Origin of the sequence: Aminobacter sp. HY435 (assembly GCF_027568395.1) — a bacterium.
In the GTDB taxonomy this organism is placed as follows: Bacteria; Pseudomonadota; Alphaproteobacteria; order Rhizobiales; family Rhizobiaceae; genus Aminobacter.
On record NZ_JANKZL010000004.1, the window covers coordinates 338633 to 449373 of the forward strand.

The 110741-nt window shown below is 63.4% G+C and carries 116 protein-coding genes and 1 pseudogene (2 of these 117 running past the window's edge); 59 read left to right on the forward strand and 58 right to left on the reverse strand.

All coding sequences use genetic code 11. The annotated features are described in order from the left end of the window. Window positions 1-2306, forward strand: partial view of a carbamoyl-phosphate synthase large subunit gene (gene carB, locus PCJ21_RS06435; RefSeq protein WP_269930547.1) — the 3' portion only. It extends 1189 nt beyond the left edge of the window; the window shows 2306 of its 3495 coding nt (coding positions 1190-3495); the start codon falls outside the window, past its left edge; its stop codon occupies window positions 2304-2306. 301 nt (window positions 2307-2607) lie between these two features. Here carB and PCJ21_RS06440 read toward each other — a convergent pair whose 3' ends face one another. From PCJ21_RS06440 to PCJ21_RS06450, 3 genes are all read right to left on the reverse strand, one after another. Next, window positions 2608-4260 carry a peroxidase family protein gene (locus PCJ21_RS06440; RefSeq protein ID WP_269930548.1) on the reverse strand — a complete coding sequence of 551 codons (1653 nt, stop codon included), beginning with the start codon at window positions 4258-4260 and terminating at the stop codon, window positions 2608-2610. A 103-nt stretch (window positions 4261-4363) separates the two neighbouring features. Further along, on the reverse strand, window positions 4364-4843 hold the full coding sequence (locus PCJ21_RS06445) for a GNAT family N-acetyltransferase (RefSeq protein ID WP_269930549.1): 480 nt from the start codon (window positions 4841-4843) through the stop codon (window positions 4364-4366). A gap of 9 nt (window positions 4844-4852) precedes the next feature. After that, entirely contained in the window at window positions 4853-5908 is a 1056-nt protein-coding gene (locus PCJ21_RS06450; protein WP_442865976.1) for a transglycosylase SLT domain-containing protein, read from the reverse strand. 168 nt (window positions 5909-6076) lie between these two features. Here PCJ21_RS06450 and PCJ21_RS06455 point away from each other — a divergent pair, with 168 nt between their 5' ends. Further along, entirely contained in the window at window positions 6077-6670 is a 594-nt protein-coding gene (locus PCJ21_RS06455; RefSeq protein WP_269930551.1) for a methylated-DNA--[protein]-cysteine S-methyltransferase, read from the forward strand. A gap of 47 nt (window positions 6671-6717) precedes the next feature. On the opposite strand, the gene PCJ21_RS06460 is transcribed toward PCJ21_RS06455, so the two are convergent. Continuing rightward, window positions 6718-7041 carry a hypothetical protein gene (locus tag PCJ21_RS06460; RefSeq protein ID WP_269930552.1) on the reverse strand — a complete coding sequence of 108 codons (324 nt, stop codon included), beginning with the start codon at window positions 7039-7041 and terminating at the stop codon, window positions 6718-6720. A gap of 284 nt (window positions 7042-7325) precedes the next feature. Between PCJ21_RS06460 and PCJ21_RS06465 the strand changes: the two genes are divergently transcribed. Beyond that, on the forward strand, window positions 7326-7535 hold the full coding sequence (locus PCJ21_RS06465) for a cold-shock protein (protein WP_269930700.1): 210 nt from the start codon (window positions 7326-7328) through the stop codon (window positions 7533-7535). A 281-nt stretch (window positions 7536-7816) separates the two neighbouring features. On the opposite strand, the gene PCJ21_RS06470 is transcribed toward PCJ21_RS06465, so the two are convergent. From PCJ21_RS06470 to PCJ21_RS06480, 3 genes are all read right to left on the reverse strand, one after another. Continuing rightward, complete coding sequence (locus PCJ21_RS06470; RefSeq protein WP_269930553.1) at window positions 7817-8428, reverse strand: glutathione S-transferase family protein; 612 nt, start codon at window positions 8426-8428, stop codon at window positions 7817-7819. 108 nt (window positions 8429-8536) lie between these two features. After that, window positions 8537-9370, reverse strand: a complete 834-nt coding sequence (locus PCJ21_RS06475; RefSeq protein ID WP_269930554.1) for an EAL domain-containing protein — start codon at window positions 9368-9370, stop codon at window positions 8537-8539. Further along, entirely contained in the window at window positions 9367-10272 is a 906-nt protein-coding gene (locus PCJ21_RS06480) for an EAL domain-containing protein (protein ID WP_269930701.1), read from the reverse strand. Before PCJ21_RS06480 ends, PCJ21_RS06475 begins: the two co-directional genes overlap by 4 nt. A 352-nt stretch (window positions 10273-10624) precedes the next feature. Between PCJ21_RS06480 and PCJ21_RS06485 the strand changes: the two genes are divergently transcribed. The 4 genes from PCJ21_RS06485 (at window position 10625) to PCJ21_RS06500 (ending at window position 14941) form a co-directional block, all read left to right on the forward strand. Then, entirely contained in the window at window positions 10625-11827 is a 1203-nt protein-coding gene (locus tag PCJ21_RS06485) for a pyridoxal phosphate-dependent aminotransferase (protein WP_269930555.1), read from the forward strand. Between the two features lie 270 nt (window positions 11828-12097). After that, the gene (locus PCJ21_RS06490) at window positions 12098-12430 is read left to right on the forward strand and encodes a hypothetical protein (RefSeq protein WP_269930556.1); all 333 of its coding nucleotides are present in this window, start codon (window positions 12098-12100) and stop codon (window positions 12428-12430) included. A 122-nt stretch (window positions 12431-12552) separates the two neighbouring features. Continuing rightward, complete coding sequence (locus PCJ21_RS06495; protein ID WP_018428911.1) at window positions 12553-12723, forward strand: hypothetical protein; 171 nt, start codon at window positions 12553-12555, stop codon at window positions 12721-12723. A gap of 331 nt (window positions 12724-13054) precedes the next feature. Beyond that, the gene (locus tag PCJ21_RS06500; protein WP_269930557.1) at window positions 13055-14941 is read left to right on the forward strand and encodes an MFS transporter; all 1887 of its coding nucleotides are present in this window, start codon (window positions 13055-13057) and stop codon (window positions 14939-14941) included. Window positions 14942-15049: 108 nt separating this feature from the next. Here the strand turns inward: PCJ21_RS06500 and PCJ21_RS06505 are convergent, their stop codons facing one another. Both PCJ21_RS06505 and PCJ21_RS06510 read right to left on the reverse strand, forming a co-directional pair. After that, entirely contained in the window at window positions 15050-15490 is a 441-nt protein-coding gene (locus PCJ21_RS06505; protein ID WP_269930558.1) for a hypothetical protein, read from the reverse strand. A gap of 189 nt (window positions 15491-15679) precedes the next feature. Beyond that, window positions 15680-17269, reverse strand: coding sequence for an ABC transporter substrate-binding protein (locus tag PCJ21_RS06510; protein ID WP_269930559.1), 1590 nt, complete (start codon window positions 17267-17269; stop codon window positions 15680-15682). 298 nt (window positions 17270-17567) lie between these two features. Here PCJ21_RS06510 and PCJ21_RS06515 point away from each other — a divergent pair, with 298 nt between their 5' ends. The 3 genes from PCJ21_RS06515 (at window position 17568) to PCJ21_RS06525 (ending at window position 22373) form a co-directional block, all read left to right on the forward strand. Beyond that, window positions 17568-19619, forward strand: coding sequence for an elongation factor G (locus tag PCJ21_RS06515; RefSeq protein WP_269930560.1), 2052 nt, complete (start codon window positions 17568-17570; stop codon window positions 19617-19619). A gap of 248 nt (window positions 19620-19867) precedes the next feature. Then, window positions 19868-20827, forward strand: coding sequence for a protein-methionine-sulfoxide reductase catalytic subunit MsrP (msrP, locus tag PCJ21_RS06520; protein ID WP_269930561.1), 960 nt, complete (start codon window positions 19868-19870; stop codon window positions 20825-20827). Between the two features lie 1042 nt (window positions 20828-21869). Further along, window positions 21870-22373, forward strand: a complete 504-nt coding sequence (locus PCJ21_RS06525; protein ID WP_269930562.1) for a methyltransferase family protein — start codon at window positions 21870-21872, stop codon at window positions 22371-22373. A 165-nt stretch (window positions 22374-22538) separates the two neighbouring features. Here the strand turns inward: PCJ21_RS06525 and PCJ21_RS06530 are convergent, their stop codons facing one another. Continuing rightward, window positions 22539-23435 carry a LysR family transcriptional regulator gene (locus PCJ21_RS06530; protein WP_269930563.1) on the reverse strand — a complete coding sequence of 299 codons (897 nt, stop codon included), beginning with the start codon at window positions 23433-23435 and terminating at the stop codon, window positions 22539-22541. Window positions 23436-23468: 33 nt separating this feature from the next. Beyond that, a complete protein-coding gene (trxB, locus tag PCJ21_RS06535; RefSeq protein ID WP_269930564.1) occupies window positions 23469-24443 on the reverse strand; it encodes a thioredoxin-disulfide reductase in 975 nt (324 codons plus the stop codon). Between the two features lie 251 nt (window positions 24444-24694). Between trxB and PCJ21_RS06540 the strand changes: the two genes are divergently transcribed. Beyond that, window positions 24695-25165, forward strand: coding sequence for an Lrp/AsnC family transcriptional regulator (locus PCJ21_RS06540; RefSeq protein WP_269930565.1), 471 nt, complete (start codon window positions 24695-24697; stop codon window positions 25163-25165). A gap of 185 nt (window positions 25166-25350) precedes the next feature. Here PCJ21_RS06540 and PCJ21_RS06545 read toward each other — a convergent pair whose 3' ends face one another. From PCJ21_RS06545 to greA, 4 genes are all read right to left on the reverse strand, one after another. Then, on the reverse strand, window positions 25351-26133 hold the full coding sequence (locus PCJ21_RS06545) for a glycosyltransferase family 25 protein (protein WP_269930566.1): 783 nt from the start codon (window positions 26131-26133) through the stop codon (window positions 25351-25353). A 2-nt stretch (window positions 26134-26135) separates the two neighbouring features. Then, the gene (locus tag PCJ21_RS06550; protein ID WP_269930567.1) at window positions 26136-26987 is read right to left on the reverse strand and encodes a glycosyltransferase family 25 protein; all 852 of its coding nucleotides are present in this window, start codon (window positions 26985-26987) and stop codon (window positions 26136-26138) included. Window positions 26988-27307: 320 nt separating this feature from the next. Further along, window positions 27308-28393, reverse strand: coding sequence for a glycosyltransferase family 4 protein (locus PCJ21_RS06555; protein WP_269930568.1), 1086 nt, complete (start codon window positions 28391-28393; stop codon window positions 27308-27310). 44 nt (window positions 28394-28437) lie between these two features. Then, window positions 28438-28911: a transcription elongation factor GreA gene (greA, locus tag PCJ21_RS06560; RefSeq protein ID WP_269930569.1), complete on the reverse strand. Its 474-nt coding sequence runs from the start codon at window positions 28909-28911 to the stop codon at window positions 28438-28440. Between the two features lie 283 nt (window positions 28912-29194). Between greA and PCJ21_RS06565 the strand changes: the two genes are divergently transcribed. Continuing rightward, window positions 29195-30328 (forward strand): PQQ-dependent sugar dehydrogenase, encoded by a 1134-nt coding sequence (locus tag PCJ21_RS06565; protein ID WP_269930570.1) that lies wholly within the window; start codon window positions 29195-29197, stop codon window positions 30326-30328. Between the two features lie 53 nt (window positions 30329-30381). On the opposite strand, the gene PCJ21_RS06570 is transcribed toward PCJ21_RS06565, so the two are convergent. The 3 genes from PCJ21_RS06570 to PCJ21_RS06580 all read right to left on the reverse strand — a co-directional run bounded on the left by PCJ21_RS06570 (window position 30382) and on the right by PCJ21_RS06580 (window position 32021). Next, a complete protein-coding gene (locus tag PCJ21_RS06570) occupies window positions 30382-30906 on the reverse strand; it encodes a tetratricopeptide repeat protein (protein ID WP_269930571.1) in 525 nt (174 codons plus the stop codon). A gap of 137 nt (window positions 30907-31043) precedes the next feature. Beyond that, the gene (locus PCJ21_RS06575; RefSeq protein ID WP_269930572.1) at window positions 31044-31607 is read right to left on the reverse strand and encodes a tetratricopeptide repeat protein; all 564 of its coding nucleotides are present in this window, start codon (window positions 31605-31607) and stop codon (window positions 31044-31046) included. Window positions 31608-31670: 63 nt separating this feature from the next. Next, window positions 31671-32021, reverse strand: coding sequence for a DMT family protein (locus PCJ21_RS06580; RefSeq protein WP_269930573.1), 351 nt, complete (start codon window positions 32019-32021; stop codon window positions 31671-31673). 151 nt (window positions 32022-32172) lie between these two features. On the opposite strand from PCJ21_RS06580, the gene PCJ21_RS06585 reads away from it, so the two are divergent. The 5 genes from PCJ21_RS06585 to PCJ21_RS06605 all read left to right on the forward strand — a co-directional run bounded on the left by PCJ21_RS06585 (window position 32173) and on the right by PCJ21_RS06605 (window position 37077). Further along, window positions 32173-32598 (forward strand): DUF3775 domain-containing protein, encoded by a 426-nt coding sequence (locus PCJ21_RS06585; protein WP_269930702.1) that lies wholly within the window; start codon window positions 32173-32175, stop codon window positions 32596-32598. Between the two features lie 103 nt (window positions 32599-32701). Then, the gene (locus tag PCJ21_RS06590; protein WP_269930574.1) at window positions 32702-33649 is read left to right on the forward strand and encodes an extensin-like domain-containing protein; all 948 of its coding nucleotides are present in this window, start codon (window positions 32702-32704) and stop codon (window positions 33647-33649) included. Between the two features lie 184 nt (window positions 33650-33833). Beyond that, complete coding sequence (locus tag PCJ21_RS06595; protein ID WP_269930575.1) at window positions 33834-34844, forward strand: extensin-like domain-containing protein; 1011 nt, start codon at window positions 33834-33836, stop codon at window positions 34842-34844. Between the two features lie 138 nt (window positions 34845-34982). Continuing rightward, window positions 34983-35690 (forward strand): LssY C-terminal domain-containing protein, encoded by a 708-nt coding sequence (locus PCJ21_RS06600; RefSeq protein ID WP_269930576.1) that lies wholly within the window; start codon window positions 34983-34985, stop codon window positions 35688-35690. A gap of 79 nt (window positions 35691-35769) precedes the next feature. Then, window positions 35770-37077 carry a hemolysin family protein gene (locus PCJ21_RS06605; protein ID WP_269930577.1) on the forward strand — a complete coding sequence of 436 codons (1308 nt, stop codon included), beginning with the start codon at window positions 35770-35772 and terminating at the stop codon, window positions 37075-37077. A 113-nt stretch (window positions 37078-37190) separates the two neighbouring features. On the opposite strand, the gene PCJ21_RS06610 is transcribed toward PCJ21_RS06605, so the two are convergent. Then, the gene (locus tag PCJ21_RS06610; RefSeq protein ID WP_269930578.1) at window positions 37191-37796 is read right to left on the reverse strand and encodes an NADPH-dependent FMN reductase; all 606 of its coding nucleotides are present in this window, start codon (window positions 37794-37796) and stop codon (window positions 37191-37193) included. A gap of 108 nt (window positions 37797-37904) precedes the next feature. Here PCJ21_RS06610 and PCJ21_RS06615 point away from each other — a divergent pair, with 108 nt between their 5' ends. After that, the gene (locus tag PCJ21_RS06615) at window positions 37905-38273 is read left to right on the forward strand and encodes a winged helix-turn-helix transcriptional regulator (RefSeq protein ID WP_269930579.1); all 369 of its coding nucleotides are present in this window, start codon (window positions 37905-37907) and stop codon (window positions 38271-38273) included. 11 nt (window positions 38274-38284) lie between these two features. Then, the gene (locus PCJ21_RS06620; RefSeq protein WP_269930580.1) at window positions 38285-38638 is read left to right on the forward strand and encodes a hypothetical protein; all 354 of its coding nucleotides are present in this window, start codon (window positions 38285-38287) and stop codon (window positions 38636-38638) included. A 3-nt stretch (window positions 38639-38641) separates the two neighbouring features. On the opposite strand, the gene PCJ21_RS06625 is transcribed toward PCJ21_RS06620, so the two are convergent. After that, window positions 38642-39034 (reverse strand): acyl-CoA thioesterase, encoded by a 393-nt coding sequence (locus tag PCJ21_RS06625; RefSeq protein WP_269930581.1) that lies wholly within the window; start codon window positions 39032-39034, stop codon window positions 38642-38644. Window positions 39035-39221: 187 nt separating this feature from the next. Here PCJ21_RS06625 and PCJ21_RS06630 point away from each other — a divergent pair, with 187 nt between their 5' ends. From PCJ21_RS06630 to PCJ21_RS06640, 3 genes are all read left to right on the forward strand, one after another. Next, window positions 39222-40838, forward strand: coding sequence for a GMC family oxidoreductase (locus PCJ21_RS06630; protein ID WP_269930582.1), 1617 nt, complete (start codon window positions 39222-39224; stop codon window positions 40836-40838). A 158-nt stretch (window positions 40839-40996) separates the two neighbouring features. Next, window positions 40997-42208, forward strand: coding sequence for a mandelate racemase/muconate lactonizing enzyme family protein (locus PCJ21_RS06635; protein WP_269930583.1), 1212 nt, complete (start codon window positions 40997-40999; stop codon window positions 42206-42208). A 135-nt stretch (window positions 42209-42343) separates the two neighbouring features. Next, on the forward strand, window positions 42344-42565 hold the full coding sequence (locus tag PCJ21_RS06640) for a DUF6500 family protein (protein ID WP_269930584.1): 222 nt from the start codon (window positions 42344-42346) through the stop codon (window positions 42563-42565). 64 nt (window positions 42566-42629) lie between these two features. On the opposite strand, the gene PCJ21_RS06645 is transcribed toward PCJ21_RS06640, so the two are convergent. After that, on the reverse strand, window positions 42630-43568 hold the full coding sequence (locus PCJ21_RS06645; RefSeq protein WP_269930585.1) for a diacylglycerol/lipid kinase family protein: 939 nt from the start codon (window positions 43566-43568) through the stop codon (window positions 42630-42632). Between the two features lie 247 nt (window positions 43569-43815). Between PCJ21_RS06645 and PCJ21_RS06650 the strand changes: the two genes are divergently transcribed. Next, on the forward strand, window positions 43816-44235 hold the full coding sequence (locus PCJ21_RS06650; protein ID WP_269930586.1) for a hypothetical protein: 420 nt from the start codon (window positions 43816-43818) through the stop codon (window positions 44233-44235). A 105-nt stretch (window positions 44236-44340) separates the two neighbouring features. Here PCJ21_RS06650 and PCJ21_RS06655 read toward each other — a convergent pair whose 3' ends face one another. After that, complete coding sequence (locus tag PCJ21_RS06655) at window positions 44341-44583, reverse strand: DUF1344 domain-containing protein (protein WP_269930587.1); 243 nt, start codon at window positions 44581-44583, stop codon at window positions 44341-44343. A gap of 439 nt (window positions 44584-45022) precedes the next feature. Between PCJ21_RS06655 and PCJ21_RS06660 the strand changes: the two genes are divergently transcribed. Further along, a complete protein-coding gene (locus PCJ21_RS06660; protein WP_269930588.1) occupies window positions 45023-45280 on the forward strand; it encodes a SemiSWEET family sugar transporter in 258 nt (85 codons plus the stop codon). A gap of 65 nt (window positions 45281-45345) precedes the next feature. Here PCJ21_RS06660 and PCJ21_RS06665 read toward each other — a convergent pair whose 3' ends face one another. Together PCJ21_RS06665 and PCJ21_RS06670 are read right to left on the reverse strand one after the other, a co-directional pair. Beyond that, window positions 45346-46296: a hypothetical protein gene (locus tag PCJ21_RS06665; RefSeq protein ID WP_269930589.1), complete on the reverse strand. Its 951-nt coding sequence runs from the start codon at window positions 46294-46296 to the stop codon at window positions 45346-45348. Window positions 46297-46439: 143 nt separating this feature from the next. Then, window positions 46440-47441 carry a CapA family protein gene (locus tag PCJ21_RS06670; protein WP_333474387.1) on the reverse strand — a complete coding sequence of 334 codons (1002 nt, stop codon included), beginning with the start codon at window positions 47439-47441 and terminating at the stop codon, window positions 46440-46442. Between the two features lie 382 nt (window positions 47442-47823). Between PCJ21_RS06670 and uvrB the strand changes: the two genes are divergently transcribed. The 4 genes from uvrB (at window position 47824) to PCJ21_RS06690 (ending at window position 52924) form a co-directional block, all read left to right on the forward strand. Then, complete coding sequence (uvrB, locus tag PCJ21_RS06675) at window positions 47824-50877, forward strand: excinuclease ABC subunit UvrB (protein ID WP_269930591.1); 3054 nt, start codon at window positions 47824-47826, stop codon at window positions 50875-50877. Between the two features lie 231 nt (window positions 50878-51108). Beyond that, window positions 51109-51552: a hypothetical protein gene (locus PCJ21_RS06680; protein ID WP_269930592.1), complete on the forward strand. Its 444-nt coding sequence runs from the start codon at window positions 51109-51111 to the stop codon at window positions 51550-51552. Continuing rightward, window positions 51527-52501 (forward strand): 4-hydroxy-tetrahydrodipicolinate synthase, encoded by a 975-nt coding sequence (dapA, locus tag PCJ21_RS06685; protein ID WP_269930593.1) that lies wholly within the window; start codon window positions 51527-51529, stop codon window positions 52499-52501. The genes PCJ21_RS06680 and dapA overlap by 26 nt, the downstream gene beginning before the upstream one ends. A 156-nt stretch (window positions 52502-52657) precedes the next feature. Next, on the forward strand, window positions 52658-52924 hold the full coding sequence (locus PCJ21_RS06690) for a hypothetical protein (RefSeq protein WP_269930594.1): 267 nt from the start codon (window positions 52658-52660) through the stop codon (window positions 52922-52924). Between the two features lie 63 nt (window positions 52925-52987). On the opposite strand, the gene PCJ21_RS06695 is transcribed toward PCJ21_RS06690, so the two are convergent. Then, a complete protein-coding gene (locus tag PCJ21_RS06695; protein ID WP_269930595.1) occupies window positions 52988-53491 on the reverse strand; it encodes a hypothetical protein in 504 nt (167 codons plus the stop codon). Window positions 53492-53696: 205 nt separating this feature from the next. On the opposite strand from PCJ21_RS06695, the gene PCJ21_RS06700 reads away from it, so the two are divergent. Beyond that, window positions 53697-54128: a VOC family protein gene (locus PCJ21_RS06700; protein WP_269930596.1), complete on the forward strand. Its 432-nt coding sequence runs from the start codon at window positions 53697-53699 to the stop codon at window positions 54126-54128. Window positions 54129-54203: 75 nt separating this feature from the next. On the opposite strand, the gene PCJ21_RS06705 is transcribed toward PCJ21_RS06700, so the two are convergent. Beyond that, window positions 54204-54680 (reverse strand): Lrp/AsnC family transcriptional regulator, encoded by a 477-nt coding sequence (locus PCJ21_RS06705; RefSeq protein WP_269930597.1) that lies wholly within the window; start codon window positions 54678-54680, stop codon window positions 54204-54206. A gap of 104 nt (window positions 54681-54784) precedes the next feature. Between PCJ21_RS06705 and PCJ21_RS06710 the strand changes: the two genes are divergently transcribed. Further along, window positions 54785-55996 (forward strand): diaminopropionate ammonia-lyase, encoded by a 1212-nt coding sequence (locus tag PCJ21_RS06710; RefSeq protein WP_269930598.1) that lies wholly within the window; start codon window positions 54785-54787, stop codon window positions 55994-55996. 190 nt (window positions 55997-56186) lie between these two features. Here the strand turns inward: PCJ21_RS06710 and PCJ21_RS06715 are convergent, their stop codons facing one another. From PCJ21_RS06715 to PCJ21_RS06725, 3 genes are all read right to left on the reverse strand, one after another. Continuing rightward, window positions 56187-59333, reverse strand: a complete 3147-nt coding sequence (locus PCJ21_RS06715) for an efflux RND transporter permease subunit (protein WP_269930599.1) — start codon at window positions 59331-59333, stop codon at window positions 56187-56189. A 104-nt stretch (window positions 59334-59437) separates the two neighbouring features. Continuing rightward, on the reverse strand, window positions 59438-60565 hold the full coding sequence (locus tag PCJ21_RS06720) for an efflux RND transporter periplasmic adaptor subunit (RefSeq protein ID WP_269930600.1): 1128 nt from the start codon (window positions 60563-60565) through the stop codon (window positions 59438-59440). Between the two features lie 52 nt (window positions 60566-60617). After that, window positions 60618-61226, reverse strand: a complete 609-nt coding sequence (locus PCJ21_RS06725; protein WP_269930601.1) for a TetR family transcriptional regulator — start codon at window positions 61224-61226, stop codon at window positions 60618-60620. A 335-nt stretch (window positions 61227-61561) separates the two neighbouring features. On the opposite strand from PCJ21_RS06725, the gene PCJ21_RS06730 reads away from it, so the two are divergent. Together PCJ21_RS06730 and PCJ21_RS06735 are read left to right on the forward strand one after the other, a co-directional pair. Further along, a complete protein-coding gene (locus tag PCJ21_RS06730; RefSeq protein WP_269930602.1) occupies window positions 61562-62206 on the forward strand; it encodes a DUF1326 domain-containing protein in 645 nt (214 codons plus the stop codon). A gap of 23 nt (window positions 62207-62229) precedes the next feature. Beyond that, window positions 62230-63042 (forward strand): DUF2182 domain-containing protein, encoded by an 813-nt coding sequence (locus PCJ21_RS06735; RefSeq protein ID WP_333474388.1) that lies wholly within the window; start codon window positions 62230-62232, stop codon window positions 63040-63042. Window positions 63043-63090: 48 nt separating this feature from the next. Here the strand turns inward: PCJ21_RS06735 and PCJ21_RS06740 are convergent, their stop codons facing one another. From PCJ21_RS06740 to PCJ21_RS06755, 4 genes are all read right to left on the reverse strand, one after another. Next, window positions 63091-63624, reverse strand: a complete 534-nt coding sequence (locus PCJ21_RS06740; RefSeq protein ID WP_269930604.1) for a GNAT family N-acetyltransferase — start codon at window positions 63622-63624, stop codon at window positions 63091-63093. Window positions 63625-63630: 6 nt separating this feature from the next. Next, complete coding sequence (locus tag PCJ21_RS06745; RefSeq protein WP_269930605.1) at window positions 63631-64200, reverse strand: helix-turn-helix domain-containing protein; 570 nt, start codon at window positions 64198-64200, stop codon at window positions 63631-63633. Between the two features lie 84 nt (window positions 64201-64284). Beyond that, entirely contained in the window at window positions 64285-64956 is a 672-nt protein-coding gene (locus PCJ21_RS06750) for a class I SAM-dependent methyltransferase (RefSeq protein WP_269930606.1), read from the reverse strand. Between the two features lie 174 nt (window positions 64957-65130). Beyond that, the gene (locus PCJ21_RS06755) at window positions 65131-66741 is read right to left on the reverse strand and encodes an alpha/beta hydrolase (RefSeq protein WP_269930607.1); all 1611 of its coding nucleotides are present in this window, start codon (window positions 66739-66741) and stop codon (window positions 65131-65133) included. Window positions 66742-67029: 288 nt separating this feature from the next. Here PCJ21_RS06755 and PCJ21_RS06760 point away from each other — a divergent pair, with 288 nt between their 5' ends. After that, entirely contained in the window at window positions 67030-67815 is a 786-nt protein-coding gene (locus PCJ21_RS06760; protein ID WP_269930608.1) for a polysaccharide deacetylase family protein, read from the forward strand. 69 nt (window positions 67816-67884) lie between these two features. On the opposite strand, the gene PCJ21_RS06765 is transcribed toward PCJ21_RS06760, so the two are convergent. Beyond that, complete coding sequence (locus PCJ21_RS06765) at window positions 67885-68178, reverse strand: GYD domain-containing protein (RefSeq protein WP_269930609.1); 294 nt, start codon at window positions 68176-68178, stop codon at window positions 67885-67887. A 322-nt stretch (window positions 68179-68500) separates the two neighbouring features. Here PCJ21_RS06765 and PCJ21_RS06770 point away from each other — a divergent pair, with 322 nt between their 5' ends. Together PCJ21_RS06770 and PCJ21_RS06775 are read left to right on the forward strand one after the other, a co-directional pair. Beyond that, window positions 68501-69394, forward strand: coding sequence for a DMT family transporter (locus PCJ21_RS06770; RefSeq protein ID WP_269930610.1), 894 nt, complete (start codon window positions 68501-68503; stop codon window positions 69392-69394). Between the two features lie 129 nt (window positions 69395-69523). Continuing rightward, window positions 69524-69817 (forward strand): hypothetical protein, encoded by a 294-nt coding sequence (locus PCJ21_RS06775; protein ID WP_269930611.1) that lies wholly within the window; start codon window positions 69524-69526, stop codon window positions 69815-69817. Window positions 69818-69877: 60 nt separating this feature from the next. Here PCJ21_RS06775 and PCJ21_RS06780 read toward each other — a convergent pair whose 3' ends face one another. Next, complete coding sequence (locus PCJ21_RS06780; protein WP_269930703.1) at window positions 69878-70300, reverse strand: Kazal-type serine protease inhibitor domain-containing protein; 423 nt, start codon at window positions 70298-70300, stop codon at window positions 69878-69880. A gap of 431 nt (window positions 70301-70731) precedes the next feature. Between PCJ21_RS06780 and PCJ21_RS06785 the strand changes: the two genes are divergently transcribed. From PCJ21_RS06785 to PCJ21_RS06800, 4 genes are all read left to right on the forward strand, one after another. Continuing rightward, window positions 70732-70944, forward strand: a complete 213-nt coding sequence (locus tag PCJ21_RS06785) for a cold-shock protein (protein ID WP_006202520.1) — start codon at window positions 70732-70734, stop codon at window positions 70942-70944. Window positions 70945-71139: 195 nt separating this feature from the next. Continuing rightward, complete coding sequence (locus PCJ21_RS06790; RefSeq protein WP_269930612.1) at window positions 71140-71544, forward strand: hypothetical protein; 405 nt, start codon at window positions 71140-71142, stop codon at window positions 71542-71544. 169 nt (window positions 71545-71713) lie between these two features. Next, window positions 71714-71926, forward strand: coding sequence for a cold-shock protein (locus PCJ21_RS06795; RefSeq protein WP_018428999.1), 213 nt, complete (start codon window positions 71714-71716; stop codon window positions 71924-71926). 198 nt (window positions 71927-72124) lie between these two features. Further along, a complete protein-coding gene (locus tag PCJ21_RS06800) occupies window positions 72125-72553 on the forward strand; it encodes a BA14K family protein (RefSeq protein ID WP_269930613.1) in 429 nt (142 codons plus the stop codon). Between the two features lie 146 nt (window positions 72554-72699). Here the strand turns inward: PCJ21_RS06800 and PCJ21_RS06805 are convergent, their stop codons facing one another. From PCJ21_RS06805 to PCJ21_RS06815, 3 genes are all read right to left on the reverse strand, one after another. Further along, on the reverse strand, window positions 72700-73338 hold the full coding sequence (locus tag PCJ21_RS06805) for an MBL fold metallo-hydrolase (RefSeq protein ID WP_269930614.1): 639 nt from the start codon (window positions 73336-73338) through the stop codon (window positions 72700-72702). A gap of 126 nt (window positions 73339-73464) precedes the next feature. After that, the gene (locus PCJ21_RS06810; protein WP_269930615.1) at window positions 73465-73758 is read right to left on the reverse strand and encodes a hypothetical protein; all 294 of its coding nucleotides are present in this window, start codon (window positions 73756-73758) and stop codon (window positions 73465-73467) included. A gap of 150 nt (window positions 73759-73908) precedes the next feature. Beyond that, complete coding sequence (locus PCJ21_RS06815; protein ID WP_269930616.1) at window positions 73909-74802, reverse strand: branched-chain amino acid aminotransferase; 894 nt, start codon at window positions 74800-74802, stop codon at window positions 73909-73911. Window positions 74803-75044: 242 nt separating this feature from the next. Between PCJ21_RS06815 and PCJ21_RS06820 the strand changes: the two genes are divergently transcribed. From PCJ21_RS06820 to PCJ21_RS06835, 4 genes are all read left to right on the forward strand, one after another. After that, window positions 75045-75575: a MarR family winged helix-turn-helix transcriptional regulator gene (locus tag PCJ21_RS06820; RefSeq protein ID WP_269930617.1), complete on the forward strand. Its 531-nt coding sequence runs from the start codon at window positions 75045-75047 to the stop codon at window positions 75573-75575. Further along, the gene (locus tag PCJ21_RS06825) at window positions 75565-76284 is read left to right on the forward strand and encodes a response regulator (RefSeq protein WP_269930618.1); all 720 of its coding nucleotides are present in this window, start codon (window positions 75565-75567) and stop codon (window positions 76282-76284) included. The genes PCJ21_RS06820 and PCJ21_RS06825 overlap by 11 nt, the downstream gene beginning before the upstream one ends. Before the next feature lie 106 nt (window positions 76285-76390). Then, on the forward strand, window positions 76391-76630 hold the full coding sequence (locus PCJ21_RS06830; RefSeq protein ID WP_269930619.1) for a hypothetical protein: 240 nt from the start codon (window positions 76391-76393) through the stop codon (window positions 76628-76630). Window positions 76631-76977: 347 nt separating this feature from the next. Then, window positions 76978-78390: an ATP-binding protein gene (locus PCJ21_RS06835; RefSeq protein ID WP_269930620.1), complete on the forward strand. Its 1413-nt coding sequence runs from the start codon at window positions 76978-76980 to the stop codon at window positions 78388-78390. Here the strand turns inward: PCJ21_RS06835 and PCJ21_RS06840 are convergent. Continuing rightward, window positions 78391-78567: pseudogene (locus PCJ21_RS06840) on the reverse strand (ABC transporter permease); the annotation flags it as partial. It abuts the gene before it with no gap. A 106-nt stretch (window positions 78568-78673) separates the two neighbouring features. On the opposite strand from PCJ21_RS06840, the gene PCJ21_RS06845 reads away from it, so the two are divergent. Then, window positions 78674-79678: a glycosyltransferase family 4 protein gene (locus tag PCJ21_RS06845; protein ID WP_269930621.1), complete on the forward strand. Its 1005-nt coding sequence runs from the start codon at window positions 78674-78676 to the stop codon at window positions 79676-79678. Between the two features lie 148 nt (window positions 79679-79826). Here PCJ21_RS06845 and PCJ21_RS06850 read toward each other — a convergent pair whose 3' ends face one another. The 3 genes from PCJ21_RS06850 to PCJ21_RS06860 all read right to left on the reverse strand — a co-directional run bounded on the left by PCJ21_RS06850 (window position 79827) and on the right by PCJ21_RS06860 (window position 81327). Beyond that, window positions 79827-80186, reverse strand: a complete 360-nt coding sequence (locus tag PCJ21_RS06850; RefSeq protein ID WP_269930622.1) for a tRNA-binding protein — start codon at window positions 80184-80186, stop codon at window positions 79827-79829. An 8-nt stretch (window positions 80187-80194) separates the two neighbouring features. Continuing rightward, on the reverse strand, window positions 80195-80695 hold the full coding sequence (locus PCJ21_RS06855) for a YbjN domain-containing protein (protein ID WP_269930623.1): 501 nt from the start codon (window positions 80693-80695) through the stop codon (window positions 80195-80197). A 317-nt stretch (window positions 80696-81012) separates the two neighbouring features. Further along, on the reverse strand, window positions 81013-81327 hold the full coding sequence (locus PCJ21_RS06860) for an accessory factor UbiK family protein (RefSeq protein ID WP_269930624.1): 315 nt from the start codon (window positions 81325-81327) through the stop codon (window positions 81013-81015). 202 nt (window positions 81328-81529) lie between these two features. Between PCJ21_RS06860 and lgt the strand changes: the two genes are divergently transcribed. The 6 genes from lgt to PCJ21_RS06890 all read left to right on the forward strand — a co-directional run bounded on the left by lgt (window position 81530) and on the right by PCJ21_RS06890 (window position 87304). Then, the gene (gene lgt / locus PCJ21_RS06865) at window positions 81530-82384 is read left to right on the forward strand and encodes a prolipoprotein diacylglyceryl transferase (protein WP_269930625.1); all 855 of its coding nucleotides are present in this window, start codon (window positions 81530-81532) and stop codon (window positions 82382-82384) included. Continuing rightward, window positions 82381-83460, forward strand: coding sequence for a class I SAM-dependent methyltransferase (locus PCJ21_RS06870; protein ID WP_269930626.1), 1080 nt, complete (start codon window positions 82381-82383; stop codon window positions 83458-83460). Before lgt ends, PCJ21_RS06870 begins: the two co-directional genes overlap by 4 nt. Window positions 83461-83671: 211 nt before the next feature. Next, complete coding sequence (gene pgeF, locus PCJ21_RS06875; RefSeq protein WP_269930627.1) at window positions 83672-84463, forward strand: peptidoglycan editing factor PgeF; 792 nt, start codon at window positions 83672-83674, stop codon at window positions 84461-84463. A gap of 4 nt (window positions 84464-84467) precedes the next feature. Then, complete coding sequence (locus tag PCJ21_RS06880; RefSeq protein ID WP_269930628.1) at window positions 84468-85619, forward strand: M24 family metallopeptidase; 1152 nt, start codon at window positions 84468-84470, stop codon at window positions 85617-85619. A 44-nt stretch (window positions 85620-85663) separates the two neighbouring features. Continuing rightward, window positions 85664-86254, forward strand: a complete 591-nt coding sequence (locus tag PCJ21_RS06885; protein WP_269930629.1) for a hypothetical protein — start codon at window positions 85664-85666, stop codon at window positions 86252-86254. Between the two features lie 114 nt (window positions 86255-86368). Further along, on the forward strand, window positions 86369-87304 hold the full coding sequence (locus tag PCJ21_RS06890; protein WP_269930630.1) for a ribose-phosphate pyrophosphokinase: 936 nt from the start codon (window positions 86369-86371) through the stop codon (window positions 87302-87304). 170 nt (window positions 87305-87474) lie between these two features. Here the strand turns inward: PCJ21_RS06890 and chrA are convergent, their stop codons facing one another. The 3 genes from chrA to PCJ21_RS06905 form a co-directional block, all read right to left on the reverse strand. Beyond that, window positions 87475-88809: a chromate efflux transporter gene (chrA, locus tag PCJ21_RS06895; RefSeq protein WP_269930631.1), complete on the reverse strand. Its 1335-nt coding sequence runs from the start codon at window positions 88807-88809 to the stop codon at window positions 87475-87477. Window position 88810: 1 nt separating this feature from the next. Next, window positions 88811-89614 (reverse strand): chromate resistance protein ChrB domain-containing protein, encoded by an 804-nt coding sequence (locus tag PCJ21_RS06900; protein WP_442865972.1) that lies wholly within the window; start codon window positions 89612-89614, stop codon window positions 88811-88813. Window positions 89615-89735: 121 nt separating this feature from the next. Further along, a complete protein-coding gene (locus PCJ21_RS06905) occupies window positions 89736-90500 on the reverse strand; it encodes a sulfite exporter TauE/SafE family protein (protein WP_269930633.1) in 765 nt (254 codons plus the stop codon). A 268-nt stretch (window positions 90501-90768) separates the two neighbouring features. Between PCJ21_RS06905 and PCJ21_RS06910 the strand changes: the two genes are divergently transcribed. From PCJ21_RS06910 to ychF, 4 genes are all read left to right on the forward strand, one after another. After that, window positions 90769-91380 (forward strand): 50S ribosomal protein L25/general stress protein Ctc, encoded by a 612-nt coding sequence (locus PCJ21_RS06910; RefSeq protein WP_269930634.1) that lies wholly within the window; start codon window positions 90769-90771, stop codon window positions 91378-91380. Between the two features lie 26 nt (window positions 91381-91406). Continuing rightward, window positions 91407-92144 (forward strand): aminoacyl-tRNA hydrolase, encoded by a 738-nt coding sequence (gene pth, locus PCJ21_RS06915; protein WP_269930635.1) that lies wholly within the window; start codon window positions 91407-91409, stop codon window positions 92142-92144. Between the two features lie 178 nt (window positions 92145-92322). Next, window positions 92323-92862 carry a dihydrofolate reductase family protein gene (locus PCJ21_RS06920; protein ID WP_269930636.1) on the forward strand — a complete coding sequence of 180 codons (540 nt, stop codon included), beginning with the start codon at window positions 92323-92325 and terminating at the stop codon, window positions 92860-92862. A gap of 73 nt (window positions 92863-92935) precedes the next feature. After that, complete coding sequence (ychF, locus tag PCJ21_RS06925) at window positions 92936-94039, forward strand: redox-regulated ATPase YchF (protein ID WP_269930637.1); 1104 nt, start codon at window positions 92936-92938, stop codon at window positions 94037-94039. A 135-nt stretch (window positions 94040-94174) separates the two neighbouring features. Here ychF and PCJ21_RS06930 read toward each other — a convergent pair whose 3' ends face one another. The 3 genes from PCJ21_RS06930 to PCJ21_RS06940 are packed head-to-tail and all read right to left on the reverse strand — an operon-like array spanning window position 94175 to window position 96201. Continuing rightward, window positions 94175-95254, reverse strand: a complete 1080-nt coding sequence (locus PCJ21_RS06930) for a beta family protein (protein ID WP_269930638.1) — start codon at window positions 95252-95254, stop codon at window positions 94175-94177. A gap of 8 nt (window positions 95255-95262) precedes the next feature. Further along, window positions 95263-95775 carry an ImmA/IrrE family metallo-endopeptidase gene (locus PCJ21_RS06935; protein ID WP_269930639.1) on the reverse strand — a complete coding sequence of 171 codons (513 nt, stop codon included), beginning with the start codon at window positions 95773-95775 and terminating at the stop codon, window positions 95263-95265. A 9-nt stretch (window positions 95776-95784) separates the two neighbouring features. Beyond that, window positions 95785-96201, reverse strand: a complete 417-nt coding sequence (locus PCJ21_RS06940; RefSeq protein WP_269930640.1) for a hypothetical protein — start codon at window positions 96199-96201, stop codon at window positions 95785-95787. 512 nt (window positions 96202-96713) lie between these two features. Here PCJ21_RS06940 and corA point away from each other — a divergent pair. The 3 genes from corA to PCJ21_RS06955 all read left to right on the forward strand — a co-directional run bounded on the left by corA (window position 96714) and on the right by PCJ21_RS06955 (window position 98685). Beyond that, a complete protein-coding gene (corA, locus tag PCJ21_RS06945) occupies window positions 96714-97688 on the forward strand; it encodes a magnesium/cobalt transporter CorA (protein ID WP_269930641.1) in 975 nt (324 codons plus the stop codon). 80 nt (window positions 97689-97768) lie between these two features. Continuing rightward, window positions 97769-98230 (forward strand): MaoC family dehydratase, encoded by a 462-nt coding sequence (locus PCJ21_RS06950; RefSeq protein WP_269930642.1) that lies wholly within the window; start codon window positions 97769-97771, stop codon window positions 98228-98230. Then, a complete protein-coding gene (locus PCJ21_RS06955; protein WP_269930643.1) occupies window positions 98227-98685 on the forward strand; it encodes a MaoC family dehydratase in 459 nt (152 codons plus the stop codon). The genes PCJ21_RS06950 and PCJ21_RS06955 overlap by 4 nt, the downstream gene beginning before the upstream one ends. 139 nt (window positions 98686-98824) lie before the next feature. Here PCJ21_RS06955 and PCJ21_RS06960 read toward each other — a convergent pair whose 3' ends face one another. From PCJ21_RS06960 to PCJ21_RS07000, 9 genes are all read right to left on the reverse strand, one after another. Then, window positions 98825-99370 carry an adenine phosphoribosyltransferase gene (locus PCJ21_RS06960; protein ID WP_269930644.1) on the reverse strand — a complete coding sequence of 182 codons (546 nt, stop codon included), beginning with the start codon at window positions 99368-99370 and terminating at the stop codon, window positions 98825-98827. A 195-nt stretch (window positions 99371-99565) separates the two neighbouring features. Then, window positions 99566-100426, reverse strand: a complete 861-nt coding sequence (locus PCJ21_RS06965; RefSeq protein ID WP_269930645.1) for a cytochrome c1 — start codon at window positions 100424-100426, stop codon at window positions 99566-99568. 29 nt (window positions 100427-100455) lie between these two features. Then, the gene (locus PCJ21_RS06970; RefSeq protein WP_269930646.1) at window positions 100456-101757 is read right to left on the reverse strand and encodes a cytochrome b; all 1302 of its coding nucleotides are present in this window, start codon (window positions 101755-101757) and stop codon (window positions 100456-100458) included. A 19-nt stretch (window positions 101758-101776) separates the two neighbouring features. Further along, entirely contained in the window at window positions 101777-102340 is a 564-nt protein-coding gene (gene petA / locus PCJ21_RS06975) for a ubiquinol-cytochrome c reductase iron-sulfur subunit (protein WP_269930647.1), read from the reverse strand. Window positions 102341-102658: 318 nt separating this feature from the next. Next, on the reverse strand, window positions 102659-102970 hold the full coding sequence (locus PCJ21_RS06980; RefSeq protein ID WP_269930648.1) for a DUF6665 family protein: 312 nt from the start codon (window positions 102968-102970) through the stop codon (window positions 102659-102661). A 9-nt stretch (window positions 102971-102979) separates the two neighbouring features. Beyond that, window positions 102980-104848, reverse strand: a complete 1869-nt coding sequence (locus tag PCJ21_RS06985) for an ABC transporter ATP-binding protein (protein ID WP_269930649.1) — start codon at window positions 104846-104848, stop codon at window positions 102980-102982. A 166-nt stretch (window positions 104849-105014) separates the two neighbouring features. Further along, a complete protein-coding gene (locus PCJ21_RS06990; RefSeq protein WP_269930650.1) occupies window positions 105015-106892 on the reverse strand; it encodes an ABC transporter ATP-binding protein in 1878 nt (625 codons plus the stop codon). A gap of 165 nt (window positions 106893-107057) precedes the next feature. Then, window positions 107058-108938, reverse strand: a complete 1881-nt coding sequence (locus tag PCJ21_RS06995; protein ID WP_269930651.1) for an ABC transporter ATP-binding protein — start codon at window positions 108936-108938, stop codon at window positions 107058-107060. A 147-nt stretch (window positions 108939-109085) separates the two neighbouring features. Beyond that, a complete protein-coding gene (locus tag PCJ21_RS07000; protein WP_269930652.1) occupies window positions 109086-109394 on the reverse strand; it encodes a hypothetical protein in 309 nt (102 codons plus the stop codon). Window positions 109395-109704: 310 nt separating this feature from the next. Here PCJ21_RS07000 and PCJ21_RS07005 point away from each other — a divergent pair, with 310 nt between their 5' ends. Further along, the gene (locus PCJ21_RS07005) at window positions 109705-110172 is read left to right on the forward strand and encodes a tRNA (cytidine(34)-2'-O)-methyltransferase (protein WP_269930653.1); all 468 of its coding nucleotides are present in this window, start codon (window positions 109705-109707) and stop codon (window positions 110170-110172) included. A 110-nt stretch (window positions 110173-110282) separates the two neighbouring features. Continuing rightward, on the forward strand, window positions 110283-110723 hold the full coding sequence (soxR, locus tag PCJ21_RS07010; protein WP_442865974.1) for a redox-sensitive transcriptional activator SoxR: 441 nt from the start codon (window positions 110283-110285) through the stop codon (window positions 110721-110723). On the opposite strand, the gene PCJ21_RS07015 is transcribed toward soxR, so the two are convergent. After that, window positions 110720-110741, reverse strand: partial view of a hypothetical protein gene (locus PCJ21_RS07015; protein ID WP_269930654.1) — the 3' end only. It continues 236 nt past the right edge of the window; only the last 22 of its 258 coding nucleotides appear in the window; its start codon lies beyond the right edge, outside the window; its stop codon occupies window positions 110720-110722. The genes soxR and PCJ21_RS07015 overlap by 4 nt on opposite strands.

Here is a 110741-nt window from a genome sequence, read left to right on the forward strand (position 1 = left end):
CCGCGTCGTTCGAGCCGTCGATCGACTATGTCGTCACCAAGATCCCGCGCTTTGCCTTTGAGAAGTTCCCCGGCGCCTCGCCCATGCTCACCACCGCCATGAAGTCGGTCGGCGAAGTCATGGCGATTGGCCGCACCTTCCAGGAATCGCTGCAGAAGGCGCTTCGCGGCCTCGAGACCGGCCTGACCGGCCTCGATGAGATCGAGATTCCCGGCATCGGCACCGACGGTGACAGCGGCGACGACCGCAACGCCATCCGCGCAGCACTTGGCACGCCGACGCCCGACCGCCTGCGCATGGTCGCCCAGGCCATCCGCATGGGCACCTCGCTCGAAGACGTGCACGCCATGTGCAAGATCGACCCGTGGTTCCTCGAGCAGATCGCGGGCATCATATCAATGGAAGCGCGCGTGCGTGAACACGGCCTGCCGCAGGATGCCGAAAACCTGCGCATGCTGAAGTCGATGGGCTTCTCAGACGCCCGCCTCGCCTCCTTGACGAAGACCGAGGCCGAAGCGGTTCAAAAGACTCGCCAAAAGCTCGGCGTCCACCCGGTCTACAAGCGCATCGACACCTGCGCCGCCGAGTTCGCCTCGCCGACCGCCTACATGTACTCGTCCTACGAACTGCCCTTCGCAGGCGCGCTCGCCGACGAGGCCCAGGTTTCCGACCGCAAGAAGGTCGTCATCCTCGGCGGCGGTCCCAACCGCATCGGCCAGGGCATCGAGTTCGACTATTGCTGCGTCCATGCCGCCTATGCGCTGCGCGAGGCCGGCTACGAGTCGATCATGGTCAACTGCAACCCCGAGACCGTCTCGACCGACTACGACACCTCTGATCGCCTCTATTTCGAACCGCTGACGGCGGAAGACGTGCTCGAAATCCTGCGCGCCGAACAGGCCGCCGGCACGCTGCACGGCGTCATCGTCCAGTTCGGCGGCCAGACCCCGCTGAAGCTTGCCGACGCACTGGAAAAGGCCGGCATCCCGATCCTCGGCACCTCGCCCGACGCCATCGACCTCGCCGAGGACCGCGACCGCTTCCAGAAGCTGCTCAAGAAGCTCGACCTGACCCAGCCCAAGAACGGCATCGCCTATTCGGTCGAGCAGGCCCGCACCGTTGCCGGCGAGCTCGGCTTCCCGCTTGTCGTGCGCCCGTCCTACGTGCTCGGCGGCCGCGCCATGCAGATCATCCACAATGAGGGCATGCTGCAGTCCTACCTGCTCGACACCGTGCCGGGCCTGGTGCCCGAGGACATCAAGCAGAAATACCCCAACGACAAGACCGGCCAGATCAACACGCTGCTCGGCAAGAACCCGCTGCTGTTCGATACTTATCTCAGTGGCGCCATCGAGGTCGACGTCGACTGCCTGTGCGACGGCAAGGACACCTTTGTCTCCGGCATCATGGAGCACATCGAGGAAGCCGGCATCCACTCGGGCGACTCGGCCTGCTCGCTGCCGGTGCACTCGCTCTCCACCGAACTCGTCGACGAGCTCGAGCGCCAGACCTCGGCCATGGCCCGCGCGCTCAATGTCGGCGGCCTGATGAACGTGCAATACGCCATCAAGGATGGCGTCATCTACGTGCTCGAAGTTAACCCGCGCGCCTCGCGCACGGTGCCTTTCGTGGCAAAAACCGTCGGCAAGCCGATCGCCAAGATCGCCGCCCGCATTATGTCTGGCGAGAGCCTCGACGAGGCCTTCGCCCACTACGGCGCCAAGCCCGACGCGCGCAATCCCGGCCACATCGCCGTCAAGGAAGCGGTATTCCCCTTCGCCCGCTTCCCCGGCGTCGACATCCTGCTTGGACCGGAAATGAAGTCGACCGGCGAGGTCATGGGCCTCGACCGTGACTATGCGCTCGCCTTCGCCAAGGCCCAGCTCGGCGCCGGCGTCGACCTGCCGCGCTCGGGCACGCTGTTCGTCTCGGTCCGCGACGAGGACAAGGCCGGCATCCTGGGTGCTGTCCAGCGCCTGTCCGGCCTCGGCTTCAGGGTGCTTGCGACCTCTGGCACCGCGCGCTTCCTCGTTGAAAACGGGGTGCCTGCCGAAAAGATCAACAAGGTGCTCGAAGGCCGTCCGCATATCGAGGACGCCATCCGCAACCGCCAGATCCAGATCGTCTTCAACACCACAGACGGCCAGAAGGCGGTGTCGGACTCGAAGTCGATCCGCCGCGCCACCCTGATGCAGAAGGTGCCCTACTACACCACGCTGTCGGGCGCCGCAGCGGTCGCCGAAGCCATCGCCGCCCTCAAGGCCGGCTCGCTCGAGGTGCGTCCGCTGCAGGACTACTTCAAGTAAAGGCAAGCTTCGCTAGCTTTCGTCTCCCCGTTCTTACGGGGAGACGATGCCGGCAGGCAGATGAGCGGCAGGAGCCCCCCTTTCGAAGCGCTGATGAATTGGCTGTTGGCGCCATCGATCACGACGGCGAATTCGCGCGAGCAGGCATCCCTCCTGGATTCGCGGGAATGGGCGCTGGCGATGAAGGGCGGATAAGAAACACCCCTGACGCATGAGATGCTCGGCGACCGCGTCTGCCTAACAGGCGAGCAGCCGCCAGCACCATCTTGCTTCCTCGGGGGAGGAAATGCCACCTCCATGCTCAATCCCCGACCGGGTTCAGCCCGTTCAGCGGGTTGGCGGTGTCTTCGGCCGCCGACACGAACTTCAGCAGGTCGGTCATGAAGAACGTGCCCGGCACAGCAGAAGGCAGATTCGGCTTCCAGCCGGGTTGCGACAGATACGAGCCGTCGTCGCCCTGGACGATGCCGATGAAGGTTTCGGCAACGATGCGGCCGCCGACCGGGCCGAGCCGCTTGCCGCCTCCGCGCACCGCCGCTTCCTTGAGGATGTAGAACCACAGCGGCGTTTTCTGGTGGAAGCCGAGCGACTTGGCCACCGCGCCGTCGTTGCCATCGGCGATTTCGTCGGGCGTCAACGCTTCGAAGTCGAGTTTTTCCTGCATCAGCTTCGCCACATCCTGGCCCGACGGCAGGCCAAGCTGGACGCCGCGCCTGAGATTGCGGAAGGCGAGGCTGGCGTCCGCCGTGCCTGGGTTAGAACCAGGAAGGTTGTGCAACGCTTCGACAAGCGCGGTGTCGAGGCGGCGCGACAGGTTGAATTCGAACTGCGAGCGGTCCGCCGGCGGCTCGAGATCGAAGAAGCGGCGCCAGTCGATGGCCCAGTTGCTCGGCAGCGAGCCCTTGCCGAAGTCAGGGTGCGGCCCGTTGCCGTTGATGAAGTTGCCCGACAGGTTGGTGAAGCGAAACAAGGTGCGGAGGTCAGCCCCGGCAGTGCGCGGCTCCCTGTCCCGGAAGATGCGGTTGTGACTATAGCTTTCGCGCACCATGGAGTGGCCGAGCCGATAGGCGGCGGCGGAAAACTCCCACGGCATGAACGGCTTGGTCTTGAAACGGTAGAAGTCGCGCCCGTCATGCAGGATTTTCGCCACGATGCCGGGCTCGGTCAGGCGCTCGACCCAGTCGTGCAGCACCATCCACTGATAGTGCCAGCGTACTGTCTTGGCCGCCTGTTCGAACAGTTCCTCGGCCGGCACGGTGCCGGCGAGGTGGTCGACGACAGCGTTGTGGAACTTCAGGAACGCCAGGTGTATCTGCGCGACGATAAGGTTTTCGTCATTGCGGTGGTCGCCAATCAGCGCCACGCCTTGCGCGTTGCGCGGCAGGTCGTTGGGCAGTTGCCGGATTTTCCGGCCGGGGCGGTCGACATTGTCGTCGGATTCCTGCGCGATGCCGATCGACAGGCTGGGCGTATCGACCATCTGGCCCGAGGCGTTGGCCGCGCGCGCGAACAGGAACCGGTGCGGCCCCGGCCCAGCGCCATAGACGCAGTCGAGGTCGAGCCCCGGCGTGCGGAAGTTCTTGACCATCTCCGGGTCGTCCATCGCCTTGGCAAGCGGCGTCAGGTCGAGCGTGATGTCGTGGTCGACGAATTGGCCGAGATAGGTGAAACCGGCGGGAATCGCGGGGTTGTCGAGCCTGTCGTCCGGTGTCCCCGCCGTCTCCCGCATCGCCATCGCCAGTTCGGCAAGCTTGGCGTCCGGCGCATCGAGCGCCTGGTTGCGCAACTCGGAGAACATGAAGTCGAAGAAGGCTGCCCCCTGTTGCCCGCCGACCGCGAGCGGAGAAGCGGCGGCTGGCGCTGCGCGCGCCGCCGCGATCACCGCACCCTCCGCCAGTATCTGACGGCTGACGAAGCCGTGCCTGCGACGTTCCCTGAGATTGTACCCGGCCATGACTGTCCCTCCCAAACAGATGAAGGAGCAACCGTAGCGCGAATTCCTGGCAACTTCAATTTATAATTGAATAACTGAAAATATATACAACCTGTGACTGCAACTATCCCCAGTCGACCTCCGTCATGCCGAGACGACGGTAGAGCCGCACCGCGTCGGCATTCCCCACCAGGCTGGTCTTGAGATCGACGTGAACGGCACCGCGCCCGGCGAATGTAGCGAAGACCTGCCGCATCAAGGCTTCGGCGATGCCCTTGCCGCGAAAATCCGGGTGGACCGCCAGATCCTTGACGAAGGCGCTGGTCCAGCTCAAGGCAGCGCCAGCCAGGCGACCATCGCCGGCAAAAACCAGGAAACACAGCCCGGGATCGAACTTGCTGTCTCCGGCAAGGCGCGGCCACCAGTCTTCGAACGGCCCGTTCATGCCGTCGTCGAAGACAAGCTCGAGGAGCGCATGCAGCGCCGGTGCGTCGGAAGGCTCGAACGTCCGCATGGCGAAACCGTCGGGCCATTGCGGCGCTTTCGGTTCGCCCGTCAAAATCTTGCGCAGGCGGACGTCATGTTCCCCCTGCGGCGACGGCATCGGCGACGGCTAGCCGCGGTGGCGGACGCGGTCGCGTCCGAGCCCGGTCTCGTCGAGCAGGCCCTTGCGCTTGGCGTGGTAATAATAGCCGCTCTGGTAGAGTTTGTCGGCCTGGTCTTCGTCGCCCTCGGAAACCAGCCAGGCGCCGCGCAGGTATTTGACGGCGAACTTGAGGTTGGTCTCGGCGTCGAAGAGGCCGTTGGCAGGGCCGTCATAGCCCATGCCGCGTGCGGTTGCGTGCTTGATCTGCATCAGGCCCCAGTGGCCCCTGTTGTAGGCCATCGGGTTGAAGGTGCTTTCGCGATTGACCACACGGCGCACCAGCTTCTCCGGCACTTCATAAAGCGCCGCGTATTTGGAGATCAGTTCGTCGATCTTGCCGCGCGAGGCACGTGCCGGACTGTCGGGCGCGGCATAGGAGGAAGTGGCAAAGCTTTCAGGCGCGACATTGCCGAGCGACGCGACCTGGTAGCTTGCCGGCACCGGCGCCTTGGCCGGCAAGGCGTAGTCGGCAATGGTCGGCGCCGATGGAAACTCGCCGACAAGCTTCGGCGCACCGGCGACCAGAACAATCTCTCCGCCGGCCATGGGCGCGTCTTCGGGCTTCGAATCAGCTGCCTTGGCGACGGCTGGTGCGGCCGCTGCAGTGGCGGCCGTCGCGGCATCCGCAGCAGCTACCATCTTCGCCGCAGGCGCCCCATCGGTGGCCGGCGTCGCCGGCAAGGCTGCGGTTGCGGCGTTTGAACCTGCCGTCGGCATTGCCGCAGCGAGCGCAACGCCCGCCTGTGAATTGTCCGCCGGCGCAAAGGACGTGGGCAGCACGGCCACCGTTTCCGGCAGCGCCAATTCGGCTTCGGCCACGGCCATCTCGGAATTGGATTGTGTCGCGACAGCCGCCTGGCTGGCATCTCCCGGGGCAGAAGCCTGGCTGGCCCCCGCGCTGAGCGCGACGTCCGCGCCGGTCGAAAGATCTGTGCTGAGCGCGGCCGTGTTTGTCTGGCAGCCCGAAAGCAGGGCCACGCCGATAGCCGCAGTGATCAGCAGATGGGTCTTGTGTGCCGGCAAATTCACGCTCTGTATGATGTTTTTCGTCCCGCCCGTACCTCCTTACAACATGCACCCCGCTCCGGGCAATCCACAGAACAATGTGCTTTTCGGGTGGCGGCAAGCCGGCAAACATGCGAAAATGTTCATGATATGTGCCAAAAACATCCATCAAGGCGGATGAAATCGATGGTCATCGAAAGTGGAGTTTCGTTCCCTCGCCCCGGTCACGCAGTGTTCGGCACAGCCCTGGGCTACATGGCGCTCGCCTGGAGCGGCCGCGGACTGACCCGCGTCTGCCTGCCCGAAAAAACCCAGGCTGCGGCCGAGCGCCGCCTGCTGCGGCTCGCCGGAGAGCCCGATGCAGAGAGGGCCGGCGCCGCCGACGCGCCGGACTGGATTGCAACGCTGATCGGCGACATCAGAAGATATGCCGAAGGTGTGGACGTCGATTTTTCATCCGTTCCGGTTGACCTCGCCGGCGTCGACCGGTTTCGGCTCGACATCTATGCCGCAGCACGGCGCCTCGGCTATGGCGAGACGACGACCTATGGCGGGCTTGCCGAAAGCTCGGGCCACAAGGGCATGTTCCGCGAAACAGGCGCCGCACTGGGCGCCAACCCTGTTCCGCTCGTTGTCCCGTGCCATCGCATTCTTGCCGCCGGCGGCAAGATCGGCGGCTTTTCGGCAACCGGCGGTTCCGCAACGAAGGAGAAGATGCTCGAACTGGAGGGCGTCCGCAGGGGCCCGCCGCCGGACCAGCAGGCCTCGTTCGGGTTCTGACCTTCGCACAGACGTCAGACGTGGATCGGGCGCCGTCAGCCCCCTATTCAGTCCCCTATTGGGAAGAGTCTGCGCTTGAAGGTGCGCTCGCGCTGCCTGCAGTTGTAGACCGGGCAGGATTTGGCATCCGCAGTCGGCACGTAGGCGCGCCGCGCCTCCTGCCCCACTGGGCAGAATTGATCGTTGCGCACATAGCGGTCGTAGCGCTGGACGCCCGATGTCGGCGAAATCCATCGCAGGATGGCCGCGCCCTGACTGCGAACAATGTCCTGGGTGCGCGCGCAGCTCATGTTGGTGGTCGTATACCGAGAAACGGCCTGCGCCTCCGCCGCCACCAGCGTCAGACACACAGCCAGCAGGATGGTTTTCATCGTCATCTCCAACACTCGACGCCACGCGCCAGCGCGACCCAACATAACACGTTGCGCCAGCCAAGGTTGCACGCCAAATGACCGGCGGCACGCCCGCGCCAATATTTGCAGGGATTGCATTCGACGCCAATTGCCGTTATATCCGCGTCGTTGATATTTCGGCCGACAGATCCGTGCCCCGCGACACTCTCGCGTTTGCAGACGTCTATCTCCAAAATTTCGATGCAACAGATCCGGCCTATCAGCTTGATCAAGACCAACTGCAAACGACAAGGATTATCGCAATGGCAACTGGCACCGTTAAGTGGTTCAACGCAACCAAGGGCTTCGGCTTCATTCAGCCCGACGCAGGCGGCGCGGACGTTTTCGTCCACATCTCCGCTGTTGAGCGTTCGGGCCTCGGCTCGCTGGCCGATGGCCAGAAGATCAGCTTCGAAATCGAACAGGACCGTCGCACGGGCCGTTCGTCGGCTGGCGCCCTCAAGGCAGTTTGATTTTAAGGCGCGCGGGGGCGAAAGCTCCAATCGCGTTGCAAGTCACGGATGTACTGGCGGCCGCGCGACGAGCGCGCCGGAATTCGGGACCTGAAGGACGATGCGGCAGATTGCCGTGAGCCAAGGTCCGGGAATCCAGGATCAACTGCTGACAGCGGAAGGCGGGGTTTGACCCCGCCTTTTTCTTTTCCAGGCCCGCGAGATCCCTGGGTGCCGAAGGATCAGCCCCGACAGGCCCCCACGCACCGGCGCTGCACCGCAAGATCTATCAAAAGTGGATTTCAGGGCAGCCAGTCGATCGGCACGAAGCCCGGCGCGGCCTTTACCCGGCCAAGCCATGCCGCAATCCCGGGAAACCGGCCGAGGGCATAACCGCCCGCGGGCGCGTCATGCGTGTAGGCATAGAGCGCGATGTCGGCGACGCTGATCGCATCTCCTGCAAGAAACGGCGTCTTCGTCAGTTGCGCTTCCATGACGCCCAGTGCCTTGTTGCCGCTTTCAAGCAGCGACGCCATGCGCTCGGGCGTGGCTTGGGCTGCCCGTTCGGGATAGATCCTCAGCGCCCGCCGAACGGCGATGTAGGGTTCGTGGCTGTACTGTTCGAAGAACAGCCATTGATAGGCCAACGCCCTGTCGTAGGCGTCGGCAGGCAACAGCGAGGTCCCTTCCGCCAGATGCAGCTGGATCGCGTTCGATTCGGCCAGGAAGCGCCCGTCCTCGAGCTCCAGCAGCGGAACCTTGCCATTGGCATTCTTGGCGAGGAATGCCGGCGAGCGCGTGGTTCCATCCCGCGAGCTGGTTTCCACATGCTTGAACGGCTTGTCGAGCAAGGCCATCAGCAGACGCGGCTTGTAGCAATTGCCGCTGTCGCTCATTCCATAGATCGTAACCATCGCGCTCACCCTTGTTTGGCGCGATTATCGATGCCGCCTGCCGGCGATCCAACGAATTCTTCTCGATCGAACGATCAGCTTTTGGAATGTTTCCGGCTTGCTACCGCCTTATCCGAAAAGCGGAATGACGATGCACTCGCCGCGCCGGTACTGCGATGTCTCGCGCGTACCTTCCTCGAACACGCTGCCGACCGGCTTCGCCGTCTCGAGAAGATCGCCCACCAGCAGGTCGACGCCGGCGCCAAGCGCGATTTCAAGACGGTCCTCGCTGTCGATGCCTTCGACCAGCACCTGCGCCCCTTGCGCCTTGAGGTCCGATATCACCGGCTTCAGCAAGCGGCCGGTCGCGGCATCGGCGCAGAATCGCTCGAATGACGCGCGGTCCAGTCTGACGATATCGGCGCCGACACGGCCCACGGCATCGACATCCGGTTGTCCGGCTCCATGGTGGCCGAGGGCGATGCGCAAGCCGAGCTGGCGCAGCGCGGCGACCAGCGCTTCGTCGGCGCCGCCGATCTCGCAGATCAACCGCGCGGCAGGGAAACCTTCGCCACCAAGACGCTGTGCCATGAAGCTCAGGTCAGCCAGGTCGCTTGCGTTTTCATCGCGACGAAACAGCAGGGCGACGTCGTCAACACCGATGTTGTGCGCATTGGCGAGCGGCAGGACTTCACACATCCGACCAACGATGGCGCGGTCCTCGGCACTCACTTCGGCCAGAAATTCGGACATCGCAACGGCGCTACCCTTGCGATAGGCCACGACATGCGCGTCCACGGCAACCGGCGTCAGACGCCCATCCTGATGGCCAAAAACCGGCTGGATGGCGCAGCGCAGGCGGAAATCACCATAAATGCCGAATTCCAGGCCAACCTCGTCGGCGACAATCGTTGCGGCCAAATCCGCAGGCAACGCACCGAACCCGAAAAACTCATCACTCATGGAAATGTCCTTTTGCCGAAGCTTCGGCTCAATTTCTGTGCGCGAACTGCTGGCAACTCTGCCGCCCCATTCGCAATGTTCAGGTTGGGCCGAACCGCCGGCTCCGCGATGGCTGGTTCGAACAGGTCGAAATTGGCGGGAACGATCTCCGGCAGCGCCAGCGCGAAACCCTGCACCATCGACGCGCCGGAACGCTCCGCAAGCTGCAGCTGCCAGCTTTCCTCGAGGCCTTCGAAGACGGTGCGAATGCCCTTCTCTTCGAACTTCGCCACCATTTCCTTGAGCAGGGCGAAACCCGCGCCCGATTCCATCAGCCTGCTGATCCAGTGCGCGTCGAACTTGACGATGTCCGGCTTGATGTCACGGATGCGCTTGATGTCGGACTCATCCGACCCGAAATCGTCCACTGCGATGCGAAGGCCGCTGGCCTTGAGAACGCCAACGAATTCAAACAGCGCTGTCTCCGATGGCGGCTTCTTTTCGGTGATCTCGCAGACGATCCGGCGCGGATCGATTCCCGTCTCGGCGAGCACCTGTCGCATGTCGCGCAGCGCGTGCTCGGAAACCGAGCGGTCGATGAACACGGACGGATCGAAATTGATGAAGATCGAGGCCTGCCTGGGCAGGAATGCCGCCGCGTTGAGCAAATGAAGCGTTCGCGTCAGTGTCTCGACCTGCAGCCGCTCGGCTGCATCGATGGCCGCGAAGAAGACGCCGGGCGGCACTGCGTCCGCGCCTCTGAACGGCCTGATCAGACCTTCGAAAGCAGAAGGATAAAGTCTACCCGCCTCAAATGAGAATATCGGCTGAAAAGCGCTGCGCAGGGCATGAATACCCCAGACGCCGGACGCAGATCCGTCGTCGTGCCGGATAATATGGGCGAGCCCGATGCTCTTCGACACGGTCCGTCCTATTCCGGAATGCTGCGAAATTGCTCCGCCAAATTCCCACCTAAGATTTGACCGGTGGTTAATGCGATGTGTCAAAATTGAACGAAGGGGGTTCAGTCGGTTGTTTGTGCACAACTTCCCGGCCATGTTGGCCCATCACATCGCGGCGCTGGGCGCCTCAATCTGCTTGCGATTCCGCTTCTCTTGCGACATTACAACGCCGCGCGCAGTTGGCGCGCACGGTAGCAGCAACAATCTGAACCTGCGCATGAACCCTGTTGAAAACCGATCCCGATCGTCGGGGGCAATGCGCTGAAGCTCGCGGTGACCCGCCGCGTCCCTTCCGAACCGGAGACCTGAAGTCATGGCTTTTCTTGCCGATGCCCTTTCCCGCGTTAAGCCTTCCGCGACCATCGCGGTCACGCAGAAAGCGCGCGAGCTGAAAAATGCCGGCCGTGACATCATCGGCCTGGGCGCCGGCGAGCCGGATTTCGATACACCCGACAATATCAAGAATGCCGCGATCGAAGCGATCCGCCGCGGCGAGACCAAGTACCCACCGGTTTCCGGCATCGTGCCGCTGCGCGAGGCGATCGCCAGGAAGTTCAAGCGCGAGAACAATCTCGACTACAAGCCCGAGCAGACCATCGTCGGCACCGGCGGCAAGCAGATCCTGTTCAACGCCTTCATGGCGACGCTGAACCCCGGCGACGAGGTGATCATCCCCCGGCCCTACTGGGTGAGCTACCCCGAGATGGTGGCGATCTGCGGTGGCACGTTGGTGTTTGCCGAAACGAGCATCGACAACGGCTTCAAGCTGACCGCCGCGGAACTTGAGCGCAGGATCACGCCAAAGACGAAATGGCTGTTGATGAACTCGCCGTCGAACCCCTCGGGCGCCGCCTATTCGGAAGCCGAATTGCGCGCGCTCGCCGACGTGCTGCTCAAGCACCCGCATGTCTGGACGCTGACCGACGACATGTACGAGCACCTGACCTATGGCGACTTCGTCTTCAAGACGATCGCCGAGGTCGAACCGGCGCTCTATGACCGCACGCTGACCATGAACGGCGTGTCGAAAGCCTATGCCATGACCGGCTGGCGCATCGGCTACGCTGCCGGCCCGATCCAGTTGATCAAGGCCATGGACATGATCCAGGGCCAGCAGACATCAGGCGCCTGCACCATCGCACAGTGGGCATCGGTCGAAGCGCTCAACGGCCCGCAGGACTTCATCGTCAAGAACAAGGCGATCTTCCAGGCTCGCCGCGACCTCGTCGTGTCTATGCTCAACCAAGCGCGCGGCATCACCTGTCCGTCGCCGGAAGGCGCCTTCTACGTCTACCCCTCCTGCGCCGGCCTGATCGGCAAGAAGACGTCCGGCGGCAAGCTCATCGACACCGACGAAACCTTCTGCTCGGAGTTGCTCGAAGCCGAAGGCGTGGCGGTGGTGTTCGGCTCGGCGTTCGGCCTGGGACCCAACTTCCGCATTTCCTACGCGACGTCGGACGCCCTGCTGGAAGAGGCATGCACGCGTATCCAGCGCTTCACCGCCTCGCTGGTCTGAGTCGACAAGAACGCTGATTTTCGAAGAACCCGGCTCCTGCCGGGTTTTTCTTTGCCGGGACATGAATGCGCGCACTCAAACTGGCGCAGGGCTCCGCGATTCATCGATTCTCATACGCTGTTATACATTTGCATATTGCCGCGTCGGGGCGAATGCTGTTTACTCTGATTCATACTATTTCCGCCTGTGAGGGCGGACTGGCGCAGAGGCATTCAGAGGCCGGAATTGTATCAGCGGACGCAGCATCAGCAGGCGCAAAGGAGCACTCCGGTGCTCCTGCGCGTTATGTTTTTGCTATTGTCGTTTTTTGCTGTCCTGAGCGCCTCGGTTGCATCGGCCCATACTGCTCACGCCAGCAACCACGAGCTACGGGCCTCGGACAGCGCCGGCCCGGCTGACGAGCAACAGACCCTGTTTCTTGGCGACGAGACCCTTGCTCTCGCCGAATGCAGTGGTGACGGCTTTGACGAAAGCTCCGCACCGGAGGCCGCCTATGGCTATCTGGCCTCGAGCATTGGCAAGTCGACCCTTCCCGCCTTTCCGCTGTTCGATTTCCTGCGCGTCCGAACGTGCGCGCCACGCGCGCCGCCGGCAGTGTCCTGACGGCGCAAAGCGCCCCATCTGCGCCGCCCGATCGCTCGCGTCTCGCGTCAACTTCCAAATCCTGGCCCGAGCCGGTCGCCACCAGCGGGACCCGTCGTCCCGAAGCAATTCCAGGAAACATCATGTCCAAGACCCATCCACTCGGATTCCGTATCGAACGCGACCTCAAGGAAGCACTCGTCAAGGCAGCCAAGGACGATCACCGTTCCGTGTCGTCGATGGTCGAGATCATCATCGCGCGCTGGCTGCGTGACCGCGGCTATCTGGTCGAAAAGGAAGAGCGGGCCGCCTGAGCCCAGCCGCTTCCGTCAGTCCACCCGGCGGCGCAAGTCGTGTCGCCGGGTAGTATGCGCCAACAATTTTCCGCCTCCCCGTGCATTCGGCAAAGTTCATCGAAGCAAGGTCCAGGCTGGCCCGGCATGCGAAGTGCATCGTGTTTTGCGACGCAGCATCAATAACTTCGAACACTTCGCGGATGCTTCTACGACCAAAGTCATAATCCCAAAGCAGCGATGGATAACGTCCGCCTCCCGGCGTTATCAATCCACCGTCGTTAGGTTCGGCGGATACCTGCCGAGATTCGTCTCCAGGCCCGTTACCGCCGACACTCTGGGAGGAGATATTATGGCTATTTCGGCAACTGCCGGCGCGCGTCCGCGCGGCATGACGCGCGAAGAGAAGAAAGTTATCTTCGCTTCGTCGCTGGGTACCGTGTTCGAATGGTACGATTTCTATCTTTACGGTTCATTGGCTGCCTTCATCGGCGCCACATTCTTTGCCTCCTACCCTGAGGCCACCCGCAACATCTTCGCACTGCTCGCCTTCGCCGCCGGCTTCCTGGTCCGGCCGTTCGGCGCGCTCGTCTTCGGCCGCATCGGCGATCTCGTCGGCCGCAAATACACCTTCCTGGTCACCATCCTGATCATGGGCCTGTCGACCTTCCTGGTCGGCCTGCTGCCCGGCTCGGCCTCCATCGGCATCGCCGCCCCGATCATCCTGATCGCGCTGCGCATGCTGCAGGGCCTGGCTCTCGGCGGCGAGTATGGCGGTGCAGCGACCTATGTCGCCGAACACGCGCCCGACGACCGTCGCGGCTACTACACCTCGTGGATCCAGACCACCGCGACGCTCGGCCTGTTCCTGTCGCTCGTGGTCATCCTGCTCGTGCAGACCTGGCTCGGCAAGGAAGCCTTCGCCGCCTGGGGCTGGCGCGTTCCGTTCCTGCTGTCCTTCGTCCTGCTCGGTATTTCGGTATGGATTCGTCTGTCGCTGTCGGAATCGCCGACCTTCCAGCGCATGAAGGAAGAGGGCAAGGGCTCGAAGGCGCCGCTGACGGAGGCTTTCGGCCAGTGGAAGAATGCCAAGATCGCCCTGCTCGCCTTGTTCGGCCTCACCGCCGGCCAGGCCGTCGTGTGGTATGCTGGCCAGTTCTACGCCTTGTTCTTCCTGCAGAACGTGCTCAAGGTCGATGGTCAGTCGGTCAACATCATGATCGCCATCGCCCTGCTGCTCGGCACCGGCTTCTTCGTCGTCTTCGGCTGGCTGTCCGACAAGATCGGCCGCAAGCCGATCATCATGGCCGGCCTGGCGCTGGCCATCGTCACCTACTTCCCGCTGTTCAAGGCGCTGACCTGGGCTGCGAACCCGGCACTCGCCACTGCCCAGCAGGACGTTCGCGCAACCGTGACCGCCGCACCCGGCGACTGCAAGTTCCAGTTCAACCCGGTCGGCACCGCGAAGTTCACCACCTCGTGCGATATCGCGACCTCGTTCCTGACCAAGAACTCGGTTCCCTACGACGTCGTCACCACGGCGGCTCCGGGCACCCCGGCCACCGTCAAGATCGGCAACGAGACCGTGACGTCCTTTGACGCGATCGCCGCAGGCGACGCAGCCAAGGCAAACGACGCGGCCTTTTCAAAGGCGGTCAACATCGCCCTGCACGACGCCGGCTACCCGCTGGTCCGCGGCACCGCCAAGGTTGCCGACCAGAAGCTCGACGCCTTCATCGCCGCCAACCCCGAGCTGAAGCTTGACGCTGCCGCGATCCGCGCCGGCGACAAGGCGACGATGCCGACCGAACAGGCGATCAAGGACAAGCTGGTCACCGCAGAAGAAGCTGCCGGCGCACCGGAAGTCGGCTTCTTCAACATCCCCAAGGGCGGTTCCTTCGCGATGGTCGCCGACCCGGCAGCCGTCAACTGGCCAATGATCATCGGCATCCTGTTCATCCTGGTCGTCTACGTGACCATGGTCTACGGCCCGATCGCCGCGATCCTGGTCGAGATGTTCCCGACCCGCATCCGCTACACCGGTATGTCGCTGCCTTACCACATCGGCAACGGCTGGTTCGGCGGCCTGCTGCCGGCAACCGCCTTCGCCATGAGCGCTGCGGCCGGCGATATCTACTACGGCCTGTGGTATCCGATCGCAATTGCGGCGATGACGCTGATCATCGGCACGCTGTTCGTCAAGGATACGCTCGGCACCGACCTCAACGCCAAGGACTGATCCTCGGCCACTGACGACAAAGCCCGGCAGGTGCCAACCTGCCGGGCTTTTTCGTTTTCCCCGCCGCCTTTTCGGCAGCGGAGGGCGCCATATTGCCAGTGCCGACTGTTATGGCACGTCCTGGATGGCGACGATCTTTGCATCGAATTCCTTGCAGGCATTATCGTGGCAGATGCCGTTGATCCAAACCTGGCCGTCGTCGAACATGATGCCCTTGTAGTTGACGAACAGATCCTCGTACTTCTGATCGGTGACCGCCTTGGTGATCGATGGCGTGAAAATCCCGTCATAGTTTTTGACAAACGCCTTTGCCGACCTGATGTGGGTTTCCTTGCCGTTTACGCTCACGCCGATCGGGTAGCTCACAAGTTCGGCCACGCCCGCCGCGTCATGCGCTGCAACCGCTTTCTGCAGGGCATTGATCAGGGCCTCATATTTTGTGTGATCGCCGAGCAACTGGTCGATGGATTGGTTGGTCGTGTCGTTCTGCGCTCCCGCAGGGACAACCCAGACCAAGGCAATGGAGGTCGCAAGTAGAATGTGCCGCATCGAATTTCGCATCTTCACAAGCCTTTCAATTGCTGTTGCAGTTGGGGTTATTCGGGCCGCTATCCTGCGGCCCGAATTGTCGCCATCGGCGCTGCCGGCATCGCCTGTTGCCGCATGTCGCCCGGCTGCGCGGTTTCGGTGCCTTGGTCGCCTTTCGGGACGAGTCCCAGGCCGCCGGGCAGGTCAGCTTCAGGCGTTGATCCAGCATTTGGTCAGCGCATGACCGCCCATCAGCTCGCCATTGGGATCGTCGATCCAGCCGCCCACCCTGGTGCCCGTGGCGTCGATGTAATTGTTGAACATCGGCACGACGACTCCGCCCTCGTCGCGCAACATCACGGCGGCCTGGCGATAGAGATCCTTGCGCTTGGCCTGGTCGAGTTCGCCGCGGGCGGACAGGATCAGCTTGTCGAAATCCTCGCGCTGGAAGCGGGTGTCGTTCCACTCGGCCTTGGACAGGTAGGCGATGGAGTAGACCTGGTCCTGCGTCGGTCGTCCGGTCCAGTAAGACATCGAGAACGGCTGCTTGTTCCAGACCTCCGACCAGTAGCCGTCGCCGGGCTCGCGCTTGACGTCGATGGTGATGCCCGCCTTGGCGGCGCTTTGCTGGTAGAGCTGGGCGGCATCGACGGCGCCGGGGAACGCGACGTCAGAGGTGCGCAGCAGCACCGGGCCGCTATGACCTGATTTCTTGTAGTGGAACGCCGCCTTGTCCGGATCGTATTTGCGCTGCTCGATGTCGTCGGGAAACATCGCATAACCCTTGGTCACCGGCATGTCGTTGCCGACCGAGCCGTAGCCGCTGAGGATCTTCTGCACCATCTCCTCGCGGTCGACGGCGTATTTCAGCGCCAGCCTCAGGTCGTTGTTGTCGAACGGCGCGGCGTTGCAATGGGCGATGAAGACGTAGTGTCCCTTGCCCGGGACATTGCGGATCCCGACACCAGGTACGCGCTTGATCAGGTCGACGATCTTCGGTTCGACGCGATTGATCATGTCGACCTGGCCGCCTTGCAGCGCCGAGGTTCGTGCGGTCGCATCGTTGATGACCACGATCTCGATCTGGTCGGCATGGCCGCGCTTGTCGCTGCCCCAGTAGCCCTTGTGCAACTCGCCGACATGGCGGACGCCGGGCTCGTTGACGCCGACCTTGTACGGTCCCGTGCCGATACCCGCGGTCGGATTGTCCTTGCCGCCATTGGGCTGGATCATCAGGTGATAGTCGCTGACCACATAGGGCAGGTCGGCATTGGCTTCCTTGAGCTGGATGACGACGTTGTCGCCGTCGACCTTCATGCTTTCGAACTGGGACACGAAGGCCAGCGCAGCCGACTTCGAGTTCTCGTCGGCATGGCGCTCCAGCGTCGCCACGACGTCGGCTGGCGTCAGCTCCTTGCCGTTGTGGAACGTGACGCCCTTGCGGATCTTGAAGCGCCAGGTCTTGGCGTCATCGGAGGCCTCATAGGACTCCGCGAGGCGCGGCTCGATCTCGCCTGCCGGCGTGACCTCCAGCATCTGCTCGCCCCAGTTGCGGCCGAGCGTGTACGGCACCTGGCTTGCCCAGGTAGCCGGATCGAGGCTGTCGGTGGCCGCGCCACCGACCATGCCGGCCTTCAGGATACCGCCCTTGACCGGCGCCTGCGCGCGGGCAGCACCGGCCAGCAATGTGTTTGCCGAAAGCGCGGTGACGCCAAGCGCTGCGGCCCTGCCGAGAAAGTCCCGGCGAGAAAGGCGCCCGCTGACAACGAGGCTGCTGAGATGATCGAGTTCACTGGACATAAGACTGCGTACCTCCTGATGGTGCGACGGCATGTCGTCATGTTGTTCCCACGCCCGATATTGATTGCCGGAGGCCAGCGGAAAGCCGGCTGAATGCGACATTCAATGCCGCTTTTGAAGCGCCGGGGCTTTTGTCTTCCGTAGCGGCAGGCTGTTCGGCGCAACCCCTTGCCCTGTCCGCAAAGCCGTGTGACGATGGCGCGACGTAGGGAGGCTCAACAAACGAGAAAGTGCCCGCGACGGCCGAACAGGCCGGCCGCCGCTTCAGGGAAAAACGCCTGAGTGGAGGTCAGCTCTCATGGGTAGTCGCGCCGGAGGAAGACGCACGGGACCGAAATGCATCGCCATCGTCGGTCCCTACGCCAGCGGAAAAACCACTCTCTTTGAAGCCCTTCTCGCCCGCACGGGCGCCATTTCCAAACAGCATCCGGTTGCATCCGGAAACACCGTCTCCGATCACTCCGCCGAAGCGAGAGCGCACGCGATGAGCGTCGAAGCGGTGTTCGCCACCACCGAATTCATGGGCGAGAGCATCACATTCGTCGACTGCCCCGGCTCGGTCGAATTCGCCTTCGAAGCCGAGCCCGTGCTCGCCGCTTGCGACCTTGCCGTCGTCGTCGCCGAGCCCGACGAAAAGAAGGTGCCGGCACTGCAGCTGATCATGCGCAAGCTCGACGATCTCGGCGTGCCGCGCATCCTGTTTCTCAACAAGATCGACAAGGCCTCCGCCGGCGTCCGCGACACGCTGAAGCTGCTTCAACCGGTCAGCCGCTCGCCGCTCTTGCTGCGCCAGATACCGCTGCGCAAGGATGGCGTCGTCGTCGGTTCGATCGATCTGGCGCTCGAGCGCGCCTATATCTACCGCGAGTACGCCGAGAGCGAAATCGCCGAGATTCCCGGCGACGAAAAGGCGCGCGAGCTCGAGGCCCGCTTCGCCATGCTCGAGACGCTGGCCGACCACGACGACCAGCTGATGGAGCAATTGCTCGAAGAGATCGAACCACCCAAGGACGAGATCTTCGACGACTTGGCGGCCGATCTGCGCGACGGATCGGTGACGCCCGTGCTCATCGGTGCTGCCGAGAAGGGCAACGGCGCGCTGCGGCTGCTGAAGGCGATCCGCCACGACGCGCCCGACGTCGAAGCGACGCGCAAGCGCATTGGCCTCGCCGACGGCAGCGCAGCCGTGGTGCAGGTGATGAAGACGATCCACACCTCGCATGCCGGCAAGCTTTCGGTGTCGCGTATCCTGTCAGGGCAGGTCAACGACGGCGTGGAACTGTGGCTGAACGCCAGCGACACGGCCAAGGTGTCCGGCATCTACCGCATGCTCGGCAAGGAACAGTCGAAGCTCGCCAGCACCGCTGCCGGCGACACTGTCGCCCTCGGCAAGCTCGACAATGCCGCGACCGGCCAGACCCTGACCGCGGCCAAGGGCGGAACCAGGCAACTGGTCACCCTCGACCCACCAAAGCCGGTCTATGCCTTCGCCCTGCGTCCCAAGGAACGCAAGGACGAGGTCAAGATGTCGGCGGCAATCCAGCGCCTGGCCGAGGAAGACCCCTCGCTGACCCTGCACCACAACCAGGACTCCGCGGAAACTGTGCTGTCTGGCCATGGCGAGATGCATCTGCGGGTCATCCGCGAGCGCCTCGAGGGACGCAACCAGATCGCCGTCGAAGGCCACGCACCCGCCGTGCCTTACCGCGAGACGATCCGCAAGGGCGCCCAGCAGCGCGGCCGCCACAAGAAGCAGTCCGGCGGTCACGGCCAGTTCGGCGATGTCGTCATCGAAATCAAGCCGCTGCCGCGCGGCAGCGGCTTCGAGTTCACCGACACCATCACCGGCGGCGTCGTTCCCAAACAGTACATTCCCTCGGTGGAAGCCGGCGTGCGCGATTTCCTGAAGACCGGCCCGCTCGGCTTCCCGGTGGTCGACGTCGCGGTCAACCTGTCCGACGGCTCCTATCATACCGTCGACTCCTCCGACATGGCGTTCCAGATGGCCGCCAAGATCGCCATGAAGGAAGGCATGGCGACCTGTTCGCCGGTGCTGCTCGAACCGGTGATGAAGGTCGAGATCTTCACGCCGTCCGACGCCACGGCGCGCATCATCGCTCTCGTGCCGCAGCGCCGGGGCCAGATCCTCGGCTATGATGCCCGCTCCGGCTGGCCCGGATGGGATGTGGTCGAGGCGACGATGCCACAATCGGAGATCGGCGACCTGATCATCGAACTGCGCTCAGCGACGGCGGGTGCCGCCACCTACCGGGCCGACTTCGACCACATGGCCGAGCTGACCGGGCGGCTTGCCGACGATGCGATGCATTCCGCAGGCAAGGCGGCATAGGTCCAGCTTCGTCGAGAAGCAGCGTATGCCCTCCCCTTCCGGGGAGGGCGAGCCGCGCGAGTTGATCGCCGCAGCTCCGCCCCGGCCAGCGGCCTGTCCCTGCCCGGCGGAAATGGCCCCGGCCCCGCTTCACGTTCTATTGATGGCATCGGTTGTAACGCGACGTCGTTCACCGACGTATGTGTTACGAGAGCGTTGAGTTCGCGCATGGCAAGGGAGACTTTTCCGGAGCATCTGGAGAACCGAGCATGGCATTCATTCACCGCCGTCCGTCCTGGTCGATCGCCGAGGCACAGGCGACGCCGGAGGACATGTTCCTCAACCGTCGCGCGATCCTTGCCGGCATGGGGATTGGCCTTGCAAGCCTGGCCATGCCCCGGCAGGCGCTTGCCGAGGAAGCCGACCCGACGGCCGAACTGTACCCGGCCAAACCCAACACCGCCTACAAGCTAGACCGCTCGCTGACGCCGGAAGCAATCAACGCCAACTACAACAACTTCTACGAATACGGCACCTACAAGGAGATTGCTGCCAGCGCGCAGCAGCTCAAGACGCGGCCGTGGGAAGTCGAAATCGGCGGCCTTGTCGACAAGCCGATGACCATTGCCATCGACGACCTGATCCGCAAATTCCCATTGGAGACGCGGCTCTACCGCCATCGCTGCGTCGAGGCCTGGTCGATGACCATCCCGTGGAGCGGCTTTCCGCTGAAGTCGCTGGTGGCCATGGCGAGTCCGAGCGCCGACGCCAAATTCGTGCGCTTCGAGACCTTCCTCGACCCCAAGATGGCGATTGGCCAGAACGACTTCGTCTACCCCTGGCCCTATGTCGAAGGAGTGACCATCGCGGAGGCGGCGCTCGATCTGCCCTTCCTCGTCACCGGCGCCTACGACAAGCCGTTGGCCAAGCAGTTCGGTGCGCCGCTGCGCCTCGCCCTGCCCTGGAAGTACGGCTTCAAGTCGATCAAGTCGATCCGCAAGATCGAGTTCGTCGCCGAGCAGCCGGTCGGGCTTTGGGAGGCGATCCAGCCAAGCGAGTACGGCTTCTGGGCGAATGTGAACCCGGAAGTGTCGCATCCGCGCTGGAGCCAGGCCAAGGAGCGCGTCCTGCACACGGGCGAACTCGTGCCGACGCAACTATTCAATGGCTATGCCGAGGAGGTCGGCCAGATCTATGCCGGCATGGACCCGGCAAAGCTCTACATGTGACCAGCTACGCCTTGGCCGCCTGCACCTGCCACCAGCACGGTCGCCCGTCCACGAACGAATGGCCGGTAGGCATCAGCTCTATGGCGTCGGGCACGTCGAATGCGCCGAGCAGCAACGCCACGACGGGCGCGTCGTCGATGGCGCCGAGTCGGCTGCTGCTTGACGCTCGGACTCAATCTCCGGCGCGTCGGTATCAACGTTTGGACGCAGCGTGAAACAGTCGGCGACCGGTGTCCGCTTGGCAAAGAAAAGCGGCGTCCGGACATGTTTCCGAACGCCGCTTTTTGCGGACCGTCCCGCGGGAGGCGGTACGGCAGGTCCGCCGCTTCGTGGCCAATCTCTAGATCGGCAATTTGCTGGACGCGGCGCGTTGCCTGAGCCTGGTGCGTTCGGGTGATGCCCCCATCTCCCGGCGCGCCATCACCGCGTCCATGGAAAAACTAGGCGCGTGAATGGATTCGAGGAACGTTACCCGAGGTTACATGTCACTGTTACGTGGCCGCGGATGCCACGATGGCAAAGGCAGCCGCGACATTTTTGGACGCGCCGGAGAAACGGCAAAGATGCTTGCTGAAACGTCCCATCATTGCCTCGCCCTCACCTGAACGCAGGTAACAAAAAAGCCGGATCCAAGAAGATCCGGCTGAGTTTGTTTGGAAGTGCCGATTAAGGCTAACCTCCAGAGGGGAACACTCGAGGGCGCTAATGGGAGGAGGAACGCGCCCTTGAGATGATTGTTATATGTGCTCTCCATGCCCAAGAAACAAGCATCTATTTTGCATCGCACGCATGCAAAAAGATGACGGCTGTGGTCCAACAATGTTAGAGGCCTCATAGGACCAAGATTTTGGCCGAAAATCGCCCCCTCGGCCATGCTGCAACGCACCGTGCCCGACCGTTTCTGCAAAGAAATCCGTCAAAACCTATGTTGCGATGCAATAGTGCCAAACAGGGCACGACAAATCCACGCTTGCGGCAGAAGCTGCGCCATTGGGCAGACTGCCGGCATTTTGCGTCCGGGCGATGAAAGGAAGTGCAGCGCATGCGCAAGGCTTCGGCGATAGCCGGCAGCATTGTCTTTTTCGGCGTGGCGCCCGGTGTCGTCGCCGGCCTGGCGCCCTGGCTCCTGGCCGGTCGCTACGGCGTGCCGCTGTCGCCATGGCCCGTCGCCGTTGCCGGCCTTCTGCTCGTCGTGGCCGGTCTTGCAGTGCTGCTGCATGCATTCGCACGCTTTGCCCTCGAGGGCCTCGGCACCCCTGCTCCCATCGCCCCGACCGACCGCCTGGTCGTCTCGGGCGCCTACCGCTATGTGCGCAACCCGATGTATGTCGCGGTGCTGTCGATCATCCTCGGCCAGGCAATCATGTTCGCACACTGGCCGCTCGTCGCCTACGCCGTGGTGGTCGGCGCTGCCATGATGGTCTTCGTGCGGGTTTACGAGGAGCCCGTTCTGGCGCGACGCTACGGCGCGCAGTACCTGGACTATTGCGCCCACGTTCCGGGCTGGCTGCCGCGCCTCACGCCCTGGCGGGGCGAAACGCCATAGGCCGCGCGGAGAGGCTTGCGCGGTCGGATGCTCGTTAGCGCATCGGCCCGAAAATCTGACCCCTATGTTCGGAAAGCACTATTCGCCAACTCAATAAGTTAGAGCGTCGTTTGTACGTCCATTCGGATGCACGGCTCTAGCGTCGGTCCGCAGCCCGGGCGGCGCTCAATAGGCCCAGCTGCGCGCCTTGGAAATCACGAAGTCGCGGAACACATGGAGCTTCGCCTGATCCCGCATGGTGTCGGGGTAAGCGAAGTAGGTGTCGAACGACGGCACCTCGGTTTCCGGCAGAAGCTGCACGAGGCCGGCATCCTTGCCCACCACATAGTCCGGCAGCATCGCAATGCCGGCGCCGGTCTGCACCGCGCGCTTGATCGACAGGATGTCGTTGATCTGAAGCGTCGGCACGCGCTGGCCGCCCTCGAAGTCGCCGACCGTTTCCAGCCAGTTCAGCTCGCTCAGATGCGTCGGCACCGGCACGCCGAATGTGACGATGCGGTGGTTCTTCAGTTCGGCGATCGACGCCGGCTTGCCGTATTTGTTGACGTAGGCCGGCGAGGCGTAGAGGTGGAAATGCACGGTGAACAGCCGGCGCTGGATCAGGTCGGGCTGCTGCGGCTGGCGCAGTCGGATGGCGCAGTCGGCCTGGCGCATGGTCAGGTCGAGCTCCTCGTTGGCGAGGATCAGCTGGACATGGATATCGGGATAGAGCTCGAGAAATTCCTGGATGCGCTCGGTCAGCCAGCCGGCCCCGAGGCCGACGGTCGTCGTCACCTTGAGCACGCCCGACGGCCGGTCCTTGGTTTCGGTCAGTCTGGTCTTGATCGTTTCGAGCTTCACCAAGACGTCGTGCGCCGTGCGGAACAGCATCTCGCCCTGCTCGGTGAGCACCAGGCCGCGCGCATGGCGGTGAAACAGCGGCACGCCGATGTCGTGCTCAAGCGCACTGACCTGGCGAGAGATCGCCGACTGCGACAGCCTCAGCGTCTCCGCCGCATGGGTGAAGGAGCCAGCCTCCGCCGCTGCGTGAAACACGCGCAACTTGTCCCAATCCAACGCCATGGTTTCCCCTCTTATGCTTGGCGTCTGGCCGGCCTATTCGGCCGCTTCGCGATGCACTTCAATTCCAGCCAGGTACTTTTCCGCTTCGAGCGCCGCCATGCAGCCAAGCCCAGCCGCGGTCACCGCCTGACGGTAGATGTCGTCGGTGACGTCGCCGGCAGCGAACACGCCCGGCACATTGGTGCGTGTCGAATTCGGCTCGGTCCACAAATAGCCATTCGGCTTCTGCTTGAGCTTGCCGATGAACAGCTCGACTGCCGGCGCATGGCCGATCGCCACGAACACGCCATCGGTCGCCATTTCGGTGATGGCCCCGGTGTGGACGTTCTTCAGCTTGACGCCATTGACCGACGGCGGCAGCGGCTTCTGCGCCGCGGCACCGACGATTTCTTCGACAGCATGGTCCCAGATCACCTTGATGTTGTCCTTGGCGAACAGGCGCTCCTGCAGGATACGCTCGGCGCGGAAATGATCGCGCCGATGCACGACCGTAACCGTCTTGGCGAGGTTGGAGAGATACAGCGCCTCCTCGACCGCCGAATTGCCGCCGCCGACCACAACGACATCCTTGCCGCGGTAGAAGAAGCCGTCGCAGGTGGCGCAGGCCGACACGCCGAAGCCCTGGAACACCTGCTCGGAGGGCAGGCCCAGCCACTTCGCCTGCGCACCGGTTGCGATGATCAGCGCGTCGGCGGTGTACAGCGTGCCGGAATCGCCCTTGGCGCGGAACGGCCGCACGTCGAGATCGACCTCTGTGATGATGTCGTGGATCATCTCGGTGCCGACATGCTCGGCCTGCGCCCGCATCTGCTCCATCAGCCACGGCCCCTGGATCGGATCGGCGAAGCCCGGATAGTTCTCGACCTCGGTGGTGATCATCAGCTGGCCGCCCTGCTGCATGCCGGCGACGAGCACCGGCTTGAGCATCGCGCGCGCCGCATAGATGGCCGCCGTGTAGCCGGCGGGGCCGGAACCGATAATGAGAACGGGCGCATGTTTGGCGGTCATCGAAGTGCCTTCATGGATCAATGGAAACGAATGGCGCCCCGATAAGGGGCGGATCAGCCACTAATCTAGGTGTTCACCCATGGCGGGCGCAAGGCGGCAAGATGTTACTCCCCCGAAAGCTTGACTGGCGCAGCCGCGTCACATCGCCGTAAGCGGGGCTTCCGCATTTCGTCTCGCCTGGGTTTCCCAACCGATGTGAGTAGTTTAGTTACAATGTCGCGCAAGATTCTTGCGCGAACACTGGAGCCCTTATGCCCATCAAGGCCGATCTCGACGCCATCGACTGGAAGATCCTGCGCGAGTTGCAGGACGACGGACGGATGACCAACGTCGAGCTTTCGCGGCGTGTCGGCATCTCGGCTCCACCCTGCCTGCGCCGGGTCAAGCGGCTCGAGGAAGAAGGCATCATCCAGCGCTACCGCGCCCTGCTCAACGCACCGGCGCTCGGCATGGACGTGGTTGCGTTTTGCCTCGTTGGCCTCAACCGCCAGTCGGAGGTCGACCTCAAGGGTTTTGCCGACCGCACGCGCGGCTGGCCCATCGTCCGCAGCGCCTGGATGGTATCGGGCGAATCCGACTTCATGCTCCACTGCGTCGCGCCCGATCTAGGCAGCTTCCAGACCTTCGTCATCGAGGAACTGACATCGTCGCCGAACGTCGACACGGTGCGCACCGCCTTGACCATCAAGCAGGTCAAGGACGACGGACTTGTGGCGATCTAAAGCGCCGTGCGTCCGAATGGACGCACAAAGGACCCTCTGACTTACCGAGTTGGCGCATCGTGCTTTCCGAAAATCGGGTCCGATTTTTTCGGGCCGATGCGCAATGACGCAATTGCGTCACCGTTCAACGGGACGCGACCTGCAAAAGCTCGTCTGCCGCGTCTGCTGGAAAGGTGAAACCACGTTTATCGAAACGGAATGCGTATCCAGCTTTGACCTTTAAGTCGGGCCAAAGCCGCAGTCGCGGCGCGGCCCAGCGGGCGCTTCAGTTCCCTGAAAAGCTTCTCGATGCCTTTTGTCTTGACGGGTTTGGGGCGCTCGATTGCCAACATGCTGGCCAGTTCGGAACCGGACATTCCCTTTTCTGACACGATGTCCTGAATACACACTGCCGGGTCCACCTGGTAGACCACCAGATGCCGCCAGGCGTGGGATGCCGGATCGAACATGAAAACGTCCACCGGCTCAGTAATCTCCGTACTCAACTCGAGCAGCTTGCGGGCGGCTCGACGGGAGATGACATAGGCGCCGGTTCCGAGATGCGCTTGGCGCAGCCTTCTGACCGACCTGCCCGAAACCGTTCCTGACTCGCATCTGTCTACGAACGTGCGAACCATGATCGTCTCGAGCTTGACGATATCCGCATCGTCCGGGATCCAGCTCGGGTCGGCCAGAATGGAGCCAGCATCCTCGCCGAAATGCACGTCATCCTCGAACACGACGCTGTATTCAGTGGGCGCTTCCGCGATTGCCTGCCAACACTTGATGTGGCTTAGAAAGCAGCCAATCTCGCCGTCGGCGAGCCGATATCCACCCCCACGCTCCGAGACTGGCCGCGCGGCAGGAGGCAATTGCCGACCATCGACCGCGGCAATGCGCGTGAACTCAAGACCCAGACTGTCGAACAGCGCGGACATGCGCTCCAATCGCTGGGGCGATCTGTCCAGGTTGATGACGAAGTTTTTCATTGTCACGAGGCCCGGCCTGAAGGCAAAGGTCCCGCATTCACCAAGGTCTCGATTTCAACCCTTTTGAAAACGGACCGACCGACGGCCACCAGCATTGCCATTCGAAATGGCTTCGCAAACTGCCTGCCAATGCGCGCCACCTCGTACACGAGCTTGGCTGTCCCCTTCCGCCTGGCAGATCTGGGATCATGCCGGTGAAATCGACGCCGATCGTCATCGATCTGGCTGGTCAAAGGACCGCCTAGCGCGCCCCCCGGGGCCCACATGTCCTGAACGCACAGCGCCGGCAGCATCTGCAGTACCTGCATTTCCGTCAGCAGTCCGCCGATCGAGGAAAACAAGATGACATCCGCTGGCTCGACATGCCGGCTCGTGTGTTCGAGCACCCTGACCGCAGTCATTTTGGATAGAAAGTAGCCGGCGGCCCCCAATTGGGCCGACTTCAGCTGCCTCAGTTCATGTCCAAGCGGCTTGCCCCAATTCCTGTAGGAAAGCTCGGCCCTGCCGAGATCGGTTTCGGCCCTTATCACCTCAGCATTCGCCGGAATCCAGCGATCTGACTTGAAGAAGTTTGCAGCATCGGCGGAAAGATGAATGTCGTCTTCCGCGACAAAACCCCACTCGTCATCGCCATCCGCGATCATCTGCCAGGCCTTGCGGTGGCTTTGAAGGCAGGCGATCTCCGCTGGAGACATGGAATTGACCCCCGACGACAACTGCCGCAGGCGTTCGACGTCCTGTTCCGGTATGCGTTTGGCATCGACTGCCGATACCCGCACGACGTCCAGATCCATGTGCGCCACCTGGCCCATGAACCATTCCAACCGGCCGGGGGACCGGTCGAGGTTGATCAAGTATATTTTCAAAGCACGATCTCTACCATGAATCGTACCCACGGCCCGAACCTGCAAGCAGCAGAGGGGGCGACAAGCCGGGGGCAGCCGACATTTCGCATTACATAAGACAGGTCAGCCCAAAATTTCAGCAAATTTTCGGCGCACGCCGTGTTTTCCGAAGGATAGTTCGCCCACACAGCCCGTGGCTTGCGACAACAACCGCGTGCAACCGGGCGCCAGATCCATGAGGATCGGACCCTCCTGCCCGGAGAAGCTCGAAATCGGCAACGTTTCCGGAATCATCAGCCAAAGCGTCGGCATCTCGCCGGAGCGCAGGGCTAGCCCTTGGCCCAGACCAGCTCATAGACCTTGCGCAGCCCCGCCGCTTCATTCTCGAGACGAAAGCGATGCGCGACGTCTTCGAGGCCAGCGGCGCCATGAGCATCGGCGAGCACAGGGTCGCCGAGGTAGGGCCTGATGGCCTCGCGGAGCGCGGCCCCATCGCCGGCCGCCACGACGGCGCCGGTGCGTCCCGGCGTGACGATCTCGGAATACGACCCGGCGTCGCTGGCGACAACAGCGGTGCGCGAGGCCATGGCCTCCAGCGGCGTCAGCCCAAAACCCTCGTTGCGCGACGGCGCCACGTAGAGCGACACGCGCCGGTACCATACCGCGACGTCGTCCACCTCGCCGAGAAGCAGGATGCGGTCCGAAAGCCCGGCAGCATCGATGCGCTGCCTGAGTTCGTCGGCAAAGCCCTTGTGCTCGGCGGTGACGCGGCCGGTGATGACAGCCGTCCACTCCGGATGGGCAGGCAAGAGTGCAATCATCGCATCGACGAAGAGGTCGGTGCCCTTGGAGTGACGGACCCGGCCAAAGCAGCCGATGGCAAATTTGCCCGGCAGCCCGGCAGCCGTGAACTCGTCATCGGGCTCACGTGCGGGATGGAACTTTTCGAGATCGACCCCGTGCATCACGACAGTGTGCGGCACTTCGAGAAAGCCGCCGGAAAGCCTGCTCGTGGCAATGACACCGTCCATCCGCCGGATCAGCCACTTGGTGAAAGGCTTGTGATCGCGTTGGGCGGCCGATGTGAAGACGAGCCGAATCGGGGCGCGCAGGAGATGACGCAGAACAATCCCCGCAGCCATCTCGGTGTTGCGTCGCGCGTGCCAGATGCGTGGCCGCTTTGACGCCGGCCGCCGGAATAGCAAGGGCAATTGCCACCAGCGCATCCTGGGCAAGCTGTCGGGCAGACCTGGCCCAACGACGGCAATGCCGATGTCGCGCGACTGCACCGGCACAAGTTGCACGATGGTGCTGGTGACGCCCGAAAGCCGCTTCTTGAGATTGGGCGCGACCACGTCGATATGCGCCATGTCGACCGCGCCGGACGTTGCGGCGCGGCTGTTTGATTGCGTCATCACTGCCTGGTCCGATACGGCGGCGGCCACGGCCGCCTGCGGCCTCAGATGAACTGAACCTGGACGATTTCGTAGCCGCGCGCGCCACCAGGTGCGTTGACCTCGACGGCGTCGCCAACTTCCTTGCCGATCAGCGCACGCGCGATGGGCGAAGAAATCGAAATCCGCCCGGCCTTCACGTCCGCTTCCTGATCGCCAACGATCTGATAGGTCTTTTCTTCTTCGGTATCCTCGTCGACGAGAACGACGGTGGCGCCGAACTTGATCTTGTCGCCATTGAGCTTGGAGACGTCGATCACCTCAGCGCGGGCGATCAGGTCCTCGAGTTCGTTGACCCGGCCCTCGTTGAGGCTCTGCGATTCCTTGGCCGCGTGATACTCGGCATTTTCCGAGAGATCGCCGTGCGAACGTGCCTCGGCAATGGCCTCGATGATACGCGGACGCTCTTCCTGCTGGCGCCAGCGCAGTTCTTCCTTCAGCGCAGCGAACCCACCCGCAGTCATCGGAACCTTGTTCATAGTCGACCTCTCCTGGCCTTTGCCTCGCGATTGCGTTTAGTTGCCGCAAGGCACAAAAAAAGAAAACGGTCCGGCAGCCTCGGCCAACGGAACCGTCTCACCTCAATTTCCGCTCAATATAGCAAGCCTGCGGCAGAATTCACGTCAAAAAATGAGGCGGCTGATTTCAGGAGGCCTCTGCTGGGGAAAATCCTTCTCGGCGCTCACCCGCTTGTGATTGCGCCCCGCCTGTTTGATGTTGTGCAAAGGTTGTCCTGTTCTGAAGCCAAGCTATGTTGACGCGATGGCTCCACGAACCGCACTTTCCCTTGTCTTGGTTGCCTTGGCGGCGACGGAAGCCCTGGCCGAAAGCCGCACCTTCGACACTGAAGCCGTCAAGGTGCGCGCCGACATCGTCGCGCAGGGTCTCGAGCATCCATGGGGATTGGCGTTCCTTCCCGATGGCGATGCCTTGGTTACGGAGCGCGAAGGCCGGATCCGCATATTGACCAAGGACGGGCTTTCGGCGCCCGTCACGGGCGTTCCCAAGGTCGCCGTCGGAGGCGAAGGCGGCCTGCTCGATATCGCGGTGGCCCGCGATTTCGACAAGAGCGGGTTGATCTTCTTTGCCTATGCGGATGCAGGACCGGGCGGTGTCGGCACGTCCGTTGCGCGCGCCAGGCTGGTGCGCGAGGGGCCGGATGCGCGGTTGGACGATCTCAAGGTCATCTTCTCGACGCCACGAATGGGCCGGGCCAGAACCCACTTCGGCACGCGCATTGTCGTCAATGACGATGGGACGCTGTTCCTGACGCCAGGGGATCTTGGAAGGAGCGACCGCGCCCAGGACATGCAGGACACCGCCGGCGCCGTGGTCCGCATCAACCAGGATGGCTCTGTCCCGGCCGACAATCCCGCAGTCGACGGCAAGGCGATGGCGCCAGAAATCTGGTCCAAGGGACATCGCAACATCCAGGGCGCGGCGATCGATCCGGTGCTCGGCGGCCTTGTCACCGTCGAGCATGGCGCGCGTGGCGGCGATGAGGTCAACCACCCGGAAGCGGGCAAGAATTACGGCTGGCCGGTCGTCACCTATGGCGTCGACTACTCGGGCAAGAAGATCGGAATCGGCACCCATGCCCCAGGCTACGAGCAGCCGCTCTACTATTGGGATCCGTCCATCGCGCCATCCGGCCTTGTCAGCTACCAGGGCAGGATGTTTCCCGAATGGAAGGGCGATCTGCTGGTCGGCGCGCTGAAATTCCAGCTGCTCAGCAGGTTGGAGCGCGACGACAGCGGCCAGATCACCGGCGAAGAGCAGATGTTACAGGGCGAGTTCGGCCGCATCCGCGGCGTGGTCGAAGCCCCTGACGGCTCGGTCTGGCTGCTCACGGACGAAGATGACGGTGCGGTGATCCGGCTGTCCAGGGGAGATTAGGGCATAGCGGGGCAGGAAAGCCCTACTGCCGCAACGCCCTGATCCCTTGGTTCTTAACCCCGCAAATATGCTTCAATCTGCTCCTCGAGCATTCCGTATTCGCGGCAGCCCTTGCCGCAACGCTTTTCGATCTCTGAAAGCTGTAGCCTTGCTGCCGCGACATCGCCGAGCATCAGGTGCGCCTCGCCCATATACTCGCGAACCAGCGTGTAGTCGGGGTCGTTGCGCAGCGCTTCCTGGTAGTAGCCGAGTCCGACCAGCACTCGCCCGGCCTTGCGGTGCGAATAACCGAGATAGTTGAGGATGCGTGGATCGGCCTTGTTGGAAGCCAGTGTCAGAACCTTGATCGCATCGTCATACTTGCCATCCATGGCAAGTGCCCGGCCGGCCGAATACAGCGAGTCATCATCGATCTTGCCGGCCTGCGGTGGCTCGCATTTCTGCGTTTTCTTGTTGTAGACGAGGCCGTCGCCGCATTTCGGTACTTCGGGCGGCGAACTTTCCCCGGCCGAAAACACCGGCACCGAAAGCAACGGCAGCGATACCATCGCGCCGGCAAGCAATTTCGCAAATCGCATCGCTACCTCCTGAGGTCTGCACAAGCAGGTTAACGCACGGGAAGGCCGATTTCATCCGAAAACAAGGCCCCTCAGCCGGGCCAACTCGCTTGTCCAACTCGCTTGTCCAACTCTTGGCATCGCGATTGTGGTTGTGCTCAGCCTTTGACGTAGGTTTCGATCTGCTCCGACAGCAGGCCGTATTCGCGGCAATTGGCGCCACATCGCCGTTCGATTTCCGCGAGTTGCCGGCGCGCGCCCACGACATCGCCAAGGGTCAGTCGAGCCTCGCCCAGATATTCGCGGACAGGCATGTAGTCGGGATCGTTGAGGATCGCTTCCTGATAGTAGCCGAGGCCGACCAGGATGCGCCCGGCCTTGCGATGCGAATAGCCGAGATAGTTGAGGATGCGAGCGTCGGTCTTGTCGGCGGCGAGCGTCAATACCTTGATCGCGTCGTCATACTTGCCGTCCATGGCCAGCGCCCGGCCCGCCAGATAGAGGCTGTCGTCGTCGATCATGCCCGCCTTGGGCCGCTCGCACTTCTTGGTTCTGCTGTTGTAGATCAGGCCTGTGCGGCACTTCACCTGGTCGCCACTGCCGCCTCCTCCGCCACCGCCACTGCCGCCTCCTCCGCCGCCGTCAGCGGATGTTGCGGGAACGGCAAACAACGGCAGCGCTACGATCGCGCCGGCGAGAAACGTCAGATATCGGGCTTGCATCGCCAAACTCCACCAATACGCCCTCCACAGAGGTCAACGCACGGGTGGTGCGGTTTCGTCCGGTCAGCCGCGGAAAATCAACGCTGCCCCACCGGCGATCAGTGCAAAGCCCATTGCATGGTTCCAGGTGATGCCTTCCTTCAGGTAAAACACTGAAAAGACGACAAAAACCGTGAGAGTGACCACCTCTTGAATGGTCTTCAGTTCGGCGGCGGAATAGATCTCATGGCCAATGCGATTGGCCGGAACGGCGAGCCAGTACTCGAAGAAGGCGATCAGCCAGCTGAAAATCACCGCCGCATAAAGCGGCGCTGCCTTGAATTTCAGATGGCCGTACCAGGCAAAGGTCATGAACACGTTCGATGCGATCAGCATCAACACCGGCAGGACCTTCGGCGACAGCAGCATTGCCATGGACAAAACCATATCTGGGGGAAAGGAGGCGTGTTTTTCAGGTCAGCGACGAGCACTGTCAATACTTCCGACATCGCCTGGACAACCAATTCGTGACGTTGCCGCCAAATGCGCTATCATCGCCGCGGGGCAGGCAACCGGGAGCATGCTCGTGCAGCAGCGGCGCGAAAAGGAATGGAACCTGACCATCGGTCCGGACACGGTCCGGCTGTTCATCCTCAAGGCCAAGGCGATCAGCGCCGGCGTCAACGAGGACTATGAGGCCGGCGCCGAACATGAGATCGAATATGACGGCGGCACCCGCGACAGTCACCACCATGACGGTCTTGCCGAAGAAGAGGAAGAAGACCTCACCGCCCGCGAATTGCGCGAACTGATCAACGATCTCAACGTCGACGAGGCCGCCGAACTCGTCGCGTTGGCCTGGCTCGGGCGCGGCGACTACGACGCATCCGAATGGCAGGAGGCGGTCTCCGACGCTCGCCAACGCTCCAACCGCCGCACCGCGAGATATCTGTTGGGAATGCCGATGCTCGGCGACTGGCTTGAGGAAGGGCTGGACGCCCTTGGCGCATAGGGCGCCATGCTGCCGGTGTTCGGTGACAACGCCGTCACCGAATTTGATGAAAGGCGTGACGGCGCTTCGGCAACCAGTATCTGGCCTGTTGCGTTGACCGGCGATGCACACATGCAAGCGCCGACTGCTTTCCCTGCTCATCACCTCGCCGATCGCGTTTTTCGCGGCGCACCCGCCGCCATTCCCAGCGCCGCAGACCCTGGCCGCCGACGCTGGAACGACGCTTCCACTGCGCGCCCCTGTACCCCTGTCAGCGCCAGCCCGGCCGGATAACCCTGCCGGGAGCACTCTACGGAAAAGCCCGATACCCACGCCGCAGCCACGCCCCGACCAGCCTCGGGAGGTCTTCGGTCCGCCCATCCCCGCCGATGCAGCGCCAGAGAAAAACATCGCGCTCGTGCCCATACCCCAGCCGCGCCCGAAAGCACCGGCCGGCAATGAGACGTTCGGGCCGCCGGCGCCAGGGATGCTACCCGACATACGCTCCCATGCCGAAAGCCCCGAGGTGATGCCCCCGGAAGAGATGGCATGCCGGGCCCGCCTCAAGACGCTTGGCGCCGAATTCGAGGACGCCGCGCCTCAGGCCAGCAAAGACGGCTGCGCCCTGCCCTTTCCGATCAAGCTCGAGCGCCTGTCGAAGACGGTCGACATCGAGCCTGACGCGACCATCAACTGCGCCGCAGCCGAGGCGTCGGCGCGCTTCGCCGAATCGGTCGTAGCACCCACGGCCAAAGCGACCTTCGGCGAAGAGCTCACCATGATCAGCCAGGCTTCCGCCTATGTCTGCCGCCCGCGCAACGGCACGCGCAAGCTTTCCGAGCACGCTTTCGGCAATGCCTTGGACATCGCCCGATTCACGCTCTCCAAGGGCACGACCATCGATGTCGAACCCGCGCCGCCGGAAAAGGCCGCCAAATTTCTCGCGGCCGTGCGCAAGGCGGCGTGCGGCCCGTTCAAGACCGTGCTCGGTCCCGGCAGCGACGCGGACCACGACCGGCACCTCCACCTCGATCTCGCGCCACGACGCAACGGCGGCACATTCTGCCAGTGAGGCCGCAATTCCGCCGCAGCCGTGAATCGCGACGCTGATCTTTCATTTACCGTTCGCAACTAGGCTTAGTCTCGATGCATGCAGCCGAACCGGGAATCGGCAACGAGCATGCGCGGACCGGACAACCCGCGGCATCCCTTGCGCGTATCGAGCGGCGGGCGCTGCGGGGAACAGGAGCTTTTACATGGCCGCAGACCAGCGCGCCGCACCCGCCATACCGGGCCGCTTGCAGCGCAAGCGGCTTGTGCTTGTCGCCGTGGCCCTTGCCGCGACCGGCCTTGGCGTCAGCGCGTGCACGACAGGCGATGTCTTTGCCCTGCAGCCGGCGGTCGATGTCGGCCAGACCGCGTCGCTGCCGATGGTCGAGGTTGCCCCCCAGCCTGCCCCAGTCATGGCTGCGTCGGCGTCCGACGCCCAAATGATGGCCTCGGTACCAGCGGCGATCGAGCCCACGCTCGACGCGCAGGCCGAGACGCTCGGCGAGATCGCCCCGGTAGCGCCACAGCCGGTCCAGACCGCTTCGCTTGCGCCGGCCCAGGGCCGTGGCATGCAGACGCTGGCGCCGTCCAACCCCTACATGGTCGCCTATCCCAAGCCCGAGGACCCCTCGACGCTGCAGCAGGCGGTTCCGCAGCGCGTGCCTGCCATGATGCCGGCCGACGAGGTCGATTGCCGCAACGATCTCAAGAAGCTCGACGTGCAGTACCGCGACCTGCCGTCGATCAGCGCTGGCGCGGCGTGCGGCATCGACTACCCGGTCAAGGTATCGGCCATCGGCTCGGTGCAGATGAAGCCGGCGGCGACCGTCACCTGCGCCATGGCGGCGAGCTTCGCCGCCTGGACCAAGCGTGAGCTCGTGCCGGCGGCCCGGCTGCGCTATTTCACCGGCGTCAAGACCATTCATCAGGGGTCGAGCTACTCGTGCCGCAAGATCGCCGGTTCGCGCACGCTGTCGGAGCACGGCAAGGGCAACGCGCTTGATATCATGCGCATCGAACTGAACAGCGGCCGCGACATCGAGGTCGAAAAGCCCGGTCTGTTCGCCTTCCGCACACGCGGCTTCCTCAATACCGTGCGCTCGGACGGCTGCAACTATTTCAACACAGTGCTTGGCCCGGGCTACAATTACGACCATCGCAACCACTTCCACTTCGACATCAAGCAGCGCCGCAACGGCTACCGCGCCTGCCGCTGATCCGAGCGGCCCCGCCGTCTTCAGCCTGGCTCGCGGCTGGTCAGTTGCCCTATATTTGGCGTAGATTACAGGCGGGCTGGTTGCTCAGACTTTGGCAAGCGCTGGGATCGGCGCGTGTCGCCCTGGCGGAGGGGCTCCGTGGTCAGCGCAAGAGTGCAACGACGGGCGAGCTTGTGGGTGCTGGCGTTTTGCGGCGGTTATCTGGCCCTCGCCTATTTTGCAGCTCCCGAATTCTGGTCGTATCGCGTCCTGCACGACGACATGAAGCCTGGTGTGTTTCTCACCACCACGACCCAGGGCATTCCGGGCGACCCGATCAACATCGGCCTGATCGGCACCGAAGAAGAGCTGAGCGGCGCGATGCGGGCCGCCGGCTGGAGCCGGGCAGACCCGCTGTCGTTGAAAGCCGACATCGAGATCGGCGAGAGCGTGCTTTTCGACCGGCCCGACCCCGACGCCCCGGTCAGCACGCTGCTGTTCGGCGGGCGGCCACAGGACTTTGCCTTCGAGCGCGATGTCGGAAAGAGCGCCGACGCCCGACATCACGTCCGATTCTGGCTCACCTTCGACCTGACCGACGACAGCCGCCCGACCTGGTTCGGCGCGGCGACATTCGATCGCGGCGTCGGCGTCAGCCACGACACCGGCCAGTTCACGCATCACATCGCCCCTGACATCGACGCCGACCGGGACCTGATCATCGCCGACCTGAAGGCCGCCGGTGCTATCGCTTCGGTGAAGGAAATCGATGGCATTGGCGCAACCAAGCACGGGCGCAATGGCGGCGGCGACCCGTATTTCACCGATGGCAAGATCGCTCTCGGCGTGCTGTCCCCCGGCAAGTAGAAGCCCCCAGCGCCATACCGAAAGAGTTTTCAGCACCACCTTCCCGAAACCGTCGTCGAGATGCTATTGAGCGACGGCTATGTTATATATAGAAATCGGTATCGTGGTCGTCCTCATCTGTGTGAACGGCCTGTTGGCAATGTCTGAACTTGCCATTGTTTCTTCCCGACCCGCTCGCCTCAAGGCGATGATCGACCGCGACGTCAAGGGCGCTGGGCGCGCACTTGAGCTCGGCGCCGATCCGGGCAAATTCCTGTCTTCCGTGCAGATCGGCATCACGCTGGTCGGCGTGCTGTCAGGCGCTTTCTCGGGCGCCACGCTGGGCGAACGCCTGAGCAGCTTCCTCGTCGCCAGCGGCATGAGCCTGGGCGCCGCCAATGCGCTCGGCGTCGGCGTCGTCGTCGCCATCATCACTTATGCGTCGCTGATCATCGGCGAGTTGGTGCCCAAGCAAATTGCATTGCGCGATCCCGAAGGCGTTGCCGTGCGTGTCGCGCCGGCAATGTCGCTGATCGCCAGGATCGCGCTGCCCCTGGTGTGGCTGCTCGACATTTCCGGCCGCTCCGTGCTCTGGCTTCTCGGCCAGCGCGGCGAGAGCGAGGAAAAAGTCACCGACGAGGAAATCAAGATGCTCGTCGCCGAGGCAGAGCATCACGGCACCATCGAATCCGACGAACGCCGCATGATCGCCGGCGTGATGCGCCTTGGCGACCGTGCCGTGCGCGCCGTCATGACCCCGCGCACCGAAGTCGACTGGATCAACCTGCAGGCCGACGAGACGGCCATCCGCAAACTCTTGATGGAAACCCAGCATTCGCGCCTTCCCGCGGGCGAGGGCTCTGTCGACGCCATGGTCGGTGTCATCCAGACCCGCGAACTGCTGGCCTCGCTGCTTGCCGGCCGCGCCTTCGACCCGCGCAAGCATGTTCGCACCGCCCCGATCGTTCACGATCAGGCCGATGCGCTCGACGTGCTCGCCACGCTGAAACAATCCGACGTGCCGATGGCGCTGGTGCATGACGAATATGGCCACTTCGAAGGCATCGTCTCCCCGGCCGACATCCTGGAGGCGATCACCGGTGTGTTCCGCTCGGATCTCGACGAAGACGATGTCGACAATGCCGTCCAGCGCGAGGACGGCTCGTGGCTGCTCGCCGGCTACATGCAGGCCGACGAGATGGCCGATCAGCTCGGCATCGATCTGCCCGACAGCCGCGACTACGAAACCGTCGCCGGCTACGTGCTGTCGCATATGCACCATTTGCCCACGACCGGCGAATGCGTCGACGCGCAAGGGTGGCGCTTCGAGGTCGTCGACCTCGACGGCCGCCGCATCGACAAGGTGCTGGCCTCGCGCCTGCCCGCGTCGCAACGCGAAACACGCTGACCCGGCTCACCCACGCACTCCCCTCGGGAAGCCGTTTCACGGTTCCGAACGATCAGAGAAAAGGGGTGGCTCGCGCCACCCCTGATTCCTTGGGAGGAATTGAAACAGATCGATCAGGCGGCTTTCGCCTCTTCGGCGATGACGTCGGCCTGGCGCGCGATCTTCAGCGCCTTGGCCCACCAGGCGATCTCGTCGACCAGCGCATTGGCGGACTGGTTGAGATGCTCGAAATCCGAAAGCTTCTTCTCGCCCTGGCGTACGGCGAGGAAATCGGCCCAGACGATGTGCACGGCGGCCTTGGTCGGCGCCATCTGCAGCTCGACGGCATGCATGCGCAGTTGCTCGACGGCCCGCGCACCGCCGACACCGCCATAACCGATGAAACCGGCAGGCTTCTTGTTCCATTCCTTCGCCGCGTAATCGAGCGCGTTCTTCAGCACGGCGGTCGGGCCGTGATTGTATTCGGCGGCTGTGAAGACAAAGCCGTCGAACTCGGCGACCTTCTTCTGCCAGCGCTGGGCGACCTCGTTCTGGGACGGCGCCCATGCCGAGGACGCGACCTCGTCGAAGAACGGCAGCGGAAAATCCCTCAGATCGACGATCTCGACCTCGATGTCGGAATGGGCCTTGGCGATCTTGGCGAACCACTCCACGGGTACGTCGGCGAAGCGGGCAGCGCGCGTCGAGCCAACGACGATGGCAATCTTGGACTTGGACATGGTAGGAACCTCTCTGTAGGTTACTCGGTATCTCGGACGAACTTGGTATCTGTTTGATACCTGCACTATATTGGTGACCGAGAAACGCTTGCACAAGGAGGCACTTTTTTGATGCCGAGGCACCCGCACCGCACCGAAGACTGCCGCGCCGTCAGCGATATCCTGCAGCGCGTCGGCGACAAATGGACCGTGCTCGTCGTTGGCAAGCTCGGTGATGGGCCGATGCGCTTCAACGAGCTTCGCCACGCCATCGGCGGCATTTCGCAAAAGATGCTGACCACGACGCTGCGCGGCCTGGAGCGCGACGGCTTCGTCTCCCGCACCGTGTTCGCGACTATTCCGCCGCGCGTCGACTACGAGCTCACCGACCTCGGCCGCGAGCTGCTGGTCCCAGTGTTCGCGCTCGGCGAATGGGCCCGCCTCAACCAGGACCGCGTCTCCGAGGCACGGATGAAGTTCGACGCGACGGTTGGGTGAGCGGAATTGCGATGCAACTCGGATGGAACGAAGTCGCAGAAGCCGTACAGCAACTGTTCTGGTCAAAGGAACGCGAGTTCTCGCCGGAGACGATCAGAAACGCTGAGGACTTCATCTTGCATGCGAGAGTGTGCCTGGCACCACCCGAGCACATTGGGCCGGGATACTGGCCAACGCTCCAGCTCGGATGGGACCGCTCACCTGCGATATCGGTAGAGATATTCGACGGCTCGTACGAATTTTACCGGATACATGACGGTAAGACCGATATCTTCGAATTTGCCCATGCCCCTGGCGAGCCCTTCCCGGAGAAGCTGGACGAACTGCTTACTTCAGCCTGCGCCCAACTTCCGAAGGCGGACTAAGACCTACTCCGCAGGCACCGGCTTTGGCCGGCCCTGCCCGTCCAGCGCCACCATCACGAAATCGGCGTCGGTGACCTTTTCCATCAGGTCGGAAAGATAGCGCTGCGCCCAGGCCTCGACCTTGAGCGTCATCGAGGTGCGGCCGACGCGCTCGACATGGGTGTAGATGCATAGCGTGTCGCCGATCTTCATCGGCTTGGCGAAGGCCATCTCCTTGACCGCTGCGGTGACCACGCGGCCACGTGCGCGCTCGGCGGCGCGGATGCCGCAGGCAAGGTCCATCTGCGCCATGACCCAGCCGCCGAAAATGTCGCCGGCAGCGTTGGCATCCGACGGCATGGCGAGGGTCCTCAGGGTCAATTCGCCCAGCGGCTTGCCATCCGCATACTGCACCATCGCTCAACTCCCCGGGATTCGTTTGCAGCTCAACCCGTATCGTCCGAGCACGCGACGCGTCAACGCGCTTTACCGAACATCGCCAGTCGCATATTTCACAAGCCATGCCGGAACCTCCGGCGTTGCGCCAATCGGCGGGCGCTAGTCTGACGCCGACTTTCAATCGGACAGGCGGCCAGCCGTTTCCATGCAGACTTTCGATTTCATTGTCGTCGGCTCGGGCTCCGCCGGTTCGGTGGTTGCCGAACGGCTGTCAGCCAGCGGCCGCTTTTCAGTGCTCGTGCTCGAGGCCGGCGGCACCGACCGCCGCTTCTTCGTCCAGATGCCGCTCGGCTACGGCAAGACCTTCCACGACCCTGCAGTCAACTGGAACTACGCCACCGAGCCCGACCCCGGCCTGCTTGGCGCCTCCGACCACTGGCCGCGCGGCAAGGTGCTGGGCGGATCGAGCTCGATCAACGCGATGGTCTGGATCAGGGGCGCGCGCGAGGATTTCGATACCTGGCGCGACGCCGGCAATCCCGGCTGGGGCTTTGACGACCTGTTGCCCGCCTTCAAGGCGATCGAGGACAACCAGGCCGGCGCGAACGAGCTGCGCGGAACCGGCGGCCCTGTGCATGTCACCGACAACCGCAAGAACATCCATCCGCTGACGAACCGTTTCCTCGCCGCCGCCCAGCAGGCCGGGCTGCCGCTGAATCAGGACTTCAACGGTCCGGTCCAAGAGGGCGCAGGCGTTTATCAAATCACCACCAGGGACGGCCGCCGCATGTCCGCGGCGCGCGCCTTCCTGCGTTCGGCGATGAAGCGCCAAAACGTCCGCGTCGAGACCAACGCGCTGGCCACGAAAATCCTGTTCGACGGCAAACGCGCCGTCGGCGTCGAGTATCGCCAGGACGGCCAGACCAAGACAGCCCGCGCCGGCAGGGAGATCATCGTCTCCGGCGGCTCCGTCAACACGCCGCAACTGCTGCAACTGTCCGGCGTTGGCCCCACGGCCCCGCTTGGCGACCTCGGCATCCCCATCGTGCACGCCAACGACCATGTCGGCCGCAACCTCCAGGACCACCAGGGCATCAACTATACCTGGAAGGCCAGGGTGCCGACCCTCAATCAGATCCTGCGCCCGTGGTGGGGCAAGATGCTGGTCGGCATGCAGTATCTCGCGCTGCGTTCCGGTCCGCTGTCGATGAGCATGAACCAGGGCGGCGGCTTCTTCCGCACAGACGGCAACCGCTACCGCCCCAACATGCAGCTCTATTTCCAGGTCTTCTCGACCGTCATCCCCAAACGCGGCGAACGGCCGATCCTGTCACCCGATCCGTTCCCGGGCTTCTCGATCGGCCTGTCCAACTGCCGTCCGTCGAGCCGTGGCGAGATCATGATCCGCACCGCCGATCCGACCGTCCAGCCGCGCATCACCGTCAACGCCTTTTCCACCGAAAGCGACGTGGCCGAGATGCTCGATGCGGTCAAGTTCCTGCGCAAGCTGGGCTCGATGCCGCCGATTGCGGAGATCATTGCCGAAGAGGTTTTGCCAGGCCCGTCAATCACTTCCGACGCCGACTTGATTCAGGATTTCCGCAAGCGCTCGGGCACCGTCTACCACCCCGTCTCGACCTGCCGCATGGGACCGGATCCCGCGTATTCGGTCGTCGATGCACGGCTGCGCGTCCATGGCCTCGCCGGCCTGCGCGTCATCGACGCCTCGATCTTCCCCGACAACATCACCGGCAACACCAACGCCGCCTCGATCATGACCGGCTGGAAGGGGGCTGCGATGGTGCTGGAGGATGCGGGGTGAACAAATTCGACCTTTGGCGCTGCCTCTCACCCTTACCCTCTCCCCGTGAAGGACGGGGAGAGGGAGGCTTCAACGTTGCGGCCAGCCTCCTACAGGTCCGGCAGAGGATGAGGGGCGGCGCCTAACGTCTACGATTTCACCGCTCGGGAGGAGCATCGATGAAGATCACCGACGTCAGGACCTTCGTGGTCAACAACCCGCCACCCGGCATCGGCGGCAAGTACTTCATCTTCGTCAAGCTGACCACCGATGGCGGCGTGGTCGGCTATGGCGAGGCCTACAATGCCACCTTCTCGGCCCATGTGACGGCGCGCATGATCGAGGACATGGCCGAGCGCTACCTTGTGGGCCAGGACCCGCACGATATCGAGAACCTGTTCCGGCGCTGCTATTCCTCCGGCTTCACCCAGCGCCCTGATGTCTCGGGCATGGGGTGTTTCTCGGCGCTGGAGATGGCCTGCTGGGACATCATCGGCAAGGAGGCAGGCAAGCCGGTCTACAAGCTGCTCGGCGGCCAGGTGCACGAGACGCTGCGCTCCTACACCTACCTCTACCCGCATTCGGGCAGCGTCCACACCGAGGACGCAGCACCCAAGAATGTCTACAACGATCCCGACATGGCGGCCGAATGCGCGGCGCTTTACGTCGACCAGGGCTTCACCGCCGTGAAGCTCGACCCGGCCGGCCCCTACACCGCCTTCGACGGCCACCAGCCACGCCTCGTCGACATCGACCTGTCGGCGCGCATGGTGAAGGCCATCCGCGAGGCGGTCGGCACCCGCGCCGATATCCTGTTCGGCACGCACGGCCAATTCACCGCTTCCGGCGCGCTGCGCATGGCGCGCGCCATCGAGCCTTATGATCCCTTGTGGTTCGAGGAGCCGGTGCCGCCCGACATGCCCGAGGTAATGGCCGAGGTCGCGCGTGGCACCTCGATCCCCATCGCGACCGGCGAGCGGCTGACGACCAAGTTCGAGTTCGCCCGCGTCATCGAGAACCGCGCCGCCACCATCCTGCAACCGGACCTCGGCCGCTCCGGCGGCATCCTCGAGACCAAGAAGATTGCCGCCATGGCCGAGGCCTACCACATCCAGGTGGCGCCGCACTGCTATTGCGGGCCGATCGTGGGTGCGGCCAACATCCAGCTCGCCGTCACCTTGCCCAACTTCCTCATCCTCGAATCGCTCAGGCAGTGGGACGGCTTCCACGCCATGCTCTTGAAGAAGAAGATCGAATGGCAGGACGGCAACGTCATCCCCTCGAAGGAGCCCGGCCTCGGCGTCGAGCTCGACGAGGCGGTGTGCGAGGCCAATCCCTATGACGGGCCGCATCTGCACCTGCAGATGATGCAAACGCCACTGATGCCGTGAGCAACATCGTGGCCGAGCCGCTCGCCTATGCCTTCATCGGTCTCGGCCATCTACGTGCCAATCTGGCCGCGAACCTCTTGCGCGGCGGCCTCGGCTCAAGATAGCTCTCACCATCATACCAGAGGGATTCTCCCCATGCGGCCGAGCCTGAGGGCAAAGATACTGGACGTCTGTGCGCGCAAGATCGCAGCGAAGGGTTCTGACGTCGGATTGTCGTTTTACGCGTTCTTCGCCAACAGGAACGACGATCCGGAGCTTCTGATGGAAGCCGCGGAATGGTGGATCCGCACCCACAAGCTCGACCATTTCGAAAAGGCCGCCAAGATCGAGGCGATGGTCAAGGCGATGGACTCCTGACCGGCAATCTTTCAATTCCAGCAGCTTACGCCAATTACCCGACTCAGAATCCGAGCCATCTGATTCAGCACCGGACCTTCAGCGCCTTGGGAACCATCTCGTAGGTTGCGGGAATATGCCCTGGCGATTCGCCGTCGACGTCGACCAGCGCCGCATTGGCCAGCGGATCGCCCAGCGGCTCGACCACGACCTTGCGCCCGCGCAGGATGGTGATGGCAGGATGGTTGCGGTGGCGTCCGCCATAAAGCAGCCGGATGTCGAGCATCAGCTTGAGCTTGCTGGCGGCGCGCAGGATGACAATGTCGAACAGCCCGTCGTCAGGGACGGCATCGGGCGCCACCATCATGCCGCCGCCGAAGAAGCGTTCGTTGGCCACCGCAACCAGCGCCACCTTGGCCTCGACCGGGGCCGCCTCGTCGACAGTGATGCGCACGTCCTGGAAGCGGTAGCGCACGAACTCGGTGATGGTCCGCCAGAAGAACAGCGCCTTCGCCGACACCCTGCCCTTGCGCCGGTCGGCATTCACCGCCCTGACCGTAGCCCCCGACATGCCGAGGCTGGCGATGTTGACGAAGTGACGGCTCGCCAGGCGGCCATGTTCGTCGATGTAGGAAATGCGGCCGACATCGATCACGCGATCCTGTCCCGCCGCGATGCGCTCGACTGCCCCATGGGCGTCGGTCGGAATGCCCAGGCCGCGGGCGAAGTCCAGACCAGTGCCGCAAGGCAGGATGCCGAGCACCGTGGCCTTGCCGGTTTCGGCCTGCATCTGCAGCAGCCCGTCGGCAACCTCGCTGATCGTGCCGTCACCGCCGGCGGCGACCACAAGGTCGCATCCGAGCACCACGAGGTCGCGGGCGATCACCGCGCCGTCGCCCGGCTCCTCGGTCTCGCGGAATTCGACGCCGTCGAAACGTTCGGACAGGATAGCCGCGACCTCCGCCCAATGTGCGTCCAGCCGTCCGCCCCCGGCCACAGGATTCCTGATCACGCCGATCTTCACGAAGCAAAACCCTCCCGGCGGCAAACTCGCCGCCGCCTCCAGCCGCATTGTTGGCCGCCACGCGAAATGCGCAAGGGAAAGGTTGAAAAGTTCACATGAGACGCGCTCCGCCGCAAGCTTGGCCGTGGGCCACGCGCCACACTTCATGCGAGAATCTCGCAGCCACCATCATGCCATGATTGCGGCCAACTGGCGCCGCGATCGCGGCGGAGAAATCGCTGCGTCAGCTCTCATTGAGGATTCGGACGTGATCAAGTCTGCCCTTGTCGCCATGACCATCGTTGGCTGCGACTGCGACGCCAAACTTTGCGAATATGTCGGAGAAACGCCGGCGCAGTGGACGTCGATGGCCGATTGCGAGGCGGCGATGAAGAGCCGCGTCCTGCGCGAAGGCAATCACGACTACCCGCTGGTCACCGGCATTTGCCGCACAACCGTCTTCGCCGATCCGCGACTCGCCTCGACGTCGGTCCCATCCGAGCCGCAACCGGTCGTGGAGGCAAGCCTGCTGTCCGGCGCCGTCGCCAACGGCCGGTCCGTTCTCTACCGGACCGCCAACGGCTACGCTTTGGTCCGTGACGGCCTTGGCAATGCGGCGGAGGCGACACTTACAGCGGCGAAACGGTCCACGGCCTGGGTTGCGGAAAACCTGCCCGCCGGCTTCTGACACGGCAAAGCCGGCCCGTGCGGGCCGGCTCAACGCCATCAAGGCGTTTTGCGAGCTCGCCAGCCGGGAAGAATGGCAGAACCCGGCTGGCGTTCGCGCAAGGCCTCAGGAGGCTTTTTCGATGGCGGTCACTGCACCTGACGTGTCATCGACGGTCACCTTGACCTTTGCGCCTGCAGCCAGGCCTTCGACCGAAATGCTCTCCGGCACGACGTAGGTCTTGCCATCTTCAAGCGTGATCGACCGTGTCGCCGGATCGACCGACTGGACGGTTCCTTCGACGTCGGCCGCATAGGCAGCGCCGATGAAGGCCAGCGAAGCGATAGTCGTTGCAAGGATCTTGTTCATGTCTGGTACTCCCGTTCATGTCCGTCGCGGCTGGCACTACCCTCGTAGCAGTGCCTGCCGAACGACCAGGAGATTGGCCGGGAACGCCGGCGGCGGCAAATCACGTTGAGTGAAATTATTCAACAGAATCATAAGCTTATTTCTGCCACATTCGAAAGCAGCGCGCCTCGGTCGGACTGCTTCGTCACTTGCAGCGAACTGCCTGGAGCCTTGACGGGCAAGGCGTTGCTGCAGTCACATGACGGTCATCCGCAGGCCACCCCCACGCCCGATTTCAGATCCCCCGATCACGAAACCCGCAATCGGGCCAGTTCACCGCCTGCCGCGACGTTATTGCGCGCCATTCATTTGGTCCACGGACGGCTCCACGCTTCACAGGGCAGGCCTGTTCTGGCATATCTCGCCGAGCACGCAGCGTGCCCTTTCGAAAGCTCCCGCCTTGCACCCCCTGTTTGAAGTCGTCGGCGCAGTCGCCGCTATCCTGACCACGCTTTGCTGGCTGCCGCAGATCAGGAAGATCCTGCGCGAACGCAAGACCAGTGACATCTCCCTTGGCACCAACGCAGCGCTTGCCACCGGCATCTCGCTGTGGATCGTCTACGGCGTCGCCATTGGCTCGCTGCCGGTGATCCTGTCGAACTCGGTCACCTTGCTGTTCATCCTCGCCATCGTCGGGCTGAAGCTGCGCTACGGCTGATGCATCGGCCCGAAAATCGGGATCGGTTTTCGCAAAACGATGCGTGGCCTCAAAGACCTTGAGCGTCAGCTCCCGATCTTGCGAACCAGCGAGGCCGTCGCCAGCATCGTGGCGATGTCGGCGATCATTGGCTCGACATGGGTCTTGTAGTCGACGGCAACCGTGTCGGCCGGCAGTTCGAAGAAATCACGCTTGTCAGGAAGCAGCAGGAAGCCGTCGCGGCCGTTGATGGCGATGCGCGCTGGCGCACCCGGCCAGACTTTGTTCAGCCAATCGAGGGTCTGTGCCATCTGCCCGGAAACCATCGGCAGCGCCGCAGCGACATTGTCGGTGCGAAAGTCGTAGGCCGCGTCGATGTTGTCGGAGCCTGACTGTACCTGTTCGAGCCCGGCAAACATTTCGCGGAAAAAGCCCATCACGGCGGTGGTCTTCACTGTCGCCACCAGCACGCCGGCGAATGGCTTGTTCATGTCGAAAGCCACGATGACGCCATCGAACAATTCGACATCGGCTCGGCCCGAACGCCGCCACAGCGCCGCTTCATAAAGCTCGAATGCAAAGCCGTCATAGCTGCCCGAGATGACGTCGTCGAACTGGCAACCGTCATGGTCGCCCAACGCTTCGGGCGGCAGCCGTGCGAAACTTTGTGGGGTTTCCGCCTTTCGGAGCTTGAGATCCTGAACGAAGCCAAACGCGGTGGGCAGCAGCTTTGCGCGCAGCGATGCCTGCAGGTTCGAGCCGGCGTTGGTTGCCAGGACGTAGACCGCGAAGGCCGCGACGAAGCCGGCCAGGTAAAGATAAAGATGCAGCGTCGAGAACCACAGCTCAAAGGGATCGGCGCCGAAATTGAGCACCATCGCCAATACGATGACCAGCGCCACGAGCAGCCCCAGATAGAGAGGCACCCGCCAGAGCATCGCCCGGCTGGCAGCCTTGCGCGCGGCTTCATAGGCCTCGATGTCTTTCCTGATGCCCGCAATCACCGCGGCATCAGGCATGAAACCGCCTGCGCTCATCCATTCCCCCTCGCTGCCCGGCCAACCCGTGGTCGGCAGACGAGCAGATGATAGCCGTTTTTCGTCAAATGTCGCGTGGCAAAGGAGACCGCGCCACAGCCTTGATTGCCATGCAAAACAAGGACATGGAGCGTTCGCGGGAATCAACTCGCGAAGTCGGCGGCGCCAGCGAAAATGGCATGCCAGCGCCGGCGTGCCTTGAGCCCGATCGCCCCATCCACGGCGTCTAGCGGCACCAGCCGCTCACCGTCGCCTTCGCGCATGCGCATGAACGGCACGGCGCTATAGGAGGCGATGCGTCCCCGGGAGCCCTCGTCGGCACTGACCTCGACAATGAGGATCGCCCCGATGCGGCCGGGCCATGGCTGCCGCGCCAGGGCCGTGCCAAGGAAATCGCCGAGGCCATATGCGACAAGAGTTTCGCCGATTCGCTCGACGGGCTGGACGACATGCGCGTGATGCCCGGCTATCAGGCCCACCCCAAGTTCGGACAGCCGCCTTGCCCAGGCTCGCGTTTCGGGCCGGGGAAAATGCCTGAACTCCCAGTCCCAATGAGGCACCGCGCAGACGATATCCGTCCCCTCGCCCGGAACAACGCCACCGCCTGCCGGGAAATCGCTGGCCATGACGACACGGCCGGCGAAGTGGGATTCTGGCGCGTTTCGCCATTGGGTGAAGGCGACGAGGCCGACCGTCAACGGGCCAGCTTGCAAATTGGTGATCGTGGGCTCGATGCCGATGCTGGCGATGCCCAGCGTTTCGAGCGCCGACAGCGTCGCGGCGTAACCTTCGCTGCCCTGGTCGAGCATGTGGTTGTTGGCAAGCGACAGCACCGTGCGACCGGGCTGCATGCCGGCGGCATGGAGCGCCTCGCCCAGAAACGCCGCAGACATCTGATGATGCGTACCGAGCCATGTCCCGAAACGCGCGCTCGGCTTGTCGACAACGGGACTTTCGCAATTGCCGACCACCAGATCGGCCGAGGCCAGCAATTGCCGCAAGGCCTCGTCGCAATTCGGTGGGCGCTTGTTGGCGACAGCCGAGATATCGCCGACGAATGCCAGGCGGACGCTGCGTATCGGCGGCAGTGACAGGACGCCGGTTGCAGGCGCAAAACCGGATGCGTCTCCTCCAAGCGACGGCATGGCGAAGCGCAAAGGCCAGGATAACTTGTAGGAAAACGGATAGTTGGACACGCGGCGCCCGGAATTCGATCCCAACCAGTCTAGCAGCAAAACATTGCCCGTGGATGGCACCCGCCGACTCTCCCCCTGCTATTTTCACGGTGCAGTGCCGGTCGCCGGCGCGGCTCCCGGAATGGCACAGGCGGGTGGCGTGCAGCGTACCGGCAACGTCAACATACGCACGGGTTCAGGCACTAGCTATGGCCGTATCGGCACGCGCCATGCCCTCGCTGAGGACATGCTGACAGCCTGATGTCAGGAGCCCGGACAGGGTCGAGCGCGGGCTCCGGCTTTCGGCGTTCGCGCTCTTTCCATTTTTCCGGACTCCCCCCATATTCGGGGCATGGCCAAATCTTCTGACAAGAAATCGCCCGGTTCGGGGGCTGACAACCGTGGCTCCCCGCGCAAGCGCGGCGGCAATGGCGTGACCGATTTTCTCGACGCGTCCGAACCGCTGCATCGTCCCGGCTTCGGCGAAGCATCGCAGGCCGAGTTCTCGGGCGCGCCGCTGTCGGGCTCGATTTCCGATTGGGCAGACGAGATTGCGCGCGAGGCCGAGAAGCCACAGCCCAAAGCCAAGAAGATTCCCGAAAAGAGCGCGGCACCTACGCGCTCGGCGCGCGGCACCTCGATGGGCGGCGCCGCCTCGGCCAAGGAGCGCGCCGCCGCCGGCCTCAATCCTGTCGCCGGCCTCGACATCTCGCTCGAAGACGCCGCCTCGCTGTCAAATTCCGGCGTCACCGCGACGGTAGCCGCCCTGTCGGCGCTGATCGAGAGCGGCAATCCGCTGCACAAGGACGGCGAAATCTGGGTTCCGCACCGCCCCGCGCGTCCGGAGAAGTCCGAAGGCGGCATCCAGATCGTCATGCAGTCGGAGTTCGAGCCGGCCGGCGACCAGCCGACCGCCATCAAGGACCTCGTCGAGGGCGTCGGCAATGCCGACCGCACCCAGGTGCTGCTTGGCGTCACCGGCTCTGGCAAGACCTTCACCATGGCCAAGGTCATCGAGCAGACGCAACGCCCGGCGCTGATCCTCGCGCCCAACAAGACGCTGGCCGCCCAGTTGTACAGCGAGTTCAAGAAGTTCTTCCCCGACAACGCGGTCGAGTATTTCGTCTCCTATTACGACTACTTCCAGCCCGAGGCCTACGTCCCGCGCACTGACACCTATATCGAGAAGGAATCGACCATCAACGAGCAGATCGACCGCATGCGCCACTCGGCGACGCGCTCGCTGCTCGAACGCGACGACGTCATCATCGTCGCCTCGGTCTCGTGCATCTATGGTATCGGCTCGGTCGAAACCTATACCGCCATGACCTTCCAGATGGCGGTCGGCGACCGGCTCGACCAACGCCAGTTGCTCGCCGACCTCGTCGCCCAGCAATACAAGCGCCAGGACATCAACTTCGTCCGCGGCTCGTTCCGCGTCCGCGGCGACACCATCGAAATCTTTCCGGCCCACTTGGAAGACAGCGCCTGGCGCATCTCGCTGTTCGGCGACGAGATCGACTCCATCACAGAATTCGACCCGCTCACCGGGCAGAAGACCGGCGACCTCAAAAGCGTAAAAATCTACGCCAACTCGCACTATGTCACGCCGCGCCCGACCTTGAATCAGGCCGTCAAGTCGATCAAGGAAGAGCTGCAGCACCGCCTGCAAGAGCTTGAAAAGGCTGGCCGCCTGCTCGAAGCCCAGCGACTGGAACAGCGCACCCGCTTCGACCTGGAGATGTTGGAGGCCACCGGCTCGTGCGCCGGCATCGAGAACTATTCGCGTTACCTCACCGGTCGCCGCCCCGGCGATCCGCCGCCGACTTTGTTCGAGTACATCCCCGACAACGCGCTCGTCTTCATCGACGAAAGCCACGTCACCGTGCCGCAGATCGGCGGCATGTACCGGGGCGACTTCCGCCGCAAGGCAACGCTGGCCGAATACGGCTTCCGGCTGCCGTCCTGCATGGACAACCGTCCCTTGCGCTTCGAGGAGTGGGATGCCATGCGCCCGCTTTCGGTCGCGGTGTCGGCAACGCCAGGCAGTTGGGAAATGGAAGAAGCCGGCGGTGTCTTTGCCGAGCAGGTCATCCGCCCGACCGGCCTGATCGACCCGCCGGTCGAGGTGCGTCCGGCCAAGACCCAGGTCGACGATGTCGTCGGCGAAATCCGCGAGACGACCAAGGCCGGCTACCGCACGCTGGTCACGGTTCTGACCAAGCGCATGGCCGAGGACCTGACCGAATACCTGCACGAGCATGGCGTCCGCGTCCGCTACATGCACTCCGACATCGATACGCTGGAGCGCATCGAGATTCTTCGCGACTTGCGACTAGGGGCATTTGACGTGCTCGTCGGCATCAACCTTCTGCGCGAAGGCCTCGACATTCCCGAATGCGGTTTCGTCGCCATTCTCGACGCCGACAAGGAAGGTTTCTTGCGTTCCGAAACCTCTCTCATCCAGACCATCGGCCGCGCGGCGCGAAACGTCGACGGCAAGGTCATCCTCTACGCCGACCAGATCACCGGCTCGATGGAACGCGCCATGGCCGAGACCACGCGCCGCCGCGAAAAGCAGATGGTGTGGAACGAAGCCAACGGCATCACGCCCGAAAGCGTCAAGTCGCGCATCTCCGACATCCTCGACTCGGTCTACGAGAAGGACCACGTCCGCGCCGATATCTCGCAGTTCACCGACGAGGCCGGCGCGATGATGGGCAACAACCTCAAGGCCCATCTCGAAGCGCTCGACAAACAGATGCGCAATGCCGCCACCGATCTCGACTTCGAGAAGGCAGCCCGCATCCGCGACGAGATCAAGCGCCTGCGCGAGATGGAGCTCGCCATCTCCGACGACCCGCTGGCGCGCGAGGTCGAAGGCCAGAGCCCCGCTTCTGGCCGCGAAAAGGGCAAGCACAACAAGGGCGTCGCCAAGCATCGCACGGCCGAGGAGCAAGAGCGCTTCCGCAAGCTCGACGAGGCGCGCGCCGCCGAAGAGGCGGCCAAGGCCGCCCGGCCGAACCTGTTCCGCAAGCCGCAACTCGACGAGATGGGCGCCGACGGTGCGGTTCCCGCCGGCAAGTCGCTGTTTTCCAAACCTCACATCGACGACATGGGACCTGGCACCGACATGACCACGCCCGCCGGCGCGGTGTCACGCTCGCTGTTCAAGAAGCAGTCGGCGGCCGAGGCTCATGGCTCGGATTACGGCGTGCCCGACGACGGCAAATCCCTGTTCAAGAAGAACAATCTCGACGAGATGACCGTCCGGCGCACCGAAAAACCGGTCGAAGGCGTCAAGCCGATCAAACGCGCCAAGATCGGCGCGGGTTCCTACGAGGACCCGGCCGAGGCCGCGCGCGCCAGGAAGAAGCCGGGCAAATCGGGACGGCCGGGGCAGTAGACAGGGTCACCACCGTGCCAGATGGAAGATTGGAACGGGTGTCGGGCGCTGGACGATGAGGATATCTTGCGGCTCAATCGGGCCATTCCGGTATTTGTGGGATTGGTATCGTCCCCCTGCGCGAGATAGGTTCCTTGGATCCGGGTCCACCTTCCCTATGCAATTCTTATAACTCTCGGCCCTCGCCTCTCTCGAAATCACACGCGCTGACGGACTATCTGTCGCTTCATCATGAAGCCGGAAAACATCCCTGCGCTGGCCGAACGTCTCGCCGACATCAGGATCCTGCGCGAACACCATGTCTGGGCCGCCGCCGAAATCTTCGGCCTTGACGGCCTCGACGAACCCTCTCGGCAAACCCTGCGAAAATTTCGGGTGCTGATGGAGGCCGACGCGCTGGTCGAGGCTGTCTTGCTGCTTGCCGCTACTGCCACGCCACCGCGATCGGTCGAACGCATCAACGCTCGCTCGGGCCGCTGGGTGTGTTCCATGCATTACGCCGAAGGCAACACCAGCCGGACCTGCTCGGCGGCGCATGCCGACCTTGCCGCTGCGGTCCTTGCGTCGCTGCTGGCAAGCCTTGAGCAGCCGGCCGCGCTTCGCCACCGGCGAACACCCCTCTCCTCCAGCAAGATCGGGCAGCACCGCCATGACCTCACGAGCCCAAAACACTGAACAGCTGCGCCAGCGCATCTTCGGCGCCATCTCCGCACTCGTCACCCCGTTCAGCAACGGCGAAGTCGACCTGAAGGGCCTTGCCGCCCTGGTGGAATGGCAAATCGCCGAAGGCGTCAACGGCCTCGTTCCCTGCGGCACCACGGGCGAAGCCCCAACCCTGTCCTGGCATGAGCGCATCATGGTGATCCGCAAGGCGGTGGCTGTAGCGAACGGGCGTGTGCCAGTCATCGCGGGCACGGGCACCAACAGCACGGAATCGACGGTCGCCTTTGCAGCAGCGGCACGCGATTTCGGCGCCGATGCCGCGCTAGTCGTCACGCCCTACTACAACAAGCCGAGCCAGGCCGGGATTGTCAGGCATTTCGAGACCGTCGCGGCCAAGGTCGACATCCCTGTTGTCGTCTACAACGCGCCGGCGCGCACCGGTGTCGACCTGACGCTGGACACCGTCGAGCGGCTGGCGGCCATCCCGGGCATCGTCGGCTTCAAGGATGCGACAGGCGACCTGTCGCGGCAGACAACGCTCGCGCAGAAATTCGGCAACCGTTTCATCTGGCTGTCCGGCCACGACGCCACTGCCTTCGGCTTCAACACCATGGGCGGCCAGGGCACCATTTCGGTGGTGTCCAATGTCGCCCCGCGCCTCTGCGCAGAGATGCACGAGGCCTGCCGGCGAGGCGATCCGCATGCGGCGCGGCAGATCCAGAACCGCCTGCGCCCTCTCATCGCCGCGCTCGAACTCGAAACCAACCCCGTGCCGGTCAAGCATGCGCTGCATCTGATGGGCAAGATCGGGCCCGATGTCCGGCTGCCGCTGGTCGAGGTCGAACCACGGACGGCAACGGCCATTCGCGGCGCCCTGATGGACCTCGACATCGAGGTGCCGGCGACACGCTTGCCTCTTGTCCCGCGAGCGGCCGCCGGTCCGATCCACCGGCATCTCTAGCGCATCGGCCCGAAAATCGGACCCGATTTTCGGAAAGCACGATGCGCCAACTCAGTAAGTTGGAGCGTCCTTTGTGCGTCCATTCGGACGCACGGCGCTCTGGCAACGCGTGCATTGCGCAGTCTGCCGTCAGGCAATCAGGAAAGGCACCAGACAATGGGAACTCTTGCTCGCGACATCCACCCCGTGGCGGCTTGCCACCGCTTCATGGTCGGCCGCGACACCGACGGCCACTGGGTCGTCAGCGACGAACTCGGCATGGTTGGCGGCATCTTCGCCGACAAGGAAGCCGCCGTTCGCTTCGCGCTGACCGAAAGCGGCCATGTGCCGGGTGCGGTGTTCTGCGCACCGACAGGCGTGACCCTGAACCTCGATCCACTGCTGGAACGGCCGGCCCGACCAGCCGCCCTGAGCCATCACTGAGCGCGCACGAAACCAGACTGTCTAGCTCCAATTCGCGAATTCACGCCCGCCCGGCGAGGGTGTTCAAATGCCGGATGGCTGCCGCCCGTGCGGCGGTAGATTGGGAGCCCGAGCCATGGCACGTCTTGGCGAAATCGCCATTGCAGCAATCGTATTCGGCGCGGCGGCAGGCCTCACCACCGTCGAGGCCGCGCAGCTTCCGTTCACACCGGCAGACCTGGCGACACTTGCGGCTGGCCCCATCCTCGTCGGCAGCAAGTCGGTGACGGTATCGAAGTCGACCAGTAGCTCGAGGTCGCGTTCGAGGAGTTGCTCGAACGGGTCCTGTTCCAGCGATACCGACTCGCAAGGCAATACCGGCACGAGTTCGTCGACCAGCACCAGCACGTCGACAAGCAGTACGTCCAACACCAACAGCAATACAAACTGACGGCAAAGTGGCTCCGGCGTCATTTCAGAAAACGTGCAAGCCTCATGGATAGAACCGAAGCCGCGAGAAGTGCGCTCTGTTCCGTGTTCCCAGGCGCAAGTTCGTTTCGCCAGAAGGCCATTTGAAAGTGAAATCACGCGCCTTTGCGCCGCAACCGCGCCGCCAGCGGCCCGGCGGCAGAAAATAATCCTGACTGAAATGTCGGCTCCGGTCCTCGTCGTTCGTCTTGAAGGTGGGACGCCTTGATGCGGAGAATTCCTTCTAGGCCCCTGCCCATGGCACTCTAGATGGCGCGGCCTCATGCGGCGGCGCTTGGCACCATTCAGGAAAACGGAGAAAGACATGTCCGAAGCAACTGCACAGCCCGTCGACTACCCAGCCCCGAAGGTCCTTGGCGGCCTCGTAGCCTATCTGGAGGTCGAAGGCGCCCTCAAAGCAGCGGAATTCTACAAGCGCGCCTTCGGTGCGGAGACGGCGTTTGCCATCCCGCCGGACGAACACGGTCGGACGATGCACGTGCATCTCTACATCAACGGCTCGTCGATGATGCTGTCGGACGCCTACCCCGAGCATGGGCATCCGCACGAGAAGGCCCAGGGCTACACCATGCAGCTCATCCTCGGCGACGACATCGACGCCTGGTGGAAGCGTGCGGTCGAGGCAGGCTGCGAGGTCGTAGTACCGCTCGACGTGATGTTCTGGGGCGACCGCTGGGGCCAGGTGCGCGATCCGTTCGGCGTTGCCTGGGCGATGAACGCGCCGGTCAAGAAGTAGTCCTTCCACGAGCCCGTCCGCTTCCACGCGGGCGGGCTCCATGACCGTACCGAATCCGTTGCATCTGGATTTGCGCTAGCCCAGCGGCACAGTCAGCCCGACCTTCACCCTGTCCATGGCGACGAGAGTGCGGAAACGCCGGATGTTCGGGTTGGCAAAGAACAGCCGCCGCGTCAGCGCCTCGTATTCCGCCATCGACGCCACCGTCACGATCAGCACGAAGTCCGCGTCGCCGGTGACGTAATAGCATTGCTGCACTTCCGGTGCGGCGGCAAAGCTGGCCTTGACGGCGTCGAGCAGGCCGATCTGCTCGCTCTCGACGGCAATCTCGACGATGATGGTGATCGGCCGGCCAACCTTGTCGGGATCGACCACAGCCACATTGCCGCCAATCACGCCGGTTTCCTCCATGCGCTTGATGCGGCGCTGCACGGCCGGTGCGGAGAGATTGACCGCTTCGCCGATCTCGCGCTGCGGCGTGGCGTTGTTTCGCTGCAGGACCTCAAGGATGCCAAGGTCGAACGGATCGAGCTCCACGCCACGCTTGTTCATAGTCAGCCCAACGAAACAAAATTGCACCAATGCCGGAACAATAGAGCGCATTTCTCGCCCGCTCTGCAATAACAATGCAGCCAGAAAATCTGGAGCCTCGCATCATGCTTATCCGCAACCAGCAAGCCGAACATCGCCAGCCGCTGTCGGCGGTAGATGCGGAAACCCTGGGCATCGCGGCCGCCGAGGCGGTGGAGGCGTTCCTGGCCAATCGGCCTGATCATCGCCCGACGCCGTTGCGCGCCCTGCCAGCACTCGCCCGAAACCTCGGTGTCGGCGCCATCCACCTCAAGGACGAGGGTTACCGCCTCGGCCTCGGCAGCTTCAAGGCGCTGGGCGGGGCATATGCGGTGATGCGCCTGGTCCAGGAGGCAGCCGCTGAGAAGCTCGGTCGCGCGGTCGACATCGCCGAGCTGCACGATCCCGAGGTGGCGAAGATCTCCGCCGCCATGACCTTTGGCTGCGCCACCGATGGCAATCATGGCCGCTCGGTCGCGCAGGGCGCGCAGCTCGTCGGCGCACGTTCGGTAATTTTCGTCCATGGCGGGGTCAGCGACGCGCGCATCGCCGCGATTGCCCGCTTTGGCGCCGAGATCGTCCGCGTCGCCGGCACCTATGACGATTCCGTCGCGGAGGCGGCGCGTGTCTGCGAGGCCAACGGCTGGACCGTTGTCTCCGACACCTCCTGGCCAGGCTATGAGCGCATTCCCGGCATGGTCATGCAGGGCTATACGGCGATCACCCGCGAGGTCCTGGAAAAACTGCCTGAAACACCGACCCATGTCTTCGTGCAGGCAGGCGTCGGCGGCATCGCCGCGGCGACCGCCGCCTATCTTGCCTGCCGCTTCGGCGAGGATCGTCCGACCTTCGTCGTCGTCGACCCGGCGCGCGCCGCCTGCATCTTCGAGACCGCCCGCGCGGGCCAGCCGGTCAAGCTGCAGCACGGCGAGCCGACGGTCATGGCGATGCTCGAATGCTACGAGCCGTCGCCGCTCGCCTGGCGCATCCTGGCGCGCGCGGCCGATGCGTTCATGACGGTCGAGGACGAGGATGCGGTCGAGGTGATGAACCGTCTCGCGCGCCCGCTCGGCCACGACCCGGTGGTCGTCGCCGGCGAAAGCGGCGGTGCCGGAATGGCCGGCCTGTTTCGTGCTGCCCGCGACCCGGACATGCGCGCCGCGATAGGGCTGGATTCTGCCTCGCGCGTGCTGCTCATCGTCACCGAAGGCGCGACCGACCCAGAGCGCTACCGTGAATTGGTTGGCATCAGCCCGGCTGACCTCACCGCCAACCCCGTCGCCATCGCAGCCAAATAGGCTCATCTCTGGAGACAGGCGTCGAAGACATCTAGGCGCATCTGCTGGATCGCAAGACCCCCTTGGTCCCTGCCCAGAAAGCGCACCGCCATGACGGCCGATCCTGAACCGTACGACCGCTACGCCGGTGTCTATCGGAAACCGAGGCAGCCGCCGCTTCGAGAGCGGCGGCTGCCTTGTTTGAAGGCGTCTATTCCGCCGCCAGCGCGTGGGGATGTGCGATCTCGGCGATGTTGTCGTGGCTTGCCTCTGCCTCGGGCTTGGCCTGTTTGCCCTTTGGCTCCTTGCCGAAGAACAGCGCATAGCCGGCCGGCAGCACCAGGATGGTCAGTACAGTCGCCACCAGGATGCCGCCCATCATCGCATAGGCGAGCGGCCCCCAGAATACGCCGCGCGAGATCGGGATCAGCGCCAGCACAGCCGTCATCGCCGTCAACATGATCGGACGGAAGCGGCGCACCGCTGCACCGATGATCGCCTCGGACCGCTCCATGCCCGCCGCGATGTCCTGGTCGATCTGGTCGACGAGGATGATCGAGTTGCGGATGATGATGCCGAGCAGCGCGATCACGCCGAGGATGGCGACGAAGCCGAACGGCGCGCCCGAGATCAGCAGAGCCGCCGCCGCCCCGATGATGCCGAGCGGGCCTGTCGCCAGCACCAGCATCGCCTTGCCGAAGTGCTGCAGCTGCACCATGAGCAAAAGCACGATGACGAGCAGCATGACCGGTGCCTTGGCGGCGATCGAAGCCTGGCTTTCGGCCGCGTCTTCCGCGCCGCCCTGGATCTCGACCTTGTAGCCAGCAGCCAGGCTGTCGCGCAAAGGCTTGAGATCGCTGAACAGCTTCATCGCCACGTCGTTGGGCTGGATATGGTCGGGCAGCGTCGCTCGCACGGTGATTGTCGGCAGGCGGTCGCGCCGCCATTCGATGCCCTGCTCGAGCACCGGCTCGACCTTGGCCACCTGCGACAGCGGTACGAACCCACCGAAGTCGGTCGGGATGTAGACCGAGTTGACCGCCGACAGCAGGTGGCGATTGGCCTCCGGTTCGCGGGCGACGATCGACACCGTTTCCTCGCCGTCGCGGAAATCGTCCAGCGGCGCGCCCGACATGGTGGCCTGCAGCATCTGGCGGATGCGCTGGGAGGAGACGCCGAGCGCCCTCGCCCGGTCCTGGTCGACGACCAGCCGCATGCCTGCCACCGGTTCCAGCCAGTCGTCATGAATGGCGCTCAGATCCGGGTTTTCGGCGAACTTCGCCTTCACCTGGTCGGCAATGCGTCGAACCTCGGCCCGGTCGGGACCCATGATGCGCATCTGCACCGGCCAGCCGGTCGGCGGCCCGAGGAAGAGGCGGTCGACCTTGCCGCGGACCGAGGGGAAGTCTTCGGCCAGGATGGCACGCAGCTTGACGATCAGCCGCTCGCGCGCCGGCTCGTCATTGGCCATGACAAGCAGCTGGGCGTAGTTCGGGTTGCGCAGCTGCTGGTCGAGCGGCAGGAAGAAGCGTGGCGCGCCTTCGCCGATGAAGGTGGCGATGAACTTCTTGTCGGGATCGTCCATCATCTTCGCTTCCAGCGCCTCGGCCTGCTTTTCGACCTCCTTGATGCTGGTGCCCTCCGGCAGCCAGAGGTCGACCAGGATTTCCGGCCGCGACGACTGCGGGAAGAAGTTCTGCGGGATAAACTGGAACGCAAACAGCGAGCCGAAGAAGGTGACCAGCGTCATGGCAAGCACGATGACGCGATGCCTCACCGCCCATGCGACAGTCGAATGCAGGCGGCGGTAAAAGCGCGTGTCGAAAACGTCGTGATGATTGCCGGCGTGCTTGCGCTCCTTGAGGATCATGTAGCCGAGCCACGGCGTGAAATAGACCGCAACGAACCATGACGTCACGAGCGCGATGCCGACGACGAAGAACAGCGAGCGCACATATTCGCCGGCCGTGGATTCGGCGAAGCCGACGGGAATGAAGCCGGCAGTGGTGATCAGCGTGCCGGTCAGCATCGGGAACGCCGTCGACGAATAGGCAAAGGACGCCGCCTCGATCTTGACCAGCCCCTCCTCGAGCTTTCGCTCCATCATCTCGACCACGATCATGGCGTCGTCGACCAAAAGGCCGAGCGCGATGATCAGCGCGCCCAGCGAGATGCGCTGCAGGTCGATGCCGAACTGGTACATGATGGCGAAGGTAGCCGCGAGCACCAGCGGTATGGTGATCGCGATGACCAGGCCTGAGCGCCAGCCGATCGACAGGAACGACACCACAAGCACGATCAGCAGCGCCTCGATCAGCGCCTTCATGAATTCGCCGATGGCTTCGGTCACCACTTCCGGTTGGTTGGAAATCTGGTCGACCGAGACGCCGTAGGGCAGCGATTGCTCGAAGCGCTCGTAAGTCTCCTCGACCGCGGTGCCGACGTCGGTGACCTTGAAGCCCTTGGCCATCACCACGCCGACCTGGACGCTGTCATGGCCGTTGTAGCGGAACTTGCGCTGGTAAGGGTCTTCCAGGCCTGATGTCACGGTGGCGATGTCGCCGAGGCGGGTGACCTGGTTGCCGGCGCGCAGCCTGAGTTCGCGGATATCGTCGGCCTTGCTGAGATCGCCTTCGACTGAAATGCGCACCGAATGCGAGCCGGTGTCGACGGCGCCCGCCGGATCGATGTTGTTCTGTCCGGCGATGGTGTTGCGCAAGTCGTTGAGCGTCAGGCCCCGCTCGGCGAGCGCCTTGGACGAGACGTCGATATAGATGCGCTGCGGCTGGTCGCCGAGGATGACGGCCTTTTCGACGCCCGGCGTCGTCAGCAGCATGTCGCGCGCCTTGATCGCGATCTGCTTGAGCTCGGGATAGCTGTACCCCTCGCCGGATATCGAATGCAGCGTGATGAAGGTGTCGCCGAATTCGTCGTTGAAGAACGGGCCGATCAGGCCTTGCGGCAGCTCGGCCGAGATGTCGCCGACCTTCTTGCGCACCTGGTAGAAGGCGTCCTTCACCTCGCTCGCATCGGTGTCGCCCTTGACCTGCACGGTGATGATGGCGCTGCCGGCGCGGGTGTAGGACTTCACCCAGTCGAGATGCGGCGTTTCCTGGAGCTTGCGCTCGATCTTGTTGACGACCTGGTCCTGCATCTCCTCGATCGACGCGCCGGGCCAGATGGCCTGCACGACCATGACGCGGAAGGTGAAATCAGGATCCTCGCTCTGGCCCATCCGCATCAGCCCGAGCGCGCCGGTGATGATGATGAGCCCGAACAGGAAGCGCGCGATGCTCGGATGCCCGATTGCCCAGCGCGACAGGTTGAACGGTTTCTTTTCCTGGCTGGAAGTGTCCATGGCCGTGGTTCCATTGGCGCATGCCGGCCGTACCGGCACCAGGCATGCGCAGGTTCAGGTTGATGGCGGCGCCTTCGGCGCCGCGTCAGGCACTGGTCAGGCGATCAGTTTGCGGCGTTGGCCGCGGCGCGCTGCTCGGGCAGCCTGACCTTCAGGTTCTCGGTCATGAACTGGGTGCCGGCGGCAACCACCAGGTCGCCCGGCCGCAAGCCCTCGGTCACCTGCACGCCGTCGTCGACGAAATCGGCAACCTTGATGTCGCGGGCATGCACGGTGTCGTCGCCCTGCTCGACCACCCAGACGATCTGCTTGCCCTGCTGCTTGGCCAGCGCGCTGAGCGGGATCGACACCAGCTTTTCGCCACTGTCGACCGACGCCTGGATGCCGGCAGTCATGCCAAGCAGCACGCGGGCGTCGTCCGGCAGGCTGACACGCACCGAAAACGTCCGCGACTGCGGGTCGGCGCTGCCGGCGACCTCACGAACCTTGCCGTCGAGCACCAGCTTGGCGTCGGACCAGAAGCTGACCTTGACCGGCTTGCCCTGCTGGAACTGTGCGATCTCCAGCTCCGGAACCGCGATCTGCACTTCCTTGTCACCGTCGACGGCAACTGCAACGACCGGCGTTCCGGCGCCGACGACCTGGCCGGTGTCGGCGCTGACCGACGTGACGATGCCGCTCTGGTCGGCCCTGAGCTCGGCATATCCGACCTGGTTCCTGGCCTGGCGCAGCGAGGACAATGCCGCGTCGCGCTGCGACGACGCCTGCTTGTAGACCAATGCCGCCTGCTCGCGCTGCGCTTGGGAGGCGAATTTCTTGTCGTAAAGCTGTGCTGCGCGCTCGTCTGAGAGACGCGCCGTCTCGACCTGCTTTTCCGCGGCCTGGAGATTTGCCTCGGCCGTGCTCACGCCAAGCTGATAGTCGGTCGCATCGATACGGGCGAGCAGGTCGCCCGGCTTGACCTTGTCGCCGATGTTGACGGCGCGCTCGGTGATCTTGCCGGCGACCCGGAAGCCAAGGTTCATTTCGGTGCGCGCCTTGACGACGCCCGAATAGTCGAGCTCGCGGGTCTTGCCGGCACCTAAGATCTCGACAACCTTGACGGGGCGGATCGCCTCGATTGTCTCGGTCTTGGCTTCGGAGCAGGCGGAAAGGCCAACGCCAAGCAGCGTCACCAGAGCCAGGCTGGCAAGAGGACGCAGGTTCGCATTGAAGGTCTTGAACGAAATCATCGTTCGCACTCCCGGTTGTCTATTGATCTGGATGTCGGCCCGTGGGCCTCGGCTATTTCTTCAGCGCCCTGAGGGCGTAGTCCGTAAGTTCCTCGAACGTCGCCCGATTGGGCTTGTTGACGCACTGCGACACCATCTGCGGGTGGCACAGCGTAGCTGTCGCAGCGCCAAAGCAGCGCGCGGCGATCTGCGGATCCTGGTCGGCAAACTCGCCCGCCGCGATACCCTCGCGGATCACCTCGGCGATGAGGTCGTGGAGACGGTCGATGTGCTTTTCGATGACATGCCAGTCGCGCTCCAGCGCAACGATGACCATCTCATGCACTTTTTCCTGGTCGAGCATGGTCTCTACGGTCAGGTTGTGCTGGGCATAGATGAATTTGCGCAAGCGATCGCTGGCGCTGCCCTCGGCGCGCAGGATCTCGCAGGCCAACTGATAGACCGCGCCGAGCATGCGGCCGCAGATCGCCTGGTGGATTTCGACCTTGGAGGCGAAGAAGCGGTAGATGTTGGCCGGCGACATGCCGAGGTCGCGGGCGATGTCGGCGACATTGGTCTTGGTGTAGCCGTAGTGCCTGAACAGCCGTTCGGCGGAATCGAGAATACGCCCGACAGTCTCCTGTCGCGCCAGATCCACGGGGCTTTCAGCTACATCGTTCATGTCTCGGGCCGCTCAAGTTGACGACTGACGAATTTCTAATTTCGTCAGTCGTAAAACTTTATCCGTCCGCCGTCAATCCGCTGCACCGCAAAAACTGACATAAGCTGCCATCGACCGGGAAGCCTGCCAGCCCGTCTTACGGCGACGCAGCCCTTGGGCGTCGCCCCGGAGACTGGCAGGCGGCAAACGCTCCAGGCAGGTTATGGCAACCGCCATTTTCTGCTACAGTGCCTGGCTTCTGGGGACGGTGCCGAACGTTCCGCTGTGCCTGTTACCCGGCCAACGGAATGAACCCGTAAACGACTTGCCGAGCTTGCAAACGCAAGGAGGTGAAGATGCCGGCCGTCAAATGGACACTCAAGGGACGTGAATTCCTGCACTGCAATTGCGCCTATGGCTGCCCGTGCCAGTTCAATGCGCTACCCACCCAAGGCCACTGCTGCGCGATTGGCGCGATCGATATCGAGCAGGGTCATCACGGCACCACCAGGCTCGATGGCCTGCGCATAGCCATGATCGTCGCCTGGCCCGGCGCCATCCATCACGGCCACGGCCAGGTTGTCGCGATCGTCGACGAACGGGCGACGCCCGAGCAACGGGAAGCGCTGCTCCGGATCATGAGCGGCGAGGACACCGAGCCGGGCGCGACGTTCTTCCAGGTCTTTTCGACGACGTTCGAGAAGGTCCACGACCCCGTATTCGCCAAGATCGACATTCAGGTCGATATCGACGGGCGTACCGCCCGCGTGAACATTCCCGGCGTGATGGAAGCCCGCGGCGAGCCGATCCTGAACCCAGTGACATCACAGCCCCACCGGGCTCGCATCAACCTTCCCAACGGCTTCGAATATACGGTCGCCGAAGCCGGGCGCGGCTGGGGCAAGACCACTGGCGCGATCGAACTCGACCTCAAGGACGCGCATGCGCATTTCGCCCACATGCACATGACTGAAAGCGGGGTCGTCCGCCCAACCCAATGAGCACCTCTCGCCTCGAGTTGATATTGAGACGAGACCGGGCCGTCGTCCTCGGCGCCGCCGTTGCCGTTGCAGCGCTGGCGTGGGCCTATGTGATCTGGCTGGCAGCGTACATGGGGGCGCTGCCGCCTGCGGGCGCCGACATGCCCGGAATGACCATGCCCGGGATGACCATGCCCGGCATGGATATGGGCACCACGCTCGCCCCTGCCATCAGCGGCTGGAGCGCTGGCGATTTCGCCTTCATGTTCGCCATGTGGGCAATCATGATGGTCGGCATGATGCTGCCTTCGGTGGCGCCGATGCTGCTCATCTATGCCGGCGTGGCGCGTCAGGCTGGCTCACGCGGCAAGCCCTTCGCCGCCACCGCATGGTTCGCCACCGGCTATCTGCTCGCCTGGACGGCTTTCTCCATGCTCGCCACATCAGCGCAATGGGCGCTCGAAAGCGCCCTGCTGCTGACACCGATGACCGGCATCGGCACCAGGCTCGGCGGCTTCGTGCTCATCGCGGCCGGCGTCTACCAGTGCACGCCGCTCAAGGACGTCTGCCTGTCGGCCTGCCAGAGCCCGTTGCAGTTCATCATGCGCCATGGCGGCTTCCGCCCGGACCCGCGCGGCGCGATGAACCTGGGCGCGGAGCACGGCATCTACTGCATCGGCTGCTGCTGGGCGCTGATGGCGATCCTGTTCGTCGTCGGCATCATGAACCTGCTCTGGGTGGCGGCGATCGCCGTCTTCATCCTGCTGGAAAAGCTCGTCGTTCCCGGCCGCCTGCTGTCGCGGGCCGCCGGCGCTGTGCTGATCGTCGCGGGTGCCTGGACGCTGTTTTGGGCATGAGTCTGAACCGAAGGTCGCGCATCGATTGCCGGATCAGATCGTGCTCAATCAGATGGCTAATAGCTTGTACATCACCGTCGTCGCATCGAGCCGGTCGCTGCCGAAAGGATCGCGCGCATAGTCCGGGATGACCCCGACAGTCCGGTAGCCCAATGCGGCGTAGAGCGGTTCGGCATTGTCGCCGGTACGCGTATCCAGCGTCATCAGGCTGCGCCCTCGGCCCCGCGCCAGCACCTCGAGCTCCCGCATCAGCAATTGCGCGATGCCCTGGCGCCGGAAGTCGGGATGCACCATCAGCTTGTTGACGTCGGCACGGTGCGGCTGGTTGGGCATGGTATCGCAGCCGAGCTGCACCGTGCCGGCGATCCGCCCGTCCTTGCGCGCCACCAGCATGATCCGCGTCCCCGCGCGCACGCCCGGCAACACCTTGTCACGCCAGAACGCTTCTGCTTCGGCCTGGCCATAGGGCACAACGAAACCGATGCTCGCGCCGTCATGCACGCAGGCGTGCAGCAGCGCGCCAAGCTCGCCGATATGGCTTGCGATGTCGTCGGCCGAGAAAATCGAGATGGCGATGGTCATGATGCCTCACACAACAAAGAGAATGTATTTCGCGCCCGCCTGTTGCGGCGTCGTAAAGGCGCTTGGCCCGAACAACTGGTAGCGCAGGCAGTCGCCGGGCCTAAGCTCATGGGCCTGGCCGTCGACGGTCACGCTGAGTTGCCCCTCGACCAGCACCAGATGATGCTCGAGCCCCGGCCGCGGCGGCGCGTCATAGGTGATCCTGACGTCTGCATCGAGTTCGCATTCCAGCGCCTCGCCGGCCAGCGTCTGCGCCGGCGGTGAAATCGAGCGGCGGCGAAAGCCAATTTCGGGGTCGGACCAGAGCGGCTGGACGTCGCGGCGCACCAGCGGCGCGAACGCGCCTTCCACCATGTGCATCAGCCGCGACATGGTCAGCCCATAGGCGGCGCACAGCTTGCCGAGCACGCTGGCAGTCGGGCTGACCTCGGCGTTTTCCAGCCGCGACAGCGTTGCCCGGCTGACCGTGCTGCGCTTGGCAAGTTCATCGAGCGGCCAGCCGCGCTCGGCCCTGAGCGACCGCAGCCGCTGGGCGATACGCCGATCGATGCTGTCGTGGTTCGAAGCTTCATCCATATGCGAGAAATATTCTCATATATGAGAATGAGTCAAGACGCTGACACCGCCCTCATCCAAGAATCCGATGCGAGAGCGCGGTGCCTACCCGAACGAAAACACGGCACTCGGTTTTGTCGTCGCGGCATGGCCGGTGCCGACATCGGCCACCGCATATTCGGCGACCAGCTGAAGCCGTGCATGCGGCAGATGCGCCCGTCCCGGATCTCCGACAAGCACTTCGACGCCGGCGGCGACGCAGCGGTCAAGAAAGGCGGTCACCCGCTCCGCAAGATCGGCGTCGTAAAACAGGTCGCCGACAACAACGATATCCACTTCAGGCGCGGGACCGCCGGTCAGGTCGCCGCTGACGGCGGTTACGTCGACACCGTTCAGCGTCGCGTTGAGCCCGATCGCGGCCACGCCGTTGCGGTCGACCTCGGCGGCAAGCACTGCGCTCGCACCCGCCATCGCCGCAGCGATGCCGACCAGCCCGGAACCGGCGCCGAGGTCGAGCACGCGCCGTCCCCTCACCGTGTCAGGTCTCTCCAGGAAATGCCGCGCAAGCACCAGTCCGCCGGCCCATTGATAGGCCCAATAGGGCGGCGGCGGATCGTCGCCCTCGTCATCGGGCCAAAGCCGCCACAGCCCGCTACCGGGATGAGCCGCATAGAGCCGGATTTGGGGGGCCGAGGGCACGGCCACCACGTGCAAGTTGTCGAGGATGAAATCAGCGGTTTCCGACTGTCTGTCCTGGCTGGTGCCTTGGTGATTCAATTTCCGGTCCTGAACCTCAGCAATGACGCGTCGACATCTAGTGGTGAAAATTTGACGCTTGGTAACCGCTGGGAATGGCTGGACCGACCATTCCCGTCATCGACGAACGCGCGATGTAAGGCTGGATGACCTTGGCCGTCTCCAGCCACGGAACGCCAACGGCTGAGCTTTTCTCTAGTCCTCGAAGGGCTGCCGGTCCTGCGTACACCACGTGTTCGGCGGGGGCAACTTTTGGTCGACGAGATACGCTGCGATCAGGTCATTGGCGCAGGTGCTCTGGTTGAGCAGGGACGTGTGGCCGTACCCGTTCACGCGCAACAGGACCGCCCCGGGCAACAGGTCGGCCATCGCTTCGGCGTTCTGCATCGGCGTCGAGGGATCGTGCGTGGTGTTCACGACGAGGGGCGCGGCGCTCAGCGGGGCATCCCACGGCCCCGGATAGGGATCGGCCGCGTCGATCGTCCAGGCCGCGCAGGAGAACTCTGCATAAGAGGTCGACAGGCCGAAGTAGCCCGACCGCAGCATGACCTCCGACGACAGCGTCGGGAAGCGCTCCAGGCTCACGGCGGGCGCATCTCCGCACATGACGGCGATCGCCCCTTCGGCCCCGTCGTACGCGGCGGGCTTGGAACCGGCCGGGTCCCCCGTTCCGGCATGGGGAGCGCCCGGCGTCGCGGCGCCCGCCTCGTGGATCGCCTGAAGCGCATGACCGACCGACGCCCAGCCGTTGGCGCCCGGAACCGCCCAGACGATGTCCATGCCATCGGAAATCTGGCCGACCAGGGTGTTGAGGGTGATCGTACGGGCGCCGGCGCCCGACTTGAGTTCGATCGGCCCCTCGCTCAGGCGGTTCAGCAGGTCGTTCCATTTCTGCCGGGTCAGGTCGTAGCTGGCGGCGGCGAACCCGCACCGGTCCGGCCCCGCCGCCGCGCAGAGCTGCAGGAAATGCTGGAACACACTCGCCAGCTCGGGCGAGCCGACCCGGTCGCCGAGCGTCCATTGCGGGTTCCGATCGCCATCCGCGGTCCACGCCAGCGGCGACAGGTTGCCGTCCAGCACCAGCGTGCGAATGGCCTCCGGAAACAGGTTGGCATAGGTGGCGCCGAGGAAGGTGCCATAGGACACGCCCCAGTAGTTGAGCGGAGCGCCCCCCGTTGCAATGCGCAGCTGTTCGAGGTCGCGGGCGGTGTCCGCGGTCGAGACGTGGGCGAGGATTTCCGACGCGTTCGCGGCGCACGCCTTGGCGAACGCCGCGTAGGCGTCGCTCCAGGCCTTCTGCTCGGCGAAAGTGGTTGGAAACGCTCCGAGGCCTCCGAGCAGGGCGGCTTCTTTGTCTGCGCTGTCGAAACACCGTCCTTGCGTTGATTCCCCGATGCCGCGCGGGTCCCAGCTGACGATGTCGAAGGACTGGCGGACCGCGACTGGGAACTGGCCGTACCACTGCGGAAACTGGACGCTGCCGGTGCCGCCGGGGCCACCGGGATTGAAGAAGAGAATGCCCTTCGCCGCGCCGCCCCGGGCCGGCATGCGTCGCAGAGCCAGTTCGATCGTCGGACCGTCGGCTTTCCTGTAGTCGAGCGGCACCGCGTAGGCGGCGCACTCGAGTCCCTCGATCATCGGATCGGGGCAGGCCGACCAGTCGATCGGTGTATCCTTGAAGTGGTAGGTGGCGTCCTGCGCGGCGGCCGGAGATGTTCCGGCGCAGAATCCGATCAGCGCGACGCCAGCGATGCGTGACGCCTTGGTCGTCTGCCTCCTCGCTCCGTCGCCGTTCGAGCCGCTCATCTTGCTGGATCGCTGATCACCCGAAGAAGTCATCTTCGCCGATTGTGCCCGCCTGGTCAACGAAGCGCATCCGGACACGCGGGTCCGGTCGACAACCAGGCTTTTCAGCTCCTTCTCGCTGCCGCGCGCACGAGGGCCGGAAGCCGATCAACGAGGGCGCAGCACGCGGCCAGCCATGCGTGGCGTCGAAAAACACAGGTCCCAACTGTCGCCCTTTGCACAGCCGGCCATGACAGGATACCGATATCGCCGGTGATGGGTGGCGGAGGAACAGGCGCGACGATGTTGATGGCAGCAAGCAAAAGGCACGGCGTCACCGCGTCAGGCATGGTTATCGTCTGGCTTTTGACTGCTTTCGTCTTGGCTTGCTGGCCGGCGCAAGCGGCAGACCGCACGATCTACCTGACCTTCGACGACGGTCCGCTCAACGGCACCACGAACGTTCTTGACGTGCTTGAAGCTGAAAACGTGCCCGCCACCATGTTCATGGTCGGTCTGCACGCCAGTTCCAATCAGGAAAGCAAGGCGCTTGTCGCCCGAGCCAGGAGCATGCCGCTGGTGACGGTGGGCAACCACAGCTACAGCCACGCCTACAACAAGTACCGCAAATTCTACGCCGATACCGAAGCCGTTGTTGCCGACATGGTTCGGGCCAACGCCGTTCTGGGCCTCGAAATGCCCGCTCACGCAAGGCTTCCCGGCCGCAACGTGTTTCGGCTGCCGAATGTTTCAACCAACGACCTCTCGATCGACCGCAAGGAGATTGGCATCGAGGAGCCGGACTACGAGTTTGTCGCCGCCACCGGCTTCTGGCTTTACGGCTGGGACCACGAATGGGTCCATGACGGCACCGGCAAGCCGGTGCAGAGCGTCAAGACGATGATCAGCGAGATCGACCACCTGTTTGGCGGCAAGGTTCGATTTGTCAGGCCAAACAGGCTGATCCTGCTGATGCACGACGAAATGTTTCAGGATACGTTCAACGGGCCGGCAAATCTGACAGCGCTCATCCAGGGCCTGAAGCAGCGCGGATACAAGTTCGGGCAGATACCGGACTACGATCCGCTGAACTAGACAGAGGGCGGAAGCCGGATGAGGCTGGCATAGGCAAGGCTAGGCCTCCGCCCCTTCTGTCAGGCCCGTTCAGACCATTTTGTCTACGATCTTGCGCATATCCTGGACGTCGAAGGCCCGCAGCGTCTGCGTGGTCACATTGCCCAGTTCAGCAAGCGACAGGCTGACCGCGGTGGCAGTCAGGTCGTCTTGCGCCTCGATGACGCTGACGACGTCATGCTTGCCGAGCGTCCACAACAGGGTATGGACCTTGGCCCCGCATTTGTCGGCCATCGCTTTGAAGGCTTCCGCGCGTTTCGGTGACTCCCTCACCGATCGCACGCCTTGATCGGTGAAATTCGCCAGGAAAACATAATATGCCATTTCATCCTCCGTGGTTGAGGAGGCGTACGGGCGCGTTGGCGTTGCCGCCGTGTCTCCCGCCCGCAGTCTAACATGCCTGGCTGGTCGTGAATGTAGGCGCAAAGGCAACTCGGCATAGGTCATAGGAGCTATGACGCTGCGCCGGTCCCGTGCCGGGACGAGTTGGAATAGTGCGGGCATTTGTGCACGTCTGGGCCGCAGATCACCGAACTGTGTGCCAAGCCCCCGCCGTTGAGCGCAGCAAGCCATCGCCCTAGAGTGTGGCCAGCCGAGTCGCACTCCGACGGCGGCGCGTTCATCGACCAATCATCAGCGAGCCCGCATGCCCGTTCACGAACTTGCAGCACTTGGTGCGGCGACCTGCTGGGCCGTGACCGGCCTGATTTCGGCAGGCCCTGCCGGCCATCTCGGCGCGCTCGCCTTCAACCGCCTGCGCCAGGTCTTCGTCACCTGCCTGCTTGGCGCCTATGTGCTTGCAACCGGCACCTGGCAGCAGATCGACATCGCCAATGCGGGTCCGCTGCTGCTATCGGGCCTGATCGGCATCTTCATCGGCGACACCTTGCTGTTTGCCACCCTCAACCGCGTCGGCCCGCGCCGCTCGGGAATCCTGTTTGCGCTGAATGCCCCGATTGCCGCCCTGCTTGGCTGGCTCGCCCTGGGCGAAGACCTGTCGGCAAGTGCTGTCGCCGGCATTGCCCTGACCGTCGCCGGTGTCGTCCTTGCGATCCTGTTCGGCAAGCGCCGGTCGCAATTGCACGAATGGGAGAAGATCAAGGGCCCGCTGTGGATCGGCGTGGCGCTCGGCCTGGGCGCCGCCACCGGCCAGGCAGTCGGCTCGATCATCGCGCGGCCGGTCATGGAAACGGGCATCGATCCTTTCGTTGCCTCGATGCTGCGTGTCGGCGTGGCTGCCGCTTGCCTGACGGTCCTGATCCAGCTGCCGATTCCGGCGGTCAAGCCCAAGGGACCGCTGACGTGGAAAATCGCCGCCCTGACAGCGCTGACCGGCATCATCGCACTCGCCATCGGCATGACCCTTTTGTTGTTCGCCCTGTCCGGCGGCAAGGTCGGCATCGTCTCGACGCTCTCGGCCACCTCGCCGGTCATCATCTTGCCGATGCTTTGGGCACGGACCGGCGAACGCCCGGCCAACGGCGCCTGGGCCGGCGCGGCCCTGGTCGTTGCGGGCATGGCGTTGATCTTCCTGCGCTGACGTGGCCACGACCTGGCAAGGATGCGCTAACCCTGCCCGGTCAAGTTCAGCCAGCCATGCGGACAACCCATTGCAAGCGTGAAGCGGCAACGCGATCTTACGGACAACTGGCTGCCAACGGAGCAACAGATGAACCTGCAGATCGCATTTCTATCATTTGCCCTCGCCGCATCGGCCACACCCGCAATCGCCGAGCCCAATCCCGTGCAGCGGCATCAGCCTTCGCCCGCAACAGACACGTGCGGCGGAGATGCTGGGCAGGGCAGATGCAGACCGATCCTGGTCCAGAGCCAGGACGAGCAGTCCAACAGGCCGGTCGACTGCCATCGCGACGTTCGCACGCACCGCGTCAATGGCGTGATGCTGCGTCATCGCCATGTCGGGCCGAACTGCCAGATCCGCGAGGTCCGGCAGTCCTCCTGAAGCCCAAGCGCGCCCAGTTGCCTGTCCGGGCCACCGCCGGACAGGCCTGAGCCCGCGAGACTAGCAAGGGCCGCGGTCGACAACCCGGAAGCCGGCGGAATCCGCCTCGCAGGCATTCGGGAACGTCCGCAGCGAACCGCCGCGCTGGGCGCAAACCGGCCGGTATTCCCTGGTGCAAAACTGCGGATTGCCGCCGCCATTGCCGCCGTCCCAACCACCATTGTCGCCCCGGCATTGGCCGCCGCGAATGATGCGATATCCCGCAGCCTCTGCCATGCAGCCATTCGCGAAGGTCTGACGATCGTCGCCGCGCCGTGCGCAGACCGGGTCATATTCGCGCGTGCAGAACTGCGGCCCGGGGCCGGGACGCGGCGGGCGCGGGCCCGGGCCTTCGTCAACCACCACGGTACAGGACGCCAACACGACAGAAATCAGCGAAGCCAGCGCCGCTTTGCGGAGCAGAGATCTAGCCGGCAAGTTCATTGGAGTCTTCCCTCTTACCCCGGTATTGGGCGGAACAACGGTCCCGCCGACGATTCGATCCTCGCAATTCTCCGCGCGAAAGCAATCCCCCACCGCCTGCACTGCCATCCATTGACGACAAATGGCCAGGGCCGAAATGGCGAGTCGCCTATATTCATGCCACTTTGGCGCGTGTGACACTCGACCGCTGCGACATCTTGCAACCTACGCGCTTCCATGCAATATAGTCTTTGTTCGGGCGTTTGCTGACCCGGAGACTGGAACGTTTTGCACGACCCTTTCCCCGATACTGTGAATCTCTGACGGCCCCGTGACTCGGCGGGGGGTTTTAGCGTGCGCGAATGCATGACCGCCAAGCAAACCACCGACTTGCCGCCGACGCCAGGCGGATGGCAGGTACAGACCACTGAACGGGTGAAGGAGTTCTCCCAATGGCCCAGACCGGTACCGTAAAGTTCTTCAACGCAACCAAAGGCTTCGGCTTCATTACGCCGGATGGCGGCGCCAAGGACGTATTCGTCCATATCTCCGCTATCGAGGCTTCAGGCCTGCGCACGCTCGTTGATGGCCAGAAGGTCACCTTCGACGTCGAGCCTGATCGCATGGGCAAGGGCCCCAAGGCGGTCAACCTCCGCGCGGCTTAATCCTCGCCGGGTTGCCACATGAACAAGGGGCGCGACGGGCAACCGTCGCGCCCTTTGCTTTTGGTGATCCAGTTTATCTTAGATATTACTAATATAAAGCCAAGATTACCGCACTGGCTTGGCCAAAAGTTTCATGGCATGACTCCGAAGCGCGAGAGAATGACTGCATTTTCTCCGCACCGATGGAGGACACGCATGAAAATCCTCAAATCTCTTGGGGCGGCGTTGTTGGCCGCGGGCCTATTTGGCGGCCCTGCCTCGGCAATGCCTGCCGGCGACCTGCCGCAACTCGATGACAGCCTGGTCGTACAGGTTCGCGCCTGCCACGGTGACGTCCAGCGCCATTTCGTGCCCGAATATGGTCGCACCATGTACCATCGCCACCGCCGGCCCGACTGCCATCCGATCCCGGTCCAGCCGCCGCAGGCCAGGGACTGCCACCGCGAGGTGCGCCGCCACTACCTTCCACGTTACGGCAACGTCCCGCACCGCCATATCGGGACCAATTGTCGGGTAAAGGTCTACAACAGGTATGATCCGTACCGTCCGCGGCCAGGCGCTTGTATCCAGATCGGCCCAATCCGCTACTGCGAATACTGAGCCGTACAAATTTTTCGACATCGCTCGAAATCGAGCAACGGCGCGGCCTGCAGCGGCGGCGTTGCCTGAAAGTTTCGCTTGCCGATCCCCAAAAAATAAACGACAAATTTCCACTTCGGGCAGCTTGCCGGCCCGAAGACTTGAAATAATGGGATCAGAGGAGTTTCCCATGCCGCAGACCGGCACCGTCAAGTTCTTCAATCATGCCAAAGGCTTCGGCTTCATCACGCCGGACGATGGAGCAAAGGACGTGTTCGTTCACATCTCGGCTGTGCAGGCTTCAGGCCTTCCCGGTCTCGAGGATGGTCAGAAAGTAAGCTTCGACACCGAGCCGGATAAGCGCGGCAAGGGTCCCAAGGCCGTTAATCTGACGGTTGGCTGAACCGGGGGTGGCCGTGGCATTGCCCGGCCAGTTGACGTGAACTCGCACCGGCATTCCGGAAGGTTGCCGGGCGTGTGTGGTTGACTGCTTCAACCGTCCCAATTTCCGTTCAGCTTGCGTTCAGGCTCGCTCCTCTAGACCGATAGTCGACGCTAATTTCCGCTCCTCGATACGGGCGGACGGCGAAGGAGACAGACCATGAATCGCATCTTCAAGACTTTCGTCCTTTCGGCAGCCGTTGCCGCCACCACTCTGACCGCGTTGCCCGCGGCGGAGGCAGGAGAGCGCTGGCGCCGTTACGACCACCATCGCCGCGACAATACCGGCGCGATCGTCGCCGCAGGCGCGCTCGGCCTGATCGCCGGTGCGGTGATTGCCGGCAGCGCCAATCGCCAGCAGCCGGTGTATGACGACTATTACGACTATGAGCCGCAGCCGCGCCGCGTCTACCGCAATGACTATTATCGTCCGGCCCCGCAGCGCCGCGTCGTTTACAACAACTATGCAATCGAGCCGTGGACGCCCGAATGGTATCAGTATTGCTCGGACCGCTACCGCAGCTTCAATGCGCGCAGCGGCACCTTCACCGGCTATGATGGCCAGCAGCATTTCTGCACCGGCAACTGACCGCAGCACCGGCCCGAATTCGACGGCATCCCCTGCCCCGCCGCCTGAACGGGCTCGAAGCAACGAAAAACGGCGCCAACCCCAGCGGTTGGCGCCGTTTTCATGACTGGCAGCCCGCGCGGCGGCGACCGGCTGCGATCAGGCAGTCAGACCAGATACGGGTTGCCGCGGCGTTCGTCGCCGAAGCGACTGCCAGCGCCATGGCCGCAGATGAAGCCGATGTCGTCGCCGAGCGGCAGAAGCTTCTCCTTGATCGACCGGATCAGCGTATCGTGGTCACCGCCATAGAGATCGGTGCGGCCGACCGAGCCGCGAAACAGCACATCGCCGACATGGGCGAATTTGGCTTCCGGATTATAGAACACGACATGCCCCGGGGCATGGCCCGGACAATGCAGCACCTGGAACACATGATTGCCGAACGACACGGTCTCGCCGTCGGCGAGGAACCGGTCGGGCGTGCAGTTGCGCACGCCGGTCATGCCGAACTTCTGGCCCTGGCCAACGAGATTGTCGAGCAATGGCTTGTCGGCCTCGTGTGGGCCGATGATGTCCACGCCGAGCGCTTCCTTGAGTTCCATCGCCCCGCCGGCATGGTCGATATGGCCATGCGTCAGCCAGATTGCCTTTGCCGTGATGCCATGCGCCTTCAGAACGCCAAGAATGGTTTCGACATCGCCGCCCGGATCGACGACGACGCCGGTCTTGTCTTCGGTATCGAAAAGGATCGTGCAGTTCTGCTGGAAGGGCGTGACCGGCACGATCCCGGCATTGAGCTGTCCCATGGCTGTCCTTTCTGTCTGTCGGCCACGACATAGGCACTGGATGCCGCAACGTCCACGCTTATTCGGCGCCCGGACAAAACGAAAAGGGCGGCCGAAGCCGCCCCAGTTGAACTGATGCGCCAGGCATCAGGCCTTTTTCATGGCTCCCATGACGGCGCCGACAATCGCGGTCAGGATTGCGCCGCCGCCGGCGCCGCCAACCACATCGCCGAGGATGCCGCTGAGGGCACCCGCCGTCGCGGGATCAGCCGCTCCACCCAACAGGCCGCCAAGTATCTGGCCGCCTGCGACGCCGCCGATACCGCCAGCCAGCAGTTTGGTCACCTGCCCCATTGCCGCTGTCTTGACCGCTGCGCCAACAGCCTGGCCACCGATTACGCCGGTCACGATTTGTATGATGATCGGAAGAAGCGATTCCATAACAGTTCCCTCCAAATTGCTGCCGGCCCTCAGTCTGCCGACGCCAACATGAGACGCCGAAATCGGCGAAAGTCAAATGAGCCCGCACACGAAAGCGAAGGGCGGCCCAAGAGCCGCCCTTCCCCAACGTCAACACTTTGAATTTGCTTATTATTCAGCAGCGATGGCGCGCTTGGGCTGAACCGCGGCGGAATAGTCGTTCATCAGCGTCTTGGCAATCTCGCCGACTTCGAATCGGTACTGGCCGATCTCAGAAACAGGCGTCACCTCGGCGGCCGTGCCGGTCAGGAAGCACTGTTCGAAGCCTTCCAGTTCCTCCGGCATGATCGCCCGCTCGACGACCTCGATACCGCGGTCCTTGGCCAGTCCGATCACCGTCCGGCGCGTGATGCCGTCGAGGAAGCAGTCGGGCGTCGGCGTATGGATCTTGCCGTCCTTGACGAAGAAGATGTTGGCGCCGGTGGCCTCGGCCACCTGGCCGCGCCAATCCAGCATCATCGCGTCGGCGTAGCCCTTGGCCTCGGCCGCGTGCTTGGACAGCGTGCAGATCATGTACAGGCCGGCCGCCTTCGAACGCGACGGAGCGGTGCGCGGGTCGGGACGGCGCCATTCGGCGATGTCGAGGCGGATGCCCTTCAGCTTCTGCGCCGGATCGAAGTAGCTCGGCCACTGCCATATCGCCACGGCGACATTGATGCGGTTCTTGTGGGCTGCGACGCCCATTTCCTCGCTGCCGCGCCAGGCGACAGGACGGACATAGGCGTCCTCGAAGCCCTGCTTCTTGAGCAATTCGCGGCAAGCGTCGTCGATCACTTCAACCGAGTAGGGAATGGTGAAGCCCAGGATGCGCGCCGATTCATGCAGACGTTCGGTGTGCTCGGTCAGCTTGAAGATTTCGCCGCCATAGGCGCGCTCGCCTTCGAACACCGCGCTTGCATAGTGCAGACCATGGGTTAGTACGTGGACCTTGGCGTCGGCCCAATTGATGAACTCGCCGTTCATCCAGATGTATCCATCGAGCTGGTCGAAAGGAACGGATGCCATGGTAAACCTTCCCGCAGGCCGGCGGCCTGCCTATCGTTTCGTATCGTTCTTCATTGGCCCACAACGGGGTCAGCTGGCTAAAGCGTAGGTGGTCGAGAATATCAAAGCAAACTCACGATGTTTCGGAAAAAACCACCGTACCTTGCCTTTTCGTTCGCAATCCGCCGAAAAGCTTGGCAAAAATTACCATCGCACCTAATTTATGTCAACAGTGCTGACATAAATTGACCCGCAGGATTTCCATGGCACAAGGCAGCGGCGCCGCCGCCCAACCGATCCGTACCGCAGTAACGGCCGACGAGGGCATCGACTTCTCGATTATCGAGTTGATGTATTTTGCTTATCGCGACTTTACCTCGGACCCCGACCAGATCCTCGCCGAGTACGGATTCGGGCGCGCCCACCACCGCGTGCTGCACTTCGTCAACCGCATGCCGGGGCTGACGGTGGCCGAATTGCTCGACGTGCTCAAGATCACCAAGCAAAGCCTGGCGCGCGTTCTCAAGCAGCTGATCGACGCCAACTACATCGTCCAGATCCAGGGGCTGCGCGACCGCCGCCAGCGCGAACTCTACCCCACCCCAAAGGGCCGGGCGCTGACGCTGGCGCTGGCGCGGCCACAGTCACGCCGCATCGATGCGGCACTGGAGGGCGCGGGAGAGACCGAACGCGCCTGGATTGAACGATTCCTCAAGGCGATGGTTAATCCTGAACTCAGGGCGCAGATAGATCATCTGCCCGGAAACACACCGGGGAAAGACCATGGAGACTAACGACAAGACGGAAAACTCGGCGGCGCTGGGCGACGATGCTCCGCACCTGCTTGTCGTCGATGACGACACCCGCATCCGCAACCTGCTCAAGCAGTATCTCAGCGAGAACGGCTTTCGCGTTACTGTCGCCGGCAATGCCGACGAAGCCCGGCGCAAGCTCAGGGGCCTCGACTTCGACCTGCTCATCCTCGACGTGATGATGCCGGGCGAAAGCGGCATCGAGCTGACCAAGTCGCTGCGCGACGAGAAGGACGTGCCGATCCTGATGCTGACCGCGCTGTCGGAAACCGACAGCCGCATCACCGGCCTTGAAGCCGGGGCCGACGATTACCTGCCGAAACCGTTCGATCCACGCGAACTGATCCTGAGGATCAACAACATACTGCGCCGCGGCGGGCCGGCGGCGACGCCCAAGGTCGAACAGTTGGTCTTTGGTCCCTATACCTTCCAGATCGCCCGACGCGAACTGAAGCGTGGCGGCGAGGCGCTGAAGCTTACCGATCGCGAACAGGAGATCCTCGCCATCTTCGCCGCGCGCGCCGGCGAGACCATCCCGCGCCATGAACTGGTGACCGGCGACGCCGAAGTCGGCGAGCGCACCATCGACGTGCAGATCAATCGCCTGCGCCGCAAGATCGAGCGCGACCCGGCGAACCCCGTCTGGCTGCAGACGGTGCGCGGTATTGGGTATCGGCTGAGTGTCGAATAGTAGCGTCCCACGGAGGGACGGTTGTTGAACCCGGCCACTCCGAGGTAACATGGCATGCCGGCGACGAGACTGCCGCATCAAGCGGGCCGGCGTGGGAGAAACGGCCATGTTACGCGCAATCACGCTTGCATTTGCCCTGTCTGTCTTTCCAGCCACCGCATTCGCCAATTCCTGCCCCAGCATCATGGCGGCGATCGACGCCGCCCTGCCCTCGTCCACGCTCGCGGAGGCGGATATGACCAAGGTCAAGGAACTGCGCGCCAAGGGTGAACAGTTGCATGCATCAGGCGACCACGCCGGATCGGAAACCGCCCTCAACGAAGCCAAGAAACTGCTCGGCATCTGATTGACTTCGGGCTTCGCAGCCCGAGTCTCCTGTCATCCTGCCCTCTCCCACAGTCGCTGCTGCGGGTTATGTGAGGTTGCGTCTCGCGCTGGGGCGGCTTGCCACGTGGCCAAACCGCTGCCGACACAGTCTCGGCACAGTTGCAGGTGATCTTGCCTGCGGGCGGCGTAATGCCTCACGACATTTGGAGTTACGTCAAAAAGCCCTATGATTTCAGCATTGGGCGAAGCGGAGTTTGACAACGTAAGCTGTTGAACTTCAAAGACAGTTTCGGAACGGTCCGGCGTGGGCTAGGATCGGAGTGGGCCTGCCGGAACCTGTCCGGCTGGCGGCGAATGGAAGGGCGGATGGCAACCACCGACATGGAACGGCCCGGCGGAGGCGGCCTTGGCACACGCACATGGCGTGCGCTGATGGCCGTGCCGCACAGCTGGAACCGCTTCTGGCGGCGCGTTGCGCTGTATATGCCGAAGCGACTTTACGCCCGGTCGCTGCTGATCATCATCACACCGATGATCCTGCTGCAGTCGGTGGTGGCCTTCGTCTTCATGGAGCGCCACTGGCAGACGGTGACCGTGCGCCTGTCACAGGCGGTGACGCGCGACATCGCCGGCATCATCGACCTGCTCGAGACGTTCCCGACGCCCGAGGACTACGCCCAGATCATCCGCATCGCGCAGGACCGCATGTCGCTGAAGATCGACCTGCTGCCAGCCGAGCCGCTGCCCCCGCCCGGCCCGAAGCCGTTCTTTTCGATTCTCGACCAGGCTCTTTCGACCGAAATCCGCAGGCAGATCAACCGGCCGTTCTGGCTCGACACGGTCGGCAATTCCAATATCGTCGAAGTCCGCGTGCAGCTCGAAGACAAGGTGCTGCGGGTCTTCGTCCGCCGCAGCCAGGCCTATGCGTCGAACACCCACATCTTCCTGTTGTGGATGGTTGGCACCTCGCTGGTCCTGCTCACCATCGCAATTCCCTTCCTGCGCAACCAGATCCGCCCGATCCTGCAGCTTGCCGAAGCCGCCGAAAGCTTCGGCAAGGGCCGCCCGATGCCGCCGAATTTCCGGCCGCGCGGCGCCGAGGAAGTCAGGCGCGCCGGCTTCGCCTTCATCCAGATGCGCGAGCGCATCGAGCGCCAGATCGACCAGCGCACGGCGATGTTGACCGGCGTCAGCCACGACCTGCGCACCATCCTGACGCGTTTCAAGCTGCAGCTGGCGCTGTCGGGCAACAAGATCGACCGCGAGGCGCTGAGCCAGGACATCGATGACATGCAGTCGATGCTCGAGGCCTATCTCGCTTTCGCGCGCGGCGAGGCGGCGGAGGATCCGGGTCGCTTCGATCTCGCCGCCTGCCTCGAGCGGCTGGGTGAGGAGGCCAAGCTCAGGAAGCGCAAGCTCAAGGTCACCCTTGTCGGCGAGCCGGAAGTCCATGTCCGGCCCAACGCCTTCACCCGGCTGCTGCAGAATGTCGTCGGCAACGCCTTCCGCTACGCCAAGGAGGTCGAGGTCAAGGCCGTACACGACCGCGGCATGCTGGTGGTCATGGTCGACGACAACGGCCCGGGCATTCCGGAAGAGAAGCGTGAGGAAGTGTTCAAGCCCTTCTTCAGGCTGGACGAGGCGCGCAACCTCGATTCCACCGGCACCGGTCTCGGACTTGCTGTTGCGCGCGATATCGCCCGCAGCCATGGCGGTGACATCAAGCTCAGTGACAGTCCGATGGGCGGCCTGCGCGCCATCATCCGGGTTCCTGCGTAAGCGTAAGTAGCGGCGGTCGAATCGTGCCGTCAGCCGGTCGCCGACCCACTGGATGCCACGGACGGGCATGATCAGCACGACCACGACCGCGATCATCACCGACGTCTCGAAGCGCTGGTAGCCATGGCGGATGGCAAGCTCGCCAGGTCCGCCCGCACCGATGGCGCCGGCCATTGCGAAGAGCGCCGCGTCATCCGCACGTCACGCAAGACTGCTCAAAGGCAGCCGCATACCAAAGGGCTGCCGCTGATTCATGGCCGGCGGCGAACGGGAAAGGCATCACGTGCGCATCCTGATGGTCACAGACGCATGGCGCCCGCAGATCAACGGCGTCGTGCACACGCTGGAACGGCTCGCCGAAACGTTGAAAGCCTATGGAGCCGAAGCCGATTTCCTCACTCCTGATATCTTCCGCACCCTGCCGATGCCGACCTATCCGGACATCCGGCTGGCGTTGACCACGCCCGGCAACGTCGCCCGCATCATCGAGCAGCGCCGGCCCGACCACATCCACTTGGCCACCGAAGGGCCGCTCGGCATGATGGCGCGGCGCTACTGCCTCGCCAACAACCGCCCGTTCACCACCAGCTACCACACCCGCTTTCCCGAATATGTCAGCGCCCGACTGCCCCTGCCGGAAAGCTGGACCTACGGCCTGCTGCGCAACTTCCACAATTCCGGCAAGGGCTGCATGGTTGCCACCCAGTCGCTGGCCGACGACCTCGCTTCGCGCGGCTTCGAAAAGCTGCGGCCATGGACGCGCGGCGTCGACATCAACCACTTCCATCCCGACAAGAAGGTCGAGCTCGACCTCCCGCGTCCGATCTTCCTGTGCGTCGGCCGCATTGCGGTGGAGAAAAACCTGCCTGCCTTCCTCGACCTCGACCTTCCAGGCAGCAAGGTGCTGGTCGGCGACGGGCCGGAGATCGAACGTCTGCGCGCCAGATACCCCAGGGCGCATTTCCTCGGCCGGCGGCCGAGCGACGAGTTGGCCCGGACCTACGCTTCAGCCGACGTCTTCGTCTTTCCGAGCCGCACCGACACCTTCGGCAACGTCATCATCGAGTCGCTGGCGAGCGGAACCCCGGTCGCGGCCTATCCGGTGACCGGCCCCGTCGATATCGTCGGCGATGGCGTCGGCGGGGTAGTCTCAGACAACTTGCAGGAAGCGGCGCTGGCGGCGCTCAAGATCGACCGCAGCGAAGCGCGCGAGCGCGCCATGCGCTACACATGGGCGGCCTGCGCCGAGATGTTTCTGGACAATGTGCGGGCGGCCTACGCGACGTGATGCCCAGCGCATCCGCGATTCAAGTCAGGCCGGCCTCACCTGAATCCTAGCGCATCGGCCCGAAAATCGGACCGATTTTCGGAAAGCACGATGCGCCAACTCAATAAGTTAGAGCGTCCTTTGTGCGTCCATCCGGACGCACGGCGCTCTAGAAAAGGTGGCCGCCGTCCGGCACCTTGCGTTCGATGGCGCCCAGCACGACATCGCCGTCGGCATCCGGAAAGCCGAGCGTCAGCACTTCCGACATGAATGGCCCGATCTGGCGCGGCGGAAAATTGACCACGGCAAAGACCTGGCGGCCGACAAGAGTTTCCGGCGTGTAGTACTTGGTGATCTGGGCCGACGACTTCTTGACGCCGATCGGCGCGCCGAAATCGATCTTCAGCTTGAACGCCGGCTTGCGCGCCTCCGGAAACGGCTCAACCTCGACAATCGTGCCGACGCGAATGTCAACCTTGTCGAAGTCGGCAAAACTGATCTCGGGCTTGCGCTCGTTCTTCGAACTCATTGAAAAACTCAGGCGTTGCCGTGGGTCTCGAACAGCACGCTGGCCAGCGCATCCTTGGCCGTGGTGCCCGACCAGACGACGAACTGGAACGCCTGGAAATAGCATTCGCAAGCTTCAAGCGCCGAAGACAGCAGCACTTCGACCTGCTGGCTGGTCGGCTCGACGCCGCCAGCGAGCAGCAGGGACTGGCGGAACATGATCGCGCCTTCGCTCTCCCACAGGTCGAAATGGCCGAACAGCATCTGCTCGTTGATCATCGACAGCAGCCGCAGCACCTCGAGAGTGCGGTTTTCCGGAACCTTGATGTCGAATGCGCAGGCCAGATGCAGGGCCTCGAAATCCTCCATCCAGGAGAACGAGACCTGATATTCGGTCCAGTTGCCGACCACGGAAATCGAAATCTCGTCGTCACCTGCCCGTTCGAACGACCAGTCGTTGTTGTGAGCCACCTGCTCGATGACATCCACGGGGTGGATTTCACGGGAGAACTCGAGTTCGAGAAGTTCCATAAATGCTTCCTGTCGTTCTGGGCGCGCCAACACGCTCCGCGCGGGGGACACACACGACGAACTTTATTCTTGAACTCGGACGACCAGCGCTGCCGGACTCAATACCCCCCAGCCGGACCGCGCCATCCGGTGCACGACCGTTTTTCGAATCGTGCAGTAAATTCAGTGTATTGATCGTGACTCTCGTGAACAGCCCAATTTTTCGCACTGCCGCATTCGGGTGTGGAAACAGGCTGCGGCGCAGGCTCATCAAGCGCCGGTAAGCGATTCACGACAAAGCACTTTTTCGTTTGGCGCTTTGTGGAAAAGTTAACGAATTATTTCTTCGCGCGGGGCTTGGGCGAAGCCGCAGGTGAGGCTGCCTCCGCACCGCCGCCACCAAGCGCTGCAAGCTGCGCTTCAAGCGCTTCGATGCGGACGGTCAGCGCCTTGTTTTCGGCACGCGCCTTGATCGCCATGTCGCGCACGGCTTCGAACTCTTCGCGCTGCACCAGTTCGAGCGAATTCATCGCCCGCTCGGCCTGCGAACGGAACGCGGTCTCGACCTCGCGCTTGACGCCCTGGGCGGCGCCGGCGGCATCGGTCATCAGCTTGGCGAACTCATCCAGGATACGGTTCGGTCCGGTCGTCATGGCAAACCCTCGCATTATCGTTTCGACGTAGTGGGGCAAGACCCGGAATGCAAGTTTATCGTAGCTTACGATCGGGACCAAACATTGCGACAAAAATGCCTTGGCGCTGGCAATGACTTCTCGGTGAGCGAGGTTTCGCCCGCCTTGACCCTGCCAAGGCGCTGCCGCATGGTCCGCGCCACCGCTTCGCCCGGAGACCGAATTGACCGAATACCTTGCCTTGCCGCTGGCTGCCCTGGCCTTTCCGAACATCGATCCGGTAATCGTCCAGATCGGGCCGCTCGCCATCCACTGGTATGGGCTCGGCTATATCGTCGGCATCCTGTTTGCGTGGTGGTATGCCAAACGCCTGGTGGCGAACCAGCGGCTCTGGCAGGGCGGCGTGGCGCCGATGAAGCCGGAAGACCTCGACGACTTCATCCTCTGGGCCGCCATCGGCGTCGTCCTTGGCGGACGCGTAGGTTACATCCTGTTCTACGACCTCGCCCGCTACATAGCCAACCCGCTCGACATCATCGCCGTCTGGCAGGGCGGCATGTCGTTCCATGGCGGCTTCCTCGGCGTGACGCTCGCCATGATCCTGTTCGCACGCAAGCGCGGCATTCCCGTCTGGTCGCTGATCGACGTCGTGGCGGCGGGCGTGCCCGTCGGCCTGGGACTGGTGCGCGTCGCGAACTTCATCAACTCGGAACTCTGGGGCCGCGTCACCGACGTGCCGTGGGCGATGGAATTCCCCACAGGCGGGCCTTTCCTGCGCCATCCGAGCCAGCTCTACGAAGCCTTCCTCGAAGGCCTCGTGCTGTTCCTTGTCTTGCGCTTCCTCACGCACTCCAGGCTGAAACTCAAGACGCCCCGCTTCGTCGCCGGCGCGTTTGTCTGCGGCTACGGCCTGTCGCGCATCTTCGTCGAATTCTTCCGCGAGCCCGACCAGCAGATCGGCTATCTCGCCGGTGGCTGGCTGACCATGGGCATGGTGCTGTCGACCCCGATGGTGCTGGTCGGCATCTGGGCGATGCTGTCTGCCAGGCCGGCGGCCCCCATCGCCAAGCCCGCATGACCAGGCTGAAGCAGCGGATAGTAAGCCTGATCGACGCCACAGGCCCGATCAGCGTGTCCGAATACATGGCAATCTGCCTGTTCGATCCCGAACACGGCTATTACACGACGCGCAATCCCTTCGGCGTGGCGGGCGATTTCACCACCGCCCCGGAGGTCAGCCAGATGTTCGGCGAACTGGTTGCAGTCTGGCTCTTGTCTGCCTGGCAGGCAGCCGGCTGCCCGGCGGCGCCCGTCCTCGCCGAGATCGGCCCAGGCCGCGGCACCCTGATGAAGGACGTCCTGCGCGTCCTCGCCAGGCTCGACCCCGCGCTTACGGCCAATGTGGCACTGATCGAGACCAGTCCTCGCCTGCGCCAGGTGCAGAAGACAACGCTCGGCCAAAGCGCTGTTGAGATCTCATGGCACGAGAGCGTCGCCACCTTGCCTCAAGCGCCCTTGTTCATCGTCGGCAATGAACTGTTCGACGCCATTCCGACGCGCCAGTTTGTCAAGGTCGGCGCCGACTGGCGCGAACGGTCCATTGGTATCAGCGACGACGGCGCCCTCGCCTTCGTTGCCGGATCGGCCGCCATCGAGTCCGCCCTGCTCCCCGCTGAGGCCGCGACAGCACCCGAAGGCGCGATCTTCGAACTGGCCCCGGCGCGCACCGCCACGATGGAGCTGGTCGCGGAACGCATCGCCGCACATGGCGGCGCCGGCCTGTTCTTCGACTACGGCCATTTGCGCCCCGGCATCGGCGACACGTTGCAGGCTCTGCGCAAGCACCAGTTCGAGGATGTGCTGGCCAGTCCCGGCGAGGCCGACCTCACCTCACATGTCGACTTTGCGGCTCTTGCAACGGCTGCAAGGGTTCACGGCCTCGAAGCGCAATTGGCGACACAGGGCGACTTCCTGCTCGCCATGGGACTGATCGAGCGGGCTGGACGACTGGGCGCCACAGCCGAGGACCAAGGGCGCGAAAAACTGCAATCCGAGGTAGAGCGCCTGGCCGGTCCCGACGCCATGGGCGACCTGTTCAAGGTGATCGCCATCGCCCGCCCTGGCACAAAACCTCCCTTTCCGGCAGTCAGTTGACAGCAAGCTTGCCCCTGCTCCACTGTCCGCCCTCGCATCTCGTGCATGGCTCTGAAAATCGGCATCGATTTTCGGGAATAGTCATGAACAGATTCAATAACTTATAGCGTCATTTGCGCATCCAACAAGACGCGCAGCCCTGTGTGAGGCGAGCCCGGCGACGCCCGGTACAGCCCTTGACGAAAAGGCCGAAGCGAATGACAAGGCGGCAATGCTGAACGACTCGACGCCGGATCCGGTCCGCTCAAACTCGCTCGCCAGCGCGGAGGCCAATGGCATCCGCCACGGTTTTTTCACCCGCATCGGCGGGGTCTCGGAAGGCATCTACAAGGGCCTCAACATTGGCGTCGGATCGGACGACGACCAGTCGCTGGTTACCGAGAACCGTCGCCGCGTTGCAAGCTGGATGGGCGTCGCGCCCGACCACCTGCTCAGCCTCTACCAGGTCCATTCGCCCGACGTGATCGTCGCCACCGGGCCGTTTTCCGGGGCGCGCCCGAAGGCCGACGCCATCGTCACCAATCGGCCGGGGCTGGCACTCGGCGCATCGTCGGCCGATTGTGGCCCGGTCCTCTTCGCCGACCCTCAGGCGCGCGTCATCGGCGCTGCCCATGCCGGCTGGAAAGGCGCGTTCACAGGCGTTCTTGAGAACACCGTGGCGGCCATGGAAGGGCTGGGGGCGCAGCGCGAGCGCATCATTGCCGTGCTCGGCCCGTCGATCAGCGCGGCGAACTATGAAGTCGGCCCCGAATTCGTCGCCCGCTTCACCGACCACGATGCCGACAACGCGCAATACTTCGCCCCCTCGCAAAACCCCGGGCATTCGATGTTCGACCTCAATCGCTACACGGTGGATCGACTTCGCCGTGCCGGCGTTGCTGCCGGCATGCTCGGCCGCTGCACCTATGCGGAGGAAGACCTGTTCTACTCCTACCGGCGCACCACGCACCGCAAGGAAGCCGACTACGGACGGCAGATATCGGCAATCGCATTGGAGGACTGACCGCATGGCGCTGCATTTCGAACGATCCGAATTCGACGCCCGCCGCGACCGGCTGATGATCGAAATGGCCGAAAAGAAGCTCGACGCCATCGTGCTGTTTGCCCAGGAGAGCATGTACTGGCTCACCGGCTTCGACACCTTCGGCTTCTGCTTCTTCCAGGCGCTGGTGATGAAGGCCGACGGCTCGATGACGCTGCTGACGCGGTCGGCCGACCTGCGCCAGGCCCGCCACACCTCCACCATCGACAACATCGTCGTCTGGACCGACCGCGACGGCGCCAACCCGACGCTCGACCTGCGCAACCTGCTCAACGATCTCGGCATGCTCGGAATGCGGATCGGCGTCGAATACGACACCCATGGCCTGACCGCCTTCAACGGCCGCCGTCTCGACGAGCAGCTCCAGACCTTTGGCCAGATTGTCGACGCCTCGGGCATCGTCGGGCGCCTGCGTCTGTTCAAGAGCCCGGCCGAAATCGAGAAGGCGGAGAAGGCGGCGAGCCTTGCCGACGACGCGCTCGACGCGGCCCTGCCGCTGATCAAGCAGGGTGGCGACGAGGCCAGGATCCTCGCGGCGATGCAGGGCGCGATCTTTTCAGGCGGTGGCGACTACCCGGCCAACGAGTTCATCATCGGCTCGGGCGCCGACGCGCTGCTGTGCCGCTACAAGGCCGGGCGCCGCAAGCTCAACAGGAACGACCAGCTGACGCTCGAGTGGGCCGGAGTGTTCCATCACTACCATGCGCCGATGATGCGCACGGCGCTCACCGGCAAGGTGTCAAAGCGTCACCAGGAACTGTATGACGCCTCGCTCGATGCGCTGCTTGCTGCCGAAAAGGCGATGACGCCCGGCAACACCTTTGGCGACGTCTTCGACGCGCACGCCCGAACTCTCGAAACACATGGCCTGACCAAGCACCGCCTGAACGCGTGCGGCTACTCGGTGGGTGCGCGTTTCACGCCTTCCTGGATGGACATGCCGATGTTCTACCAGGGCAATCCCGAGCCGATCGCACCGAACATGACGCTGTTTGCGCACATCATCATCATGGATTCCGAGGCCGAGACCGCAATGACCCTCGGCCGCACATATCTCACCACCGAATCCGCACCGCGGCCGCTTTCGCGCCATGATCTCGACTTGATCGTGCGGTGAGTGGCGATGTGCGCTGAGGGGCGTTTGGCAGGGAGCAACTGCAGATGAAACGTTGGTTCGGAGCCGCGGCGACACTATCCGCGCTCGTGGCGCTATCTGCTTGCAACAGCCCAAGGGACGTGCTCGAGCCGTCCACCATCGCGCCAACCGCGCAATCGAACGCGCTTGCCCAGGCCGAAGGCACCGCAACGACGGTCCCCGCTCCGGCCGCAGCCACGACGGCAACGGTTGCGCCATCGCCGCAGGCCACCGCGATCCTTGGCAAGACGCGCGTCCAGTTCGCCCCCATCGTCGGTACGCCCGTCGAGTCTGCCACGCCGCTGACCGAACGCCTCGGCGTCAGGGCGCGCGCCCGCGGCATCACACTTGCCGGCAGCACCGACACGACAGCGCCGGGTGTCATCATGCGTGGCTATTTCTCGGCGCTCACCGAAGGCCCGGATACGACCGTCGTCTACGTATGGGATGTCTACGATCCGGCCGGCACCCGACTGCACCGCATCAACGGGCAGCAAACGGCCGCTTCGGCCGCAGGCGGTGAAGGATGGCCCGCGGTTTCGCCCTCTACCATGCAGTCGATAGCCGACAGCACTATCGATCAGCTCGCCGAGTGGCTGGCTTCGCGTGCGGGATAAGCCGCGACATTCCGTTCCACTAAGTCGGTTTTTTGGGATTCCATGGCGAGTCCGCTTGCAATACAGCGTAGGGCCGGTAAAAGCCCGCTCATATTTCACTTCCAGGATCGGCGTATGAAACTCTTCGCGGGCAATTCCAACCGGGTGCTAGCAGAATCTGTCGCCCGATATCTCAACATTCCCCTCGGCAAAGCCAGCGTCAGGCGCTTTGCCGACCAGGAGATTTTCGTTGAAATCCAGGAGAACGTGCGCGGCGAGGATGTGTTCATCCTGCAGTCGACCGCTTTCCCGACCAACGATCACCTGATGGAACTGCTCATCATGATCGATGCCTTCATGCGTTCGTCGGCGCGGCGCATCACGGCGGTCATCCCCTATTTCGGCTACGCGCGTCAGGATCGCCGCGCTTCGGGCCGCACGCCGATCTCGGCCAAGCTGGTCGCCAACATGATCGCCCGCGCCGGCGCCAACCGCGTCCTGACGCTCGACCTGCATGCAGGCCAGATCCAGGGCTTCTTCGATATTCCGACCGACAACCTGTTTTCGATCCCGGTCATGGCCCGCGACGTCAAGGCCAAGTACAAGCAGCTGAACAACGTCATGGTCGTTTCGCCGGACGTCGGCGGCGTGGTGCGCGCCCGCGCGTTGGCCAAGCGCATCGATGCCCAGCTCGCCATCGTCGACAAGCGTCGCGAACGCCCAGGTGAATCCGAGGTCATGAACGTCATCGGCGAAGTGCACGGCAAGGACTGCCTGCTGGTCGACGATATCGTCGATTCCGGCGGCACGCTGTGCAACGCGGCCGATGCGTTGCTCGCCAAGGGCGCAACCAGCGTCACCGCCTACATCACCCACGGCGTGCTTTCCGGCGGCGCGGTCGCCCGCATCACCGGCTCGCAGTTGCAGGAACTGGTCATCACCGACTCGATCCAGCCGACCCAGGCGGTGATGGATGCTCACAACATCCGCGTCGTTTCGATCGCCGACCTGATCGGCGAGGCGATCTCGCGCACGGCAACCGAGGAATCGGTGTCGAGCCTGTTCGACTAGAGCGCCGTGCGTCCGAATGGACGCACAAAGGACGCTCTAACGTACTGAGTTGGCGCATCGTGCTTTCCGAAAATTGGGTCCGATTTTCGGGCCGATGCGCTAGGTCGTCAAGCCTGCTGGCTGAATTTCAAAGCCCCGTCCCGCTTTGCGGGGCGGGGCTTTCGTATGGTTCAGGCCAACTGCCACGCCATTCCGGCCAAGGCCGAAGCGGCCAGCACCACGATCATGTTGGCCTTGTAGCGGACCAGCGCCAGCCCCGCCCCGACGGCAATGCCTGCCGCCACCCAGTCGAACCGGCCGAAGTCGGGCGCAGGCAGCACGAGCGGTCCCCATGCGATTTCCCTGAAGCTGCCGAAGAGCACATGCAGGGCAAACCACACCGCCAGATTGGCGATGATTCCAACCACCGCGGCAGTCACCGCCGCCAGCCCGCTTGCCAGCCAGCGCACGTTGCGGACGGTCTCGACATAGGGCGCGCCAACAAAGATCCACAAAAAGCACGGCACGAAGGTGAACCACAGCGTCACCACGGCCCCGGCGACGCCGCCGGCAAGCGGCGCCAGCGCCGAAAGTCGTGCGCCGCCGAGAAAGCCGACAAACACCAGCACCAGGATCAGCGGCCCCGGCGTCGTCTCGGCAAGGCCGAGGCCGGTCAGCATCTCGTCCGGCTTCAGCCAGCCATAGACCTCGACCGCCTGCTGCGCGACATAGGCCAGCACCGCATAGGCGCCGCCAAACGTCACCGCCGCCATCTTGGAAAAGAACACTGCCTCGGTCGTGTAGACATGGTCCGGGCCGAACGCCTGCCACAGCACAACAAGCGGCAGGAACCAGATCGCCAGCCAGGCGCCGAGCGTGGTGAAGAACCGCCGCGCGCTCGGCTTCGTCCATTCCGGCATGGTGTAGGCAACGTCGCCCTCGTCGCCGGCCCTGGCGACGACGGAACCGGCAAGCCCCGTCAGATGCAGCAGCGCACCGATTGCTGCCGCAGCGAGCACGATCAGCGGGAACGGCAGCTTGAGAAAGGCGATGGCGACAAAGGCGGCGATGGCGAGGATGACCATGCTACCGTTCTTCAACGCCCGCCTCGACACCTTGATCAGCGCCTCGAGCACGACTGCGAGCACGGCAGCCTTGAGGCCGAACAACAGGCCCTGCACCAGCGTGATGTGGCCGACAGTCATGTAGATGGCCGACAGGGCGGTGATGACCACGGCACCGGGCAGCACGAACAGCAGCCCGGCCACCAGCCCTCCCCTGATGCCATGCAGCAGCCAGCCGGAGTAGGTCGCAAGCTGCATCGCCTCGGGTCCAGGCAGGAGCATGCAGTAGTTCAGCGCATGCAGGAAACGCGGCTCATCAAGCCAACGCTTCTCGTCGACCAGTATCTTGTGCATCAAGGCGATCTGCCCGGCCGGCCCGCCGAAAGACAGCAGGCCGATCTTGGCGAAGGTTCGCGTCGCCTCACCGAACGAGGGCGCGGGTCTCGGCAGCGTCGCATCCATGTCAAACCGCCCTTGCCGGCCAGTTGTGGGTTTCGTCGGTCGCGTGGCGGCACCAGCCATAGAGCCCGTCGTAGATCGTCATGCCCATCTCGAGTTGGGCATGATCGTCGTCCTCGATCGCCGACAGGCCAAGCGATATGGCGAGAAGTCCAGCAGCCTGCGGCTCCGTGTCAAGCCGTGCCGTATCGGCTCCCCTGACGATACGGGCGAGATGCAGCAGTGCGGGATCGGTCAAGCCGAACTCCGATATCAGCGTGTCGAAGCTGCAGTCGTCGCCGCGATGAGAATAGTGCACCTCCTTGATGTCGAAGGGGATGGCCCCGGTTTCGTCTGCGATGTCCTTGACCCATTCGGCGGAGACGAAATGGAAGACTGCAAGCGGATCGATGAAACGCCGGATCAGCCAGGGGCAGGCGATGCGATCGATCTTCGGCCGTGCTCGCGTCACCCATTCGCTCGGCCGGGGAAGTCCCGGCTCCAGACCGGGTGCCTCGCGCACCACCATCGGTCCGCCGGCGGCCTGCCAGGCATCGATGCCGCCTTCGAGCACGGCCGCATCCGCGCCCGCCGCCAGCAGCTTCGCCAGCGCGATCTCGCTGACATTATGGCCATGCGCGCAATAGACGACGATGCGGCGCCCTTCCGGCAACTGTGGCAGCCACTCGTCCACTTTCATGTGATCGCGCCACAGGGCGGCCGCAATCCGCGTCGGAGCGGCGGCAAACACCGCCTCGCGGCGCACATCGACGATCAGCGGGCACTTTCCAGTACCGACGAGACGGCTCAATTCTTGCGATGAGATCATTCTGGGCATGGTCCTTCCTCCGCACAACCCGGCGAAGGCGGAGCTTGGGCTCTTCAGCCTCACGGGGAGTCCACCATGCCCCCGATATGCGAATTCTATTTGAAAGTGCCGGCGGTTTCAATCATCTCAGCACGCCGTCCAGCGCCGGCAGACCGACGATAGCCGCAGTGGCGATCAGCCCGTAGCAGATGCGCCGGAACGTGGCCTCGTTGGCGCGGCTGAACAGATGCGAGCCGATGTAGAGGCCGAGCGCGAAGGTCGGCCCGATGGTCAGCGACAGCCCCACCGTCTCCCAGGTCAGCAGCCCCGCGATCAGATAGCTGGTGACCGAAAGCACGCTCGATATGGCGAAGTAGAGCACGATGTTGGCGCGCACCGTCAGCGGCTGGATGGCGCCGCCAAGCCAGTAGGCGACGACGGGCGGCCCGCCCACCTGGGCGGCACCCGAAAACAGCCCCGAGGTCATGCCTACGGCCGCCGTCAGGCTGGCGTGCGGGCGGCCGTGATAGCGCCAGCCCGACATCAGCAAGGCGAGCAGCCCGAAGACGATGGCAACGATCGCCCAGCGGATCGCCACCCCGTCGACATGGATGAGCAGATAGGTGCCGGCAGGCACGCCAATGACCGCGCCGAGCGCCATGACGCTGACATTCGACCGGTCGGCGTTTCGCCATGCCCTGGGAATAAGGCCGGGGGTCAAGACGAGATCGACGAGCAAAAGCAACGGCACCGCAAGCTTTGCCCCGACAAGCGAACTCGCGACAGGCACGAAGATCAGCGCCCCGCCGAAGCCGGAGAAGCCGCGCGCGCAACCGGCGACGAACGCGGTGACGACAAGGATCAGGATGGTGCTCGTTTGCAGGTCGAGCAAGAAGAAGTCTGGCATGGCTGAAATTGCATTCGTGAACGTTCGTGCCGGCGTGATACAGGCACGACGACATTTGCGCGAGCAGCCACTGACAAATCAGTACGGAGCCAGTCGTCGCAGGCCCCCACGGTTGCACTTTTTGCCGCCGTCCGTTATAGAGCCGCCACCCGCGTAGACACCCTTGGAGGCAACGCGGCGGAAGGCCGCCTCACCCGGCGGCTTTCGACGTTTACGGATCAGGCTACATGCCCTCCGTAGGCGCTCCATACAACCGAAAGGAAATGCCATGAGCGAAACATACGAGCTCAAGGCCGAAGCACGCGAACTGGTCGGTAAGGGGTCCGCCCGTGAAGTTCGTCGCAACGGCAAAGTGCCTGCAGTCATTTACGGCGACAAGCAGCCTCCCCTGGCCATCGCCCTGTCCTACAAGGACATTTTCTACAAGATCCATGGCGGCGGCTTCCTGACCACCGTGGCGACGATCGACGTCGACGGCAAGAAGATCAAGGTCCTGCCGAAGGACTACCAGCTCGATCCGGTCCGTGACTTCCCGATGCACGTCGACTTCCTGCGCGTTGGCGCAAACACCGAAGTCAACGTCCAGGTTCCGGTTCACTTCATCAATGAAGAGAAGTCGCCCGGCATCAAGCGCGGCGGCACGCTGAACATCGTCCGTCACGAGGTCGAGTTCCACTGCCCGGCCAACGCGATCCCCGAGTTCATCACCGTCGATCTCGACGGCACCGACATCGGCGATTCGATCCACATCTCGGCCGTCAAGCTGCCGAAGGGCGTGAAGCCCGTCATCTCCGACCGCGATTTCACCATCGCAACGATCGCCGGCACCTCGGCGTCGAAGTCGGAAGAAGGCGCAACCGAGGCTGCCTCCGAGGCATAATCGGCGCATACCCGGAGGACCCGAACATGCTGCTCTTTGCAGGTCTCGGCAATCCGGGTACGCAATACCAGAACAACCGGCACAATGTCGGCTACATGGCGGCGGACGCAATTGCCCGCCGCCATTCGTTTTCGCCCTGGACGAAAAAGTTCAAGGCGCTGATCGCCGAGGGCACGATTGCCGGCGAAAAGATCATCCTGATCAAGCCGCAGACTTTCATGAACCTGTCAGGCCAGTCGGTCGGCGAAGCCATGCGCTTCTACAAGCTTGCGCCGTCCGATCTCTCCGTCTTCTATGACGAACTCGACCTTGCCGCAGGCAAGGTGCGCGTCAAGATCGGTGGCGGTGCCGGCGGCCACAACGGCATCCGCTCGATCGACCAGCACATTCCCAAGGACTATCGCCGCGTCCGCATCGGCATCGGCCATCCCGGGGTCAAGGAGATGGTGCACGGCCATGTGCTCGGCGACTTCGCCAAGGCCGACAAGGAGTGGCTCGAGCCGCTGCTCGAGACCATCGCCGACAATGCCGATCTGGTCGCCAGGGGCGACGATGCCGGCTTCATGAACAAAGTGACGGTTGTCCTGCGCGACAGGCTGCAGCCGACCGGTGCAGATGATACGCCGCCGCCGAAAGCGCCCAAGCAGCAGGCACCGAAGGCCCAGAGCCACATCCGCCAGGCCCGCCCGAACCAGCCTGTCATCAAGGTTCCCGAGACCGGCCCGATGGCCGCGATGCTGAAGAAGCTGCTCGGCAAGGACTGAGCGACCCGCAAGGGCTTTCGCCTCGGGTCATGCGACAAGGGCGCGCAATACCCCTGCAGTCCGACGCAACCGTCCGGCGAGGTGCTGTCCAAAGCCCCTACGCTCGGTGAAGGCTCCTGACATAAATCCGACAGACCCCATGGTAGGAATTGCTCTTTGGCAACAAGGAGCGGTTCCGATGGTCTCTTCGGGCACCGACGTCATCTACATGTTCGCAATGTCGCTCGACGGCTTCATTGCCCGCGAGGACGGTACGTTTGACTGGCTCGACAACTTTCCACCTGACGACGACTACGACTTTTCCGGATTCATGGCGTCGCTGAGCGGCATCGTCATGGGGCGAGCAACCTATGATGTGGTGCGGCGCCACGACGAGTGGGCCTACGCGAAGTACCCCTGCCTGATCGCAACCTCGCGCCCGCTCGACAACCTGCCCGAAAACGCCGAGGCAATGGCCGGAACCCCTGCCGAAATGCTGGAAAATCTTCGCGCGCGAGGGGCAACGGGGCGCATCTGGCTGCTCGGTGGCGGCGACCTTGCCCGCCAGTTCATGGATGCCGGCCTGCTTGACACGATCGAGATCGGAACGATCCCCGTCATCCTCGGCTCGGGCATTCCAGCCTTCGGCGGCAAGCAGGCGGATCGCTGGCTCGACCTCGCCTTTGCCAAGCCCTTGGCCAATGGCGCGGTGCACGCGCAGTACCGCGTGCGTCGCTGAAAGACTTGACGATCCGAGGTCCTATCGCCCATAGCCCTGTTCAAATTCCGATTTCCCGATAGGACCAATCACCATGGGTTTCAAATGCGGCATCGTTGGCCTGCCCAACGTTGGCAAATCGACGCTTTTCAACGCGCTGACGCGCACGGCAGCCGCGCAGGCCGCAAACTATCCCTTCTGCACCATCGAGCCGAACACCGGCGAAGTGGCTGTGCCGGACCCGCGTCTCAAGCAGCTGGCCAACATCGCCAAGTCGAAGGAGATCATCCCGACCCGCATCTCCTTCGTCGACATCGCCGGCCTCGTGCGCGGCGCATCGAAAGGTGAAGGCCTGGGCAACCAGTTCCTCGCCAACATCCGCGAAGTCGACGCCATCGTGCACGTGCTGCGCTGCTTCGAAGACGACGACATCACCCATGTCGAGGGCCGCATCGACCCGGTCGCCGACGCCGAGACGGTCGAGACCGAGCTGATGCTCGCCGACCTCGAAAGCCTCGAGCGCCGCATCGTGCAGTTCCGCAAGCGAGCGGCCAGCAAGGACAAGGAAGCAACCACGGTCCTGCCGATGATGGAACAGGCGCTCGCCCTGCTGCAGGACGGCAAGCCGGCGCGCCTGCTGCTCAAGGGCATCGCGGCCGAGGATCTCGCCATCCTGCAGGGCCTGAATCTTCTGACCTCGCACCCCGTGCTCTATGTCTGCAACGTCGCCGAAAGCGACGCGGCGACCGGCAACGAGCATACCGCAGCGGTCCAGAAGATGGCCGAGGCGCAGGGCGCCGGCGTCGTCATCATCTCGGCCGCGATCGAGGCCGAAGTGGCGCAGCTGCCGGACGAGGAAGCGCAGGAATTCCTCGCCGACATGGGTCTCGACGAGCCGGGCCTGGATAAGCTGATTCGCGCCGGCTACGAGCTCCTGCACCTCATCACCTACTTCACCGTCGGCCCCAAGGAGACGCGCGCCTGGACCGTGCACAAGGGCGCCAAGGCGCCGCAGGCGGCGGGCGTCATCCACACCGACTTCGAACGCGGCTTCATCCGCGCCCAGACCATCGCCTTCAACGACTTCGTTACGCTCGGCGGCGAAGTTCCGGCCAAGGAAGCCGGCAAGGCACGCGACGAAGGCAAGGAATACGTCGTCCAGGACGGCGACGTCATGCTGTTCAAGTTCAACACCTGATTTCGCCGAGATCGCGCCGCATATGGCGGCGCGATCTATTCCTTATATTTCAATACGTTATCTAGTCGCGCATTAGCCTATTGAGGCCGCCCTCTCGCCGTGTCGCGACCATGGAACGATGGCGATGTGCGACAATTAGTCCTGCCAATCCTCGTCGAGAGACAGAGGATCAATTCTCGGCTGACCAAAGAAAGCTTGGCGGTGAAGATGGATGTTCACCCTGACCGCCACGTTTTTTTGAGGGGTATCCACACCGAGCTCGGCGTTCACCGTGGTGTTACGGATCATTTCCTCACCCCAGATGCCTAAATTGTCATCCCACTCATCGCTGCCGACCACGGCTAGCGCGGCATCCCTAAAATCCCACTCGTCGTCCTTGTTCCGAGCGATGTACCATGCGGTATCTGTCGGATAATCAATTCGGTCGAGTGGGCGGTTGGCAAACCCGCTGGGTTCCCTCGGGCGTGTGCTACCCCAATCGCCATAAATGACACGCTCGCGGTTCGAGTTTCGCGCGATCTGATCTACAAGTGTGCGATTGGTAAACGGTACGACTGAAGGCGCCTCGTCATTGAAGTTGGTGAACATTCGCGGGATTGAGGTGCACGAGCATATCACCGGAACTACAGGGTTGATGGCTGCCAGCGATGTGCGCATAAGGCCGGTGAACTTTGCGGCAAGCGACAGCGCATCATTGGTCCACCCGCCCTCCAGGATGATCGCAAAATCGGCTGTACCCTCGGCGTTGATCGCCCCGATGATCTGATCGAGATTGTTCGGCAGAGGGTCGATCATGATGCGGAAACAGTATGACCGCCCCAATTGCCGAACGGCCTGCATTTGCTGTCTGATTTCCGCTTCAGATAAGCCAATCGTCTGAATACAAGGCATGACCTCTTCATATTCGGCGATGAAGCCTACCCAATTCGCGTACGCGTGGGAAGGATCTAGGAGCGCCGAGTATTCCTGCTGAGCAGTGCTTTGGTCGTTGGTGATCTCATAGTCGCGATCCAAATCTAAGAAATAGGGGCGGTGTGGGAACGCCCGCTCAATCCTCGAAATTGTCCGCGACAGTGATTTCGAATTGGCCCACGGGGCCAAAAGAAAGCACGGGGTCATCCGGTCTTTGGTAGCTCCAGGAAGATATTCAAGACCAGTCATTTCGCTCGCGCGGACCGCAAGCGTAGGAACGTACTTGATGCCTTCTAGAACCATTTATGAGCCTATACTTCCGCCAATGTCGACAATCGGATTTCCATTGCAGCTTTCGACACTTCGAAACTGTCTGCAAGGCTTTCAATGGTCGCCTCGGTGATTATCCCTCCAAACTCTTCTCGGAGTTTCTTCTCGACCAGCGGCAGCGGCATAACAAGATCAGCGGCGAGACGGTTTGCCTCGTACTCGATGCGCTCAGGCGCGCCCGAGCGGTACAGCACATTGTCGGTGATCCCATCGGGCGAAGCATCGATCACATCCTTGTGAAGCAAGAAATGGGACAATTCGTGCCCGATCGTAAAACGCTGTCGTTCTCGCGCCTCGTTGCGATTTACCTTGATTACGTATCGATCGCCCTCACGCGCGACCTGTCCGGACACACCAGTCCGCATGGATGAAACCTTTATGTCGACGTCCAACGCCTTCGCTAGGCTGCCAAGTTTCACCGGGTAATCTGAGAGGTACTGCTTCACAACTGCGGCTTGGGCAGGCGAAATCCTTCTAAACTCTCTAGATGCCATCTTTGCCTCCTATCGTGTCTCGTCCATGGGGTCATTTCCCCATTCTTTTTCTTGTTCCAAGTCCTTGATTACCTTGAAGTTAAGATCGACGATCATCTTCCGTATTTTCACTTCTGCGAGGGCTTCTTCGGACACTTCCCGCGCGGTTTTTTCCGCAGCTTTTTGTGCCACATTGGTCGCCTCGGTCTTGAGGCCAGGTATCGTGTAAAACGCGACAACACCGATACCGATGGCAACCGCAGCAAGCACTGCCGTAACCGCCGTCAACATCACGCTCAGAAAGCTGAGATACGTCGGCAAACTCAGAGATGGTTCTTCCTGTGGCCCCGGTAGGCCGTCAACCGCATCGACAACGCCTAGAGACAAAAGCAGGTAGCAAACGACCAGGCCGCCGATGAAAACCGCGATGTACGAAACCGTCCGCACAAACCAACCCCCGACAATCACCGCATAACCAGCAGGCCCACGTTCCCCTAACGTTCCGGAAAAGCTGTACCAAGTTCACCAGATTATTCAATACCTCGGAATAGGTTACTGCCAACTTGTCGAGGCGTGTCCAAGCGCTGAGCACCAACAGAGCGGGGCGACGAGGACGACTTACAATTGCTGGGAAACAAACAAGGGCCGGTCAGTGACCGGCCCTGTGGCCTCACCCTGCGCGTACATCCGGCGTCAGGGGCAGCGCTCCGTGCCCGACCATTAACTTTTCATTAACCAACCCTCGCTAGGTTGCTCTGGAGATTGCAGATCGTCTCCACCTTTGACCACGGATGTACTGGCATGGGATGTTGAGACGCTAGAGAAAGGTCGGGTTTGCCCCGGCCTTTTTTGCTTTTGGAGATCATGGTGACAGGGTCTTCCCGGGGCCGGATTTGGCGCTATGGTGCACCAGCCCTCAAACAGGCGCTCACTCAACCCCAGCATCGGGAGACCCGGCGATGATCAAGGCTTTCGTCGTGGAAAACGACCGGCTCCGCCCGGCGGACGGAATGGATGCGGAACAGGATGCCATCGCCTGGGTGGATTTGTACAACCCGACCAGGGACGAAGAGGCTGCGATTGAAAAGCTGCTCGGCGTTGGCATCCCGACGCGCGAGGAGATGGAAGAGATCGAGATCTCCTCGCGGCTTTACGTCGAGGACGGCGCCTACTTCATGACCGCCACCTTGCCGTCGCAGGCCGATACGGATGAACCGGTGATGTCGCCGGTGACCTTCGTCCTGCGCCGCAATCTGCTCGTCACCATCCGCTATCACGAGCCCAAGGCGTTCCTCGCCTTCCCGATGCGGGCTGAAAAGGCGGCCATCGGCTGTACCAGCAGCGACACCATCCTGGTCGGCCTGCTCGAAGCCATTGTCGACCGCCTGGCCGACGTGCTGGAGCGTATTTCGCGCGACGTCGAGGCGCTGTCCAAGGACATTTTCAACCCGACCGCCACCAAGGCGTCGAAGCGCGACCGAGACTTCCAGGTGATCCTCAAGGGCATCGGCCGCAAGGAGTCACTAACCGCCAACATGCGCGACAGCCTGACATCGCTGCAGCGCCTCTCCGGCTTTCTCGCCAACGCCACCACCCAGGGCAAGAATGGCAAGGATGCCAAGGCGCGGGTCAAGACGCTGTCGCGCGACATCTCCTCGCTGACCGACCACGCCTCGTTCCAGTCGCAGAAGATCACCTTCCTGCTCGACGCCACACTTGGCATGATCAACATCGAGCAGAACGGCATCATCAAGATCGTCTCGGTGGCTGCGGTCGTGTTCCTGCCGCCGACACTCGTCGCCTCGATCTACGGCATGAACTTCGACCTGATGCCGGAGCTCAAATGGCTGTTCGGCTACCCCTTCGCGCTCGGCATGATGGTCGTCTCGGCGATCCTGCCCTACTGGTACTTCCGCCGCCGCGGCTGGCTGTGACCCCACCCTCCCTGATCTGGCCTTGCAAGCCGCGTCCCGCCGGTTCAAGATAAATCGTACAAGATTGAACAGGATTGCCAATGACCGCCAGGACATGGGCCTATGAGGATTTCGTCGAGGGCGCGGTAATCGCCCTCGGCTCGAAGACCGTCATGGCAGAAGAGATCGTCGAGTTCGCATCCGAATTCGATGCCCAGCCGTTTCATCTCGACGAGGAGGCAGGCAAGGCGAGCATCCTCGGCGGCCTGTCCGCTTCGGGCTGGCACACCTGCGCGATGTTCATGCGCATGCTGTGCGATGCCTTTCTGCTCGATTCCACCTCGCAGGGCTCACCCGGCGTCGACTTTGCGAAGTGGAAGAAGCCTGTGCTTGCCGGAGATGTCCTTAGCGGCCGCCTGACCATCCTGACGACCCGGCAGTCGCGCTCGAAGCCGTCGCTCGGTTTCGTCACCTGGCACGCCGAGCTTCTGAACCAGAGGGACGAGATCGTCTTCGAGTTCCAGAACAGCTGCATGTTCCTGACCAGGGAGGCCGCGCAATGACGCTCGACGAGTATCTGGGCATCGGCGTCACCATCACCCTCGGCAGCCATCGCTTCGACGCCGAGTCAATCAAGGACTTTGCCCGCAAATACGACCCGCAGCCGTTCCACACCGACGAGGAGGCAGCCAGGCACAGCGTGTTCGGCCGACTTTGCGCCTCCGGCTGGCACACGACCGCAGCCTGGATGAAGCTCAACCTCGCCCATCGCGGACGCGCCTGGGTAGGCCCCGGACCCCGGCCGGAATTCGGCCCCTCGCCCGGCTTCAAGAACCTCAAATGGCTGAAGCCCGTCTATGCCGGCGAAACGGTCACATACACGCGCACCGGCATCGACCATCGCCCGCTCGCCTCGCGGCCGGGCTGGCGCATCATGACGCTGCATTCCGAAGGCTTCGACAGCACCGGCGACAAGGTCGTCGAGTTCGATAGCGCCGTGCTGGTCAAGGTGGGGTAACAGGCTCATTCACCAAGAGCAGGAGACCGCCAAATCGGGTTCAGCGGCAGTTCGCCTGAGCTTCGGCCCGGCAGGTAGCGGTCACAACGCCAAGGGCCACGTGGTGTTGGAGAGTTCACCACGCCACGAGAAGGCCTTGTCAGTGCCCGTCAAAGGCAACCAGCGTGCGGACGTCGACGCCGAGCGCTTCGAGCTTCTTGCGGCCTCCCAGCTCCGGCAAATCGATAACGAAGCAGGCGGCAACGATGTCGGCTCCGATCTGGCGCAGCAGCTTGACGGCGGCTTCCGCAGTGCCGCCGGTGGCGATCAGGTCGTCGACCAGGATGACCTTTTCGCCCGGCTTGACCGCATCCTTGTGCATCTCCATCTCGTCGATGCCGTATTCCAGGCTGTAGGCGATGCGCACGGTCTCGTGCGGCAGCTTGCCCTTCTTGCGGATCGGCACGAAGCCGGCCGACATCTGGTGCGCCATGGCGCCGCCCAGGATGAAGCCACGCGCCTCGATGCCGGCGATCTTGGAGACCTGGGTTCCGGCATAGGGGTGGACCAGCTCATCGATGGCGCGGCGGAAAGCGCGCGCGTCGCCGAGCAGCGTGGTGATGTCGCGGAACATGACGCCCGGCTGCGGATAGTCGGGAATGTTGCGGATCGAGTCGCGCAGCGTCTGTTCAAGGGAAGAGTTCATCAGTGGGGGCTCCGTTGCCTGCAGCGGCGCACGCGAGGGAGCGCAAAGGACGCTGCAGCACTTTGAATTTGCGCATGCGCCCGACGAAAACCGTCGCTGGCTTCCGGGCCATGCCCGACACTTTTGCCGGGTTGGGCGGCAAAAGAAAAGGGCGCCTTTCGGCGCCCCCTCGATTTCTTTGTCGGCTTGTCGAGATCAGTGAGCGTTGGCCCAGACCTTGCGCTTGGTCGCGTAGACCAGGCCAGCAAACAGCACCAGGAAGATCATGACGGCGAAGCCGGTCTGCTTGCGCGCTTCGAGGTGCGGCTCGGCCGCCCACATCAGGAACGCGGCAACGTCCTTGGAGTACTGGTCGACCGTCTCGGGCGCGCCATCCTCGTAGGTCACCTGGCCGTCCGAAAGCGGCTTGGCCATGGCCAGCGACTTGCCGGCGATGAAGTACGGGTTGTAGTGCGTGCCCTCGGCGATTTCCATGCCGGCCGGCGGCTGCTCGTCATAGCCGGTCAGAAGCGCGTGGATATAGTCCGGACCGTTCGACGCATACATCGTGAAGATGTCGAAGACGAAGGTCGGGAAGCCGCGCTCGACGCCGCGCGCCTTGGCGATCAGCGAGAAGTCGGGTGGAGCAGCGCCGTTGTTGGCCAGGGCAGCAGCAACGCTGTTGGGGAACGGCGAAGGGAAATGATCGCCCGGCAGAGCCTTGCGCATGAACATTTCGCCATCGGCGTTCGGACCGTCCTGCACTTCGTACTCGGCGGCGAAGGCCTTCACCTGGGCCTCGTTGTAGCCGAGATCCTCCAGCGTGCGGAACGCCACAAGGTCCATCGAATGACAGGCCGAGCAGACTTCCTTGTAGATCTTCAGGCCGCGCTGCAGCTGAGCCTTGTCGTAGGTGCCGAACGGCCCTGCAAAGGTCCAGTCCATTTCCTTCGGCTTGTGGATCGGGAAGTGCGTCGGCTCAGCCGCGTTGTGCGCTTCCTCGGCTGCGAAGGCTACGCCGGTAGCCCCGGCGAGCACGAAGCCAATGGCAGCCAGACCATTGAGAATCTTTTTCATTCCAAAATCCCTCTCAGATTCTCGTTGGCTCAGCCGCGGGTTTCAGGTGCAGCGGTCGCACCTGCAGGATGAGCGGAACCCGACTTGTTCTTCTCGAGCACGGCTTCCGTGATCGAATTGGGCAGGCGGCGCGGCGTCTCGATGAGACCGAGGACCGGCATGATGACCAGGAAGAACGCGAAGTAGTAAAGCGTGGCCAGCTGCGACATGATCACGTAGGCGCCTTCAGCCGGACGGGAGCCGAGCCAGCCAAGGAAGATGGCGTTGGCAACGAAGAGCCAGAAGAACAGCTTGTACCAGGGACGGTAGACGGCCGAACGGACCTTCGAGGTGTCCAGCCACGGCACCACGAACAGCACGGCGATCGAACCGAACATGGCCAGCACGCCGCCGAGCTTGGAATCGATCGGCCCGATGTTGAAGGTGATGGCGCGCAGGATCGCGTAGAACGGCAGGTAGTACCATTCCGGAACGATGTGCGACGGGGTCTTCAGCGAGTCGGCCATGATGTAGTTGTCGGGATGGCCGAGGAAGTTCGGGATGTAGAAGATGAAGTAGGCGAACACGGCCAGGAACACGACCATGGCGAAACCATCCTTGATGGTCGCATAGGGCGTGAAGGCGACAGTGTCGGTCTTCGACTTCACTTCGATGCCGGTCGGGTTGGTCTGGCCGACGACGTGCAGAGCCCAGACGTGCAGGATGACGACGCCGGCGATCATGAACGGCAGCAGGTAGTGCAGCGCAAAGAAGCGGTTCAGCGTCGGATTGTCGACGGCAAAGCCGCCGAGCAGCAGCTGCTGGACCCACTCGCCGACCACGGGAATGGCGGTGAAGAAGCCGGTGATGACGGTCGCGCCCCAGAAGGACATCTGCCCCCAGGGCAGAACGTAGCCCATGAAGCCGGTTGCCATCATCAGCAGGTAGATGATGCAGCCGAGGATCCACAAAAGCTCACGCGGCGCCTTGTAGGAGCCGTAGTAAAGACCGCGCATGATGTGGATGTAGACGGCGATGAAGAAGAACGACGCGCCGTTGGAGTGCATGTAGCGCAGCAGCCAGCCGGAGTTGACGTCGCGCATGATCTTTTCGACCGACTGGAAGGCCAGCGTCGTGTCGTTGGCGTAGTGCATGGCCAGCACGACGCCGGTCAGGATCTGCGCCACCAGCATGATCGAGAGAATGCCGCCGAAGGTGTAGGCGTAATTCAGGTTGCGCGGAACTGGGTAGGAAACGAACGAATCGTGCACCAGCCGCGGCAGCGGCATGCGTGCATCGATCCAGCGGCCGATGCCAGTTGTGGGCGAATAGGTCGAGTGTCCACCGCTCATGGAATTAAGTCCCCCTGCCTCAGCCTATCCGGATCGTCGTGTCGGAAATAAACTGGAATGTCGGAATATGAAGGTTCTCCGGCGCCGGTCCTTTGCGGATGCGGCCCGCGGTATCGTAGTGGGAGCCGTGGCACGGGCAGAACCAGCCGCCGAAATCGCCCTGCTGGCCGAGCGGCACGCAACCCAGATGGGTGCAGACGCCAACCATGACCAGCCAGTTTTCCTTGCCTTCGCCAGCCGTGCGATCGATGTCGTTGGCGGGTGCGTCGGCAGCGATGTTGGCGTTGCGCGCGATCGGATCCTTGAGATCGACCAGCGGCACTTCCTGCGCCGCCTTGACTTCTTCAGGCGTACGATTGCGGATGAACACCGGCTTGCCGCGCCACTTGACGGTCAGCGACATGCCTGGCGTCAGCGTCGAGACGTCGACTTCCACCGAGGAAGCGGCCAGCGTCGAAGCATCAGGACGCATCTGGTCGATGAACGGCCAAGCGAGGGCGCCGGCTCCGACCACGCCGGCCATGCCGGTGGCCACATAAAGAAAATCGCGGCGATTGGGCTCGCTCGTATCGGTTGCGCTCACGGGACCTGATCCTTTTGCCTCAATTCCAACCGGAGGCTGAGCACTTGTCCCCGCTCAACAATGCCAGCCCGACGGCGCATGGCTACCAGGCTAGCGAATTCCTCCGGCATTTGGACTTCGGTTTATGCGTGAAGGCCGTTTTTGTCCAGACTGGACAAGACACATGGGCAGATTGTCGCGGGGTTCAAGCAAGGCAGTGGAAAACCTTAGCGGAATGGCGAAATTCAGCGGGTTTCGGCTCCCCGAGCCTGGATCGCAAGGCGACCCCGTTCGCGCTGACGCCGGCTGCTCCGCAAGCTGGACAGCCGCGCGACCTGGTCAGGCCGCGCCGAGTCGCACCAGCACCTCTCCTGGGATTGCGTAGTCGCGGATGGCATCGTCATGACGGCGCAATCCGCACAGCTCCCGCTGGATGAAATAGGCGTAGACGGCGTCCGCCGCCGCCTTGAGCAGGACGCGGCGCTCCCCGGCCTCGCCCTTGTGCTCGTTGAGCTTGCCAAGAGCTGCGGCTACGCGCTCGCCCGAGCGCCCGAGTGCCACCGCCTTTTCCGCCAGCAACTCGTACTCGAGCACGTTGAACGCCTGCTCGGAGCGGGTCGAGAGTATCGAGGGCGGGCGGACGGATGACATCGCCTGATATCATTCCGCGGCTAGCCTGTCCGCCAGGAAGCCGCCGGACTGGCGCTTCCACAACTGGGCGTAGAGCCCGCCCCTGGCGATCAGCGCGTCATGACTGCCCTCCTCGACGATGCGGCCTTCATCGAGCACGATAAGCCGGTCGAGGGCGGCAATGGTCGACAGGCGATGCGCGATGGCAATCACCGTCTTGCCTTCCATCAGCCTGTCGAGATTGTCCTGGATCGCCGCCTCGACCTCGCTGTCGAGCGCCGAGGTCGCCTCGTCGAGGATCAGGATCGGAGCGTCCTTGAGCATCATGCGGGCAATCGCCACGCGCTGGCGCTGGCCGCCCGACAGCTTGACGCCGCGCTCGCCGACATGGGCGTCATAGCCGCGACGGCCGCGCGGATCGGCGACGCCGACGATGAAATCGTGCGCCTCGGCGCGCCTTGCAGCATCGACGATCTCGGCTTGCGAGGCCCCTGCCCGGCCATAGCCGATGTTATCCGAGATCGAACGGTGCATCAGCATCGCGTCCTGGCTGACGACCCCGAACTGGGCGCGCAGCGACGCCTGGGTGATGTCGCGCACGTCGCGGCCTTCGATCAGGATACGGCCCTCCTCGACATCGAACAGGCGCAGCGCGAGATTGACCAGCGTGGTCTTGCCCGCACCGGATGGACCGACCAGCGCGACGCGCTCGCCCGGCTTGATGTGCAGGTTGAGCTTGTCGATGACGCCGCCACCCTTGCCATAGTGGAAAGAGACGTTGTCGAAAACGATGTCGCCGGAGGCGCGCGGCAGCACCGCCGCATTCTCGACATCGCGGATGGCCGGGCGCACGGATATGGTGCGCGTGGCGTCCTGTACGGTGGCGTAGTTGCGCACCAGGCCGTTGATGTTGAACATCATCCAGCCCGACATCTGGTTGAGCCGGAAGACGAGGCCGAGTGCCGCGGCAATGGCGCCGGTGGAGATTTCTCCGCGCGTCCAGCTGACGATGCAGATCGCGGCGACCGCCGACATCATGAAGCCGTTGAGTACGGCCACCGCCGAACGCACCGTGGTGATCGAACGCGTCAGGCGGATAACCGCACCGAGGTAATTCTCGAGCCCGTCACGGACATATGCATGCTCGCGGCGGCCGCTGTCGAACAGCTTGACGGCCATGATGTTGGTGAAGGCATCGACCAGGCGTCCGTTGAAGACCGAGCGCTGGTCGGCGGTGGCGCGGCCGGCACGGCGCATTTCGGGCAACAGGAAATAGACGACCGCCGCATAGCCGGCAAACCACAGCGCCACCACCAGCCCCATCAGCGGGTCGAGCGAGACCAGGATGGTGATCGAGAGCAGCACGAAGGTCAGGAACGCCCACATCGTCTGCAGCACATTGACGATGAAATCGCCGACGGCCTCGCCACCCTGCATGATCTTGGTGGCGATACGGCCGGCGAAGTCGTTCTGGTAGAAGTCGTAGGGTTGCTCGATGACGCGCCGGAACGCCTGCCAGCGCACCATGGAGAAAAAGCCGGGCACGATGATCTGCTGCTCGACGACGGCCCCGCCGATGATGATGGCGGCGCGGACCACGAGGATCAGCACAAGCAGGCCAGTGAGCGCCAGCCAATGGTCGGCAAACAGCCGTTGTGGAGAACTGGAATCGAGCAGATCGATCAACCAGCCGACCGACCAGTAGAGCGCGGCATCGACCGCACCGGCGAGAAAGCCGGCGATCAGCAGCAGCGTGAACGGTCCCCCCGCCTGCTTGGCGAAGTAGAGGATAAAGGCCCAGGCGCTTTCCGGCAGCACCTCGCGGTCGGTGTCGTGGAACGGGTCGATCGCGCCTTCGAAGCGGCGCCACAGCCCTTCGTGCAAGGGATCGGGGGTCATGTGGCCGCCCCCAAATTGAGATGGGGGCGCTGCCCCTCACCTTTGCCCTTTCTCCGCAAAGGATGTGGAGAGGGAGGCGTCAACGTCGCAACTTGTCCCTTCTCCCCGCCCTTCACGGGGTGAAGGTGCCGGAAGGCGGATGAGGGGCGGATTTCCCAAGCAAACGTCACGCCGGCCTCGATTCGTCGAGAACGCCGTCTTCGTGGAAAAGGAAGCCGCCGGACTGGCGCTTCCACAGCCGCGCGTAAAGCCCGTCGAGCGCCAGCAACTCGTCATGCGTGCCTTGTTCGGCGATGCCGCCCCTGTCGAGCACGATCAGCCGGTCGAGGGCCGCGATCGTCGACAACCGATGGGCGATGGCCAGCACCGTCTTGTCGGCCATCAGCGCCGTAAGGTTTTCCTGGATTGCCGCCTCGATGTCGCTGTCGAGTGCCGAGGTCGCCTCGTCGAGGATCAGGATCGGCGCATCCTTGAGGAAGACGCGCGCGATCGCCACGCGCTGGCGCTGACCGCCGGACAGCTTGACGCCGCGCTCGCCGACGAACGCGTCGTAACCCTCGCGGCCGCGATTGTCGGCGAGCGTCTGGATGAAGTCGTGCGCTTCGGCCTTGCGCGCGGCAGCGACAACCTCTTCGTCCGATGCATCCGGCTTGCCGAGCTTGATGTTGTCGCGCAGCGAACGGTGGAACAGCGCCGTGTCCTGGCTGACCACGCCGATCTGCCCGCGCAGTGAGTTCTGGGTGACGGACGAGATGTCCTGGCCGTCGATGAGGATCCGGCCGCCCTCCAGGTCGTAGAGTCGCAGGATGAGGTTGGCGAGCGTGGTCTTGCCGGCGCCGGAGGGTCCGACGATGCCGACCTTCTCGCCCGGCTTGACGGTCAGCTCGATGCCGTCGAGCACGCCGCCGCCCTTGCCATAGTGGAAGACGACGTGATCGACCTTGATCTCACCGCCCTTGACGACCAGCTCGCCGGCTCCGGGTCTGTCAACGAGGCCAAGCGGCTGGGAGATCAGCGCCTTGGAGTTTTCGAGCACGCCGAGGTTCCGGAGGATGCCGTTCAGCTGCATCATCAGCCGGCCGAGCAGCATGTTGAGGCGCAGGACAAGGCTGAGCGTGAAGGCGACCGCGCCGACCGAAATGGCGCCCTCGACCCAGAGATGGATCGAATACCAGGCAATCACGGTGATCATGATGCCCGACAGCGTGGTCAGCGCCATGCGCACGCCGGTCAGCTTGCGGGTGAAGGGGCGCAGCGCGTCGAGATAGGTGTTGAAGCCGGAGCGGATGTAGCGGTCGTCGCCGTCGGCGGCGAACAGCTTCAGCGTCTGCACGTTGGAATAGCTGTCGACGATACGGCCGTTGATCATCGATCCGGCCTCGGCTGTCGCCTCTGCGTGCTTGCGGATGGTGGGCAAATAGCGCCTGGCGAGGAAGCCGAAGGCGACGATCCAGACGACGACCAGTGCTGCCAGCCGCCAGTCGAGGCCGGCGACCACGGCAAGCGTGGTGACCGTGTAGACGATCATGAACCACACGACCTCGATGAAGCTTTCCATCAGGTCGCCGGTCGCCTGCCCAGCCTGCCAGACCTTGGTGGCGATGCGGCCGGCGAAGTCGTTCTGGAAGAAGGAATAGGACTGGCGCGAGACGTGGCGATGCGCCTGCCAGCGCACGAGGTTGTAGAAGCCGGGCGTGATGGTCTGCTCGTCGACCAGCGCCGACATGCCGACGACGATGGTGCGGATGACCAGAACGGTGAGTGCCATGAACAATAGTTCTGGGCCGGCATGCGCCCAGAGCGAGTCCCAGCTGCGGTCGGCGGGCATCTGGTCGAGGATATCGACGAGGCGGCCGACGAAGTAGAACAGCCCGGCTTCGACGAGCGGGGCGATGCCGCCGATCACCAGCATGGCGAAGAAGGCCAACCGTGCCTGGCCGACATAGTGCCAGATGAAGCCCCAGACCGACGACGGCGGCCTGAACTCTTTCGGTTCCCGGAAGGGATAAACCCAGCTTTCGAACCATTTGTAGATTCTGTTCATCAGCACTCTGGGTTATCTGGCGGCAACGACTCACTATTTTCGGATCGAAGCATTTCGAAGGCAACGCCCTTTGCCGGTCGTTGTTCCCGCTGGGAGCCTAAGCGCCCCCTCACCCGGCCTCCGCTGCGCAGCGGAGGCCGGGTGAGGGGGAAGCGCGTCCCTGCCCTACTCCGCCGCCTGGCCCTTGGCTTCGGCATCGTTTGCCGCTTCGCCGGCAGCGTCGTCGAGCAGGAAACCGCCCGACTGGCGCTGCCACAGCGAGGCGTAGATGCCGCCCTTGGCGACCAGCTCGTCATGGCTGCCCTGTTCGACGATACGGCCCTTGTCCATCACCACCAGCCGGTCCATCGCCGCGATGGTGGAGAGCCGGTGGGCGATGGCGATGACGGTCTTGCCCTCCATCAGCCGGTAGAGGTTTTCCTGGATCGCCGCCTCGACCTCGGAATCGAGCGCTGAGGTCGCCTCGTCGAGGATCAGGATCGGCGCGTCCTTGAGCATGACGCGCGCGATCGCGATGCGCTGGCGCTGGCCCCCCGACAGCTTGACGCCGCGTTCGCCGACATGCGCCTCGAAACCCTTGCGGCCCTTCGGATCGGCCAGCGCGGCGATGAAATCGAGCGCTTCGGCGCGGCGCGCCGCCTCGATCATCATTGCCTCCGAGGCATCGGGACGGCCGTAGAGAATGTTGTCGGCGACCGAACGGTGCAGCAGCGAGGTGTCCTGCGTGACCATGCCGATCCGGGCGCGCAGGCTGTCCTGCTGGACAGCAGAGATGTCCTGCCCGTCGATCAGGATGCGACCGCTCTCTATGTCGTAGAAACGCAGCAGCAGGTTGACCAGGGTCGACTTGCCCGCGCCCGAGCGGCCGACGATGCCGACCTTTTCGCCGGGCTTCACCGTAAGGCCGAGGTCCTCGATGACGCCTTTCTTCTTGCCGTAGTGGAAGCGCACGTTGTCGAAGACGATTTCGCCCTTGTCGACGACGATCTCCCTGGCGTTGGGCTTGTCTTCGACGAGGCGAGGCATCGAGATCGAGGTGATGCCGTCCTGGACGGTGCCGATGCTCTCGAACAGGCCCGAGACTTCCCACATGATCCACTGCGACATGCCCCACAGGCGCAGGACGAGGCCCAGAACCACGGCGACGGCGCCGATGGAGACCGCACCATTGAGCCACAGCGAGATCGACAGGGCGCCGACCGACAGAAGCAGCGTCGAGTTGAGCAGGTACAGCGCGCCATAGAGCGACGTCACCAACCGCATCGAGCGGTAGACCGTGCCCATGAACAGCGACATGCCTTCCTTGGCGAACGATGCCTCGCGGCGCGAGTGCGAGAACAGCTTGACCGTCTGGATGTTGGTGTAGCTGTCGACGACGCGGCCGGTCATGGTCGAGCGCGCATCGGCCTGTTCTTCGGCGAGCTTGCCGAGGCGCGGCACGAAGTAGCGCAGCAACAGCACATAGCAGAGGAGCCAGACGACCAAAGGTGCAGCGAGCCGCAGGTCGGCCGAGCCGACGATAATCAGCACGCCGAGGAAATAGACGATGACGTAGTTGAGCACGTCGATCAGCTTGACCACGCATTCCCGCACGGCAAGCGCGGTCTGCATCAGCTTGGTGGCGATGCGGCCGGCGAACTCGTCCTGGTAGAAGCTCATCGACTGCTTGAGCAGGTAGCGGTGCACCTGCCAGCGGATGCGCATGGGGTAGTTGCCCATCAGCGTCTGCTGGTTGACCAGCGATTGCAGCACCACCATGCCCGGCAGGATGACCATCACGATGAAGGCCATGCCGGCAAGCTTCCAGCCTTCGTTCTGCAGGAAGGTCTCGCGATTCTGCGCCGACAGCCAGTCGACGATGTTGCCGAGGAAGCCGAACATCCACACCTCGGCCAGCGCGATCAGCGATGTGAGCACGGCGGCGACGACGATGTAGGGCCAGGCACCCTTGGTGTAGTGCAGGCAGAAGGCGATCAGCGTTTTCGGCGGCTCGACCGGTTCCTCCAGCGGGAACGGGTTCAGCCTCTCTTCAAACCAGCGGAACATTTTCTTCTCATTTCAACTGTTTCGCGCGAAATCTCCGCACGGGAATGCAACAATTTCGACCGCCTGCGTGGCGATCGATTCTGGCGCGGCGCGGCGCTCGAAAACGGTCGTCCGAATGTAGGCGACCGCCAAGGATTCGGCGAATCCCTAGCGGGCTTCTCCTGACATCGTCCCGGCAGGCCGGGCCGCGCCCGACCGGCCGGCTAGCCGGCCGATCAGGGCGAAGATGCGGCCGAGCAGCGGCCTGTGGTTCGGGTCCGCCACAACGTTCGACATGTCGACGTCGGGCAGCATGCCGCGGTGGAGCCGCCTTGGCGGGTCGTTCACGCGCGGATTTTCGCCGACCGACAGCGCCCAGGCCACGTGCCGGGCTTCGGCGAGGGCCTGACGTGGAGCGGAATTTACAGAGTCGACTTCACTGCGGGCGCGTTGCCCGCTCGGGATGTTGGCAAACATCGGAATTGTCCTTCAAAAACCATGGAAAGGCTTCGGCGGACGTCGATGCGAGGATGCCTGGAAATGTCAGGAAGTTCGTCGAACCGAGGCCGCCGCTAGGCAGTTCGTCGCCAGCAGCTGTGGCGACAACGCCAGAAGGTGGGGCGGTGAATATCAATGGCCATTACGTAATCCATGTACCCCTCCATCGGTTCGAGTTGACAAGGCGGCCCGTATACGCCCTTTCGCGACAGAACGCCACAGTCGGTCCGCAGCTTTTTTCTTGCCGCGCCGCGGCTGTTGCTTCGTCGCCACAGATTAGGACATCGACATGGACGACAAATTGCGCATCGCCCTCTACCAGCCCGACATCGCTGGCAACACCGGAACCATCCTTCGCATGGCTGCCTGCCTGGGTGTCGCCGTCGACCTGATCGAGCCCGCCGGGTTCGATGTCTCCGACCGTTCCCTCAAACGCGCCGGCATGGACTATCTCGAAATGGCGACCCTGACCCGGCATGTCGATTTCGACGGTTTCGAGGACTGGCGGCAGCGAGAACGGCGTCGCCTTGTGCTGCTGTCGACCAAAGCCACCCTGCCCTACACGGATTTCCATTTCAAAGCCGGCGACATCGTCATGCTCGGGCGCGAGTCGGCCGGTGTGCCAGATCGGGTCCACGATCTCGCCGACGAGCGGCTGATCATCCCCATGCCCGGCGGCGGGCGCAGCCTCAACGTCGCGCTCGCGGCGGCCATGGTGGCTGGCGAGGCGCTGCGCCAGGTCGGCAAAGGGCCGTAGCTCGGCAAGATCCTTCCACCATCTGTCGAACATCGAAAATTCCTTCCGTTGCAAAGCACCGGACAAGCTCGTACAACCTCAACTTAAATTGAGGTCAAGCGGGAATTTTCATGCCCAGTGAACTGACTGTCGGCGAAGTTGCAAAGCGCAGCGGCGTGGCTGTGTCGGCGCTGCACTTCTACGAGGCGCGGGGGCTGATCGGGAGCCACCGTACCGCAGGCAACCAGCGCCGCTATGCCCGCGACGTATTGCGCCGCGTGGCGGTTATCCGCATCGCGCAAGAGGTCGGCATCTCGCTCGCCGATATTGCCGCTGCCCTCGCCTCCCTGCCCGACGGCCGCACGCCGACACGCGAGGATTGGAGTCTGCTTTCAACGGCTTGGCGCAAGGATCTCGACCACCGCATCGAGCAGTTGAAGAAGCTGCGCGACGGGCTGACCGACTGCATCGGCTGCGGCTGCATGTCGATCGACAAGTGCCCGCTGCGCAATCGAGAGGACAAGCTGGCGCGCCAGGGTCCGGGACCGAGGCGGTTGATGGTAACGGATTAGTCCGAGGTCGGCAGGCGG

What these genes read in the sequence shown, in the direction of transcription:
- PCJ21_RS06620 (WP_269930580.1), top strand. Translation starts at nt 38,285, where the DNA reads ATGCAACTCGGATGGAACGAAGTCGCAGAAGCCGTACAGCAACTGTTC.
- PCJ21_RS06760 (WP_269930608.1), top strand. Translation starts at nt 67,030, where the DNA reads ATGGCAGCAAGCAAAAGGCACGGCGTCACCGCGTCAGGCATGGTTATC.
- PCJ21_RS06905 (WP_269930633.1), bottom strand. Translation starts at nt 90,500, where the DNA reads ATGCCAGACTTCTTCTTGCTCGACCTGCAAACGAGCACCATCCTGATC.
- PCJ21_RS06510 (WP_269930559.1), bottom strand. Translation starts at nt 17,269, where the DNA reads ATGTCCAGTGAACTCGATCATCTCAGCAGCCTCGTTGTCAGCGGGCGC.
- PCJ21_RS06705 (WP_269930597.1), bottom strand. Translation starts at nt 54,680, where the DNA reads ATGAACAAGCGTGGCGTGGAGCTCGATCCGTTCGACCTTGGCATCCTT.
- PCJ21_RS06570 (WP_269930571.1), bottom strand. Translation starts at nt 30,906, where the DNA reads ATGCGATTTGCGAAATTGCTTGCCGGCGCGATGGTATCGCTGCCGTTG.
- corA (WP_269930641.1), top strand. Translation starts at nt 96,714, where the DNA reads ATGATCAAGGCTTTCGTCGTGGAAAACGACCGGCTCCGCCCGGCGGAC.
- PCJ21_RS06955 (WP_269930643.1), top strand. Translation starts at nt 98,227, where the DNA reads ATGACGCTCGACGAGTATCTGGGCATCGGCGTCACCATCACCCTCGGC.
- PCJ21_RS06990 (WP_269930650.1), bottom strand. Translation starts at nt 106,892, where the DNA reads ATGAACAGAATCTACAAATGGTTCGAAAGCTGGGTTTATCCCTTCCGG.
- PCJ21_RS06625 (WP_269930581.1), bottom strand. Translation starts at nt 39,034, where the DNA reads ATGGTGCAGTATGCGGATGGCAAGCCGCTGGGCGAATTGACCCTGAGG.
- PCJ21_RS07005 (WP_269930653.1), top strand. Translation starts at nt 109,705, where the DNA reads ATGGACGACAAATTGCGCATCGCCCTCTACCAGCCCGACATCGCTGGC.
- PCJ21_RS06855 (WP_269930623.1), bottom strand. Translation starts at nt 80,695, where the DNA reads ATGGAACTTCTCGAACTCGAGTTCTCCCGTGAAATCCACCCCGTGGAT.
- msrP (WP_269930561.1), top strand. Translation starts at nt 19,868, where the DNA reads ATGGCATTCATTCACCGCCGTCCGTCCTGGTCGATCGCCGAGGCACAG.
- PCJ21_RS06985 (WP_269930649.1), bottom strand. Translation starts at nt 104,848, where the DNA reads ATGACCCCCGATCCCTTGCACGAAGGGCTGTGGCGCCGCTTCGAAGGC.
- chrA (WP_269930631.1), bottom strand. Translation starts at nt 88,809, where the DNA reads ATGGATGCGACGCTGCCGAGACCCGCGCCCTCGTTCGGTGAGGCGACG.
- PCJ21_RS06885 (WP_269930629.1), top strand. Translation starts at nt 85,664, where the DNA reads ATGAAACGTTGGTTCGGAGCCGCGGCGACACTATCCGCGCTCGTGGCG.
- PCJ21_RS06930 (WP_269930638.1), bottom strand. Translation starts at nt 95,254, where the DNA reads ATGGTTCTAGAAGGCATCAAGTACGTTCCTACGCTTGCGGTCCGCGCG.
- PCJ21_RS06965 (WP_269930645.1), bottom strand. Translation starts at nt 100,426, where the DNA reads ATGAAAAAGATTCTCAATGGTCTGGCTGCCATTGGCTTCGTGCTCGCC.
- pgeF (WP_269930627.1), top strand. Translation starts at nt 83,672, where the DNA reads ATGCTGAACGACTCGACGCCGGATCCGGTCCGCTCAAACTCGCTCGCC.
- PCJ21_RS06440 (WP_269930548.1), bottom strand. Translation starts at nt 4,260, where the DNA reads ATGGCCGGGTACAATCTCAGGGAACGTCGCAGGCACGGCTTCGTCAGC.
- PCJ21_RS06725 (WP_269930601.1), bottom strand. Translation starts at nt 61,226, where the DNA reads ATGAACGATGTAGCTGAAAGCCCCGTGGATCTGGCGCGACAGGAGACT.
- PCJ21_RS06935 (WP_269930639.1), bottom strand. Translation starts at nt 95,775, where the DNA reads ATGGCATCTAGAGAGTTTAGAAGGATTTCGCCTGCCCAAGCCGCAGTT.
- PCJ21_RS06850 (WP_269930622.1), bottom strand. Translation starts at nt 80,186, where the DNA reads ATGAGTTCGAAGAACGAGCGCAAGCCCGAGATCAGTTTTGCCGACTTC.
- PCJ21_RS06960 (WP_269930644.1), bottom strand. Translation starts at nt 99,370, where the DNA reads ATGAACTCTTCCCTTGAACAGACGCTGCGCGACTCGATCCGCAACATT.
- PCJ21_RS06610 (WP_269930578.1), bottom strand. Translation starts at nt 37,796, where the DNA reads ATGTCCAAGTCCAAGATTGCCATCGTCGTTGGCTCGACGCGCGCTGCC.
- PCJ21_RS06815 (WP_269930616.1), bottom strand. Translation starts at nt 74,802, where the DNA reads ATGGCATCCGTTCCTTTCGACCAGCTCGATGGATACATCTGGATGAAC.
- soxR (WP_442865974.1), top strand. Translation starts at nt 110,283, where the DNA reads ATGCCCAGTGAACTGACTGTCGGCGAAGTTGCAAAGCGCAGCGGCGTG.
- PCJ21_RS06785 (WP_006202520.1), top strand. Translation starts at nt 70,732, where the DNA reads ATGGCCCAGACCGGTACCGTAAAGTTCTTCAACGCAACCAAAGGCTTC.
- PCJ21_RS06825 (WP_269930618.1), top strand. Translation starts at nt 75,565, where the DNA reads ATGGAGACTAACGACAAGACGGAAAACTCGGCGGCGCTGGGCGACGAT.
- PCJ21_RS06495 (WP_018428911.1), top strand. Translation starts at nt 12,553, where the DNA reads ATGTCCAAGACCCATCCACTCGGATTCCGTATCGAACGCGACCTCAAG.
- uvrB (WP_269930591.1), top strand. Translation starts at nt 47,824, where the DNA reads ATGGCCAAATCTTCTGACAAGAAATCGCCCGGTTCGGGGGCTGACAAC.
- PCJ21_RS06630 (WP_269930582.1), top strand. Translation starts at nt 39,222, where the DNA reads ATGCAGACTTTCGATTTCATTGTCGTCGGCTCGGGCTCCGCCGGTTCG.
- PCJ21_RS06465 (WP_269930700.1), top strand. Translation starts at nt 7,326, where the DNA reads ATGGCAACTGGCACCGTTAAGTGGTTCAACGCAACCAAGGGCTTCGGC.
- PCJ21_RS06870 (WP_269930626.1), top strand. Translation starts at nt 82,381, where the DNA reads ATGACCAGGCTGAAGCAGCGGATAGTAAGCCTGATCGACGCCACAGGC.
- PCJ21_RS06545 (WP_269930566.1), bottom strand. Translation starts at nt 26,133, where the DNA reads ATGAAAAACTTCGTCATCAACCTGGACAGATCGCCCCAGCGATTGGAG.
- PCJ21_RS06795 (WP_018428999.1), top strand. Translation starts at nt 71,714, where the DNA reads ATGCCGCAGACCGGCACCGTCAAGTTCTTCAATCATGCCAAAGGCTTC.
- PCJ21_RS06890 (WP_269930630.1), top strand. Translation starts at nt 86,369, where the DNA reads ATGAAACTCTTCGCGGGCAATTCCAACCGGGTGCTAGCAGAATCTGTC.
- PCJ21_RS06780 (WP_269930703.1), bottom strand. Translation starts at nt 70,300, where the DNA reads ATGAACTTGCCGGCTAGATCTCTGCTCCGCAAAGCGGCGCTGGCTTCG.
- PCJ21_RS06830 (WP_269930619.1), top strand. Translation starts at nt 76,391, where the DNA reads ATGTTACGCGCAATCACGCTTGCATTTGCCCTGTCTGTCTTTCCAGCC.
- PCJ21_RS06835 (WP_269930620.1), top strand. Translation starts at nt 76,978, where the DNA reads ATGGCAACCACCGACATGGAACGGCCCGGCGGAGGCGGCCTTGGCACA.
- PCJ21_RS06970 (WP_269930646.1), bottom strand. Translation starts at nt 101,757, where the DNA reads ATGAGCGGTGGACACTCGACCTATTCGCCCACAACTGGCATCGGCCGC.
- PCJ21_RS06455 (WP_269930551.1), top strand. Translation starts at nt 6,077, where the DNA reads ATGGTCATCGAAAGTGGAGTTTCGTTCCCTCGCCCCGGTCACGCAGTG.
- PCJ21_RS06995 (WP_269930651.1), bottom strand. Translation starts at nt 108,938, where the DNA reads ATGTTCCGCTGGTTTGAAGAGAGGCTGAACCCGTTCCCGCTGGAGGAA.
- greA (WP_269930569.1), bottom strand. Translation starts at nt 28,911, where the DNA reads ATGAACAAGGTTCCGATGACTGCGGGTGGGTTCGCTGCGCTGAAGGAA.
- PCJ21_RS06640 (WP_269930584.1), top strand. Translation starts at nt 42,344, where the DNA reads ATGCGGCCGAGCCTGAGGGCAAAGATACTGGACGTCTGTGCGCGCAAG.
- PCJ21_RS06540 (WP_269930565.1), top strand. Translation starts at nt 24,695, where the DNA reads ATGCCCATCAAGGCCGATCTCGACGCCATCGACTGGAAGATCCTGCGC.
- PCJ21_RS06860 (WP_269930624.1), bottom strand. Translation starts at nt 81,327, where the DNA reads ATGACGACCGGACCGAACCGTATCCTGGATGAGTTCGCCAAGCTGATG.
- PCJ21_RS06910 (WP_269930634.1), top strand. Translation starts at nt 90,769, where the DNA reads ATGAGCGAAACATACGAGCTCAAGGCCGAAGCACGCGAACTGGTCGGT.
- PCJ21_RS06710 (WP_269930598.1), top strand. Translation starts at nt 54,785, where the DNA reads ATGCTTATCCGCAACCAGCAAGCCGAACATCGCCAGCCGCTGTCGGCG.
- PCJ21_RS06500 (WP_269930557.1), top strand. Translation starts at nt 13,055, where the DNA reads ATGGCTATTTCGGCAACTGCCGGCGCGCGTCCGCGCGGCATGACGCGC.
- PCJ21_RS06805 (WP_269930614.1), bottom strand. Translation starts at nt 73,338, where the DNA reads ATGGGACAGCTCAATGCCGGGATCGTGCCGGTCACGCCCTTCCAGCAG.
- PCJ21_RS06690 (WP_269930594.1), top strand. Translation starts at nt 52,658, where the DNA reads ATGGGAACTCTTGCTCGCGACATCCACCCCGTGGCGGCTTGCCACCGC.
- PCJ21_RS06475 (WP_269930554.1), bottom strand. Translation starts at nt 9,370, where the DNA reads ATGAGTGATGAGTTTTTCGGGTTCGGTGCGTTGCCTGCGGATTTGGCC.
- PCJ21_RS06445 (WP_269930549.1), bottom strand. Translation starts at nt 4,843, where the DNA reads ATGCCGTCGCCGCAGGGGGAACATGACGTCCGCCTGCGCAAGATTTTG.
- PCJ21_RS06720 (WP_269930600.1), bottom strand. Translation starts at nt 60,565, where the DNA reads ATGATTTCGTTCAAGACCTTCAATGCGAACCTGCGTCCTCTTGCCAGC.
- PCJ21_RS06680 (WP_269930592.1), top strand. Translation starts at nt 51,109, where the DNA reads ATGAAGCCGGAAAACATCCCTGCGCTGGCCGAACGTCTCGCCGACATC.
- PCJ21_RS06665 (WP_269930589.1), bottom strand. Translation starts at nt 46,296, where the DNA reads ATGAGCGCAGGCGGTTTCATGCCTGATGCCGCGGTGATTGCGGGCATC.
- PCJ21_RS06505 (WP_269930558.1), bottom strand. Translation starts at nt 15,490, where the DNA reads ATGCGGCACATTCTACTTGCGACCTCCATTGCCTTGGTCTGGGTTGTC.
- PCJ21_RS06580 (WP_269930573.1), bottom strand. Translation starts at nt 32,021, where the DNA reads ATGGCAATGCTGCTGTCGCCGAAGGTCCTGCCGGTGTTGATGCTGATC.
- PCJ21_RS06820 (WP_269930617.1), top strand. Translation starts at nt 75,045, where the DNA reads ATGGCACAAGGCAGCGGCGCCGCCGCCCAACCGATCCGTACCGCAGTA.
- PCJ21_RS06515 (WP_269930560.1), top strand. Translation starts at nt 17,568, where the DNA reads ATGGGTAGTCGCGCCGGAGGAAGACGCACGGGACCGAAATGCATCGCC.
- PCJ21_RS06565 (WP_269930570.1), top strand. Translation starts at nt 29,195, where the DNA reads ATGGCTCCACGAACCGCACTTTCCCTTGTCTTGGTTGCCTTGGCGGCG.
- PCJ21_RS06745 (WP_269930605.1), bottom strand. Translation starts at nt 64,200, where the DNA reads ATGGATGAAGCTTCGAACCACGACAGCATCGATCGGCGTATCGCCCAG.
- dapA (WP_269930593.1), top strand. Translation starts at nt 51,527, where the DNA reads ATGACCTCACGAGCCCAAAACACTGAACAGCTGCGCCAGCGCATCTTC.
- PCJ21_RS06755 (WP_269930607.1), bottom strand. Translation starts at nt 66,741, where the DNA reads ATGAGCGGCTCGAACGGCGACGGAGCGAGGAGGCAGACGACCAAGGCG.
- PCJ21_RS07000 (WP_269930652.1), bottom strand. Translation starts at nt 109,394, where the DNA reads ATGTTTGCCAACATCCCGAGCGGGCAACGCGCCCGCAGTGAAGTCGAC.
- ychF (WP_269930637.1), top strand. Translation starts at nt 92,936, where the DNA reads ATGGGTTTCAAATGCGGCATCGTTGGCCTGCCCAACGTTGGCAAATCG.
- PCJ21_RS06765 (WP_269930609.1), bottom strand. Translation starts at nt 68,178, where the DNA reads ATGGCATATTATGTTTTCCTGGCGAATTTCACCGATCAAGGCGTGCGA.
- PCJ21_RS06980 (WP_269930648.1), bottom strand. Translation starts at nt 102,970, where the DNA reads ATGTCATCCGTCCGCCCGCCCTCGATACTCTCGACCCGCTCCGAGCAG.
- PCJ21_RS06770 (WP_269930610.1), top strand. Translation starts at nt 68,501, where the DNA reads ATGCCCGTTCACGAACTTGCAGCACTTGGTGCGGCGACCTGCTGGGCC.
- PCJ21_RS06790 (WP_269930612.1), top strand. Translation starts at nt 71,140, where the DNA reads ATGAAAATCCTCAAATCTCTTGGGGCGGCGTTGTTGGCCGCGGGCCTA.
- PCJ21_RS06810 (WP_269930615.1), bottom strand. Translation starts at nt 73,758, where the DNA reads ATGGAATCGCTTCTTCCGATCATCATACAAATCGTGACCGGCGTAATC.
- PCJ21_RS06485 (WP_269930555.1), top strand. Translation starts at nt 10,625, where the DNA reads ATGGCTTTTCTTGCCGATGCCCTTTCCCGCGTTAAGCCTTCCGCGACC.
- PCJ21_RS06575 (WP_269930572.1), bottom strand. Translation starts at nt 31,607, where the DNA reads ATGCAAGCCCGATATCTGACGTTTCTCGCCGGCGCGATCGTAGCGCTG.
- PCJ21_RS06920 (WP_269930636.1), top strand. Translation starts at nt 92,323, where the DNA reads ATGGTCTCTTCGGGCACCGACGTCATCTACATGTTCGCAATGTCGCTC.
- PCJ21_RS06655 (WP_269930587.1), bottom strand. Translation starts at nt 44,583, where the DNA reads ATGAACAAGATCCTTGCAACGACTATCGCTTCGCTGGCCTTCATCGGC.
- PCJ21_RS06470 (WP_269930553.1), bottom strand. Translation starts at nt 8,428, where the DNA reads ATGGTTACGATCTATGGAATGAGCGACAGCGGCAATTGCTACAAGCCG.
- PCJ21_RS06730 (WP_269930602.1), top strand. Translation starts at nt 61,562, where the DNA reads ATGCCGGCCGTCAAATGGACACTCAAGGGACGTGAATTCCTGCACTGC.
- PCJ21_RS06700 (WP_269930596.1), top strand. Translation starts at nt 53,697, where the DNA reads ATGTCCGAAGCAACTGCACAGCCCGTCGACTACCCAGCCCCGAAGGTC.
- PCJ21_RS06670 (WP_333474387.1), bottom strand. Translation starts at nt 47,441, where the DNA reads ATGCCGTCGCTTGGAGGAGACGCATCCGGTTTTGCGCCTGCAACCGGC.
- PCJ21_RS06775 (WP_269930611.1), top strand. Translation starts at nt 69,524, where the DNA reads ATGAACCTGCAGATCGCATTTCTATCATTTGCCCTCGCCGCATCGGCC.
- PCJ21_RS06555 (WP_269930568.1), bottom strand. Translation starts at nt 28,393, where the DNA reads ATGACGCAATCAAACAGCCGCGCCGCAACGTCCGGCGCGGTCGACATG.
- PCJ21_RS06800 (WP_269930613.1), top strand. Translation starts at nt 72,125, where the DNA reads ATGAATCGCATCTTCAAGACTTTCGTCCTTTCGGCAGCCGTTGCCGCC.
- PCJ21_RS06880 (WP_269930628.1), top strand. Translation starts at nt 84,468, where the DNA reads ATGGCGCTGCATTTCGAACGATCCGAATTCGACGCCCGCCGCGACCGG.
- PCJ21_RS06635 (WP_269930583.1), top strand. Translation starts at nt 40,997, where the DNA reads ATGAAGATCACCGACGTCAGGACCTTCGTGGTCAACAACCCGCCACCC.
- PCJ21_RS06900 (WP_442865972.1), bottom strand. Translation starts at nt 89,614, where the DNA reads ATGATCTCATCGCAAGAATTGAGCCGTCTCGTCGGTACTGGAAAGTGC.
- PCJ21_RS06525 (WP_269930562.1), top strand. Translation starts at nt 21,870, where the DNA reads ATGCGCAAGGCTTCGGCGATAGCCGGCAGCATTGTCTTTTTCGGCGTG.
- PCJ21_RS06590 (WP_269930574.1), top strand. Translation starts at nt 32,702, where the DNA reads ATGCACACATGCAAGCGCCGACTGCTTTCCCTGCTCATCACCTCGCCG.
- PCJ21_RS06950 (WP_269930642.1), top strand. Translation starts at nt 97,769, where the DNA reads ATGACCGCCAGGACATGGGCCTATGAGGATTTCGTCGAGGGCGCGGTA.
- PCJ21_RS06595 (WP_269930575.1), top strand. Translation starts at nt 33,834, where the DNA reads ATGGCCGCAGACCAGCGCGCCGCACCCGCCATACCGGGCCGCTTGCAG.
- PCJ21_RS06715 (WP_269930599.1), bottom strand. Translation starts at nt 59,333, where the DNA reads ATGGACACTTCCAGCCAGGAAAAGAAACCGTTCAACCTGTCGCGCTGG.
- PCJ21_RS06740 (WP_269930604.1), bottom strand. Translation starts at nt 63,624, where the DNA reads ATGACCATCGCCATCTCGATTTTCTCGGCCGACGACATCGCAAGCCAT.
- pth (WP_269930635.1), top strand. Translation starts at nt 91,407, where the DNA reads ATGCTGCTCTTTGCAGGTCTCGGCAATCCGGGTACGCAATACCAGAAC.
- PCJ21_RS06460 (WP_269930552.1), bottom strand. Translation starts at nt 7,041, where the DNA reads ATGAAAACCATCCTGCTGGCTGTGTGTCTGACGCTGGTGGCGGCGGAG.
- PCJ21_RS06530 (WP_269930563.1), bottom strand. Translation starts at nt 23,435, where the DNA reads ATGGCGTTGGATTGGGACAAGTTGCGCGTGTTTCACGCAGCGGCGGAG.
- PCJ21_RS06605 (WP_269930577.1), top strand. Translation starts at nt 35,770, where the DNA reads ATGTTATATATAGAAATCGGTATCGTGGTCGTCCTCATCTGTGTGAAC.
- trxB (WP_269930564.1), bottom strand. Translation starts at nt 24,443, where the DNA reads ATGACCGCCAAACATGCGCCCGTTCTCATTATCGGTTCCGGCCCCGCC.